Source organism: Paenibacillus sp. J2L1-98 (assembly GCF_056269405.1).
Genome location: NZ_JBWDNW010000001.1, coordinates 806,960 through 922,302, shown reverse-complemented (window position 1 = coordinate 922,302; position 115,343 = coordinate 806,960). Strand labels below are relative to the sequence as shown.

Below are 115,343 nucleotides of genomic sequence, written 5' to 3'. Positions count from 1 at the left end.
AATCCGTCAGCATCGTGGGCGCATTAATTATCGGGGAAGCCGCTGTACAATCGGGAATCGTGTCCCGTCCGATGGTAATAGTGGTGGCGATGACGGGTATTGCATCTTTTACCATTCCTTCTTTCAGCACCGCTATCGCTTTTCGTTTGCTGCGATTTCCAATTATTTTTCTTTCGGCTTTTGCCGGTGTATTTGGGATCTCCATAGGCTTGTTCGTCATCATTTTACATTTGTGCTCCTTACAATCCAACGGGGCCTTGTTTTTGGAGCCGGTTGAATCTGAACGTTTGATTCAGACTCTGAAAAAATATGTGCTATTTCCGGTCCGATATAGAAACAATTCGAAGTAAGGCATAATGAATGGAGATATGCACCAAAACTAGGGACGTTATTGATTGGAAGTGAACCAGAAAAGAATGAAGAATGTTAAATGGTTCCTCATTGTGTGTATGCTTGTGTCTTTGATGACAGGTTGTTCGCCGGATGTTATTGAAATTAGCGATATCACATTGGTTATGGCAGTAGGGATCGATTATGACAAGGAAAAGAATAAGTATGTACTTACTGCGTATTGTGTTTTACCTTCATCCGCAAGTACGGAAAAGTCAGGAAAGCTCTCTGCATGGGTTGCAAGTGCAACAGGTACCTCGATTTATGATGCTGCAAAAAATTTGCGGAATCAGGCTAGCAAAAAAATGATATGGCAACACAACAAATTCATTATTGTCGGAGAGAGTGCAGCGCGTCATTCTTTTTACGATATCGTGGATTTTTTAACTAGGAATCGTCAAGTACGTATTACCAGTTATCTGATGGTAAGTGACGGAAAAGCGGCAGATAAACTGAGAGTGAAATCCGAAACGGGAGATTTACTCTCGAACGAATTGTTGGGAAAAACCCGGAATGAAATGGATTGGGGCAAAAGTATCAACCAGACGGTAAAAAATATTGCGAATTGGAACTCCAATCCGTATAGAGGCTTTGTTGTGGGAAGGCTGAGGAAGTCGAAGCTGTCAAATAATTCCCATGATGTGCTTGTTTCGGGCGGTGGTTCTGTGTTTAACAAAGGGGGGTTTATTGACTGGTTGGAGGGGAAAGAGGTGCTTGTCATTCATTTATTGTCGCAGAAACGTCAGTGGAAAAACCTTGAATTTATCGAAACTATGGACTACAAGTCCTCGAAAGTGACATTACTTTATCATGTTTCCAAACAAGTCATATCCAGCAGTTTATCTGACGGAAGTCCAAAATTGGAGATACATTTGACTTTTAAAGCGAATTTGAGTGAAACGAATCATCGGCTAAGACAGGACAATCTTGTGGAACTTGAGCAAACGGCTTCCACGCACATGGAAAACATCATACACGACAGCTTGAATCGTTTCCAAAAGGAATTAAAAGTGGATCTTACTGGTTTCTCTGATTACTTCATCCAGTTTCATCCAATTGAGTGGGAAAAAATGAAAAATGAATGGATGGACATATACACTACGATTCCAATCAAAGTCCATGTCGATGTAAAAATTGATACTTTGGGAATGATCCAAAGTATAGGGGGGAAATAACATGCTTGTTTATGCAGTAGGATTCATTTCCGTTTGTTATGGAATCAAAGAGTTTGCTCGCTTATGGAGAAAAAGTGCGAAATTCAATGCCTTTGTGATGCTGTTATTGTGTGTAGTGACGGCAGGCTATTGTCTTCCAGTCTTCAGCAATGCTTTGCCTACAGTAGAATCTTTGTATAAATTCGTTTTTTATCCAGTTTCTCATTATTTTTTAAACCTTTTGCATATTCATTTGGAGAATTTATGACAGTATATCAAGATAGAATAAACCACGGCCAACTCGCATGCCTCTGTTTCAGTTTTTTGTCGGGCTTCTCGACATTGTATTTGCTCGAAGCGAAAGTGGTTAAACATGATGTATGGATGTCAAACCTTTTGGCCACTTTCGTTGCTATTGGGGTTCTGCGGCTTTTATGCTATGTACAATGGCAGTATCCAAATTCATCTATGATGGAAATATGCGAAAAGTTGTGTGGAAAATGGGTTGCGAAGCTAGTGCTCGTCATTTATCTTATTTATTTTCTTGAATTAGGGGGATTGGCGTATCGGGCGTTAGCTTCCTTCTTTACAACAGCGATCCTTCCTAATACATCTTCGCATGTATTAATTTTTTGCATGGTACTGGCAATTTCTTATGCCGTTTATCTCGAACTAGGTGCGATAGCTCGCGCTATCCAATTTATCCTTCCATTATTTGTATTGGCCATTTGTGTAATTAGTATTTCTATTTTACGGGAAGTGGAGACGAATCCATTCCTTCCGCAATTTCAAAGCGGATTATCGGAAATAGTCTATGGAGGGATCCTTTCTTTCGCATTTCCTTTCGGAAAGATCGTTGTCTTGGGTTTTCTTTTATCACGGGTGAAAAACACAAAAAAAATATTCACAAGTTCCATCATAGGATTATCGTTGTCCAGTATTTATTTGATTGCATCAAGTTATTTGACGTTCGGATCGCTGGGAATGACTTTGACGAAATCGGCAACGTTTCCCTTTTTTTCAGTAATTCAATTGGTTAAATTCGGTGAATACATGGAAAGAATCGAAATCGTAATCATCGCAATTTGGACCATTACCACTTTGTTTGAACTTGTTGTGATTCAATATGTGTTTGTAAAGGTTATGGGACATATTTTCCGGTTTAAGGAGTCGAAACCGCTTGTTTTGCCCGTAGGTTTGTTGTTTTTTGCTATGACGCAGAATAGTTATACGCGTTTGTCGGATTTAATATTCTATAACTATGAAATTTTTCCGTTTTCTAGTCTGGTTCCGACAGCATTCATACCTGTCTGTCTAGCCATTATGACTATGGTAAGGAAACGGCAGCTTTGAAAGATCGCAATCACTTATTTGGCTAATCGCTTAACTGAGGATCTTTCAATGTCTAATTGGGATGCAGGTCATGGTATCATTAACAAACAATACTTTTTTTAATTTTCAAGCTCTCGAAATAGAATAACTAGTTTTTCTGCCCAAGGATGATTTTCAGAAACTATAACACTAGTTCTTCGTCTTTATTCATACGCTTAGCTCCTTCCACTTGCACAAGAAGTGCAGCTGCAGGCCATTTATTTGGTTTTTCATTCATCTCATTAATTGGAGATTTAGCAACAACGTGGGTGGCTTCTTCGCTTCTTGTTGTTTGTGCGCTGAGTGAATTCATGATGAAGAAATTACATGTTCGTAGAAGTGAGCAGATTTTGAATACAACAATGTATATAAAGAGCATACTCCTGTTTCACTCAAAGGGTATGCTCTTTATTATGGAGAGGCATATAGAAAAGACTTACCGAACTTTGAATTCACAGTTCTCTTTCATGTAGTGCATTTACATAAAAAGCTCATTCAATTGAATGAGCTTTTTATAGGATTTTATTGGAATATTCGTGCTTATTTGTGTACAAGTTCTATTACGTACAATTAGATAATACAAAGACAACCTTCGAGTTCATATTGCTTAGCGATGTTGAATAATGCAATACCTGTCTGCTGCACGTAGATGACTTTTCTGAGATGTGGCTGATCTTCGATAGCTGCGTGTAATAGTGCCTTGCGCTGCAGCAGGGGAAGATGCATAACCGATTTCCCAAGATGCTGCAGGATGTCAAAGACAATATAGGTGATAGGGGATTGTTTAGAGGCATTAAGGACATTTTGTTGTTTGCTTGTATTAAAGCGAGCCTTTACAGCCTCAAAATCTTCCTTCAGCGGATCATGCGGATCATAACATATTGCTTCTCCATCTAGGACGGTATCGCGATCTATTTTCAAATGCATTATTTCTGGAAGCCGGATTGTTACATCGTTTCCGTGACGTGTATATAATGTTCGTTTTTCTTGATTTACCAGTTCTAAACGAATCCCATTTCCTTTCGGTTCAAATAGATAATCAGGGTGATCAAAAGGTTCGTCTCGACTATCTGCAAGCATCGGTTTAATAAACATCAGCGGCCTGCCCTTGTCCAGTTAGTGTGCATTATTTTTCACCTTTCTGTTTTCAACTAGGTTTTGTGTTTTCTTTCGAATTATTCATCCCTTTCCTAAAATCAAACCCCTTTTATAAGGAAAACACCGGCTGTCCGCCGGTGTTTCTGATTAGAATGAATGAACTGCAAGGATACGGCTCTGTGAAATTCATAAAATACTTCGGATTATCCATCTCTCATAACAAGACAAAAGTGTACAAAAGACGTGGAATGCCGGAAAATTAGATCACAGCGTCAAAGAATACCTTAAGTGATTCAAAAACGTGATGTGAGAAAAATCGTATTTTTGTTTCATAGATATTAAAATAATGTGATTTTATTTGAAGTTAAGTTGCTTTATTATAATGACAAACAACGAAATTTTATTGAATGAAGGGTTTGATAGAATATGTCCAATAAGAAATTGCAAGACGCCGAGCTCGCCTCCATGTTAAAAAGCAGTATTGTGTTGAAAAGCAAGGATGGTGTGGAGGCCCCTTGGCTGAACCTGAGCGATGAAGACATGCAATGGTGGCGGGATGCGAAGCTCGGTTTTTTCTTCCATTGGGGACTCTACTCCAAACTTGGACGCGGCGAATGGGTTATGTTCAACGAGAATATTCCCGCAGACGAATATGCGAAGCTGGCCGATGATTTTAATCCTCAAAAATGGAATCCGGAGCAATGGGCCAGTCTGGCCAAGGAAGCCGGCATGCAGTATTCGGTTATGGTAACCCGCCATCATGACGGCTTTGCGCTCTGGGATAGCCCGGGCAGCTACGGACAATTCGACAGCATGCATGCCGCCGCGAAACGCGATTTTGTGAAAGATTATTCGGACGCCTTCCGCAACGCTGGACTACGGGTCGGATTGTATTATTCGCCAATGGATTGGCGTTTCCCAGGATACTTCCAGCCGAAGGAACTGCCCGATAATGCGGCGTTGATGAAGGAGCAATGCTATGAGCAAATCCGGGAGTTGACCACGCGGTATGGGCAGATCGATATTATGTGGTATGACGGAGGCTGGCTGGCTCATAGCGGAACGGATGCAACCGCGGCTTGGTTCTGGGATCCGGTCCGGCTAAACGAATTGGTAAGAAGCAACCAGCCCAAATGCGTAATCAATCCGCGATCCGGATGGATCGGCGATTTTCAATGCGACGAAGGTCCTCATGAAGTTACCGGAAACATCATGCCCATCGACTGGGAGAAAAACTTCACGATCGCTTTTCATTGGTCTTATGAATATGAAGAAAGAGTCATGCCGCTGGAAAGCATCATCAAGCTAATGATTGACTGTTTTGTCCGCGGCGGCAATGTGCTGCTTAACGTTGCTCCCAATCCAGAAGGGGAAATACCTGCAAATCAAGTGGAGCGGTTAAAGCAAATTGGAGCGTTCATGAAGAAGAACGGGGAATCGATCTATGGAACTCAGGCGGGGCCGCTCGAGCCGGTAGACAATGTATATGGCATGACATGCAAAGGCAATCATCTTTATTTGCATGTTCAGGATATGACGGCTTTTGAAAACATGGTGTTACCGGCGCTTCAGCAGAAAATCATACAGTGCCAATTGCTTGACGGCACTTCGGTTCCATTCGAACAAAATGAACATGGGGTTTCGATCCAAGTTCCTAAAGATAAATGGGAGCCGCTCGATACTGTCATCAAGTTGGTTGTGGAAAGCTAAATCAAATTTAGTCGTGCAGGCGAAAGCTCCCCGGTACCAAGGGAGGCCACTGAAAAACGTGTGTTTTTTACTTTTGTAAAAAGAACTTCAAAAAACAAAGGCGAATTCCATTCAATTCTGAATGAGAATTCGCCTTTATTTATTTACTTTAATACCTCTTCTACTTCATTAGTCTCAATATTCTTTTGAGATTGACAGTGAATATAGCCATCGCCCCTTGCAACTGCATGCCAATGAGACCCGAGGAAGATGCTACATCATACCCGTGTCACTGATTTTCAAATATAATTCCATCAATCGGTCTGGTGTGAAGCGACATTCTGGGGAATATTTCCTGAGTGTTCCTTTATTTCCGCATGCCCAGCCAACCACCTCAAACGGCATCAACTGCGTTGCTATCTGAGATGGACTTGATCCAAGGTAACGAAATCCTGCGAATGAGTGAGTATATGTGAGATAAACCCTTAAAACCGAGGGATGGATAACGTGGGAAGTTATGAATCGCATACAGGATCTTCAAAAGCTGATTAAGTTAACGGGAGATCGTGCCAAGTTAGATGCTAAGGCTAATGGTACCTATGTTGTCTACAAAACAAAAGATGGGCAGTTTGTGAAAGAATATAGCAATGGGAATATCGAACAAATTGAAAAACAGGAAAATGAACATGAATGAACCAACTGCTGTTATGTTTGTATTCGCTGGGAATAATGGCAGCGGAAAGAGCACAATTCGTAATCTAATTATCGATCGACTTGGGATTAGTGTTAATGTTGATCCAGATGCATTAGCACGTCGTATTGATAACGATAATCCTGAAAAACATAGGGTATCAGCAGGTAGATCAAACCTCTATGAAAAATCTGCTTGCTCATCTTTACCTTCTTGATCACTTAATTGTTATTGATAATAGTGACTTAGATGGTGTGATTGTATTGGAAGCTGAATTCGACCATAATGTGATAAAATATAAGGCTGAGACTATTCCTCATTGGGTAAAAACTATAGAACAGCATTTACAAAATGAAATAGATGATGAATGAACCAATCGTTGTGACATCACAAGGGTTGGTTCTTTTTTATTACCATGAATGATGCTTGAAATGACATCGTATCGTGTCCACAACGTCAAAAAATTCGATATTACAGGTGAGGATCTCGAGGATTTAATTAGTATCGGGACAATCGGTCTGATTAAAGCGATCGAGAGCTTTCAAACCGGCAAAGGGACAAAGCTCTCTACGTTCGCGGCGCGCTGTATCGAGAATGAAATACTTATGCATTTGCGGTCGCTTAAGAAAACCCGGAAGGACGTTTCGCTGCACGATCCGATCGGCACGGACAAAGAAGGCAACGAAATTACGCTAATAGATATCCTCGGCACGGAGGCCGATGATATTGTCGATAAGGTGCAGTTGAAGATTGAGAAGAGCAAAATCTATAAGAATCTAGATATACTCGATGACCGCGAAAAGGAAGTCGTCATCGGCCGCTTCGGGCTGGAGCATGGCGGGGATGAGCGAACGCAGCGGGAGATTGCGAAGGAGCTTGGGATCTCGCGGTGTTATGTGTCGCGGATAGAGAAGCGGGCACTAATGAAGCTGTATCATGAGTTTTATAAACAGAAGAAATAATTAAACGAACGACTTGTAAACAAATGTCTCCCTGTGGAAGAGTACTGAAAATGGATACAGAATTTGTAAGGCAGACCGCTGAACACATCAGTGGTCTATTTTCTCGTGAAGATCTTTACCGGTTTACCGCCTGAGCGGACTGAGCTGAGACCCTTCATCAATTCTTATTGGGATTCGAATCAGTTTCCCATCGGAAAACTAATGCTGCCCTGTAGCGGTAACGTTTGCCGACTACAGGCTTTTTATTAAGGATTGCATTCCAGTCAAATATGTCTTAATATGAAACATGAATTAATGTTTTGATCATTGGATTAACAATTATATTAATACAGTATTTCATAAAAGTAAAAACCTCTCACCAAGAACGACATCAATAATGAGAAAGTCGTCTCCAAACTCGTTATCGAGGTAGAGCGAAGGAATGTAAGGGCATTGACCCAGGAAAATATGGGAGGGTTAACCGCAAGGGTACATGTGGAGATCCATATGCGATATTAATTTATTAAGGGGGCTTTCTTTTGTCAGTACAATATAGCAGATATTCAGGATATCTTTTGGCGCATTTTATCGGGGAACAGCCTGACGGCGAGCAGGTCTATTTCTCCTACAGTGAGGACGGCCTGCATTGGAAAGATCTAAACGCGGGCTTACCGGTTCTGCGTTCCGAACTGGGGGAAAAGGGCGTGAGGGATCCGTTTTTGGTGCGCTCGCCCAAGGAGGACAAGTTTTATCTGATTGCCACGGATCTCCGCATTGCGAACGGAAAGGGCTGGTCCGCTGCGTCGAATGCCGGAAGCCGCGACGTTATCATTTGGGAATCCGCCGACCTGGTGCATTGGTCTTCGCCGTGGGCAGTCACCCTTGGCGTACCGGGTGCCGGCTGCGTCTGGGCGCCGGAGGCCATTTATGATGAAGCCGCGGACGATTTCTTGGTGTTTTGGGCCTCCGCGACGCAGGAGCCGCAGGAAAATGAGCGGAAACAAAAAATCTATAGCGCCCGTACCAGGGATTTCCGCAGCTTTACAGCGCCTGAAAAGTATATTGAACGGGAAAACCACATCATTGACACCACGATCATTGCCCACAACGGTACCTACTACCGTTTTTCCAAGGATGAGACGACTAAGAATATCCGGGTCGAAAAAGGCACATCGCTGGAAAAAGACTCATTTACCAATCTGCACGTTCCGGTTTTGGAGGAATTGTTAGGTGTGGAAGGACCGCAAATTTTCAAGCTGGGCGACCGCGAGGAGTGGTGCCTTATTGTGGATCGCTTTGCTGAAGGAAAGGGCTACCTCCCCCTGCTGACCTCCGACCTTGAAGGCGGTGAATTCCGGGTTCTGCCTGAAGGGTCGTTCGATTTGGGGAAAACCAAGAAACGCCACGGCGGAGTCCTCCCTATTACCGCTGCTGAATGCAGCCGCCTTCTGGCGGCGTTTGGCGACGGCCATCAGGTATTGCCCGGGCAATTCGCCGACCCGGACCTTGTGAAGTTCGGCGACCGCTATTATCTTTATCCTACAACAGATGGCTTCACGGGCTGGTCGGGTACGCAATTTCATGCGTTTTCTTCGGCTGACATGCGTATTTGGAAAGATGAAGGAGTGATTTTGGATCTTGCGACGGAAGATGTACCTTGGGCTGTCGGCAGCGCATGGGCTCCGGCCATTGCCAGCAAAAACGGTAAATATTACTATTATTTTTGCGGCAAAATGAAAAGCGGAGAGAGCGCCATAGGGGTTGCGGTTGCCGAGACTCCGGTAGGCCCGTTTCGCGCACAGCCGCAGCCGCTTGTTACCATGGAACAGACGAAGCGTCTTGGTATCGCCATGGGCCAGGCCATAGACCCATCCGTCTATTTTGAGGATGATGGTACAGCGTACCTGCTGTTTGGAAATGCACACCCTGCAATCGTACGGCTCAGCGAAGATATGGTAAACGTAATTGAGGATACGATGAAGAATCTTGTCGGCCTGCACGACTTCCGGGAGGCGGTCACCGTTCTAAAGCGCGGCGGGCAGTATCACTTCACGTGGTCCTGCGACGACACTGGCAGCGAGGATTACCACGTGAATTATGGCACGGCGGAGCATCTTTACGGGCCGGTAACTTACCGCTATCCGGTTCTTGTCAAAAATAAGGAAAAGGATATGCTCGGCACCGCTCATCATTCGATTCTCCAGGAGCCCGGCACCGATAAGTATTGGATTGCTTATCACCGGTTTGTCACGCCGCTGACCCGGTTTACAGAGGGAAAAGGCTTTCATCGCGAAGTCTGCATAGACCCGCTCACCTTCGGCGAAGATGGGCTGATGCAGCAGGTGCAGCTGTAGAGGATGCCCGCGAGTTAAACGCATCCCCCGCATATAAAACTAAAATATATTATAGTGTACCTGTTGAATTTGCAAATTTTTGAGTGTGAATTCCCTTAGCAGTAAATTACTGTATTTAGATTTGACCGAAACGCTAGATCGATCATATTACAAAGGGAGGGATTAGAAATAATGCAAGCTTATTTATTTGTACATTTTAAGGAGAAGAGAACACCGGACGGAGAACAGGTTTATTTCGGAGTTAGTAAGGATGGCTTTAATTGGGAAGAAGTTAATGATGGAAATCCTGTTTTATGGAGTTATTATGGCGATAAGGGCGTAAGAGATTTTACGATTACTAGAACCAAAGAAGGTAAATTTTTTATTTTAGCAACAGACCTAAGTTTGTCGTATGGTATGTTGAATCAGTATCAACATTCATGGGACAAAATATCCAGAAACGGAAGCAAATATCTTGTCCTTTGGGAGTCTGATGATTTGATTCACTGGTCAGAACAAAGGATGATAAAACTGGGAGATGAAGACTTCGGCTGTTTGTGGGCACCGGATATTATTTATGATAAGAAAAATGATGATTACGTCATTCACTGGTCATCATCCCATAGCAGCAATAACAATGGAGAAAAGGGAATCTATTATTCCCGAACAAAAGATTTTGTGAATTTTACAGAAGCTAAGGTTTTATATCAGAAAGAAGACAGTGGAGTCATTGATTCTGCAATGTATGAGGAAGACGGAAAGTATTATTTATTCTTAAAGAGTGAAAAGAACCCTGCTAGAATTATTCTTATGGAATCAGAGAATATAACTGGACCATTTGAGAAGATTGAAGAATTTGATAATAGCATGGAGTCGCTGCAATCAGGACAATATGAAGCTCCAACAGCAATTAAATTGGAAGATGGCAGATGGTGCTTATTCTTGGATTTTTATGGATGTTCCGCAGAAGAACAAGGGTATGTTCCGTTCATAGCAGAGAAAATGTCAACAGGAAGATTTATTCGTTCGGATAAAACCTTTACTTTCCCATATGGTTATAAGCATGGTACCATCTTGACGATTACCATGGAAGAATATGAAAGTTTGAAAGCTTATAAAAAATGCCATCTGAGTATTAGGCCCAGGTGTTCCGCATACGAATAAACAAGAAATGCATCTAGTAAATAATTCAGGAAACTGGTCGGGCTGGAGCATGGCGGGGATGAGCGGACGCAGCGTGAGATTGCGAAGGAGCTTGGGATTTCGCGGAGTTATGTTTCAAGGATAGAGAAAAGGGCGCTAATGAAGCTGTATCATGAGTTTTATAAAGCGAAGCGGTAAGAAATGACCTGAGCTCTTATATTACATCTGATCTTATCGTATATGGCGATAAAGTTAGGGATTGATTGCTGGATGTTATATCAATAAAAGAAACCAAATGGCTGAAATTCCGTTTGGTCTTTTTTTGTATATACACTCCACACATGTTGAGTGCGTAGTAAGGATATAACGGGAGAACATTGAAAAGTAACTGCTTGAACTCAGCGATGGAGGTATTTTCATTCGAACATAGAGGATTGAGTTTAGTTATAGTATTATGGATAATAGAACAACTGCCTCAATGGGTAGTTATTAATATAGAACAAGGAGTAGTACATGGCCTGGAGCAAATTGAAACAAAATCTGGAGAGTTTTCTCTGTCCTGCGTTATATGGAAGGGTCGAATACCGTGCAACGAGCTACCGTTATTTACCCGATAAAGCAGGGCTTTGTTATATTGCAGTAGATAAAAAGAACGTACTTAATATGAGTGATACAACTAACTTAATCAAATGGTATCAGACGGAGCTGGAAATTAAGAATGATTCAGATATCCAAATTCCTATCAACAATGAAGAAATTGAAGCAGTCAGAAAAGATACCAAGGGGATAGTTCCGGAGGATCGTCTAAAAGTAATTGCAAGAAGTAGAAAAAAATCAGAATATGCAAAGGAGCTTTTGTCGGCACAGTCATCATTAAGTAAATCAAATTTTATCGTTATAGCTAATAAGTTTTTATCCATTTCTATAGAGGAAAGCATAGAGAGCAATGATATCTTATTGAATATTCTAGCTTTGGTGGACAGACGAGTTGGAAAAAAGCGAATTTTAAATATGACCGAGAAGATGAAGTTAAAGCATCCAATTGTGCAGTATTTTTATGAACTACGGCTTAGTACGTTCTGAAAATAAATATTACTCATTCACTCAGACTCGTAATTCGATTTAGGCGTTCTAGAATTAGATAAATTATATGTGTTGACGCTACTTACTCCACACATCTGGAGTGTTGCTCACTGTTGGCGAGAAAAGATTAGTAACTGAGATGTATTGGCGGAAATAGTAAAGAGGGGCGAAGAACCCCTCTTTTTGTTTTTGGAAATGTTATTTGAACAAAAAAATCAGATTACTTCCCTATTATCTTGGAAACTGTTTCGATTCACTTTGAGTTCGCTCATCCCCGCCATGCTCAAGCCCGAATCGCCCAATCACAACTTCCTTTTCTCGGTCATCAAGATTTTTATAGATCTTACTTTTCTCAATTTTCAGTTGTACCTTATCCACAATATCGTCGGCTTCCGTTCCAAGAATATCAATTAATGTAATTTCGTTACCTTCCTTATCCGTACCAATTGGGTCATGTAAAGATACGTCCTTCCTGGTCTTCTTCAGAAATTGCGAAGGAACTTGGAATTTCGCGTAGCTATGTGTCACGGATTGAGAAGTGTGCGTTGATGAAGCTTTATCATGAGTTTTATAAGGCGAAGAGGTAATGATTATTTTTTTAAATGATCATTTATGTTATGAAGTTAAGCATTATGGCACGTCTTAGAATGTGGCTTTTTTTATTGGCTATGTTAAACTAGATTGTTGATTTTTATGTTATCGAATATTTATTCGATAATTTTGGCGTTTGCAGGATTTCACCCTAGGGTAGTATGAGAGAAGGTGGGAACGGACGAACCGGTAGCAGAGACAGTAGGCGGTTATCAAAACATCACTAATTAAAAACAAGACTACTGCCTTTAAAGTAGGCAGTAGTCTTGTTTGTTGATTTAAGCTCTTGTCATGACAGGTTGTTTCATTTCGGCTTTAGACGGCTCCGGCACCTCGACCGCTTGTTTTACACGTTTGATAAAGAACGAGAGCAGCAAACCGATAACACCGATCCCGACAATAACGAGATAGGCATCATTGATCCCCTGTATGGTTGCTTCCGTGATCATCTGAGCTTGCGTAGCGCCCTCTGTTCCGCCGGAAGCCATCATATCCTGCATATGAGTTTTTGTCTGGTCGGTCATGACGGTTACGAGCAGCGAAGTGCCCACAGCGCCGGCAACTTGCCGAATGGTATTAGAGATTGCCGTACCATGTGCATTCAATCGGTTCGGCAATTGATTCAAGCCTGCGGTTTGGATCGGCATCAGAAGCAACGCCATCCCAATGCGGCGGGCAGTAGACATTAGCAGCAGATAGGTGAAGGTAGTCGAGTCTGTTAAGTTAACAAAACCTAGTGTTGTAACGATCGTAATGATCATACCAATGATCGACAACCATTTTGCGCCAAAGCGATCGAAAAGCTTGCCGGTAACCGGCATCAGAAAGCCCATCACGAGCGCGCCAGGCAGCATCAGAAAACCGGATTCCAAGGCTGAGTACCCGCGCGCACTTTGTAAATAGAGCGGCAGCAGCATCATATCCGCATACATGACCATCGTTACCGCGATATTGATGATCGTCGTCAAAGAAAACATATTATACTTAAATGCCCGCAGATCAAGTAATGGAGTGCTAGAAATCAACTGACGCCATGTAAATAAGGCGAGGGCTACGATACCTACAACAATAGAAAGAATAACCTCTGAGCTCGACCAGCCTAGGCTCCCCGCCCGGCTGAAACCATACAGCAGTGTACCGAAGCCAATAGTGGAAAAAACGACACTAAGAATATCAAGCTTAGTTTTAACCCGTTCCGATACATTCTTCAAATAAAAGAATCCGCAAGCAATGACAATGAGGGCAAGTGGAATCATGCCATAAAACATCGTTTCCCAAGCGTAGTTTTCCAGAATGTAACCGGCAAGCGTCGGTCCAATCGCTGGAGCAAAAATAATGGCAAGTCCCATCATCCCCATTGCAGCTCCTCTTTTTTCGGGAGGGAACAGCGCTAAAATAACATTTGTAAGAAGCGGCATAATAATACCCGCACCGGCTGCTTGAATCAAACGTCCGGTTAGCAGAACAGGGAAGTCCGTTGCAATTGCAGAGACAATTGTACCGATAAGGAAGATGATCATTGAAGCCTGGAAAAGCTGTCTAGTGCTAAAACGCTGCATGAAATAAGCTGTAATTGGAATCAGCACGCCGTTAACCAGCATATACCCTGTGGTTAGCCACTGGGCGGTTGTGGCAGAAATATTAAAGTCGGTCATTAGCTCCGGTGTCGCAACACTCATGATGGTTTGATTCAGCGTCGCCAGAAAGGCACCCAAAATCATAACAAACAGAATGGGTCCTCTTTTTACTGAACTACTGGTTGGTTCCTTACTATTACTCAATTTTCTCCATCCTCTCCGTTTTCTTTTTCTCTAGACTTAATTTACAAAGTGTTAGATAATTAACACGATATAAATTAAATTATATACAGAAAGCTGTTTCTTACAAGCGACGAAAATAGGCCGAAGTGTAAAGTATTAATCGTAAATTATATTTACTGTCGCTTTAGTATTACTTATTCAACAAAAATAATGAAATTGTAAATCATAATATAGAAAGGAATAACATCCACATGAACCAGGATAAGCCTCGTACAGATCCAAGAATTGTTCGTACGCGTCAATTGCTGAAAAATGCCTTTGTCGATTTATTGCAGGAAATGGAGATTGAGAAGATATCTGTTAATCGTATCGCAGAGCGCGCAACCATTAATCGGGTGACCTTTTATCTGCATTATCGCGATATTCCGGATATGCTTGAGAAAATGGCCGATGATATGATCGAGGACATTCAAAATGTCTTAAACCGAAAGCCTCTGAATCCGAATTCTGGTGAAGAGAAGGATTCGTTGGTTTTGGTTAGTTTGCTTGAACACATTGCAGAACATGCAAAATTTTATAAAGTTGTTCTAGGCTCGAGACGGACGCCAATCTTTACGGATCGTTTGCTAAAGATGTTGACGGAGACCGTTACGCAAAGTGTGGAGAATAGAAGAGAATCTTTCATCTCAAAAGCCGGTATTCAAAAAGATATTGCAATATGGCACGGTTCGGCAGCATTGATTGGCACGATTGTGGCTTGGCTCCGACACGACATGCCTTACACGCCGCAATTTTTAGCCCAACAGTTTTCTTTACTAGTACGATCACATCAGGATTAAAAATCAAAGTAGTTTTCATTAGTCCCAGTCGTTCTAAAGAATGGCTCATATAGTAAAGTCGATGATCCGAGACACTATAACTTAGAAGTAAGCTGCCGATTTTCGATGGCTTTTTTCTTATCTAACAGGAAGCATTCATATATGAGGTATTAAGATGACATCGCTTCGTGTCTACAACGTCAAAAAGTTTGACAATACCGGTGAGGATCTCGAGGACCTGATTAGCATTGGGACAATTAGCAATCAAGCATGCTCATTTGGTTGCGTCTAGGAAGGGAATTCTCATTTGGCATACTTCGATTATCTAAAAGCTTCTGACCTTGAACTGGTCGGGGGCTTTTTGTTTAAGGGATAAAGCTATATAGGATATGAGAAATTTTTCATTACGCTAACGGAACACTATAGTTCAGTCAAAAAAGGAGCAGATTGCCGCGGCAGCTGATCCTTGTGTATCTAGATCACAATAACGAAGAGGCCATTTCCATTATACTCCCCAAAAGAGAGTTTAATTTAGCTTTGATTTAGGTTCGAAATTCACGAAGCTCAGTGTATATAGCCTTAAGAAATGACAACGCTTTCTTAAGAATGTTGTCTTTTAAACGCTAGAGTAGGAGAGTAAGATTAACACAAAGGAGGATAGCACATGAACTTTGAGAGAAAATTGGAAACACCGTTCCAGCTGCTTTGGAAGCGCTTCAAAAAACAAATTGTGCTTCAATTATTTGTGGGAATGGGCATGGTATTCCTGCTGATATTTTCCTTCACGCCGATGTTTGGGGTCGTGATGGCTTTTAAGGACTACTCGATCGTCACCGGCATTAAGGGGATATTTACGAGCGATTGGGTGGGTCTTAAATATTTTGACGAATTCGTCAATGATTATCGATTTGGTCAAATTGTAAGAAACACGCTCGTCTTAAGCTTCCTCAAAGTGATATTCGCGTTTCCGGCGCCTATCTTGTTCGCGATTCTACTGAATGAAGTGAGACACATGGCGTTCAAACGGTTTGTGCAAACGGTAAGCTATCTTCCGCATTTCATTTCGTGGGTCGTCGTGGTAGGTATCGCGTTCTCGTTTCTTTCAGCGGATATCGGGATTATAAACAAGTTGATGGTCAAAATCGGTCTCATTGACATGCCGATGGATATCCTGACAAACGCGAGCTATTTCTGGGGACTAGCTGTCGGCAGCGCGGTGTGGAAGGAAATGGGCTGGTGGACGATTATTTTCCTGGCGGCAATAGCAGGCATCAATCCTGCGCTTTATGAGGCGGCTCAAATCGATGGCGCGGGAAGACTGGCCCGAATTCGACATGTTACGTTTCCTGGCATCAAAGGAACGATTGTTGTGGTACTGATTCTGACAATCGGCAGTATTCTTGGCGGCGGACTGGTAGGATCCAACTTCGAACAGGCCTACTTGTTGGGCAATGATGTCAATAACCCGACGTCGGAAATCGTACAAACCTATGCATTCAAGGTCGGGTTGGCGGATGGCAGATTCTCCTACGCTGCCGCAATCGATCTGATCCAGTCGATTATTTCCGTTCTGCTGATCTTCTCCAGCAATTACATTGCGAAGAGAGTTTCGGGCTCGAGCCTATTTTGAAGACAAGGAGGGCAGTCATTTGCTGACATCTCAGAAACAGAAGGATATGCTGCTGGACAGCGTCATTTACGTTTTATTGTTCTGCATCATGATCGCGACTTTATATCCGTTTTTTTACGTACTGGTCATTTCGTTCAACCAAGGCAAGGACTCCTTGCTCGGCGGCATCTATTTATGGCCCAGAAGCTTTACATTGGAGAACTACGCCACGTTCCTTACGGATTCCAATTGGTATAATGCACTGTTCATTACCGTTGCCCGTACCGGAGTAGGAACGTTGCTCGGCGTGTTGTTCACCTCTCTAGTCGCTTACGGATTGTCGCATAAGGACCTTCTGTTTAGCAAAGTTTACTTTGCCGTTATCATTTTTGCAATGTACTTTTCGGGCGGACTGATCCCTTATTACGTCGTACTGCGTTCGCTCGGACTTCTGAATACGTTCGGTGTTTATGTTATTCCATCGATGCTTAGTACTTTCTTTTTGCTGATCGCAATATCCTTTTTCCGGGAAGTACCCATTGAGCTAAAGGAATCCGCATATATAGACGGGGCTAACGAATTCGTAATATTCTTTAAAATTATTCTTCCGGTTTCAACCCCCCTTCTTGCAACCATGTCGCTATTTCTCGGGGTAGGACAATGGAACTCGTGGCTTGATTCGGCATATTTCGTGCAATCCGACTCTCTGAGGACGCTGACCTTCAGGATGATGGAAATCATCAACAAGAGCAACATCCCGATTGAGTCTGTAGGTGCCGCGGCCAGCGCGTCTGGCGTCACTAATTATTCGCTGCAGGTTACATCGATGGTGGTCTCGATCGCCCCAATCGTTTGTGTTTATCCTTTTTTGCAAAAGTATTTCGTCAAAGGCATCATGTTGGGGTCGGTAAAAGGTTAGTCGATCGTCAATACCGTTATTAAAGCACCCGCTTTGATAATATAAACAACAAAACATGGAGGGGTTTTCTTGATGCGAAGTCAACGAACAAAAATGTTGGTACTGTCGCTGTCCATTATCATGATGCTGACCATTTTGTCCGCATGCAGCGGAGGTAACTCGGGCGAAGGCAGCAATAAGGGCAACAACACGGGCGCCAATGTTTCGGCCGGGGATCCAAATGTTGACAATTCGGGCACCGAAACAGCTGACGGCAATCAGGATGTCGAAGAATTGACGTTATTCATTAACCACAGTTGGTACCCTATAAAAGAATGGACAGGATCGGTGGCCGATAAAATCACGGAGAAAACCGGTGTTAGGCTCAAGGTTACAGTAGCTACGGACGATAAACAGCTGCCGCTTATGATCGCATCCGGCGATTTGCCCGATCTGATTTTCACAGCCTCCGATATCGACAGGCTCTCCAATTCCAACATTTCGTATCCGTGGAATGAACTGGTGGAGAAGTATGCCCCGGATTTTGAAATCGATCCCACGCGGATCGCGATCAATACGATGGAAGACGGCAATTTCTATACCATTCGTAATGCATTCGCGACTAAGCAGGAATGGGAGACCAACAAGTATGCTCTTGGTAATGACGGCAATCCGGGTATAGCCGTGCGCGAGGACATTATGAACGAACTTGGCAACCCGGAATTGAAAACACTGGACGACTTTGTAAAGCTTCTGGGCATGGTGAAGGAGAAACATCCCGAGTTGGTTCCCCTCGTCATGGATAAAAACTGGATCGAATCTTATTTCATGACACAGTTTGGCATCGAAGCCGGCTTTGGATCCTGGTACGAAAATGAAGGGAAAGTAGAGTATTACCTTAAACATCCCAAAATGCTTGACTTCTTCAAGTTTATGAACAGCCTATACCGCAACGGATTTATTCTGGCGGAAAATTTCGCGCATGCCAACGATCAAATTGATGATGAATACGCGGTCAGCGGAAAAGCCTTCGCGCATAGCCATACGGTCAGCGTTGCGGAACGCGACAACATCACCACCAAGCAGAACGGTGCGGCTTATACATTTAAGATGATCCCGAGCTCGCTTTCGGAAGAAGCCGTGCGCGTGAATACCGGGGTAGGCTGGTCCGGAACTTTCATTACGAAAAACAACAAAAATCCTGAGAAATCAATCAAACTGCTGCAGTTCCTCGCCAGTGACGAAGGGAAGAAACTTACCATGTTCGGCATCGAAGGCGAACATTGGACATGGAACGAAGAAGGGTATCCGAATCTGAAATACAATACGGCTGACTCCGATTTCGTCAACAGTAACGGCATTAAATGGTGGTTCCTTTATTCGGACGCAATTGTAGAGGGACTTTGGGGGTATGTACCGGGTACGCAAACAACCCAGGCTTTGCTGGAGACGAAGGCGATAACCACGTACAAACCGGAGGTCGGAATGATTCAGGTCAAGGCCGATTCTGAAGAAAAAACGATCAAAACAAAGATCGACGAGATGGTTACCAACGAGAAAGTGAAAATCTATCTCGCGAAATCCGAAGAAGAGGCCGTTCAGAGCTATGAAACGATGATGAAAAACGCCGAGAAGATCGGGCTGCAAAAGCTTGACGCTTGGGCCAACAAAACGTTCGAGGAGAAACAATCTTTGTTTAAATAACGCGGAAAATCCGGTAGGGCCCTCTAAGCCTCTACCGGATTTTGCGGGCTCATGATACCCTGAAAAGGAACAGATGAGGAATGATGCAGGGGGTAGCGGTCATGAGCATTGTCAGGAAGATCATTCTAGGATATGTCGTCATCATTTTCATCCCCGTGATTGTATTCGGGATCTATTACTACAACCAAATCTACGGAAACTTAACACATCAGCTCGTCGACGGGCGGCAAAAGATTCTCGAACAGGCCTATTCCAACTTGCGGGCGGATATGGTCCGAATTGAATCGGTACATAGGCTGCTTCAGTACAATCCTTACGTAACCGATTATTTGGACGGTATTTATGAAAGCGAATCTGAAAGCGTATACGCCTATCTTAGATATATAAGTCCATTGTTTACCCAATCGATGTTCGTCAACAGCGAAATCGAATCCATCATGATCTATAAACGAAAGGATGAGGTCTTCCCGATTGCAAAGCAATTTCTGGATAAAAACGACATTGATCCAGCATTGCGGCCAGCCGTCGATCATTTGAAGCCGGGAAGCGGGATATGGATTCGGCAAGCGGACGGACAATCCGAGCCTTCATTTATATACTATCAGGATATTTATAATAACCATATCACTGAGAAAATAGGCTTGCTCGAAATCAGGATCAGCCACGAAATGATTCGGAAGTTTTATGAGGCGGCAGGCGCCGGAAACAATTGGAGCGCCTTATTGTTCTCGGAGAAAGGCGATTTGTTATTCTCCACAGGCCGGCATTCGACTGCCGATAACCGTGCGTTGATGGAATGGATCGCAGGCCGGGATGCCGACGGCTATTTCATTACCCGAAAGTCGATTGTCAATCAATTGTACATCGGGGAATTGGGCGTTCGAGTCGTGGTTACCGGTCAGGTGGAGGACGTATTTCAAACGGTGAGACGTAAGGAAATGATCCTAATCGCAGCAATTGTCGTTCTTCTTATCGTTCTATCTGTTATTTATTATTTCCTCGCTTCGACGATTGCCAAACGTATCCTGCGATTGGCGCGGCATATGAGGACGATTCGCGACGATAATCTAAAAGTAATGATCAACCGTCAGGACGACCAAGACGAGATTGGGTTTCTTACTTCAACCTATAATGCGATGATCCAGCGAATGGATGAACTCATCAACAATGTCCACCGTGCCGAAATCCTAAACAAGGAAGCGGCGTATAAAGTGCTTCAGGCGCAGATCAAGCCGCATTTTCTATATAACACGCTCGAAACGATCCGGATGCTGGCAGAAGCCAACAATGATAAAGAAGTCGCTGACATTTCGTATTGGTTCGGGCGTCTTATGCGGTATAGTCTGTCTTCTCAGAAAGACGATACCGTGCTCAAGTGCGAAATCGAAACGGTCATGTTTTATTTGAACATTCACAAGATGCGGGTCCGGGACCGGCTCGACTATCAGTTCGAGATTGTTGCGCAGGCCGACAAGATACAATGCCCCCGGTTTATGCTGCAGCCTCTTGTCGAGAATAGCATCATCCATGGATTATCGGTCATTCGGCCGGTCCAGATCAAGTTGCTCGTCGAGGAGATCGACGGGTATGTCCGCATCGTCATTGCCGACAATGGAGCAGGCATTCCAATGGATAAGCTGCAAGGTATACAAACGCTCTTGTCGCGCGGACTCGATACAAAAGCGATTCAATCTGATGAGGGAGGCTTAGGGCTGTACAACGTGAGTGAGCGAATCAAGGCATTCTATGGCGGGGAGTCTCGTCTTGAGATTGAGAGCGAGCGGGGGAAAGGTACGACATTGACGTTATTTCTATTGAAAAAGGCGGTATCTGTTACATGAAAATATTGATTGTGGATGACGAACCGTTAATCCTGCAGGGACTCGTCAAAATCGTCAAAGAGGCCGCCCCCGTCCAAACGGAGGTCATTGCGGGCAACAACGCATACGAAGCGCTGGAGTTAATGAAGAGTAATAAGCCCGATGTTACCGTAACTGATCTCAATATGCCTGAGATAGACGGGTTCGAATTGATCCACGAGGCCAAGCAGCACAATCTATGTCAACGGTTTATTATTTTGACCGGTTATGATGAATTCGAATATGCGCGCAAGGCAATACGTGCAGGCGTCGTAGACTACTTGCTTAAACCGATCAACAAGGACGAGATTGCCGCATTGCTGCATCAGATATTCAAGGAACTTCCAACTGATGCCGATTCCGATTATCGACACCATGCAGCCAAAATTCTCTCTTACATCGACAGGAATTACTCGGAGGAACTTTCGCTGGATATGCTCGCCGAATATATGAATCTGCACCCGAACTATATCAGCAGCCTATTTAAAAAAGAAACCGGGGCGACGTTTATTCATTATTTGAATACCTTGCGTATCAACGAAGCGAAAAAACTTTTGGTCGAGATCCGCCAGATTCCGGTCAATATGATCGGCAGCAAGGTAGGCTATGAAAATCGGCATTACTTCAATAAAGTGTTTAAGAAGTACACGGGAGTTACGCCGGGCAAATATCGTGAGGACAGATCTAACAATTAATGGAGCAGGAGTGATTAATGTTGAAGATATACTATCAATCACCGGCGGCCAGATGGACGGAAATCACGGCAATATCTGGCTGATGATTATAACGGGTAGCATTAAAAATCAAAATCGCAGTCTGAACTAGGTAACCGATACACGACAATTGTCTCGCCCTCTATACCACAGAAACATTGGGGGCCATCGCCTTCCGAGTCAATCATACAGGCCGCATTGCCTCTCTGCGAATACAATAAGGTGTATTCCAAAGCAGGAAGGAGATAATTACTGTGTACCGTAATAATTACTATAATATGGGCAATGTCGGAAATGTAGGCAGTATGAATGAAATTGACTTTTGTCCCGATTGTCCAACGCAGACGATCTATGATCCTCCAATTACGCTATACGAGAACTACTACCATCCGCAGCTTGTGAATGTCGTTCAAAATATTGAAACGGTTAAACAGCATCATTGTTGTCCTGTCTATAAGCACATTTATACGCATACGGAGAAAAATGTCATGGTATCGAGCGTGAAACGCGGGAAGCATGATAAAGCATCTTCCAAGAAACGTTCGAAATAATAGTTCCTAAATTAAACAATGACCTCTAAGAACTGACGCTACTCAATAAAACAGCGGCAGTCTAGGACTTCTAAATTTAAAATAGCCCTCCTAGTCTCTTTATGAGATTGAGGAGGGCATTTTTTTTATTTTAAATTAGAATCTTCTTACTCCTGAGCCAAGGGATTGTTCTGCAATTTGAATTAAAGCTCTTGTGATGTTTCCACCAATAGTACCTGCATCACGAGTAGTCATATTCCCATTGTATCCATCTGGAGACCATTGAATTCCAAACTGTTGTGCTACCTCATATTTCATTTGGTCAAGTGCTGCTTGTGCTTGTGGAACGACTAGGCTTTTTCTGCTCATATATGTTCACTCCTTAACTGGATGTGGAGTTATTTTGTGGATTGTTTTGCTTTTTATACATCAATTTTTCACCCGACTTGCCGAATTTGCAACAAGCTGCTCATTCCCTCCAATGATGCTCTATGATCGGAATATCGTCATGGAAAGTAAAAGACGTATTTCTTCAATTGGAACGTTTGCGGTTCCGGTACTGCTTCGGTGTAATACCCGCGTGTTTCTTGAATACCTTGACGAAATGAGATTGATCATAAAAAGTCAGTCGCTCACCGATAATTGTGATCGTGTCGGAGGTATGGTCTAGCAGTTTCTTAGCCTCCTCAATTCGTTCCCTCTGGATGTAGTTCATAAGAGTCAGACCGGTTTCCTTCTTGAACAGCTGTGATAAATAGTCAGGGTTAAGTCCGGATACATCCGACAACTGGTGCATAGTAATTTCTTCGAACAGATGAAGGTAGATGTATTCCTTGCATATATAGACCGGTTTAGAAACGTTGTTATTTCGGCATTGGCTGACACGCTCGGCAAAATCCACGATTGCAGCGAAAACAACAGCTTCCACAGCAGCCAGATCGTTTAACTCTTCAATATGCATCACATGCAATCCGCAAAGCGTCATGGCTAACTCTTCATACACTCCACCTTGGGTAGCCATATGGCTGCTTAACGTGACTCCGCCAATGGCGAGATTTTTCACGTTCCGAAGATGGCTTCGTTTCGAATTGACCTCGCTAATATAATCCACGTTGGTTGCTTTGGCCAACTGTTTTATCAATTCGTTTTTTTCTCCGCGTTTAATTAACTCCAGCATATGACTGTGTCCTACATTTCCATCGTGGAAAATAGAGTACTCCCGGCGATCGGTGAGTTTCAGTTCTTTTTCCTGCTGTTGATCGGATAGGCCGTACTGCAGAGTGGATTCGATTACGTCCGTAATGTCCAGTGCCTGTTGATTGATCATCCAATTAGCCGAGACGCAAATATATAGTAATCGCAAGCGGTCCACGAACGGGAGACTGTGATAGTATTCCGTCCATTTGGTTCGTTTCTCATGCGGTAATCCATGTTCTTGCCAGAATTCGGTGGACAGGTCATTATGATTATGCCGGGTGGTTGGGCCGATAACGATGACGGCTTGACATTGTGCATTTCGAATGACCGGAACTACGGCAAACTGCTCCGAGTAATTGGTTTCATGAACAACCGGGCTGCTGAGCTCGGTACCTTTACATGCGGCCGAACGGAATAGGTCGGCAGCATCGGAAAACAATGGATGATCAGGCAAGCCGGCGGCCCAGAAAGATTCTTTTTGCAGGTCCGAATTTAGTTTGCAGTAAACAGGGAGACTTAAACTTTCGTGTATCAGTTTACATATATATTCCAAATCGTCTAAATGATCAGTCATGGACATCGAATTCACCTCGATTTTGTACAATTTATATATCTAACATACCATACGCGGAGTCAAATGTATGCCATAATTCTCGTGTAAGTGCTTTCAAGCTTGCATTCTAAGGGGGGATTTTATGGCATCTGTTGGGGTGGCTGAGAAGACGGCCGCCAGTGAAGGCGAACATCCGAAGCTTAAATTAAGTGAAAAGATAGCACTTATTATCGGGAATGCGCCGAATACGTTCCATTATCAAATTATTCAAATGTATTTATTGTTTTTCTACACGGACTTTATGAAAATAAACCCGGCTTTTGTAGCCGCATTATTTCTCGTTATTCGCTTTGTTGATGCACTAATCGCTCCGTTATTCGGCGCATTGTTGGATAAAATCAGTACACCGTGGGGGAAATATACGCCTTGGTTTTTAATTTTGGGCGTTCCGTTCGGTATCTCCGGATGGTTAACCTTTACGGTTCCCGACTTGAGCGAGGCCGGAAAGTTGGTCTATGCCATAGTGACGTATACGATTTATAGTCTTTTCGCCTCAATCATCACGATTCCAAGCAATGCGGTTGTACCTGCCGTGACCAAAAGAATTGAGGAACGAATATCAATTGCTCAGCTAGGCTTCCTCTTCATTCTGATCGGAGCCTTGATTGTTCAAGTAGGTACCGTGCCTCTATATAAAGCCTTAGGCGGTGGAGACGATGCCAAAGGATTCTCTATCTTAATGGCAGCGGCGGCAGTCATAACGGTTATTATATCCATCTTTCAATCGGTACGAGTTAAGGAAAGATACGTTCTAGCTGTAAATAAAGATCAGAAGTCGCCTTCGTTTAAAAAGATGATTGCAGCGACTTTCACTAACAAATACGCCGTTATATTATATGTATATTTATTCGCAGGCTCTATATCTTCTGGTATTCGGTCCGGTGTTCAAATCCATTTCTATAAATATTTTTTCAACAACGAAGGATTAATGGCGATTGTTGGGATTATTGTGCTAATTCCAACTCTCGTCGGAGTCGCATTCAGTCAAAGGGTCATCAGGCGGTTTGGTTTGAGAAACACGGTGCTGGCCGGTGTAATCGTCGGTTTGGCCACATGTCCCATCTATTTATTCATCCCGGCCAATAATGCCGGTCTCATGATTTTTATCGCAATTTCGGTTCTCACTAGTTTAATCGGCGGGTTTGCCAGCCCTGCCCAGGGCGCTATGATGCCCGCTGCGATCGATTATACCGAATGGAAGAGCGGTCTGAATTTGAATGCATTCATGAGCTCATTCAATGGATTTATCCAAACCTTTGCAACAGCTATATCCGGAGCGATTGCAGCCGGAGCGCTGACGGTTATTGGATATGTTCCAGGCGTGGAGCAAAGCGGGGCAACTCTCTTTGGCCTGAAGGTATTGGTAGGGGTTCTGCCCGCCGTTCTTGGTGCATTTGCGATATGTATGTTCTGGTTCGATCTAACGGAAAAGAAGCAAGCCGAAATATCTAAAGAACTTGCGGAAAGAAGGAAAAATAATGTCCATTCATGAAAAAGAAAAGGCAAACAACGTAAATTCGCTCTACGACGGTTTGCAAGACTCCCAGTTCCAAAATCCATATGTAGATATCGATGAATGGAGAGAGGAACCCGTTCGTCATCGGTACATTCATGGCGGATTTGATGGTACCGAAACGAGATTTTCGTTTTATTTCCCGGTTAAAGAGAACTATAAGGGACGGTTTTTTCAACCGGTCTACCCTGTACAAGGCAGTGAAAACGCGGCCCAAAGCCATACGGACGGCATCGACAACAAAATCGGATTTGCGATATCCAGCGGCGCTTACCTAGTGGAAACCAATATGGGCGGAGCATCCTCTGATGTTACGCTCGTATATCGAGCAAGCGCCGCGGTGGCGCTATATTCACGGGTTAAAGCGGCGGAACTATTCGGACCGCATCGTCCGTACGGTTACATTTACGGCGGGAGCGGCGGCGGATTCAAAACGATGAGTTTCATAGAAAATACGACCGGCATTTGGGACGGCGCAGTGCCCTTCGTCATCGGAACGCCTATGGCGATTCCAAATGTGTTTACGGCTCGCGTCCACGCAATGAGAATCCTCAAGGATAAATTTCCTGCAATAATCGACGCGATAGAGCCTGGAGGCAGCGGGGACATGTATGCCGGATTGAATGAGGAAGAAAGACATGCTCTTGAAGAAGTGACCCGAATGGGATTTCCACCCAAGGCATGGTTTGCTTACAAAGAGATTGGTGACGGCGCACTTACGGTTCTAACGCCTGCCGTTATGAAAATGGATCCTTCCTATTTCGAGGAGTACTGGACCGTTCCCGGCTACCTTGGCGCTGCCCCCGGAAGTTCGGCATTGAAGGCACGTCTTCAATTTAAGACGGTTATAACGGAGGTTGTTTGGCCACGAAAGCAGGATGCTTCAGAGACCAATGCAGCAAACAATATGGGAGTCGACGAGGCTTGGAAAATGCTTGAGACGGCTGAGGCGACCATTCCTTTCTTTAAGGTGAATAGCGTCCCGGATGGGGATGCCTATCTGGATGGAGCGTTCATCAGGGTTGTTAGCGGAGAGGCAGCAGGTCTAAAAATCCCGTTCGGACGGATCGACGGAAACGTCGTCACGATCGGGTCGGCATTCGGATTTTTCGCATCCGTTCAAAACCTTGAAACCGTGAAAGTAGGCGACGAGATCGTGCTGGATAACTCGGACTACATTGCCATTCAAACCTATCACCGGCATCAAGTTCCGTCCAGAGATTATTCCGTATGGGATCAATTCCGGGATGAGAACGGCGAGCCGATATATCCACAACGGCCGTTTCAAGTAGGGCCGGCCGTTTCTTTCGGAGGAGCGGGTTCGATTCAAAGCGGCCGGTTTGAAGGGAAGATGATTGTCGTACAGACGCTCATGGACGAAAGCGCGTTCCCTTGGCAAGCCGATTGGTATCGAAGCAAAGTCAAAGAACATCTTGGCGAGAAACTTGATGATCATTTCAGACTTTGGTATGTTGATCATGCTTTACATGCTGATACGAGCTCGAACGGTGCACTCGACGATCTGCATATCGTAACGTATGTTCCTGCGCTGCATCAGGCGCTTCTCGATCTGAGCGATTGGGTAGAGAGAGGGGTTACTCCTCCTGACAGCACAAGCTACGAAGTTGCTGACGGGCAGGTTGTTGTTCCTTCCAATGCAGCGGAACGCAAAGGCATTCAACCCGTCATACTCCTCACGGCCAATGGTAGTGAACGTGCAGAAGTGTCAGTTGGAGAATCAGTCCATTTTGAAGCAAAGATCGAAGTCCCGCCGAACACTGGGAAGATTGTATCTGCGGAGTGGGATTTTGAAGGGGAGGCTGCCTTTCCGGTAAAAGCGGCTATTAGTCAACTTAATGAAGCTGGATCTCAAGCAGTTGTTGAAGGGACGTACGTTTTCTCCAAGCCCGGTACGTATTTTACCGTATTGCGAGCAGCGTCGAACAGGGAAAGCGGCAGCAGTGACTTCTATACTCAATTGCCGAATCTCTGCCGAGTACGGGTGGTAGTGAAGTAAAGCGATAAATGAAACGGGGAAAGGCATGCCGCCGGAAGTGCTGAAGCAATTGTTCACGCCTTTTTTTACGACGAAGGAAAACGGGGCAGGATTAGGCCTCGTCGTATGCATAAGGCTATTGGCCGGCATGGCGGAGAATGATATATTAGAGTCAGGCGGATATCGTCACGGAAGCAATCATTCAGATGCCGCGCCATCAGGAAGTCTTGGGATTGCATGCATAGTTTATTGCGGAAGACACCTTTGCGGGTGTCTTTTTTGCGTTATGGAAGAACGAAAGAAAGATTTCCCCAGTCCCGCATATAATGAACCGTAACCTTTACCACGCCATTGTAAATATGAAAGCGTTTAAAAGCCTTAATCGTTAAGCTAAAAATGGCGAGGGGGCTGTAAGCATGGGCCAGTTCCTGAATCTGGAGTGCTTTTTCCAAAGACCGTATATTCCGATCGGGCAGCGTGACAAGGAACAGTTGGGCGAGATCTACATCTGCAATGACGGGAAGCGCCATGCATTCGCGAACTGGCTTATCGCCTTGATATGGGAAGAGGATGAAATCGACGCCGGCTGGAAAACGATCGTTTACCCGGTGGCGAAAGGGAGGGTCTTTTGGCTCGTTCCTCCGCTCTTCTATACGACGGCCCCCTCAACCTTTGACAAAGCATGGAGACTTTCGGAAGCGATCAAAGCAAGCTCCCGTAACGATGAGCTGACCGAGAAGTACGTTCATCCGTACTGGGACGACTGGGCGAAGATTTGACTTATGCTTCCGAAGCGAGTTTTTGCTCGTTCATGGAAGTCGATTCAGTGAAGCCGTAAAAACTTTTAGGAGGTGTGCGACGAGTGCTGCATATTATCGTTTGCATCAAGCAGGTTCCCGACAGCCGGGAAATCCGGATCGATCCCGTCAACAATACGTTAATCCGCCAGGGCGTGCCGAGCATCGTCAATTTCTACGATCTGCACGGCCTGGAAGAGGCGTTGCGCATCAAGGATGAGCATGACGCCAGAGTCACGGTCGTCACCATGGGGCCGCCTCCTGCCGAGAAGTCGCTGAAAGAATGTATTTCGCTCGGCGCGGATGAGGCTGTTCTTGTCACCGACCGGAAATTTGCAGGCGCAGATACGCTTGCGACTTCTTATGTGGTGGCGCGGACGATCCGCAAAGTCGAGGAGTTGTGGGGAAAGGCGGACATCGTGTTTTGCGGCAAGCAAACGCTGGACGGGGATACCGGGCAGGTCGGCCCCGGCATTGCGTGCCGGTTGGACCTGGAGCAGCTGACGTATGTGGGAAAGGTCGCCGATGTGAACCCCATCAGTCGGAAAGTAACCGTTCACCGGTATTTGGAGGACGGGCTTGAGGTCGTCGAGTCTTCCATGCCGCTGCTTATTACCGCGCTTAAGGAGCTGAACAAAGTCCGCAGAGCTTCGCTGCCGGGCATGATCCGGGCTGCCGGTTACAAGCCTTACATATGGACGACCGCTGATTTCCCCGATCTGGACAACGCCAAGATCGGATTGAAAGGATCGCCGACGATCGTCAGCAAAACGTGGGTGCCTGAAGTCAGAAAAATAAACGGCCAAATCATTAGCGGCGATTCTCCCGAGCAAGTGGCCGGGGAGCTGGTAGGTAAGCTGTGGGAGAGTGATCTGCCGGAAAGATTCGGGTGGACTTAACCTTTAGGAGGGGATGCAGATGACTGCTGCAAGAGATGCGGAACAAACATCCGATTGGTCCGATTACCGGGGCGTGCTCGTTGTCGTGGAGCAGCGGGACGGGGAAGCCAAGAAGGTTTCCTGGCAGCTGCTGGGGGAGGGGAAAAGGCTCGCGGAGAAGCTGGAGGTTCAACTGATGGCGCTCGTCATCGGGCACGAAGTGGGGCATTTGGCGCAGGAAGCGATTTATTACGGTGCGGACAAAGTATTTTTGTGCGAGGCGCCCGAGCTGAAAGCGTACCGGACGAGGCCTTATAGCCGTGTCGCGATGAAGGTCATCGGAGAGGCTAAGCCTGAAATTTGTCTGTTCGGCGCGACGGGCACCGGCAGGGATTTAGCCGGCGCGATCGCCACCCACCTGCCGACCGGACTGACTGCGGATACGACCGAATTGGATGTCGAGCCGTCGCCGTCGCGGCTGCTGCTCGCTAGCCGCCCCGCCTTCTCGGAGAAAATGATGGCAACGATCTTGTGCAAGCAGTATCGGCCTCAGATGGCTACGGCCCGCGCGGGCGTGTTCCAGGCGCTGCCGCGCGATGCCACCCGCGAAGGCGAGGTCATCCGCATCGCGAACGCGATGACCGAGGAGCAAATTGCGACGCGGGTGCTGGATTTCATCCAGGAACGCGACAAAATCAATCTGGAGGAAGCGGAAATCATCGTCGCCGGCGGCCGGGGGCTGGGAGGATCGGAGCCTTTCGCCATGCTGAAGGAGCTGGCCGACGCTCTCGGGGGAATCGTCGGCGCTTCCCGGGCAGCCGTCGATGCGGGCTGGATCAAGCATGAGCATCAGGTCGGGCAAACCGGCTGCACCGTAAGACCGAAGCTTTACTTCGCCATCGGCATATCCGGAGCGGTTCAGCACATCGTCGGAATGTCCAATTCCGACGTGATCGTGGCGATTAATAAAGATCCGGAAGCACCTATTTTCCAGACCGCGCATTACCGCATCGTCGGGGATTTATTCAAAATCGTCCCTGCCATCACGGCCGAAGTGAAGAAGAAACGGGCGCTTTCGCAGGAAGAGGTGAAGGATTATGAACGAAAAGTTTGACGCGGTCGTCGTCGGCGCGGGACCGGCCGGCGCGGCAGCCGCGCTGACGATGGCCAGAGCCGGACTGCGAGTCGTGCTGCTGGAGCGGGGCGAGTTTCCCGGCTCGAAAAATATTTTCGGCGGCGTGTTGTACCGGAAGCAGCTGGAGGACATGATCCCCGAATTTTGGACGGAAAAAGGGTTCCCGATGGAGCGCTACATCGTCGAGCAGCGGGTATGGATGATGGGCAAGGAATCCGTAACGACGTTCGGCCACCGGAACGAAGCCTACAAGGCGCCTTATAACTGCTTCACCGGTCTCAGGGTGAAGTTCGACCAGTGGTTTGCCGACAAAGCTGTCCAGGCCGGGGCTATCCCGGTCTATCAGACGGTCGCGGTAGAATTGCTTAGAAAAGACGACCGCGTCGTCGGCGTAAAGACGGATCGGGACGACGGCGATCTGTACGCCGACGTCGTCGTCATTGCGGACGGCGTCAATTCCTTGCTCGGCAAATCGCTCGGCGTGCATAAGGAATGGCGGCCCGACGAGGTATCGCTCGCGGTGAAGGAGGTGATCGCCCTTCCGAGGGAGAAAATTCAGGACCGCTTCAATCTGGAAGGCGACGAGGGCGTCACGATCGAGTTTATCGGCGACACCTCTTTAGGGATGGCGGGGATGGGATTTTTGTATACGAACAAAGAAACGCTCTCGCTGGGCGTCGGCGTCATGGTCGATCAGCTGAGGGAGAAGCGGATCAAGCCGTACGCCGTGCTGGAGGCGGCGAAACAGCATCCGATGATCCGCAAATTGATTCAGGGCGGAGAGGTGCTGGAATATTCGGGGCATCTCATCCCCGAAGGCGGCTATCATTCGATGCCTTCACTGTCCGGAGACGGCTGGGTAATCGCAGGGGATGCGGCGCAGATGGTCAATCTCGTTCACCGGGAGGGCACGAACCTTGCCATGACGTCGGGGAAGCTGGCAGGCGAGGCCATCGTGGAGGCCAAACTGAAGAACGATTTTTCACGCGAATCGCTGCAGCTGTACGACCGGAAGATCCGAAGCTCGTTTATCGAGAAGGATTTGAAGAAATATAAAGGGATGCACGAGCTGCTGAAGGAACAAGATCCGGAGCTGCTGTTCGACAAGCTGCCGTCGGCGCTCAATGAAGCCGCTTATCAGATGTTTCTGGTTGACGGGATCTCCAAGGCACAAAAACAAAAAATGGCCATAAAATTAATTAAGGACGCTGCTGGCGGGACGATGAATTTACTGAAATTGGGTTACAAAGGCTGGAGGGCGATGAACGGATGAGTGATTCAATTTCCGACAAGCTGTTTACGATCCGCTACAAGTGCGACGACGTATCCCATCTAATCATTAAGGAACGGGACAACTGTCTGAAATGCATCAAGAAGGACTGCAATTATTTTTGCCCGTCCGATGTGTACGATTGGGACAAAAAGCAGAAGCTGACGACCGTCGCGTATGAAAACTGCATCGAATGCGGCACGTGCCGGATCGCATGCCCCTACGACAACATCGATTGGGTTTACCCAAAAGGGGGGTACGGCATCACCTATAAATACGGCTGACTGCAGCATTTCAGCCCGCACCGGACCTGTATCCGTGCGGGCTTTTTGCATGGATGGCAACAAATGAGGTATGGCCATGACTTTGCGGGGTAGTGTTTGGCAAGCTGACGTTGGTATTATAACAAACGTCGGCTTTTTGCTTTTTCAAGATACTTATTGCGAGAGGACAAACGGGACAATAGTGGTTTCGTCCCCCCAGCTTCATTGATTGCCCCATCCCGGATGCCTGACGGCATCCTATACAATGAAGCTACAAGACGGGAGGAGATGAAAGCATGCATAAAAATCGAATCGGAGCTTATTTGTTTAGCTTTCCCAGCTTTTTCCTGACGATGGCACTCGGCATCTATCCGGTATTATGGGCGCTCCGATATATGTTCTACGATTACCAGGGGTACGGCACGCCGAAATTTGTCGGACTCGGCAATTTTGCGAGGGTCGCCCGGGATGCCGAGTTTTGGCAATCGGTTGCGAACACGTTCGTGTATGCAGGCGGCAAGCTGATCATCACGCTGCCGTTATCGCTTGTATTGGCCGTTATTCTTAATCGCAAGCTGCGCGGGCGGCATGCCTTTAGGGCGATTTTTTTTCTGCCGACGATCTTCAGCGCATCGGTCATGTCCATCGTATTTTATATTGTATTTAACTCTTACAACGGCATAATCAATCAATACCTGCTAAAGCTGAACTTGGTGTCCGGCCCTATCGACTGGCTCGGCGCAGCTTATGCGATGCTGACCATCGTTGTAATCGCTGTCTGGGGCGCCGTAGGCAACTATATGCTGCTCTTCATCGCCGGGCTTCAAAGCATTCCGGAGGACGTCTATGAGGCGGCGTCGCTGGACGGCGTAAATCCTGCCCAGCGTTTGTGGTTTATCACGATCCCGATGCTGGGACCCGTGCTGCAGATGATCATCATGCTTGCCATCACGACCTCCCTGAAAGGCTATGAGAGCATAATGGTATTGACGGAAGGCGGCCCCTTCGGCAAAACGGAGGTCATGTACCTGTACCTGTACAAGCTGTTTTTCCCGCTGACTACGACGGGCTCCTCCGTTCAGAACATCGGGTACGGCAGCGCGATCGGCTTCACGACCGCCGTCATCGTCGGCTTGGTCACCTGGCTGTATTTCTGGCTGTCGAAGAAGCTGAATAACGTTTATTAAATGATAAGATTTTAATAGTTTCATAGCTTTTCATTGACTTATCATTCATCGCGAAACGAGCTGTCCCTCCCAAAGGACGGCGACAGCCGTTTACGCTTGGGGGGATGGAACATGACGATTCGTAAAATGCTGATCAGAACGCCGGTATGGCTGCTGCTGCTGGCGACGGCGGCGTTGATGCTGTTTCCGATTGCGATTGCGCTGCTGGGCTCCTTCAAGACGAACTTGGAGCTGACGACGGGAGCTACATTTTTTCCGGAAAAGTGGCAATTCAAAAATTATGTGCAAGCCTGGAATCAAGCGGATTTTTCCGGCTTTACGTTTAACAGCCTCTATGTGGCGGTCTTTGCCACGGTCGGCACCTTGCTCGTATCCGCAATGGCGGCTTATGCGGTCGAGCGCGTCGCTTTTAAAGGAAAGAAGCTGTTCATTTTTCTTCAGTCGTTTACGTTGTTCATTTCCATCGGGGCCGTCGTGCTGCGTCCGCAGTTCGATTTGATGGTGTCGATTGGATTGCAGAAATCATTATGGGGTGTCATAATCATTTTAATTAGCGCTCACGCTACCGCATTCTTCATGGTGATCGGCTTTTTCCGCAGCATTCCGAAGGATTTGGACGAAGCGGCGCTCATTGACGGCTGCAATTTCTATTCCACCTTCTGGAGAATCATTTTGCCGCTCCTTAGGCCAGCGCTGGCTGTCGTAGCGCTGTTCACCTTCCGGAACGCATGGAACGAATATATTCTGCCGCTTGTGTTCTCGCTGTCGCGGCCTGATTTGCAAACGCTTCCTGTCGGTCTGGCCAACCTGAGATACGGGGCGGGGGCAGCCGTGGAGAATCAATTGATGCTTGCAGGTGCATGCATCTCTATACTACCTCTTCTTATCGTATATATTTTCGCTAACCGCTCATTCATGCAGGTAACGGTCGGCTCCGTCAAGGGCTGATAATCTCATATGCTGAGGCGATGGACAACATGAAACGTTTATTAAGAAAGATGTCGCTAAAAAAACGGCTTTGGGTCTCTTTCGTTTTGCTGACCGTCGTTTGTATATCAGTCACGGGAACTTATGTTTCCGTGTTTTTTTCTCGTGAAATGGAAACGCAGGCGACCAAGACGAGCCAGGAAACGCTGAACAAAACGGCGCAGGTGTTCGATGAGCGTCTGCGCAATATCGTCGTGTCGATCTCCACGCTCATGATGGGAGAGCCGTTTCAGAGTACGATGCATGATGTTCAGGCGGGGAACAGCAAGGATTACTATAACCGGCTTTCCCAACTGCAAACGCCCTTTGCCCAAATGATGATTGCCGAGCAGTCGATTGACTCGGTGCTGGTGCATACCCCTATAGGCGATTTTTACCCAACGGAGAGCAGGAAGAACACGAAGGTTGATTTTGCCAATACCTCGATCCAAGCGGCAATTCAGGGCACAAAGGAGATGTGGAGCACGCTTTGGGTGCGGGGGCATGCCGAGGAGCTGTTCAGCAGAGGAAATCCGGTTATTTCCTTAATCATCAAGCCATTATTTGAAATGCCGCTGCCGGGCGTTTATGTCGTCGTGAATATCCGGGAAGACCATCTGCAGGAGCTGATCCAGGCTCATTTGCAGGAGGGCAGCCTCCGGCAGCTCGTCGTAGACCGCAGCAGCCGGGCCGTATTCTCCTCCGTTCCCGTCGTGCCGGAGAACGGCATGACGCTGGATAAGAGGATCGGCAGCAGCGACAACGGCCACTTTGAATACGTGCCTGAGAACGGCGATCCCTATCTGGTCAACTATGCGGCTCTAGGCATGAATGCCGATTGGGTGCTCATCGGCTATCAATCCAAGTCCAAGCTGCTCGCACCCGTCCAGCATATGCGATGGACGATTCTAACGATCATGGGCGTCTGCGTCGTGCTGGCCCTCATTATATCGAGCATGCTGTCGGAGCTTCTGCTCAAGCCGCTGTTTAAGCTGCGCAACCTGATGTTTAAGGTTGAGCAGAATCAACTCGACGTCCGGTTCGAGAGCGCGTTCGAGGATGAGATCAGTCAGGTCGGCCATAAGTTCAACCGGATGCTCGAGCAGATCGGCGAGCTGATCGGGGAGGTCAAAGCATCCGAGCAGGAGAAACGGAAATCAGAAATCAAAGCGCTGCAGGCGCAGATCGATCCCCATTTTTTGTACAACACGTTAAATACGATTTATTGGAAAAGCGAAATGGAGGAGCATCGGGATGTAAGCGGGATGATTGTTTCGCTTTCGCTGCTGTTCCGGCTGGGGCTTAACAACGGCAGGGAAATTACGACGCTGGGGCAGGAGCTCGAGCACGTGAAGCAATATTTGAGCCTGCAGGCGAAGTGTTATCCCGATTTGTTTGATTATGAAATGCCGGAGGTGGACGAGAAGCTGCTGGGCATTCCCGTTCTCAAAATATTACTGCAGCCGCTCGCGGAAAATTCAATTTTGCACGGTTTTCAGGAGCTGCCCCACCGCGGACGCATTCGGATAGATGCGGCAGCGGAAGGCGGCCTGCTGACGCTCACCGTCACAGACAACGGCAGCGGGATGGATGCGGAGCGCATCGAAAAAATGCTGAACGGGCCGGAGACGGAGCAGGCCAGCTACGCCTTATCAAATGTACGCGCCAGACTATCGCTATATTACGGATACAAGGCTTCAATGAAGCTGGAAAGCGAGCCGGACGTGGAAACTTCCGTTAAGCTGATCATTCCTGTACAAGAGGTGGTAAACGGATGAATGGAATTACGATGTGCATTATCGATGATGTGAAGACGGTGATAGACGGCATTATGAAGAAGATTCCATGGGCGGAGCACGGCATCGAGATCGTAGGCACGGCCGTTAACGGCAAGGACGGTCTGCAATTGATCAGGGACAAGCGCCCGGATATCGTGCTGACCGACATCCGGATGCCGATGCGAAGCGGAATCGATATGGTCCGGGAGCTGAAGGAAGGCGGTGAGCAATGGTCTAAGGTTATTTTTTTTAGCGGCTATTCCGATTTCTCTTATGCCCAGGAATCGGTGAGGCTTGGAGCGTTCGATTATTTGGTCAAGCCCTTTACGACGCAGCAGATTATCGATGTGGTGCTTCGCGCCAAAGCCCGGATTGAGGCGCAGCGGCTGGAGCAAACGGGACGGATGGCTCTGGAGAGGAAGGTAAGAGAGAGCCTGCCCTATTTGCGTCAGGAATATTTCCGCCTGCTGGTCCGACATGACGAGCTGCCTGAGCGTGCCTTAGAAAAATGGGAGTTTCTCGGCATTGATATGGGAACCCGCGGGTTCGTGGCAATGGCTGTGCAAATAGATGGATTAATGAATGAGCGTTCGCCGCTGTCCGTACACGAAGTGGAGCTTATCCGGTTTGCTGTTCAGAATATTATGGAGGAAACCATTAAGAAGCAGGCGAAGGGAATCGTGTTTCGCGAGCATTTGGGTTATTTCGTCATCGTGCTGAATTTGGAGGAGGGAGCCGAGGTGCTCGCGATCGCGGAGGCTTGCATGCAAAATGTAAATCAATATGCGAAGCGGGATATTTCGATTGGCGTGGGCAGCTGGGTGGAAGGGATCGGGAAAATCGCACTTTCATACGAGCAGGCCAAGACGGCGCTCAGCTACCAGTTTTATTCCGGCAGCGGGTGCATCATTTCCTATAGCGACATTGAACGGCAGAGCCATATGACACCGCATTATTCCCCGGACAAAGAGACGGAGCTGCTGTACTGCCTTCGGTCGGGCAACCGGGAGGCGACGGAGCGGCTGTTGAAGAGCATATCGGAGGAATGCCTGCATTACCCGGCGCCGCCCGATCCCGCAGTTATGACCAATTTATTTTACGGGCTGGCATTCTCCATGTACCGCGTCATAGCCGAGAAAGCCGAGCCCTGGCAGCGAATGTGGCTGGATGAGCGCTTGAGCGCCATGAAGAAGGATTCCTATCTCTCGACCTCCGAGCTGATCGGGGATGTGCTGGAGTTCGGGCTGACCGGCTGCGAGTGGCTTCAGAAGCGGCAGAAGAACGATGTCGGCCAGCTGATCCACCAGGCTTTGAATTACGTGAGAGGCCGGCTGGGCAGCGACCTCACGGTCCAGGAGTGCGCGGGCGTCGTGCATTTGAGTCCAAGCTATTTTTCCAATTTGTTTAAAAAGGAAACGGGAATGACGTTCATGCAGTACGTAACTTCCGAGCGCATGGAGAAGGCGAAGGAGCTGCTGCTGGAAGGCATGCAGGTACAGGATATCACCTTTGAGCTCGGCTATCGGGACAGGCCGTATTTCAGCGAGCTGTTTAAGAAGCATACGGGGGTGACGCCGTCCGAATTCCGCGCCAAGTATGAAAGTACGGCGTCCAAATTTAAATCAGAGTAATTTTACCCTCCCAGGATCGTGCATTTGACCTTCATGGACAAAGGCGGCAGGGTGCTACAATGAGGTCAGCAAGGTGAACCGTACGGGATAGGCCGTGGGACGCCGCTTGCCAAACAAAGGGGAGGTTCGAAAGATGAAGAAATGGTTCGTTACGAAGAGTACGCTTTCGGTCTGTTATTTGCTGGTTCTTGCCGTTATGCTGGCGGCATGCTCGGCGGGTAACGGGGCGGATAATACGGCAGCGCCCGAAGCAGGAGAAGGCAGCAGCAGCGCTGCCAAGACGAAAATTTCCTATTGGACGGCGGATCGCCACGATATGGATTATATGCAGCAGCAGGTGGATACCTTTAATGCGACCAACCAGGATAATATCGAAGTGGAAATGAAGGTGATGGCCGATAATTACAATCAGGCGCTGGAAGTGGCGTTTGCGAGTAACCAGGCTCCTGATATTTTCAAGAGCGGCGATTTCCAGAATTATTTGAGCAAAGGCTACTATGCCCAGCTTGACACGCTGCTGAGCAAGGAGTTCCTGGCGAAGTTCGACGGTCTGCTGGTCGAAGATATTTATTCAAAGCAAGGCCATGTCTATACGCTTCCGAATACCGGTCAGTACTGGCGTCTGCTCTATAATGCAGATTTGCTGGAGAAGGCAGGCTATACCGAGCCTCCGAAGACGCTTGACGAGATGGTCGAGTATGCGAAAAAAATAACGGAGCAAGGCAAGGCGGAAGGCGTATACGGCTTTGCAAGCAATTTTAAGAACGGCTCGGGCTTTACGCGTCCGGCTTTCGCATCGGGCACGCTTAGCTCGGAAACCAGCCATGAGGGCTATAATTTTCAAACCGGGGAATTCGACTTCGGTATGTACCGCGACATTGCGGAGGCGCTTCGCCAAATTAAAGCGGACGGCAGTATGATCCCCGGGGCGGAATCGCTTGACATCGATCCGCTGCGCGCGCAATTTGCACAAGGAAAAATCGGGATGTACGTGAACCATTCCAGCGAGCCGGCGGTGTACACCTCGCAGTTCCCGACGGACATTCGCTGGGCAACGGCGCTCGTGCCTACGAAGGACGGCCAAATGAACGGCGTTACGTGGGTCAATGCGGGAGGTTATCTGGCGATCAGTGCCAAATCGGACAAGCAGGAAGCTGCCGTGAAGTTTTTGGAGTATTTATACGACACTGAGCTGCGTTCGGATTATCAGGAGAAGGGGCTTGGACTTTCCGTTTTGCCTTACGTCAACGAGGCGGCCGGCAAGCCAGAGCTCCCAGGCATCGAAGGGTTTCTTCCAACCAAATATGACGGAATCTATCCAGCGACGCCTCTGTCGATCACGGAGACGAAGCTCGAGGGCAAGAAGTTCACCGACGTATTTATCGAATATATTTTGACGGGCAATCAGGAGCTGGACGTTGCTATTAAGGATTTGAACGACAGATATGGCAAGGCGCTCGAAGCGGCCCGTGCGGAAGGGATGACGAATATAAAGGCCGATCCGTCATTCAGCGCCAAGAACCTGCAGGGGTCCCTGGGCGAATAGAGGTCCTGCCAGCGGAGAGACTGCCTGCAAGGGCGGTCTCTCTTTTTTTACAGGCAGTAGAAAGCAGGAAAGGCGGCGGACAGGTGAGCGAGGGGAGAGTGGAATTGGTGGATCATTTGTTCTTTAAAGCAGAGCAAAGAAGTGAATGGGGTGAGCGCTTCAAACGGCTTTTTCCCGAGAAGGCGTCTGAAGCAATTGCGGAGGCAAACCGCTGGATAGAGGGAAGCAGCTTTATTTGGAAAAATACCGAGATCGACATGCGATCGCCGATCGATTGGCTTCATAATCCGACAGGAGACAAGGAATTTACATGGGGAATTAACCGCTTTAAGCATCTCCGTTCCTTAGGCACGGCTTATGCCTGTACAGGCGACGAGAAATATGCGGCGAAGGCCTTGGAGCATATTTTGGGATGGATTGACTCCCAGCCATGTCCGAGCGGATTGCCAGCGGAAGAAATCACCTATTTCCAAAGGCCAGGTCCTTGGCGGCTATTGGAGACGGGTCTCAGGCTTCGCCAATGGGTTTATGCTTATCATTTTTTTCATGGGTCGGAAAGCTGGACCGAAAGCTCGGAGCAGCGGTTTTTTGAATCCGTGAAGGAGCATGCCTGGTTCCTCTCGACCTATACCGCAAGCATAGAAATCAACCACTCCATCATGCATATGATCGGCCTGCTTAGCGCAGGGCTTACCTTTGCGTCATGGGAGGAGAGCGCGGGGTGGTGCAGTACGGCGGCGAAAAGGCTGGAGGAGTGCATTCGCGTGCAGGTTTTGCCCGATGGCGTTCATACCGAGCTGACCCCGCACTATCATATGGTGTCGCTTGAGCTGTTCATCGATTGCGCGGTAATGCTGAAAAAACGCGGACTCGCGTTCTCGGAGGAGTATGAGCGCATATTAGCGGGGATGGTGCGATTCGCGCGCTGCATGACGAGGCAGGACGGCAGCATGGCTCCGTTTGCGGACTCCTATGCAAGCCACCCGCCGGATCTGGGCGCGGCGGCTCTTTATTATGATCGACCGGACTGGATGCTTGCCGAGCAGCTGCATGAGCAGTTTTGGACGATCGGCCCTGAGCGGATCGTCCATATGCTTGCGGATGATGAAAGCAGGAGGCACCAGACTATCGCCGAGGATGAGAAGCTGCCTTTCGCATTCCCGAAAGCCGGGTATTACGGGCTTGGCGACGGCGAGCAGAAGCTGATTTTCGATGCTGCCGCGTTAGGGGGCCCCCATGGTCATGCGGATGCGCTCTCCTTCGAATGGTGCGCATACGGCGAAGCTTTGTTTGTGGATCCGGGAACGTATACCTATATGGAGACTCCTTGGCGCCGTTATTTCAAGAGCACATCCGCGCATAACACCGTCCTTGTGGACGGGCAGGATCAAACGCCGTATTTGCGCACGCAGCGGTGGGGAGAGCCGGAGGCCCGGGTTGCTTTGAAAGCTTGGGATCCCGAAAGACAGATGATTTGCGCGGAGCACGACGGGTACGCGGACCGCGGTATTATGCACAAGCGTGCGTTGTGGTTTCTAGCAAGCGGCGAGTGGGTCATTTATGACAGCTTGACGGGAACGGGAGGACATACCTATCAGCATCGTCTGCATAGCAGGCTCCTGAACTGGAAGGTGGAAAAGCAGGTGGAGGAGCATGCAGCCAAGTTTTACGCCAAAGGCAGCGGATTGGCAGGCGGAACTTCGCCACTGGGGTGCGAAATGCTTGTATTTGGACCAGAAGCGTTGGAGTTTGACGTGGAGGACAGCTGGGAATCGGTCCATCCGATGACGATGCAGCCCCTTAAGGTGCTTCAAGGTCTGCTGGCATCTGCGGAAGGCGCTTGGTTTATTACCGTGCTAAGACCGTGCCGCGGAAGCGGGGAATTACAGCCCGTAGAATGGAGCATCAGCAACGATGAGTATGGCCATCCCGTCCTAAGTTTGAGCCGGACTGGAGAAATAACCCGGTTTCATATGCCTGTATGAAAATAAAAGAGGTGAAAGATATGGAGGAAATGAGCGGATTTATTACCCATTATCTGATATCAGGACCGCTGTTTACCGATTTTACAGCTGACAAAACCGACAAAAACCAAATACGCTATGAGCAGTATTTAAGATCCATCGTTGCTGAAAGGAATAAACCGGCGCCGTCCGATGAAATACGAATCGGTGAGCGCAGCGAATTGGGGCTGCCCTGGGAGTATTACTATCCGGGAAGCGGCTTTGTGAATGTCAGCCAGTTTTCGGTGACACCGAAGAAGGTAGAGCTGCTGGCAGCAACCGGGCTTGTCGCCCAAGAAGACATTGAGGTCCGGGCGAATCTGTGGACTTATACGGCTGTGGATGTTTGGCTGGGCGACCGGAAAATCTGTTCTGTCACCGAGCCGGTTTATAAGCCGATTAAGAAGCAGGAAATAAAGCTGGACCTCAAAAAGGGCTACAACGCTTTATTAATCCGCATGCAGAATTTGGCGGTCCGGGACACCAGAAACATATTTGGCATTCAATTATTGGAGCATAGGGGCAAAATAGCATCGGCACTGCCTGACGCTGAATACGCGAAGCCGTTCCTTGCGCTGGACCATTGGCTGTCCGGCATTGAAACGAAAGGAAACCGTCTATGCTTTCCGGCGGATGCGCCCTGCAAAGTCTTTCTGACTTATGATGACGCGAGCAATGACAAAGAATGCGTTGACGTTAGCGGCAAGAGCTATGTGGATGTCAAAAACGAAACGGTCATGGCTGTTGTTTATGGAGAGATCCAGCATAAAAAATTGATCCGTAAAATCGAATTGCTCCACAACAAAAAGCCTGTGTACCGAAAATCAGCATCGTCAGATGAAATTAGGAAGGCTATGTTTGATGAGCTTTCCTTAATCGGAGCGGAACCGACGTTTCAGCCGCTGCGCTTTGGCTTGTTCTATGTGCTGGCGCGCTGGCATATGGGGAAGAAAGCTGTACACGATGAGGCCCATATTAACCAGGCGCTTGAACAGATTGAGAGAAGGGAAGACTGCTCGGACTTTTTTCTGGCAGGATTGCTCCGCCTGATGCAATCGTATTCCCTGCCTGCTGCCTTATCCGAAAAGGCGGAACAAGCGATTCTGAACTACCGGTACTGGATGACGGAGGACGGTTCAGACGGCATGTGCTTTTGGAGTGAGAATCATGCGCTGATGTTCTACATTTGCGCATTCATGGCGGGCAATCAATATCCGGATAAAATATTTCCAAGGTCAGGCCGCACCGGCGTGGAAGTCAGCGAAGCAGCTAAAGACAGGATACAGCAGTGGCTGGAGGATATAGAAGAATACGGATTTGAAGAGTTTTTAAGCGCCGATTATATGTGCGTAACATTGGGAGCTTTATTAAATGTCGTTGACTACATGGAAGAAGAAGAAGCCGCAAGGGCTGCCAGGTTGATCGATTTAATGCTGAAATCATTTGCCTGCCATACCTTCCGGGGCTCCATCATTGCGCCGCAGGCAAGAATATACCGTTCCGTTATTCTTCCGTTTACCCAGTCTGCCCAGTCTTTGATCCATCTGCTGAATGCCGGGACTCCAGTCGGCAACAGCGAATGGATGGTCTTTTTAATGAACAGCAAGTACCGGTTGCCGTATCATTATGCAAGTCTTATGAACGAGCCCTTGGAGATGGAGTATCAGACCGGAAACGCTTGGATTAAGCTTAAAAAGCAGCAGAATTATATGCTGACCTCGGTACAGTCACCGAGATACGATGAGAAGCCTTCATTCTGGGAAAATATTAGTTTTGACGATTCCGCCGATGTAGAATCCAATTTATATATTAAATCCTTTAACGAGCGATTTCACGGAACATCGCGTTTTGAACCGGGAGTGCATGGTTATCAGCAGCATATGTGGTATGCAGCGCTTGATAATGATACCGTAGTGTTTACCAACCATCCGGGGGAGATGGCGGATGACGGCGGCATGCGCCCGGGCTACTGGTATGGGAACGGCATCATGCCGGCAATCAAACAACAGGGCAATTTGCTTGGCGTGATTTATGATATCGGAGAAGACCATCCGATTGCATTTACCCATCTGTTTTTTCCAGCAAGCAAATTTGATTCCGTTTCAAAGAATGGGCAATGGCTGTTTGGACAAAAGGATGGCGGATATGCAGCAATCTGGTGCAGCGATGTGATGGTTCCTCATAACGACCGCCTGATGGATTGCGAATACCGCGTTTATGGAAGCAGGATGGCGTATATTTGCCAGTGCGGCTCAAAAGAGGAATTTGAAAGCTTGGGTCATTTTAAAGACTATTGTCAACTGCTCTCGCCTTCTTTCGATCATTCAAAACTCAAGCTTTCTGCTTCAAACGGGTATGTTCTGTCATCAATCAGGCACGAAAACAAAACTCAGTACGTTTAGGTTAATGTTGGAATAAAAAGGAGGACGGTGCAATGAGCAGATTGAACATATGGGAAAACGCCGAGCCGGGCGTGAAACGGAAAATATTTACTCCGGGCCAGACGATCATGATGATGGAGGTTCATTTTGAGGAGGGAGCTGAAGGTTATATGCACAGTCATGTGCATGAGCAGCTTTCTTACTGTATGAAGGGGCAGCTGGAGTTTTCAGTCAACGGAGAGAAAGTCGTCGTCTCGGCGGGAGAGACGATCTGCATTCCGAGTCTTGCCGAGCATGGTTGCCGCGCCCTTCAGAAGAGCATATTGCTGGACACTTTCACTCCGATCAGACAGGATTTAATCGATAGCAAGGAATGACAGATTCATCCCAACTCAACCAGTTTAAAAAGAGGAGCAGGTTACGCTGAACACCCCCGTCAAGTAGACAGAACAAATAATTAAAAACAGTTAGGCGGCCTTGGTCCTGAATTCCACCGGACTGAGGCCGTTTAATTTCGCTTGTAATCGTTCGTAATTGTGGCCAAGTCGTAGAACGTGGCTTTTTATATTGCAATGTTAAACTTTAAACTACATTACTCGAATTTTGACGGAGGAACGTTATAGTATTTTTTAAAAGCTTTCGAAAACGTGAACGCGTCGGGATAACCGAGAAAGCCGGCGATCTGTTGGACCGTATACTTTTTTTCGTAGAGATATTCCCTCGCAAGGTTCATTTTGATCTGATAAATGTACTGCCCCGGTGTGATGCCCAAGGCTTTTTTGAAATAAGAGATAAAATACTTTTCGGATAGGCCAACAAGCGCCGCAAGTTCATTCATTTTAATGGATTGATGCAGATTGTCGGTAACGTATGTGAAAACAGGCTGCAGGACGTCCAGACTTCTCTCGGATTTTTTCGGTGTTCTCCCGTTCATAAATGCCCCAATATATAGACCTTGTCCGTGGAGTTCAATGATTTTAGCGACAACGGCCGTCAGACAAGCCTTTAAATACAAACGGTTCCCCGGCATGCTGCTTAGCTGCTTCGATTGATAGAAGGATTTTCCTAAAAGAGCACATTCCTCCCGGATCAGATCCTTCGGTATAATTCCCGAGAGCTGAAAATCGCTCAGAATGCGTTGCTGCTTTCCGATCCCGAAATCGAAATGAATATAAATAAACCGACAACCTTCACCGGTGGTAGCTGCCATATAGGGCATCCCGGGGTAAAATAAGACCACGTCTCCCGGATTTGCCGTATGTTCGATGCCGTCTATCTTAATTTTGACGATTCCGGATTGAACGAGCCAAAGATCGTAATCGATATGCGCCTTGTGCTCGACCCAATTCCCGTCGTGAACAGGCTCCCAAAAAGATTTCATGCGAAGCGCGATGAATTCTGACAATTCGTTGAGAACTCCCATGTCCGTCCGTTTCATATCCTCTGCCTTCCTTTACCACAAGACATTGTTCAAATAATATCACTATACCATTAATAATAATAATCATGAACAATCTTACTATTTGACATATATCTGAAACTATCTCATATTCTGCTTTCGAATCATTCACCTATAATTAGGCTATAACCAGTTAAGGGGGACTCGATCTTGAATGTGAACGGAGAGAAAGTACAGCAACCGAAGGTGGTTGTCATCGGAGCGGGAAGTTTGTTCTTTGGGAGACAGTCGATTTGGCAAATGGTTCACTCGAAATATTTGAACAACGGTACGCTTGCTTTGGTAGATACGGACGAAGAAAAACTATCCAAGATGGTACGGCTTGCCGAAATGGTTGCGAGGGAAAACAATGTACCGCTTAAGGTAGAAGGCTCGACGGATCGGAGACAGGTACTGAAAGGCGCGAATTTCGTAGTTCTTAGCTTTGCCGAGGATACGGTAAAATATCGCGGCATCGATTGCGAAATTTCCTTAAAATACGGTATTCGCATGTGTTCGGGTGATACCATCGGTCCCGGCGGGATTTTTAGGGCGATGAGAGAGCTGCCGGTCATCATGGAGTGTGCCAAAGATATTGAAGAGCTTTGTCCTGACGCATGGGTAATCAATTATATTAATCCCTCTACGGTTCATGGGATCGCCTTAAGCCGGTATGCGCCGAATCTGAAATCGTTCGCACTGTGCGACAGTCATCATATGCCGCACATAAAAGCGTATTATGCGGTTCGAGCGGGGATCATTCAGGATAGAAAAGAGTTTACCGAGGAGATCGACCGGAAGTTTGATTTCCGGGTGGCCGGCGTCAATCACTTCACCTGGCTGCTTAAGGCGGAGTATGACGGAACGGACGTTATGGCCCCGATCGCCGAGGCATTAAGAAAGTCGGCGGCTACGGAAAACAACGGCGGGGATACCGGCGCGAAAGCGCTATATAACGATGCCGTCACCTATGAGCTTTATCATATTTTCGGGTATGTCCCGACATGTACGGCCCATACCAAAGAATACGTCCGGTACTGGCAGGGGCTTGGCAAGACGAACGACGCCATCCCGCCTTTAAAGATTTGGGAAACGGAAGACCGGTATAAGCGTCACGAAGAGATGTGGCGGCAAGTGGACGACTTCATTACCGGGAGTATACCGATCGCCGATTATATGAAAACCTTTGGCCCCGATCATGCAACGGATATTATCGAAAACATGGTCGGCAATTTGGGGAAACGCTTCTTCATCAATACGCTCAATAACGGTGCGGTCACTAATATGAACGACGACTCGTTCCTTGAACTGTTATGCGAAGTAAGCATGGATGGAGCCAAGCCGGTTCCCGTGGGAGAAATGCCGCGAGGAATTCGAGGGATGCAGGAACTGGTGCTGGATACGCACGAACTAACTGCGGAGGCTGTTGTGGAACGGAACTTCGTGAAATTGAGAAGGGCGATGATGACCGATCCGCTAATTCATTCCATCCATGATGCGGATATGATTATTAAAGAGTTGTTGGAACTGGAAAGGGAGATCATCCCGAGAGATTGGTATGAATAAACGTTCATACGAAGAAGGACCGCGTCGACGATCCTTCTTTGGATAGCAAAAAGCCATCGTTTTGATCAAACTTTGTTCAAAACGATGGCTTTTTATCTATTTTCATCAAATCCGGTTCAAGTTGGTAGAAAGCATCTTTGCGAGTTATAAAGTAGAGATGTCAATAACGAATCGATACCGAACATCACTTTGGAGGACACGCTCATACGCTTCATCAACTTGGTCTGCACTGATCACTTCAATCATAGGGGCAATGCCGTGTTCAGCTGCGAAATCGAGCATTTCCTGGGTTTCACGAATTCCACCAACGAGTGAACCTGCAATGCTGCGACGACCCATAATTAATGAAAATACATGATACTTATCTGGTTCAGCTGGTGCGCCAACATTTACAAGTGTCCCATTAATGCGAAGTAGTGATACATACGCATCAACATCCAGATTTGCAGACACGGTGTTTAAGATCAGATCAAAAGTACCTGCTAATTCTGTAAATGTAGCGGGATCGCTTGTCGCATAGTAATGATCTGCGCCAAATTCCAATGCTTCCTCTTTCTTACTATTAGAGCGACTCAATACTGTTACTTCAGCACCCATAGCATGAGCAAATTGAATCGCTACGTGGCCAAGTCCCCCCATTCCTACAATAGCAACCTTCTTACCTGGGCCAGCGTTCCAGTGTTTCAAGGGAGAGAATGTAGTAATTCCTGCACATAATAGCGGGCTTGCCATATCCATATCCAGACCGTCTGGAATACGGACAACGAACCCTTCCGTTACTACGATTTTTTGGCTATATCCTCCGTATGTTGGATTACCATCGTAGTCTAGACCATTATATGTGTTGATAACACCTTTCGTACAATATTGCTCCTCGCCACTGAGGCAGTATTCGCATTCTCCGCAGGAATCAACAAAGCAGCCAACGCCAACGCGGTCACCAACGACATATTTGGTCATTTCTGTTCCTACTGCTTCTACGACTCCGGCAATTTCATGACCAGGAACCATTGGGAAGATTCCACCGCCCCATTCACCGAACGCACTGTGAATATCAGAGTGGCAAATGCCACTAAACTTAATATCTATTAAAATATCGTGTGGCCGTAATTCTCTCCGCTCAATAGTGGTCTTTTCAAATGGCGCTTTTGCACTCGGGGCACTTAGAACACGTGTCGTTGTCATGTTTCTATGATTATTGCACATAAAAGATAACACAATCCTTTCTTTTGTAAATAATAAGTTGACTGAAGAAGTAACTCGCATCAACTTATTTTTAATGTATTTAAAAGCTACAAGAATAGCTTAATCCTTAATGTTGACTTTAAGGCAAGGTTTTTTTTGAAGTCGCACTTCATTTTACAATCCGTCACAACAAAAAATCTTATTAAAGTAAGTTCTTAATTAAGCTTTCTTTGTGGTACTTCTTTTCTAATTCATCGTAGTATTCTATTTTCGATTCAATTTTTATAAAAGCTTTATCCAAGTCTCTTTTTTTCTCCATCATTTTTTCTTTATGTTTTTCAAATATTTGTTTGCGTTGCGAGGCTGTACTGTCTCCTTCTTTCGTTAATTCCACGATCGCACGTAACTCTGAAAGAGGTATGTCCGTTTTTCGTAAACATACAATAAGCTCTAACCATAATAAATCTGCTTCGTTAAAAATACGATTTCCATTTTCATCTCTTTTTATAAAAGGTAGAAGACCCTCTTGTTCATAATATCGGAGTGTATGTGCAGGCAACCCTATCTTTTCTGCTGCTTCTTTTATATGAATTTCCATTGTATCCTCCATAAATCTTTTTATTGTTCTTATTACTGTGATCTATCCCTGAGGTTTAATTATAGACCTTAAAGTGGACTTTAATGCAACATCGCGTTTTCATCTTCTTCTGGGAATTTAAGAATGTCTCTTGACTTAAAGTCGACTTTAAGGGTTATTGTTGTTTTATATAGAAAATAAAGAAGAAGTAAGGAAGGTTGGATGATGGATTTTTATGGCAACGAAGTAAGTTGCTTATATTTATATTGACGGTAGGAGTTTTCGGCATTTTAAGTACTGAAATGGGTGTTATTGGCATATTGCCTTTGATTGCTGATTCTTGGAAACGATATTGGATTGCTTTTAATTTATTTGCTTGCTTCGTCTCTTTCTAATAAATGGATCAAGTTACTATTGGGTTTAACTTATTCTTGGTCTATAATGAAGCAAGTTTGCACGATTACCATGATTCATCACTTTGGAATAGTTTAGGAGAAGATCTAACGATGTCTGCAACAAAAAATTATGATCGCCTAAGATTAGTATTACTGTTAGGTGCTTTTTCAGCTCTTGGCCCACTTACGATTGACATGTATTTGCCGTCATTCCCGCAAATTACCGCTGACTTTGGAACCCAGGCTTCTCTTGTTCAGCTTAGTTTGACAGCATGCCTCATTGGCTTAGGTTTGGGTCAAATTATTATGGGACCATTAAGTGACGTTCATGGCAGACGCAAGCCAGTTATTATTTCACTTATTTTCTATCTGGTTGCTTCGTTTGTCTGTGCGATCTCCCCGAATATTTATTGGTTTATAGCTGCACGCTTTGTTCAGGGTTTCGCTGCCTCTGCGGGAATTGTTATCTCCAGAGCAATCGTACGCGATGTATACAGCGGAACAGAATTAACGAAGTTTTTCTCAATGCTCATGCTTGTAAATAATCTGTTTCCTATGATTGCGCCTATGGCTGGCAGCGGTGTGATCTCCTTTACAACGTGGGTAGGAGTGTTTTTCGTACTGGGCATTGTTGGTTTACTACTCGTTATTTTGGCAACGATGAACTTAAAAGAGACCTTGCCTGCCCAGAATCGGGTATCTGGTAACTTCGGAGAGCTGTTAGCCGGTATTCAAGCTCTGCTTAAAGACCGGCAGTTTATCGGCTATGCGCTTGCACAAGGCATTATGATTGGGGGCGTATTTGCCTACGTATCGGGGACTCCATTTGTTTATCAAAATATTTACGGAGCTTCTCCACAACTGTTCGCGCTGTTGTTCGCATCCAATGGAATCAGCTTAATTATTGGTTCACAGGTCGTTGGACGGTTCAGCAAAGCGTTCTCGGAACGCAATTTTGTTATTCTTGGTTTGCTGTTGTCTTGTACGGCCAGTTTTGCAGCCTTGCTCGTTATTTTATTGCACGGTCCATTACTGGCATTGGTTATCCCGTTGTTCTTCTTTGTGGCGTCAATCGGTATGACGGCAACAGCTTCTTTTGTTTTGGCGATGGGTTCGCAAAGTCAAAGGGCAGGAAGTGCATCCGCCCTGCTTGGCTTGTTGCCTTTTGTAATTGGAGCATGTACTTCACCGCTAGTCGGCGTTGCCGGAGAGAATTCCGCGGTTCCGATGGGGATCATCATCTTGTCCACTAGCCTGCTTGCTCTTTTCGCTTTCTTTGGACTCGCACAGAAGCCGCAAATTAAGCTTACTAATAACCATATTGCATCAAAGGTTTCTCAATAAAGCCTCTGGTTGCGCTTATGAAGCTTTATCATGAGTTTTATAAGGCGAAGAAGTGATAGTAGAACGCCACCTTGGTGAAGGTGGCGTTTTCGTTTTGTGCAACGCATGCAGATGGCTCCCATTGGCATCTATTTATTTAGTTAACTGCCAGTGAAGATCTCATTCCTTGCCTGGTTGCTCTTTTCTGTGTGTTTTTCGGTGAAAAAGTAAACCAATGCTAATAGCGGCAAGATGGTACCAATTAGTGTTGCGAGCTTCCAGCCCCCCTGGTTATATGACCAACCGCCCAAAGATGATCCGATGGCTCCGCCTGTAAAGAATACAGACATAAATAGACCGTTAAGGCGTCCTCGCGCCTCGCTCCCCAACGAATAAATCGAGCGCTGACCAATGACAAGGTTTCCCGACACGGCCATGTCGAGCGTAAATGCGGAAATAAAGAGAAGGATCAGAACTGGAATGGAATGGCCTTGGAATAGATGGATAAGCATAAATGACAGGACTGCTACAATTAAGGCTGTCCCCGTTAGCGCTTTGCTCCAGCCTCTGTCCGCTAATCTTCCGGCAATCGGAGCAGCGATGGCGCCACCTACGCCAATTAGCGCAAACCATGCAATGCCTTTCTGGGACATGCCGAAATGATCAGCCAAATGTAAAGGAACGACAGTCCAAAATAAGCTGAAAGCTCCGAATAAACAAGCTTGATACAAGGCGCGTCGTCGTAACACCGGAGTCTGCCGCAATAAAGCGCCTAAAGAGAGAATGAGCTTCCCGTAGCGTACAGTTGGCGACGGCTTGCGCTCCGGGAGAACGTAAGCTAGTAGAGCGGTCAGTAGCGAGATCACAATGGCGGATAAAACAAATATGGCCCGCCAGCCCCAAAGGCTGGTTACAAAGCTTGCAAGCGGCCTGGCAAACATGATTCCTAACAAGAGGCCGCTCATCACATTGCCGACCACGAGGCCTCGTTGGCTTTCAGACGATAAATAGGCGGCAAGGGGCACCAGAATTTGAGCTACAACAGATCCAATGCCGATAAAAAGTGATGCGATCAAAAACAATGGCGCATTGGTCGCGAATGCGGCAGTTAACAGTGCGGCAACCGCAAGAATAAGCATAAAAACCGAGAGTCGCCGATTTTCAATGACGTCGCTTAGCGGTACGATCAACAGCAGCCCGATCACATACCCAATTTGGGTCACGGTAACAATGAACCCCGCAACCGTGGAAGAAAGGTCTATTGCATCGCGAATAGGTCCTACCAGAGTTTGAGCGTAATAAAGATTGGCAGCGATAAGTCCGCACGCGGCTGCGAGCAGAAACATCATCCAACTTGAAATCCTGCGTTCTTGATTGTTTTGTTCACTTCGCATAGTGATCCTCCTCAATAATATACTGAACGTATCGTTTATTAATTATTGATTACAATAATATACTGAACGTATCGTTTTGTAAATAAGCTTTTTTTAAGTGCCTGTCTTTTGTATACTAAACGTATCGTTTATTTGGTGCTTGCAGATGGAAATAAGAAAGGAGGATTCGCGTGCAGGGGAAAAGAGGGCGCCCGCGCAATATGGAAACGCAAAACGCGATTCTTTCCGCTTCCTATGATTTATTGTTGGAAAGCGGCTTTGGAGCGGTTACGGTAGAAAAAATAGCTGATCGTGCCAAGGTAAGCAAAGCTACGATTTATAAATGGTGGCCTAATAAGGCAGCGGTCGTGATGGACGGTTTTTTATCCGCTGCGGCTGCAAGACTGCCTGTACCGGATACAGGTTCGGTATTCCGGGACATTCTTGAACATGCCACCAATATGGCGCTGTTTATGAGAAGCCGCGAGGGCTCCATTTTGTTGGAGATCATAGGTGAAGGGCAGGTAGATTCCGCATTGGCGGAGGCATTTCGAACCCGCTATGTTCAGCCTCGCCGGCTGGAGGTTCATGGTATTTTGGAGGAGGGGCTTCGGCGCGGAGAGTTGAAGAAGGATCTGGATTTCGCATTATTCACGGATCTCATTTATGGGTCGATCTTCTACCGGCTGTTAGTTTCGGGCGATAGGATCGACGATCACTATGTCGAGCAGTTGGTCACCCATGTGTTTGATGGCATTCGTCCGATTTGAGAACGAAATAGCGAATTATGGAAGGTGTTAGGTAAGGCGAACATATCGCAGGAGCGGCTTCTCCAACTTTGAATGCAACGCGACCTATAAGGGTTGCGTTTTTTTTATAGCTGATTAGTCCCCGAAACAAAGGGGCCGAAAAACTGAGATAGGACAATAGATTGGAGGATTTAAAGAGGATTTCATTAGATTTTCTTTGTTTGATCCGATTGGCACTGATAAAGAAGGCTGCGAGATTACGTTGATCGATATCCTCGGTACGCAGGCCGATGATATTGTCGATAAGGTGCAGCTGAAGAAGAGTAAACATCGGATAACGATATCAAGAATTGCATCTTGTATTTTATATTCCGTATCAGGGAAAATAATAATGATATACTATTATTTCTTTATCGAGAAATGGGGTTGTCCGAGTGCGGGTGACGATGGGGGACAAGAAGAAACTGCTGCTTGCCGTATTCATGGCCGTTCAGCTGTTAACGGCATGCCAGAACAATCTCGGCACGGAAGAAGAGCCGAATTCGGGCGAGGGTGAAGAAGCGATCTATGAAGAACCTGGCTTAACCAAATACAATCCGCCGATCGAGGTTTCGCTCGTACGGGAAACGAGTGACGACTTGTTTGATCTGATCCATGTTTTCCCGGGGGAGACGCTGGAGGATAATCGATGGAGCCGGCTCTACGAGGAAGTGCTCGGTATTCGAATTAAATACGATTGGACTGCCAGTCGCGACCTTTATCAACAGAAGCTGGGCTCTGCGCTCGCTTCGGGAAACATCCCCGATATCGTAAGAGTGAATGCGCAGCAGCTGCGGCAGTTGGCCAACGAAGGTCTGATCCAGGACCTCACCAACGTGTACGGGCAATATGCGGCGCCGTTCACAAAGGAAGTGCTTAGCCAGGAAGGGACGGGACCTTTCGAAGCGGCGACGATCGACGGCAGGCTGATGGCTATACCGGAGACGGTCGCATCTATCGAAGGGGCACAGTTTATATGGATTCGAACCGACTGGCTCGACCGGCTCGGCTTGCAGCCGCCGAAGACGATAAACGATTTGCTGGCTATTTCGAAAGCGTTTACAGAAAAGGATCCCGACCGGAACGGAAAGCATGATACGTTTGGACTGGCGCTTACGCAATATTTGTGGGATCCTGTGATGGGATTGACCGATTTCATGGCCGGATACGATGCCTATCCGAACATGTGGATTAAGGACGGATCGGGTAAGCTTGTATTCGGAGCCGTTCAACCGGAAGTGAAGACGGCGTTGGCCGTCCTTCAAAAGCTGTACCGGGAAGGGCAAATCGACAATGAATTCGCGTTCAAGGACGGCCGGAAAGAAAAAGCGCTGATTGCAGACGGGAAGATCGGCATCATGTACGGCGTGCAATGGGGCTCATTCACGGTTCAATCGAGCTACGAGAATGATCACGGCGCGGATTGGCGGGCTTTTCCGATTGTTTCAAATAAGGGAAAGCTGCCGAAGGTACCACTTAAGTTCGCAACCTCACAATTTCTCGCCGTCAAGAAGGGGTTCGGGCATCCCGAAGCGATCGTGAAGATGATTAATTTGCACTTGGAGAAAAACTGGGGCGCAACGGCCGAATACGAGACCTACTACAGCACCCCGTACCCGGCATGGCAGCTCTCGCCCGTCACCCCGGCGCCGATGCTGAAGAACTTGGAAGCGTTCCGTCAAATCAAAGAAGCGCGAAGAACGAATGATTATTCCGGGTTGCACGACGAAGCCAAAGCGATCCAAAAAAACATTGACGCTTATTTGTCGGTCAACGACGTAACCGGGTGGGGCTGGGAACGAACGTATGGACCGACGGGAGCATTCTCGATACTTGATCAATACGAGAAAAATAACCAGTTATTATACGAAAGTTTTGTAGGCGTTCCGACGGAAACGATCATTGAGAAGCAATCGATTCTGGAATCTCTGATAAACAAAACATTCATGAACATCATCCTTGGCCGTCCGGTCGACGAATTCGACCGTTTCGTCGAAGAGTGGCATCTTTTGGGCGGGAAAGAGATGACGGGCGAAGTTAATGAGTGGTACTCGGAGAAGGGCCGTAAACCTTGAAGGGGGATGGGAAATCTTATCTTCGTCCGCAAACCTTCATTATTTTTATGCTGTTCATGAATGAAGCTGCTTGCGAGGAGTTGTGTCGATTTGCTTAAGATGCCCGTTAATTATTTGCGCCACGCCTTGTTCCTGCGGCTTGTGTTCATGTATCTCGTCGTTATTCTGCCTATTATTTTGCTCGGTGTCTATTTGTATAACTGGAGCTACAACAATGCAAGCCAGGACATCTCGAGAAATACGTTGGCACAATTGTCGTCCTATCTGGAAGATATGAATCGTGAGGTCGAATGGCTTGAAGTGCAGCAGTTCGATATGCTGCAGGAAGGAGAGCTCAATAAAATTGCGGTTACGTGGACGATGATGGACAGTGTCGATAAGAAAGAGAGCATGGATTACCTGCTGCATCGTCTTACTTCGATTAAGAATAGCAGTGCCTATATCAAGGATATTTACGTTCATATTCATTCCATCGGCAAAACGGTCTCGGTTAACGACGCCGTTCATGATTTCGAACAGGATAGGTATAACCAGATTCGTGCCGCGTCGGACCGAAGCAGGGCAAGCCGACTGATCAAACAAGACGGATCACTTCATCTCAGCGCTTCCAAGTTTGGCGGGAAGAAGGGGGAAGAACCTCTCTTTCTCGTGCAGATCGAGCTCGATTCGGAGAAGCTGAAGGAATCCCTGAACCAGCTGAGCGTTTATCCCGAGAGCGGTTCGTTCCTGATCGCCGAAGGGGCGGATTATACGCTGCTCGGCAACGATCAATCGGCCGATATTATGAAAGGCTATAGGCAAATCGCGAATAAATCAAAGGAAAGTTCCCTCTTATTGGAGGCGAATGGAATAACGTATCATGTCGACAAAGCCGAGTCGGCGGAGCTGGGACTTTCGATCGTGACGTATTTGCCGGAAGAAACGGTTAAGCGACCGCTCAACAGATTTAACCGCTGGGCTTGGCTATTCGCGATCACGTCGCTCCTGGCGATCGTCGTGTACTCCTTCTCTACCTACAGGCTCGTTCACAGGCCTCTGCTGCTTCTCGTTCAGAGTTTTCGCAGAATGGAAGGCGGAGCCTTGGACATTCAGATCGAACATGGAAACAAGGATGAATTTGGCTATTTATACGATCGTTTCAACCAGATGCTGTACAAATTGCAAACGCTCATCGATCAAGATTTCAAACAAAAGCTGATGATGCAGAAGGCGGAGCTGAAGCAGCTCCAATCCCAGATAAATCCTCACTTTCTATACAACAGCTTCTTCATTCTCAATTCGCTCGCCAAGACGGGAGATACGGACCGAATTGAGCTGTTCACCAATATGCTGGGCGAATACTTCCGCTTCATTACGCGCAACGGGGAAGATAACGTATATCTATCGGAAGAGATCAAGCATGCGCGGATGTATACCGAAATCCAGAAGCTCAGGTTTTCAAGGCGCATTAGCGTCCAGTTCGACGAATTGCCCGAGGAGATGAAGCGAATCCGGGTGCCGAGGCTGATCGTTCAGCCGATCATTGAGAATGCGTATGAGCACAGCCTGGAGAAGATGCCGGAGGAAGGTTTTCTCCGCGTAACATTTGAACGAAGCGCTTCGGAGTCGCTTATCGTTGTCGAGGACAACGGAAACAAAATCGACGTTGACGCGATTGATGCGTTAAACGACCGATTGGCGAATAATGACCAGGCTCATGAAATGACCGGCATGATCAATATTCATCGCCGAATTGTGTTGACGTATGGAGAAGGCAGCGGATTGTTTTTGTCCAGAAGCCGGCTTAACGGTATGCGGGTTGAGATTCGAATCAAATCCAAGGAGGGGGATGGAGATGCACCGACTGCTGATCGTCGATGACGAAGAGATTATTACCGACGCCCTTCATGAAGTGTTAAGCAGCCTCATGCCGGATCAGCTCGATGTCTGCAAGGCTTACTCGGCCAAAGAAGCGCTCGACTGGATGTCGCGCACGAGAATCGATATCGTCATGACCGATATCGCCATGCCAGGGATGAACGGCTTGGAACTATCGGAGGAAATTCAAACCTACTGGCCGAGATGCAAAGTCATTTTTCTGACCGGACATAGCGAGTTCGAATATGCTTACCGAGCCTTGCAAATGCCGAATGTACGCTATTTGCTGAAGACCGACGGGTTTGCGAAAGTAACCGATACGGTTAGGGAGACGTTATACGACATTCACCGCAGCAATCACGAGAGCAAGCTGCTGGAGCAGTCGCGTGAGCAAATGTATGCGTTCGAATTCATGGCGCAAGGGGATTACATGCGGCAATTGCTGCAGCAGAGTGACGTGCTCTGCGCCGGGCAGGGCACGCTCGTCAAGGAATTCGGCGAACTGAATATACGGCTGAACCCGACCGATGACATCATGCTCGTCTTGGCCCGCCTTTCTTATCCCGATGGAATGAAATATACGGAGAGAAGCCAAGTTCTTGCTTCGGCCAGGATGATATGGGATGCTTACCTGAAGGATCAGACGAGCAGTATCGGCATTGTAGACAAGCATGGCGATTTGCTGTGGTTTATTCAGCCGTTATGGAAGACAAATGAAAAGCCCGATAACCACTTTATCCTGTATATAGAAGGAACGCTGGAGCTTGTGCAAGAAGCATGCCGCGCCTCCCTTGGGCTGTCGATCGGACTGACGATAAGCGGAGAAAGCTGCGAATGGGCCGCCGTTACCCAACAATACGAAAGGCTTCGCCAACTGCAGCAATTTAAGATCGGTGACGGCATCTCCATGATTTTGCGGGACCGGAGTGATACCGATGACGTTCTGGCGGGCAAAGAGGGGGGGATGCCAAGCCGCAAAGGCGAGATCCTATCGGTGCATCTCGAAGCGGGCCGCGCGGAGGAATTTTTCGTAGAATTAGAGCAATTATCGAGCTCGATGCTCCAGCATAACGAGTATGCGCAGCGCTCGATCGAAGCTTACTATACGGTCGCGCTTATGCTCTATGCTTCCCTTAACCGACTGGGTCTGCAAAGCCGAATCGACGATCACGCCAAGCTGATGCGTCTGGACGATCATGCCTCTATGAAAGATGGATTCTGCTATCTTAAGCAAACGGCGGAAGCGATCTTCCGCTTCAAACAAAGCGACGAACGGGACAGAACCTCTCAAGTGATCGACCGAATTTGCCGTCACATCGAGAATAATTTGAGCGAGGATTTATCCTTGGTTCGTCTTGCGGAAATCCATTATTTCAATCCTTCGTATTTATCCCGCTTTTTCAAGCAGGAACGAGGGATCAACCTGTCCGAGTATATCGATAATTGCCGGTTAAGAAAAGCAAAGGAGCTTCTTCGGAACCCGGATTTAAAAGTGCGGGAGGTGGCCGTATCCGTCGGTTACGAGGCGGCTCACTCTTTCACTCGATTTTTCAAAAAGGTAACGGGAATGACGCCGCAGGAATACCGCGACAGCCTGTCACTAAGCGATAATCATTAAACGCTGCAATGCAATAAGGACCGGACGAGCTATAGCTCGTCCGGTCCTTATTGCATTGCATCGGTGCTGTTGAATGATTTTTAATGATTCAGCAGCCGATTGGAAGCCGCGTTCCGGTAATGGCTTGGCGTCAAATTTGTTATCTGCTTAAACGACTTCATAAAATGATGGCTGTCATGATAACCGAGCTGCATCGCGATTTCCGTAATCGTCATATTGGTGTCGGTTAGCAGGAATGCGGCCGCGTCCATCTTCTGCTGCAAAATAAACCGCTTGAGCGAAACGCCGGAAGTTTTCGAAAACATTTGCGAAATATACTTGGCGTTATATCCGAAGTGATCCGCGATCTTCGACACCTGCAGCAGCTCGAAGCGGTACCACTTGACGTAGTCCACAATATCGTTATAAAGCTGCTGCTTCTTGAGCTGCGGCTGCGACATCTTTTTTTGTCGGAATACTTGATTATAGAGCTCGCACAGGATGCTTGTCGCCAAATAATTGTTTAGCGTTTGATCCTGGTAGCTTCGGATAGTATCTTGCAGCTGTTTCATCATCACGATCAATTTATCCTTATTGCTCAGCTTGCCGCTGCCCGGAATGATTATATGCCCCGGAGGACAATCAGACGATTTGTCAGGGTCTGATCGCTCCGTCCGGCCATCATCGGCAAGAAAGTGCAGCCAATAAAAGCTGCATTCGGATTGAAGATAGCCAAATTGCTTGGTTCGAGGAGGCATTAGCAGGTAATCGCCTTCCCGGAGCTCGTATTTTTCTTGATTATCCGCGATATACAATGTGCCCGTAACGGGGATGAACAGCTCGTAATCCATCAGCATTCGGCTCATATGTTTCCACTCTCGGGTAGGCGCGACGAACTTTCCTGTCATCGTGAGCTGCAAAGGTTTTTCGATATTGATCGTGAAGCCGTTCATACGCACCGCTCCTTAGCTGACTTTTTGACACTGATTATTGGGATATTGAATGAATCATTTCTAGCTATAATCATTATACCGATTATGATTTCGTCAGCAAATAGCTGACTTTTTTACACTAATTCGAACCTTTCGCCATTTACCTGCATAGGCGCGAAGCGGTAATCTAAAGTTGGTTAGCGCGCTGATACAAAAGGGTTTTCGAAAGGGCGAGATTTATGATGAACGGGACCAAGCTTAAGCGGGATAGCTTGCAGGATTTCGGATTGGATCAGGTTAAGCTTACCGGCCAATATCAAGCCAACGCGTTTGAAAAAGAGCTTCAATATTTATTAGAATACGATCCTGACCGATTGCTGGCCGGATTCAGGGAGAATAGGGGATTGGCACCGAAGGCGGAAAAGTACCCCGGTTGGGAAAATACCGAAATTCGGGGCCATACGCTCGGGCATTATTTGACGGCATGCGCCCAAGCGTACACCCAGACCAGAGATTCTGTGCTATCGGACAGACTATCCTATATCATTTCCGAATTATCGCAGTGCCAGTTTGAAACTGGCTATCTCTCGGCGTTTCCAGAAGCGCTAATCGACAACGTCGAAAATAGGCAGCCGGCATGGGTGCCTTGGTATACGATGCATAAAATCATTGCGGGCTTGATCTCGGTGTACTATGCTACCCGTTCGCGAGAGGTGTTTGATACGGTCATGCGGTTAGGCGATTGGGCCGCATCCCGGACGGAGCGCTGGACGGACGAGCTTCAAGCGGTCGTCCTTTCGGTCGAATATGGCGGAATGAATGACTGTCTCTACGACTTATATAAAATTTCCGGCCGCCAAAGGCATTTGGATGCGGCTCATCGGTTCGACGAGCTCCCCTTGTTCGAAGCGATCAGAGAAGGCCGGGACATCCTGAGAGGGAAGCATGCCAACACGACGATCCCGAAATTTATCGGGGCACTGAACCGGTATTTGGTGCTTGGGGAGAGCGAGCGGTTTTACCTTGAGGCCGCGATGAAGTTTTGGGACATCGTCGTTGGCCATCACAGCTATATGACGGGCGGAAATAGTGAATCGGAGCATTTTGGAGAACCGGACTCGCTGAACGCAAGACGCACCGATATTACCTGCGAAACTTGCAATAGCTATAACATGCTGATATTGACCCGTGAACTGTTCAAGCTCACGAGAGACAAGAAGTACGCGGACTTTTACGAGAGGACTTATATGAACGCAATTCTCTCGTCGCAGCACCCGGAAACGGGGATGACGATGTATTTCCAGCCGATGGCGACGGGCTATTTCAAAATCTACAGCTCGCCGTTCGAGCATTTCTGGTGCTGTACGGGCACGGGAATGGAAAGCTTTACGAAGCTTAACGATAGCATTTACTTTCACAAGGATAACCGGCTTTACGTGACGCAGTACGCAAACTCTATCCTGGACTGGCAGCAGCAGCAAGTGATGATTACTCAGAGCTCCGGCATCCCCGATCACCATCAAGTTACATTGAAGATTGAAACCGCTGACCGGCAGGCCAGATCGCTGGAGCTTTATCTTCGGATCCCTTATTGGGTCAGCGGAACAATCGAAGCGAGCATAAACGGCGAACCGATTCGCTTTGACCGTCAAGACGATTACTTGGCAATCCATCGACGGTGGCAGCATGGCGAGACGCTGGAATTGACGTTGCCGATGAAGATCAAGGTTTCCCGTCTGCCGGATAACCGGAACGTGGCGGGATTCCAGTATGGTCCCGTCGTGCTGAGCGCCGCTCTAGGAACGGAGGATTTAAGCATTGCCCAGACGGGCGTTATCGTCAGTGTGCCCACCCGTAAAATGCTCGTCAAAGATTTTCTCATTCCTGTAGGGAAAAGTCCTGAGCAGTGGCTCGAAGGGATTGAGAACCATCTTGTGAAGGACGGCAGCGAGCTTGCCTTTCGATTGATCAATACGGACGAGGACGATCGGCTTGTCTTTACTCCCCATTACAGGCAGCATCAAGAACGTTACGGCATTTACTGGAGCATTGTAGACGCGGAATCCGAGGAATTAAAACAGCATTTGAACAAAACGAGATTGGAGCGTTTAATCCAAGAGGCTACAATCGACAGCGTTCAGGTCGGCAACGATCAATACGAGCTGCAGCATGCGATTGTGGGGGAAGCGACGGTCGGAGGAGCTTGGGACGGACAGAACGGTAGAATCGTATATCCCGGAGGATGGTTCAGCTATCGGCTGAAAATCGTCCCGGGAGAGCGAAACCTGCTTCAAGTGACCTACTTCTCCGTCAACCACGACCGTGTCATGCATATTTATGCAAACGGCGAGCTATTCGTCAGCGAACGATCGTCTTCCCATTTCAAACGCGAATTCGTCACGAAACTTTATCCGATTCCCGATGAACTCATTAACGGACAAGACCATGTCGAGTTTATGTTCAAGCCCGATGATAAAATAAACGGTATTTACGGTATACTGCGGACGATGAGACCGATTGAATAAAAAGAAGCCTGTTGAGAAATCTCAGCAGGCTTTTAACATGCCCGCATTCAAAAAATCTAGAACTTCCCGGGTAATGAAACAGCAATCGGCAGGTTGTTGCCCCTAGCCGTGAGCGTTACACTTTGATCATGTCGGAAAAGGATTAACACTTAATCGGGAGTTGATAGAAGCGATGAATGAAGAAACGAAAACGAGTTTTGCGCCCCCTGCCAAGGTGATCGGCAAGCTTCCTCCAAGCGGCAACCCGGTTGTCTCCCATAAATTCGGCGCCGATCCCTATGCGTTGGTATTTAACGATCGCGTATACCTGTACAATACGAACGACGTGCTGGAATACGATGGGGAAGGCAATGTTAAAGACAATACTTACGGCAATATTAACAAGCTGTCAGTCATTTCCTCTGACGACCTGATGAACTGGACGGATCACGGCGAAATCGTCGCAGCCGGACCGGATGGCGCGGCCAAATGGGCGACGCAATCGTGGGCGCCCGCAGCCGCCCATAAAGTCATTGACGGAAAAGACAAGTTTTTCTTGTACTTCGCCAATAATGCCAGCGGCATCGGTGTTTTGACAAGCGACAGTCCGACCGGCCCGTGGGTAGACCCGATCGGGAAGCCGCTCATCTCGAGAGAAATGCCTGCCGCGGCTGAGGTGACTTGGCTCTTCGACCCTGCAGTGCTGGTTGACGACGACGGCAAAGCGTATATCTACTATGGCGGCGGCGTTCCGGATGGGAAGGATGAATGGCCGAATACCGCGCGCGCGATGCAGCTGGGCGACGATATGATCAGCGTCGTCGGGGAAGCGGCCGCCATACCGGCGCCCTTTATGTTCGAGGATGCCGGTATCAACAAATACAACGGCGTTTACTACTTTACTTATTGTTCGAACTTTTATAACGGCGTGCGTCCGGAGGGAAGCCCACCAGCCGGGGAGATTGCTTATATGACGAGCGACAATCCGATGGGGCCATGGACCTACGGGGGTACGATATTAAAAAATCCCGGACACTTCTTTGGAGTCGGCGGCAATAACCATCACGCCATGTTCCAATTTCATGATGCTTGGTACATGGCCTACCACGCGCAGACGTTATCCAAAGCGATGGGGGTTCCGAAGGGCTACCGTTCGACTCATCTAAACCGGGTTTTCTTTAACGAAAACGGTTCGATCGGGGAAATTGCGGCAGATCTAAATGGCGTAAAGCAAATCAAGCCTTTCAATCCGTATGCCCTCGTAGAAGCGGCGACGATGGCGTGGAACGCAGGGGCTAACACTTCATTGGTAGTCGCGGAGATGGCTGTCGCCGGCATTCATGAAGGGACTTGGACCGCAGTTGCGAAAGCGGACTTCGGCAGCGGGGCATCCTCTTTCACGGCATGGGTATCGAGCACGAAGGACGGCGGCACCCTGGAGCTGCGCCTTGGTGATCCGGAGGGCAAGCTGATCGGGACGCTTACCGTGCCTTCACCGAACAGTGAGAATCAATGGGTCGAAGCCAATGCGGAAGTCACGGGAGCCGAGGGCGTTCACGATCTCTATTTCGTGTTTAATGGAAAACCCGGCACGGAGCCATTTAAAATCAAATCCTGGCAGTTTAAGCATTAATCTGCCCGGTGAACTGCACCCCGTCAAGTAGACAGTACAAATAATAAAAATGAGTTAAGCGGCCTTAGTCCTGAATTCCATCGGACTGAGGCCGTTTAATTTCGCCTGTAATCATTCGTAATGGTAAAAGTGGATATAGGCCTCATTGTCCTTATTATGTGTCGGACAATATTGAACAATCTCCAGTCGTTCCTGCCAGGGAGGAAACGCTAAACCCTATCCTTCAACAGGTATTTTACAATTAATCGACAGGTTGTATTTTCGGTCTGAAAACGTAAAATGAATGTCCTAAGACAGCATTACTTATTATAAATACGATAGTTTCCGCTTAAGCCCAGTAAGCTGAAAAAGTACAGGCAATTGTCGTAATAACGGCGGACGCCCCTGCGAAGAGGTGTATTCCAAATAAGATGAACGAAATGGGCAGCATCCGAGCCGTCTGCGGCCAGGGAGGACATGGCATTCGTTGCCAGGAGCCCGATCGGATGCAAAGCCGGCTCCTCAAAAGGTTTTCCGTCAATGGTATATCGGCGGTAATCGGACACTTCAATATCACGGAAAAAATGTTGAAGACGATTCGACTGCTCTACCTGCCATGGATCCATCCGAAACCATTCCCAATCTAAACCTATGTTTGCCGCTACCCGGTAAGCGTCGCTGAAGAAATGCCGAAATTCCCCGTGGGGCTGCGGTTCTGCCGGCGTTCCATCGTAATTCGCATATTCAGGAGAGAGCCCGGTTACCGGATGGCAAGCGGTATGCAGATAAGCCCGGCTAGCTGCTGCGGCTTCCCTCCAGAACGATCTGTCCTGCTCGTCCGCCTGCAGAGCGAACAAGTCATAGAAATGGGGAAGATGGTAGGATGGATCGCTAAAAGGAGATTCCGGTATAAATTTGATCAATTTCGTTGCCGGGTCCCACATCGGATCGCCATCGCCGTGCTCGCCCTGATGCACGCATGCGCGAAGGATCGTTCTCGCCTGATCGGAATAGTTGTACGGTTCGGCACCGTCTCCCCACCGGTTGGAGGCGAAGAACAGCGCCATCGCGAAAAATTCTTCCCCGTCGGGGGCGGGCCCTTGGGATATGCGGGTGCCGTCAGGCTTGCAGTGCCAGGCAAAGTAATGCTTATAACGGCCTTCCGTATGCTGCATGAAGGTGTTCGAGAAATTCCACAGCCGGTCGAATTCCTCCTTCTTGTTCATTTGTACGGCCATCATCATTCCGTAGGACATGCCTTCAGACCGCACGTCCAAATTGCCGGTGTCGAGTATATAGCCTTTATCGTCGCCGAGCGGGTAGTAGATTCGGACTTCCGGATCGCCATAAAACAAGTCAGACCATGCCCGTTCAAGCTTTTCGTTGATCGCTTTTTCGGTATAGCCTAGCTCCTTGAACAGGTTTCTGTATTCACCCGTATAAAAAGCGCCTTTTTTTAAGTTCGTCATTTAGATAACCTCCATTATCTGTGATTTCGCATTCATCATATCATCAAAGACATTTAAGGAATTATAGTATTTTCATGAAAAAATATAGCTTATTCGATTTAGTCCAGAAAGAGGGTTGCCTCCATGTACTCTGTGATCGTTGTTGACGACGAATTATTTGTGCGCAAGGGATTGATAGGGATGATTGACTGGGAAAGCAGCGGATATCAAGTCATCGATGAGGCTGACAATGGGGAGGATGCCCTTGCCTTGATACGAGCGAAAAAGCCGGATCTGGTCGTAACCGACATTCGCATGCCCGTCCTGGACGGGATCGGGCTCATTCAATCCGCTGCCGAGGAAAAGCTTGAGTCGGAATTTATCATTATTAGCGGATATAACGATTTTCGGTACGCTCAACAGGCTATGCGTTTTGGTGTGTTTGATTATGTTTTGAAGCCTATTGACGAGGATGACATTCTACAAGCGCTTGCGAAACTTCGTGACAAGTTATCGGCGAAGAAACAGCTGCAGGAAAGAAGGCATATCCAAATGGGGGAAAGTCAGATCGAAGCCTTGATACGGGGGGAGCTTGGCGAGATGGCGCTGGGGGAATGGGAGGGCCCTTGGACGGCAGCTGGCGCTAACTCGTTCACCTACGTATTAATCGAGTTGAATAATGTGCTTCCTTGGAATGCTATTACGATGCCTGCTAAGAACGTGCTTAAGGCGGGCATACAGGAAGCCATTCAGAAGGCTGCTTTTGCTTCGTCGATGCCTATCGTTTACGAACATCGCAGGGCATACGGCTTCATCGTTCCGGACCGTTACTTAACCTCTTATGATGGAAACATTCGCAAATTCATCGAGGCCGTACTGCTGCTGCTGCTGGGCGGCCGGTTTGATTTGGAGTTTCGAGTCTATGCGGGCGAATCCGTAAACGTTCTTGAGGAGCTCAAGCTTTCTTACATGAGCGCGAAGGAAGCGCTATCTTACAAGTTTTTGAAATATACGGAGAAAATCATTCTCTATTCGGACATCGCAAAATTGGACTTGAATTATAGGCATTTGGATGATGATGTGTACCGTAAACTGATCGATGCGGTTGAAGAGAACGAAATCAATGAGATCAATCAGGCAACAAACCGGATGTTTGCGGATTTTTTGGAGAAACGCTTCTCTCCGGAGGCGATAAAAACGGCGATCGTTCAATGCGTACTTGCAATCGGAAAATCCGTCAGGAGCATCGAAGGCGATGAAAACGAGCTTAAAAGCATCGAGCCTGTCATCGGCTGGCATGATCATAACGTCACGCTGGAAGAGCTGCGGCGATTATTTGAAGCTTTTGTTTTCGAGGCCGCGGACACGATTCATAAACTTTATAAGACCTATGGCAAGGGCGGAATTAATAAAATCAAATGTTACGTGGATCGAAATTTTCACAAAAATATGAATTTAAAGAGCATCGCCGCCCAATTTTATATGAACTCCGCCTATCTTGGACAGCTCTTTAAGAAAACCTATGGCGTTTATTTTAACGACTATTTACAGCAGCTTCGCATTGCCGAGGCTAAGAAGCTGCTAAGACAGAAGGACATGCGCATTTATGAAATTGCGGAGCGGGTCGGGTTCAATAATGCCGATTATTTTGTCACCCAGTTTGAAAAACTGGAGAAAATGACTCCGACGGAGTACCGGAATCGATGGAGCAACCGATCATGAGTTCCGGAAAAGGGGGTTCCATGAATCGATTGCTGAACAATATAAGGCTACGAAACAAGATGCTTTTTGTTTATTTTCTTTGCGTATTCGCGCCGATAATTCTGACGAACGTCATCTTCTATCATGTCATTACGGGCAATGTAAAGGATCAGAGAATCAAGGATATCGGCCGGGCCGTCGAACAGATCCAGAATGAATTCCGATTGCAGGTTGACGATGCGGTCGGATTATCTTCTTTTTTTTATGCGGATTACAACACGAACGAGATCCTTGACCGGAATTTTACGAAAACGGAAGATTATGTAGAGGCTTATGATGCGTACCTGAGGCGCGCGTTGAACAGCTACATTCCCGTTTCCTTGTCTCTCCAAAACATTATGATTTACGCAGATAACCAGACTTTGCTGCATTCCGGCAATATTGGTTTTTTGTCCGACAAGATCAGGGCTCAGAATTGGTATAAAACGGGGACGAGCAGCGCACGGTCACAACCCGTGTTCGTTCGAACGGAAACGATGAATGGACGGTTTGATTGTTTTTCGCTGCTCCGGAAGTTGGATTACTTCTCGGATAGGATGCATAAGGAAAAGCTGTTGAAAATCGATTTTAAAACGATCGATTTGGAAGAAATTTTCTCTAATTTAAACATGGAAGGTGATATGTATTTACTAAATCCCGCCGGTGAGATTGAATATACGACGAATCGCGAAATAGACTGGCAGGATAGCCATAAAGCGGCATACGCATCGCTTAAGTCGATCAATTCGATCGAGTTCGATAAAGAATACCGGGGAGTTAGCTATTTGAACGGCTGGCGGATCGTTGGAACCATCAATGAAGACGAGGTCGTGAAGGAAGTACGGAAATCACGCGTCTTTATTTTGTGGTCCGCCTGCCTGATGATGATCATACCGACCATTATTATTGTTATTATTACCCGCTCGATTAATAAACGGATCGTAAAAATTTTGAAGCATATGAAAAAAGTTAAAAGCCAGAGCTTTGAAATCATTCAGGATGCGGAGTCTCGGGACGAGATCGGGCAGTTGACGCTGGAATTCAACAGGATGACCTTGCAGGTTAAGTCCTTGATCGATGACGTCTACGTTGCGGATATCCAAAAGAAATCGCTCGAGCTTGAACGCCGTAAGGCGCAATTGAATGCGCTGCAAAGCCAAATTAATCCGCACTTTCTGTTTAATGCCCTGGAAACGATTCGTATGCGCAGCTTGCTCAAGAATGAGAGTGAAACGGCAAAAATTATTCATAGTATGGCCAAAATCTTCCGCAGTTCCCTGACCTGGAACAGAGACCGGGTAACCGTGAACGAGGAACTGGGCTTTATCCATTGCTTTCTTGATATTCAGAAATACCGGTTTGAAGACAAGCTGGACTATCGTATTGATGTCGCCTTAGAGGCCTATACATCCGAAGTGCCCAAAATGGTATTTCTTCCCTTTGTCGAAAACGCCTGTATTCATGGGATTGAACCGTTGAAGCAAGGAGGAGGGATTGACATCCGGATATTCGTAGCAGATCGCGAGTTAGTGTTTTCGATCCGCGATAACGGGGTCGGAATGGATAAAGAGAAGGTAGACGAGCTGTATCGTTATGTAAATTCGGATGAAATAATGGGCGATCGGATCGGGATTCAGAACGTCATTTATCGCGCCAAAATGATCTATGGCGACAAGTTCCGATTTACCGTGGATAGCCATCCCGGCAAGGGAACCTTCATCGAGCTTAGGATCCCGAATGAATCGGGCTAAAGATATAATTTTCAAAGAAGAGACCATAATTACACGGGTAATCGAAAAATGGAATCGCTTTTATACTAAAGGTGCACGACAAAATAGATTACGAGAGGGGTAAGTAAAACAGTGAAGAAAATGAAAGTTTTGCTTCTCGGCCTAGCCGCTGCCTTGTTGTTGTCCGTTGTAACCGCATGTTCCGGAAACAACAACGAGAAGCCTGCCGAAACGAACGGCAGCGGCTCCGGAGCGACGCAGGAGAAAGTAACCTTTACGATTTACAATGGCGTGGCCGGGTCTAAGGACGGCAACACGAACGAAACGACCATCGGCAAGATGCTCGAGGATCAGACCGGCGTTAACTTCAAACTGGAGTTTCTTGTCGGAGACTTGAACACCAAGATCGGCACGATGATTGCTTCAGGCGAATATCCGGACGTCCTGATTCCGGATGCGGCGATGGAAGAAGTGCTGAATGCGGGCGCGTTCTTACCGCTTGACGATCTAATCGAGCAATACGGCCCGAATATCAAGCGGGTGTTCGGCCCGTATTTGAACCAAATGAAAGCAAAGGACGGAAAGCTGTATGTTCTACCGATGGCCGTCCAGGTTGGCGACTTCGTTCCCGATCCGGAACCGGGAGGCGCCTTTTGGGTGCAGCGCCGCGTACTGGAAGAAGCAGGCTATCCGAAAATCAAAACACTGGACCAATATATAGAGCTGATCTCGAACTTCAAGGAAAAGCATAAGGATGAAAATCTGACAGGCATGGTTGCCTTGACGCACGACTGGCGATTTTTCGCAACCTCCAACCCGCCAATGCATTTGATGGGCTATCCGAATGACGGCGGCGTCACGGTTGATCCGAACACGCTGGAGGCAAAGACGTATGCAGCTGCCGACGCTACAAAAAAATGGTTGAAGGCGTTAAACGATCTGAATGCGAGAGACTTATTCGACAAGGCTTCATTCGTAGACAATTATGACCAATATACTGCCAAATTGACGTCCCACAACGTTCTCGGTTTCTTTGATTACAGATGGCAAGTGCAAAATGCGCTCAACGTACTGAAGGATGCGGCCCGCAAGGATCCTTCCCTGGACGGCTACAATTACTTCCCGCTGCCGGTTACATTTGACGAGAATACGCCTGACGCTTATATCGATCCGCAAGGCGGCCTCGTGACGAACCGGGGGATCGGGATTACGGTCAGCGCCAAAGATCCGGTGCGGATTATCAAATACTTCGACAACATGCTGACGGAAGAGAACCAGACCTTGATGTCTTGGGGGATCAAAGGCGAAACGTACGTAGTGAACGAAGAGGGCCGCTTCTATCGTACAAAGGAGCAAATCGACAAAATCGACGAGACCTTCAACGAGAAATTCGGCTTCAAATATTACAGCTGGAACTGGCCGATGTACAGCGGCAACTCTACGCTTGCCAGCGGCAATGCCAAGGGCGTAGGTTATCAGCCTGAAGTATTCCAAATGAGTTTGACACAGAAGGATAAAGATATTTTGGGTAAATACGGGGTGCAGACCTACAGCCAAATGTTCGCAACGCCTGTATACCGTCCTTGGTATCCGGCTTGGGGATTCACCAAGGAACAGAATTCTCCGGAGCAGCTGTGGGAAGCAAGCAAGGATGAACTGACGAAGAAGTACTTCCCGAAACTGGTGCTTGCTTCTCCCGACAAGTTTGATTCGGTCTGGGACGAATACTTGAAAGATTTCGGCAAGCTCGATACGGCCGGCTACGAGAAGTGGACGACGGAACAAGTCAAGCTGAAGGTCGAAGCCGCTAAATAATGAACACGGAGGTAGGCCGGACAATACCCATAGCTAAACCCCCGGCCTATCCTTTTTTCGTTCAGATGATTCGGTACCGGAAGGAGAGAAAATGATGGAGACCAATACTTTACAGACAACGTCCCGGCCAGCCTTGAACAAGAAACCGAAAGGGATCAAACCGTTTTTATTAAAGCTGATTCAGCAGCGCGCACTCGTATTGATGTCCGTACCCTTTCTGATCTGGCTCGTTATTTTTAAATATGTTCCGATATGGGGATGGACCATCGCTTTTCAGGACTACAAGCCAGCGCTCGGGTTCTGGAAACAAACGTGGATCGGACTTGACCATTTCAAGTTTCTATTCGGAGACGAACGATTTTTGCGGGTGCTGCGAAATACGCTGGCGATGAGCTCCATTAATCTGATCTTCGGATTTGTAACGGCGATTACGCTTGCGCTTCTTCTTAACGAAATACGAAGGGTCGCCTTCAAGCGGCTCGTGCAGACGGTTAGTTATTTGCCGCATTTTATTTCCTGGGTCGTAGCGGCCAGCATTGTGCAAATCACCCTGGCCCCTGACGGCATCATCAATCAATTGCTGATTTGGCTTGGATTAGTGAATATAGGACACGAGATTTTATTTCTGGGCATTCCTGAATACTTCTGGACGATTTTCGGAGCAAGCTCGATATGGAAGGATATCGGCTGGAATACGATCGTTTATCTGGCCGCCATGACCACGATAGATCCCGCGCAGTACGAAGCGGCGGAGATCGACGGCGCGAACCGGTTCAAGCGGATGTTCTATATTACGCTGCCGGGCATCAAATCGGTCGTCGTCGTATTGTTAATCATGAACATCGGATACTTGTTGGAATCGGGATTCGAGCCGCAATACTTGCTTGGCAACGGCATGAACGTGGACTATTCCGAGAACATTGATATATTCGTCTTGAAATACGGCATTGCGCAAAGCAACTTTTCCCTTTCCATCGCGGCAGGCATGTTTAAGACGCTGGTCAGCTTCATCCTGCTGTTCGTAGCGAACAATGCCGCGAAACGCATGGGCGAATCCAGACTTTTCTAGAACGGGAGGAACATTAAGATGGCTGCAAGCGATGCGAAAATAACTAAGAAGTATAAGATTAAAGCTTCAATTGGCGATCGTATTTTCGATTGTTGTAACTATATTTTTTTGATTCTGCTTATGATCGTAACTCTCTATCCGTTTATCAACGTACTGGCGGTCTCGCTAAACGACGCCCAAGACTCGATTAAAGGCGGGATCTACCTGCTTCCCAGAGTTTGGACGCTGGATAACTACGATTATATTTTGAAAGAAGCAACGATCTTCCACGCCACGCTCATTTCGATCCTGCGCACGGTCATCGGAACGGTAACGACGGTGTTCTGCTCGGCCATGGTGGCGTTTACGATCAGCAGGCAGGATTACGTGCTGCGCAAATTCATCACAGTCGCTTTTATTTTGACGATGTATTTTAACGGCGGTTTAATCCCTAACTACCTGCTCATAAGAGACTTGCATCTCGTAGGCAGCTTCTGGGTCTATATATGGCCGGGTTTGATCGGCGTATTCAACCTGATCATTATTCGATCCTTTATCGAGAATTTGCCTGAAAGCATTCTGGAATCGGGCAAGATCGACGGAGCCGGCGAATTCAGGACGTTTTTCAATATCGTGCTGCCGTTGACCGCGCCCGTGCTTGCCACGGTAGCTTTGTTCTCGGGTGTCTATCAATGGAATTCCTGGTTCGACGTATTCTTGTACAATTCCTCGCATATTGAACTGAGCACGCTGCAGTACGAGCTGCAGAAGATTTTGCAAAATTCCAATACGACTTCCGGCACATCGAGCCTGGACGGAATGATTAACGGCGCCAGCGGAGCGCAGCAGAGTACGGTTACGCCGCTGTCCGTCCGCGCTACGATGACGATCGTGGCCTCCTTGCCGATCATCATGGTCTATCCGTTCCTTCAGAAATATTTCGTCAAAGGGATGATGGTCGGCGGAGTCAAGGGCTAATCAGGGTAAAGTAGATAGCCGAAATTGCGACAACGGCAGTCACAGGCGCCGAAGGCATCCATGACCTGTATTTCGTGTTAGCGTAACGTTCGGCGCACCAAAAGGAGACACAGCTTTTAGCTGGGTCTCTTTTCTGTTTAGGCTGCTTATTCTCAAAGGACTACGACAGAAGTTCTTCTTAGTAAACCTATCTTTTGTAAGGTGAATAAACAAGAAACGAACGGGTATTGTTCGCGAAATGAAAGCGCTAAAATTATGAATGATAGAACCGGATCGGCTTCTAATACCTGCTGATATGACTTTACAGCATCAACAATTAGATGAACTGGAGGGGGATCGCGATGTCGGCGAAAGAAGGAAGACTGAAAGAAGCAAGCGGCGAAACGATTCTGAAGGCAACCGGCATTAAACGGGTCTTTGGCAGAGGAAATGCCGCCGTCACCGCGCTGGCTGACATCCATTTGGCCATACCGGCCGGGTCTATGGTGGCGCTCAAAGGCCGGTCGGGTTCCGGCAAGACGACCCTGCTGAATATTCTCAGCACGCTTGACGATCCGACGGAGGGTCAGGTGTTCCTCCGTGAACGTGAGATCACCGGACTTTCCGGAGCTCAGCGCAGCGCGCTGCGGCGCAAGGAGATCGGCCTGGTGTTCCAGTCGTTCGGTCTGATTCCGCTGATGTCCGCTTACGAGAACGTAGAGTTCGGGCTTCGGATCGCGGGTACTCCGGTCAAAGGAAACCGCGAGGCCGCGGAGCGGGCGCTGGAGCGCGTCGGCATGCGGGAGAGGATGAAACATCGGCCGACGGAGCTGTCCGGCGGCGAACAGCAGCGCGTGGCGATCGCCCGCGCGATCGCCCACGAGCCTGCCCTGCTCATCGCGGACGAGCCGACCGCGGAGCTGGACAGCAAGATGGGCCTGCAGGTCATCCGCGTATTCCGCGATCTGGTGAATCGGTCCGGCATGACGATCGTGATGACGACGCATGACCCGGGTATTATGGAGCTTGCCGATTACGTTATCGCATTGGAGGATGGAAAAATTGTATCGCAAACGACTCATGAATCACATGTTGTTTAAACTGATTCCCCGCGCCAAGCACGCTGCCGTCATGCTCGCCGCGTCGCTGGCGCTTACCGGCTGCTCGCTGCTCCCCTTTGAGGAGGAGGCGCTTCAGCCGCCGCTCGTCCAGCCGGCTAAGGAAGAATTAGACATCGTGGACGCAGCCAAGGGGAACATTCAGACATTCCTCAAAGGAACGGCGAATTTCGTGTCCGCCAGCATGGATACGCTCTCATTCAAGGAATCCGGCGGGCGGTTGAAATCCATCAACGTGACGGTCGGCCAAGAGGTGAGGGCCGGCGACCTGCTCGCCCGGCTGGAGACAGGTGACCTGGACCTTCAGATTCGCCTGCAGCGGCTGAGCGTGGAGCGCGCTCGTCTGCTGTACGACCAGACGCGCGCTTCCGGCGCGAACGCAACCGATCTGCGCCTGCGGGAGATCGACTTGGAGCGGGAGTCGATGCTGTTGGAATCCATGGAGAGCCGACTCGATCAATCGCAGCTGTATTCGCCGATCACGGGGATCGTCACCTTCGTTGAAACGTTGAATGCGGGCGACTTTATCAACGCCTACCAATCGATTGTAACCGTTGCGGATCCGTCAAAGATGCAGCTGACTTATGCAGCGGCAAATACGAAGGACCTGCTTCCGGTAGAAGCGGGCATGCCCGTCAGCTTGAAGTATAAGGGCAAGGATTATAAAGGGAAAGTGCTGCAATCCCCTTCCAATGTGCCCCTCGCCGCTGACGGTGCGAAGGCCGAACGCAATTCGGTGACCCTCATTATCGGCATGGACGATGAGCCGGACGGGATCCAGATCGGTCATAGCGCGGAACTCAGTATCGAGCTCCAGAAGCGCGAGAACGTCATCGTGCTTCCGCGTTCGGCGATCCGCTCCTATATAGGCCGCAGCTACGTGCAGGTCGCAGAAGGTGATCGACGCAAGGAGGTCGACGTCGAGGTAGGCTTGGCGACGCCGACCGAGGTGGAGATCGTCCGCGGGCTGGAAGAAGGCCAGAAGGTCATCCTTAATAATTGAACAGAAATGCCCGGATTGTCCGGGCGCAAGAATGGGGTGTACGTATGGCATTATGGACGATGATCCTCCGCAAAATGGCAAAAAACAAATGGCTGCAGCTGAATCTGTGGTTTGGCCTTACCGTATGCGTGGCCCTGTTCAGCTCCATGCCGCTCTATTCCGAAGCCATCCTGCAGCGGACATTGTTGAAGGAGCTCCAGCTGGTACAGAGTCAGAGCGCCGTTTACCCGGGGTTCGTCCGGATCGGTACGACCGTTTCTTCATCAAAGATGGACAAGGAGACGGCGGAGGCGATTGCGCGGGCTGACCGGTTCGTGCAGACGATTCCAGGCCGGACGGGACTCGCGGCGCTGTCGTTCTACCAGCAGCGGTTCACGCAAAAAATGAAGGTGTACGGCGCCGACGCTTCGGAGCAGGAGAAGCAGTCGCAGAAAACGGCGGGCAGCTTTAAATCCTTGTCCGATATGGAGAAGCGCGTAAGACTGATCGACGGCCGGATGCCGGTTGACCGAACGGACGGCGTCTTCGAAGCGCTCGTGACGCAGAAATTTCTGTTTGCGACGAAACGGGATTTAGGGGAAGAACTGGTCGCAGAATCGCCGGAAGGGGACAGGCAACGCTTCCGCGTCGTACCGGTCGGCGTCATCGAGACCGATCCGGACGCTGACCCGTATCTGCCGTATTTGACGACGGAGGTCGAAGACGGCTTCATCATCCCGTTCAAGCAGTTCGAGCGGGAATTTACGAAAGGCGGCAAAGCGAGGCTAACCGACCTGGATTGGCGCTTCGCCCTGAATTATAAACAGTTGAACGTCGACAATATTGGCCAATTCACCGATACCAATACGGGCATCCGGCGCTATTTCCGGGGACGGCTCGGGGTGGAGGAGGTTAACGTCCCGGCGATCGAGACGGTCGCATCTTATCAGGGAAAACAAGCGAAGCTCGACGTTATGATGTTGTCCCTCTATTCTCCGGTTATGCTGATGCTGGCTTTCTATTTGTATATGGCCGCCAATCTCATTATTGAACGGCAAAAGACGGAGATTTCCGTTCTCCGTAGCCGTGGAGCCAGCCGACTGCAGATCATGACGGCATACACGCTGGAGAGCCTGTTTCTCGGACTGAGCGCGCTGGCCGTTGGACCGTTCCTCGGCGTTTCATTCACCAAGGTGCTTGGCGCCTCGGGCGGCTTCCTGGAATTCGTCCAGCGTTCGGCGCTTGAAGTCAGCCTGACCAGCGCCGCCTATAAGGTGGCGGCGATTGCGGTGGGCGTGGCGATCGTACTTATTCTGATTCCGGCTTTCCTGGCGACAAGGACGAGCATCGTGAGCCATAAGCAGCAGATGGCGCGTTTGACCAAAATGTCGTTCTGGCACAAGACTGGGCTCGATATCATTCTCGTCAGTCTGGCGGTCTATCTTCTGTACAATTTCAACAAACGGCAGGAGGATCTGAAGCGGCTGGCGCTCGATTCGGACGCCTTGCAGCTTGATCCCCTGCTGTTCCTGATGCCGGCGCTGTTCGCGCTCGGCGGCGGTCTGCTGGTGCTTCGCGTGTACCCGTGGTTCATCCGCCTCATATACTCTGCAGGCCGCAGATGGTGGTCGCCGGCGCTTTACAATACGCTGGTTCAAATCAGCCGCTCGTCCGGGCAGTATTTGACCATCAAGGTTTTTCTGATCATGACGGTCGCAACCGGCCTCTTCAGCGCGAATGCAGCCCGGACGATCAATGACAACATAGAGAGCAAGATCCAGTACGCCGTCGGCGCTGACATCGCGCTGACAACGCGGTGGGAGAGTGATGCGCCGCCTCCGCTGCTATCCGGCTCCCCGCAGCAGTCGCAGACCGATGCGGGATTTGAGGAAACGAGGAGGATCCAATATACCGAGCCGCCAATTCAGCCGTTTCAGGAGCTGGAAGGAGTAGAAGCGATCGCCAAAGTGTTCAAGAAGGAAAAGGTCAGATTCAGTGCAGGCGGCAGCGGTAAGACCGGCGAGACCTCGCTAATCGGTATCGATACGATGGATTTCGGAAAGTCGGCCTGGATGAAGAACGGGCTGCTCGAATACCCCATCAACAGCTATTTGAATCTGATGGCGCCGAATCCGAAAGCGGTGCTGATCTCTCGCTCGCTCGCAGATGCGGCAAAGATCAAGCCGGGCGATCCGATGCTTATCTCCTGGGACGGTCTCGACCAGGTACAATTTACCGTCTACGGCATTATCGACTACTGGCCGAGCTGGAATCCGCTTCCGGCCGGCGAGTCGAAAGACGGGCAGGCCGCGGAGCCTCATCTGATCGTCGGCCATCTGGGCACGATCCAGAACCGGCTTGCGGTTGAACCCTATGAGGTATGGCTTAAGTTGAAGGATGGCGTTTCCAGCCAGCTCGTTTACGACCAATTGGCAGAGAGAAAGGTGCCGGTCACCAGCCTTCGCGACGCGAAACAGGAGCTGATCCTGTCCAAGAACGATCCATTCCGGCTGGCGATCAACGGCGTCATGACGCTGGGCTTCGTGATCTCCATGCTGATCAGCTTCTTCGGCTTCTTGCTCTACTGGGTGCTGACCCTGTCGGGAAGGACGCTCCAATACGGGGTGCTGAGGGCCATGGGCATTCCATTCCAACAGATTATCGGCATGCTCGTCAGCGAGCAGCTGTTTACCTCAGGAGCAGCTGTCATCATCGGCGTGATTATCGGCAACTTGATTAGCGAAATGTTTGTTCCCCTGTTCGAATTGTCGTTCCAGACCACCGAGCAGGTGCCGCCGTTCGAGATCACCTATCAGCTCAGCGATTATGTCCAGCTTTACAGCATCGTCGGGATCATGCTGACGATCGGCCTGCTGATTCTCGGCTGCCGCCTGTCGCGGACCCGGATTGCCCAAGCGCTGAAGCTGGGAGAGGAGTAACCTATGATTCAATGTGAAGGACTCGTCAAAATCTATAAAACGGCGGATCTCGAGGTCGTCGCCTTGCAAGGGCTCGATATGAAGGTCGAAGACGGCGAGCTGATGGCCATCATCGGCAATTCCGGCAGCGGCAAGTCAACGCTGCTCAACATGCTGGGCGGACTGGACAAGCCGTCCGCCGGCAAGCTGCTTGTGGACGGCAAGGATCTGCTGACGTTTGGCGAGAAGGATCTGGTGAAGTACAAGCGGGATACGGTCGGGTTCGTATGGCAGAACAATGCGCGCAACCTGATCCCGTACCTGACCGCACGGGAGAATGTCGAGCTGCCGATGCTGCTGCGCGGCAACCGCCGCCGGGCGCGTGCGATCGAGCTGCTGGAAGCGGTGGGACTCGGCAACCGGATGATGAACCGGCTAAGCGAGCTCTCCGGCGGGGAGCAGCAGCGGGTGGCGATCGCCATCGCCCTTGCGAACGAGCCGCGGCTGCTGCTCGCCGATGAGCCGACTGGCTCGCTGGACACGAATACGTCCAATCAGGTGCTGGATCTGTTCCGTTCGCTGAACCGGACGATCGGCATTACGATTGTCATCGTCACGCACGATCCGCTGCTGGCGCGCAAGGTGGACCGAGTCGTCCAAATCCGTGACGGCAAGACGTCTGCGGAGATGATCCGCCGGGTCTCGTATGCGGAAGAGCTTGCGCTGCTGGACGAAGAGAGCGCCCGGCACGGGGCTGAGAGCCATATTGAGTATGCCGTTGTCGATAAGGCGGGCCGGCTGCAGATTCCGGCCGGCTACCTCGACCTGGAAGGCTTCAAGAACAGCGACAAAGTGCGCGTAGAGATGGAGGATGGCCGCATCATTCTTTACCCGCCGGAGGCCCGGAAGACGGGCTAACGCCCGCTTGGCGTTCGGCGGCATCACGACGCATTAAAGTTTTATCGGGTGAAGGTGATTACCCGACCCCGACCATTTGAGAGAAAACGAAGGAGTGGCGAACACCAAGATCGACAGAAGCTGATGATGCCATGCGAAACGTCCCCGAAAGGGGCGTTTTTATGGAATATAAATTTCTAAGGCGAGGTGTATTGATGAAGACAGATCTACTGAAACGCAGCATTTCAAAGGTAATGGCCGCCATGCTTGTATTTATGTCCTTAACGCTGGTCCCGTTGCCGAAGGTTTCTTATGCGGAGGAGCCGTTATCGGTTTCCACCGACTTCGAGGACGGAACGACGCAGGGCTGGTACGGCCGCGGCGGCAATGAAATATTGACGGTCTCCGCCCCGGCAGCCTATTCGGGGGCATACGGCCTTCAAGTGACGGGAAGAACGCAAGGCTGGAACGGCCCGCAGCGCGATTTGACATCGTTTATGCAGACCGGCAGCAACTACGTGATTTCCGCCTGGATTCGCCTGCCCGCAGGGACGGCCGATGCTCCCGTATCGATGTTGGTCCAGCGGACGACAGAAGGTACGGCCTATTATGAGCAGGTCACGGCCAAAACGGCAAACGAAAACGGCTGGGTGAAGCTGTCGGGCGAGTACAAGCTGCTCCATCCTGCAGAGAACATTGCCGTTTATTTCGAATCGTTTGACAACCCGACGCTTGCTTTTTATATGGATGATTTCCGGATTGATCAGGCTCCGGATCCGGTTCCGGTCGAAATTGAACAGGATATACCGAATTTAAAGGATGTATTTGCCGACCAATTTCTCCTCGGATCTTCCTTGCTTGTGGGTGAGATCGAAGATCCCGAAGGGCCGGATGCGCAACTGCTTAATAAGCATTTCAACAGCCTGACGGCAGGCAACGAGCTGAAATGGGACGCCACCGAGCCGGTTGAAGGCCAGTTCGACTTTACGCGTGCGGATAAAATCGTCGATTTCGCCGTGGAGAACGGTATCGCAGCCCGTGGCCATACGTTGATCTGGCATTCGCAGACGCCGAACTGGGTGTTCTACGACGAGAATGGCAATCTGGCAAGCAAGGAGTTGCTGTTTGCGCGGATGAAGAGGCATATCGACGAGGTCGTCGGCCGTTACAAAGGAAAAATTTATGCTTGGGACGTCGTGAACGAGGTCATCGAGCCTGGCGATCAGCAGCCGAATGGCCTGCGAAACAGCCTCTGGTACCAAATCGCGGGGGAGGAATTCATCGAGAAGGCGTTTGAATACGCGCATGCGGCGGACCCCGACGCGAAGCTGTTCATCAACGACTACAACACCCATATTCCCGATAAGCGGCAATTCTTGTACGATTTAATTGCGCGTCTGCAGGCTAAGGGCATACCAGTGCAGGGCATCGGACATCAGACGCACATCGGCATTGAGTACCCGGCAGTGCAGGAGCTTGATGATATGCTCCAGGCTTTCCGCGATCTTGGCATCGAACAGCAGATTACCGAGCTGGACATGAGCATTTATACGGATGATTCCCAATCCTACGAGACGTTCCCGCTCGAGCTGCAGATTAAGCAAGCGAACCGTTACAAGGCTATATTCGACGTGTTCAAGAAGCATTCGGATCAAATCACAGCAGTCATCTTCTGGGGCAAGGATGATTTGAACACCTGGCTCCGGACCTTCCCGGTCACGCGTAATAACTGGCCGTTGCTGTTTGATGAAAGGCTTCAGGCGAAATACGCGTACTGGGCACTCGTAGATCCGACCAAGGTGCCGGTCGAAACGAAAGCGGAGAAGGCTGCCGCCGGCAGCGTGAAGGTCGACGGCAATATGGACATAGCGTGGAATTGGGCAAAATCGGTTTCGATTCCGAAGGCTGGCGGTGAAACCGCAGCGGCCTTTAAGACGCTGTGGAGCGCGGGACGTCTGCATGTATGGATCGACGTGCACGATACGACTGTGAGCGACAATGATGCGGTCGAGATTTTTATCGACGGCAATAACGGTAAAACGGATACGTACGAGACGGACGACAAGAAATATACGTTCCGGCGCAGCGGGGTGATCACGGATAAGCAGGCCAAGTACAAAGCGGTCAAAACCGGAACCGGCTATCGGATCGAAGTGTCGATTCCGGTGAACGATGCGGCGCTCGGCAAAACGATTGGCTTCGATGTGCGTATCGTAGACCGCTCCGGCGATGCGGTGACGAAGACGTCGTGGAACGACATCCACAATGGTCAGGATACCGATACGACCAGGTTCGGCGTTCTGACACTCATCGAGGGCCCACGCACGGCAAAGGCTGTGAAGGGAACGCCAGTCATCGATGGAAGCATTGATGCGGTGTGGAGCGGTGCGAAAGAGCTTGTAACCGACCGCTGGGTGCTAGGATCGTCCGGTTCAACTGCAAAAGTACGGACGCTCTGGGACGGCAGCCGCTTGTACGTGCTGGCCGAGGTGACCGATTCGCTGCTGACGAAACGCAGCGCCAATGTATGGGAGCAGGATTCGGTAGAAATTTTCGTCGATCAGAACAATGCGAGGACCAGCTCTTACGATTCGGACGACGGGCAATTCCGGATTAATTTTGACAACGAACACTCCGTCAGCCCGGCATCATCAAGCGGCAAGCTGCTCTCCGCTGCGCAGCGCACGGCTGCCGGCTACGTAATTGAAGCGTCCATCGCCTGGACGGGCACGCCGCCGAAGGCTGGCAGTCTGACCGGCTTTGACGTACAGGTCAACAACGACGAGAATGACGACGGGGTTCGCGACAGCGTCGCCATCTGGAACGATTCGTCGGGCTTGTCGTGGATGAACATGTCCGGAATCGGGATTCTGGAGCTTGAGGGATCGAATTAATGCGAATGCTTCAATAAGGATTGAAATAAAAGGATTGAAATAAAACGGCCGCATGCTTCGAATCGAAGCATGCGGCTTTTTCCATAACTGATTAATTTAAGTATTCATCGTACGAATTAACTTATGCCGTTACCGTAAGAAATTACTGATTATGCCGTAATCGAGTACATCTTCCTATATTCGTTAGCGCTTACACCGGTATACGTTTTGAATTTTTTATAAAACCAGTCCATTTCGGTGTATCCGATCTCGTTAGCAATTTCATAAACCTTCATATCGGTATGCTCGAGCAAGGACTTGGCTTTCTCCATGCGCTGTTGAAGCAGGTATTCGTTGAAGGTCATGTTCTCGTGATATTTGAATTTTTGTCCCAGGTAAGAGCAGTTAAAGTGCAATATATTGGATATTTCTTTCAAGGTGATATTCTGATGCAAAGCTTCCTCCACATATACCTTCACTTTATCGATAACGTTGGCCTGCGGGGTAGAATCATTTTCGGATAAGGACAATGAATGCGCATAATGATCCGCTTGCAGGGCGGAATCGAGCTTCCGTTTAACGTTCTGCAAGCTTGCCGTTAATTCATAGGCCGACAAGGGATCGGGCAAATAGTCACTGACTTGATAGTGCATCGCCTTTCTTGCAAGCTGGAAGTCCTTGCCCCCGCCGATGAGAATAATCGGTACGCGGCTTTTGCTGCGGATCTGGCCGCACAGCTCCAGCCCGTCTTCGTGAGCGCCATTCATATTGATCGCGATAAGCGAGAAACGCTGCTTGGCGAATAAAGATATGGCGGCTGCGGAAGCGTCGGCATATCCTTCCAAGGCAAAGCCTATACTGTTCCAATCAAGCGTATAGCGTGTCTTATCTCCTGGATGAGTATCCAGATCGACAAACAGTACCTTATACACAATGCTTACCTCCCATTGTATTCGCGGCACGCCGGACCCCCTCATGCCTGCAAAAGATTACGCTTTCATTATGTAAAATACACGAATGATTAACAATGTGCTTTTCTTTATATCGCTAGCAGTTCTTTACTACTTGTCATTCTTTGTAGTTTCGAAGTCGAAATGTCGGCTCTCAACCTATAATTAGACGGGTGGAAAAGCTCGTTTTCGACAGGTTGTTGCTGCAAAATGTAAGCGCTAAACTTTGATTGTGTTCACAAATCATAAGGGGGATTAAGTATGCGGATTCGCAAAATGATGATTCTGTTATGCGCATTGGTTCTGGTTCTCACAGCATGCAGCAGCGGTTCTAACAGCGGCACCAATGCCGGCACCAACAAGGGAAACAACGCCGGAACGAACAGCGGCGCGACCGAGACGCCGGACAATAACAATGCGGAGGAAGTGTCCGGCACGCCGGAGATGGATTTCGACATGGGCGGCAGAACGATCAAAATCGTATCGTGGTGGGATATGACGATTCCGGAAGACAATCCGGACAATATTCAACGCAAGAAAAACCTGGAAGCCTTGATGAAGAAGCATAATTTCAAAGTGGAATATATTGCTATCGATTACGGCGAATACCAGCAGAAAGTCACCGCTTCCTTGCTGGCGGGCGAGCCGATCGGCGATATTGTCCGACTGGGCAAAACGTACACGGTTCCAACGCTTGTGAAGCAAGATCTGTTGTGGCCGATCGACGAGTATACGAAGAACCCTAGGGCTTTCAACCAGAAGGTCACGAATGAATATTACACGTATGAGGGCAGAGGCTATGGATTCTCCGAAGGCCAGGCCAATCTCGTTCAAGGTATTTTCTATAACCGCACGCTTATGAATCAACTTGGCGTGAAAGCGCTTCAAGACTATGTGAACGAAGACAACTGGAATTGGGAAACGTTCATTCAAGTTGCCAAAGAGGCTAACAAGGATACGAATAACGACGGCAAGCTGGATACATGGGGGCTAGCAAATCCATCGCTTCTAGATCACGCTCTGTATTCCAACAATACGGGCATCACCAAAGGAGATAAGCAAAATCTGGACGATCCTGCGACGCTTGATGCGCTTAATTTCGTTTCCCGCTTGGCAACCGAGCAAGTAGCCAGACCGACGGAGGGCGGCGATTGGACGGAGCCTGGACAATTCTTCCGTCAAGGCAACACGCTGATGTATGCAGGCGCTCTGTGGGAGCTTGGCGGCTTCCAGACGGATATGCCCGATTATGAGCTCGGTTTCATTCCGTTTCCGAAGGGACCGAATGCTACGACCTATCATTCCGCCGAAGCGCTCTTCCAAGCTTTGACGATTCCGAAATCGGTCGAGCATCCGGAGCAGCTTATGTATATATGGGAAAAGATTAACGATATCGATTCCATGTACGATTATCCGGATCAGGGCTGGTATGAGACTTTGTTTACAAATGAGGATGACATCAACAATGCCAAGATGGTTGCGCCTAACATGATTGTCCTCGACCACAATACGTTCCCGAATCTGAAATTCTATGATTTCGTCGGCGAGCTGAACAGCGGGGTTTCGGTATCCACCGTCGTCGAGAAATATAAGTCGGCGTTCCAGGCGGCGATTGACGAAGTGTTTGGCTCGTAACATTTAATAGCGATTGCCTTGCAGTCCCCATTTAGAAATTTTCTACAATGGGGACTGCTATTGGAATTAAATACTTCTTGCTGCAGGAGGGGAGAAAAGTTGAACTTCAGAAAGAAGAACAATGTCATTATCATACTAGTTCTCGCCATACTGGTATCGTCGATTTGGGCTTTTTACCCTTCGGATTCGTCGGATAACAGCCGCGCCATGGCAATGGCGGATTTCACCGCCGTTACGGCATCGGCAGGAGAAGACAGCTATGATGCGTATTTGAATAGCCACTCGGCTGCGGAGAGGCCGGGAGAGGTCATCCGTATCGAGGGCGAGAGCTTCTCGGGAACGACCGGCGACGGATTCGAAATCTCGGATCGCTTGGAAGGGCTGGACGGAAAAGCGGTAATCACGCCGGAAACCGGGGCAATCCGCTGGGATGTGCAAGTAGAGAATGCAGGTCTGTACAATGTAAGGATTCATTATTTGCCGATTGAAGGCAAGAGTTCTGCAATTGAAAGGCAATTTGCCATTAATGAGAAAATCCCTTTTAAGGGCGCAGACATCCTTTTATTTGACCGGGTTTGGGGAAATCGGCAGGAAGAGATCGAGAAAGACGATCGCGGCAACGAAATTCGTCCTAGACAGGTGGAGAAGCCGGCATGGCAGCTCGCCGCTTTTACCGATCGCAACGGTTATTATGACGAGCCTTATTCCTTTTATTTCGAGAGCGGTCAGCAATCGATTTCCTTGACGGCCTTAAGGGAACCGATGGCGATTGATTATATTGAGCTGTACCAGGACCAGGCATTGAAGACGTACCAGGATTTGAAGAGCGAGTATGAGGCCGATGGAATCAAGCCCGTCCAGGATCAGTATATTCTCATCCAAGCGGAAGATGCCGTTTCCAAGTCTTCGCCTACCTTGTATCCGCTATCAGACAGATCGAGTCCAACCGTTGTTCCGTACGACGTATCGAAGCTCAGAATCAATACGATCGGCGGATTGAACTGGAAGCTCCCCGGACAGTGGATCGAGTGGGAGTTCGAGACCTTGGAGGACGGCTTGTATCAGATCGCGCTCAAGCAGAAGCAGGATCAGCTGCGCGGCGTCTACGCCACGCGAAGCTTTACGATCGACGGACAAGTGCCGTTCCAGGAAATGAAGCGTCTTCGCTTTAATTTCGACATGGATTGGAAGATGAACGTGCTCGGCGGAGACGAGCCGTACCTGTTCCACTTGACGAAGGGGACGCATCGCATTCGCATGATGGTCTCGCTTGGCGACATCGCGCCGCTGCTGCGAACGATCGAATCGAGCGTGCTGCAGCTGAACGAAATGTACAGAAAAATACTGATGATCACATCGAATACACCGGATCCGTTCCGCGATTATCAATTGGAGAAGCGGATTCCGGATATGGTCAAGACTTTCGAGGAACAAGCCGTCATCATCCAGAGCGTGGCCGATTATTTGGAGCAATCGACGGGGGAGCTAAGCGACAAGGTGGCCGTTCTTCATACGATGGTCGGTCAATTGAAAGAAATGGCGGAAAGTCCGGAGACGGTCGGCAACCGCCTGAACGCGTTCAAAGTCAACGTCGGCGGTCTCGGCACATGGATTCTTACCGTGCGCGAGCAGCCGCTTGCCCTTGATTATCTGATCGTATCCTCGCCTGACCATAAGCTTCCTAGAGCGGAAGCGACGTTCTTCGAGGAGGCCAAGCATGAGCTTGGCGCATACTTTGCCTCCTATTCCGAGGATTACGACAGCATCGGCAATACGAGCGGGAAGCAAGACAGCAAGATCACGGTTTGGATCACAACGGGCCGCGATCAAGCGCAAGTGCTCAAGAGCTTGATCGATGACTCTTTTACACCGGAATCGAATATCGCGGTAGACCTGAGGCTCGTGCCGGGCAACATCCTTCTGCCGGCTACACTGGCCAGCGAAGGGCCTGACGTCGCCATGCAGATCGGCGAAGACGTTCCCGTGAACTACGCCATGAGGGACGCCGCGGCGGATTTGACGCAATTTGCCGATTTCGATGAAGTCGCATCCCGTTTCCATGACAGCGGACTCGTTCCGTATAAGTACGATGATGGCGTCTATGCTCTGCCGGAGCAGCAGTCGTTCCCGATGCTGTTCTATCGCAAAGACATTCTTGAGGAGCTTGGCCTTACGCCGCCAAAGACATGGCAGGATATCTATAATATGATATCTGTTCTTCAGAAGCATAACATGGAATTTTGGCTGCCGATCGAGGCTACGAACGCGAGTCTTGTTCCGAACGCGACCTTCTCCATGCTGCTCTACCAGAACGGCGGCGAGTTTTATCGGGACGGCGATAAGAAGAGCGCGCTCGATACCGATACGTCCATGGAAATGTTCAAAAAGTGGACGCAATTTTATACGAGCTACAAATTCCCGGTGCTGGCGGATTTCCCTAACCGGTTCCGTACGGGCGAGATGCCGATCGGCATCGCGGATTACACGACGTACAACATGCTGACGGTTATGGCGCCGGAAATCAAAGGCCTTTGGGATTTTACCCTAGTCCCAGGCACGGAGAAGGAAGGCGGAACTGTGAATCACGAGGTGGCCAGCCATACGACAGGCGTCATGATGATGGAAAACGCCGATAACAAAGATGCAGCATGGGCGTTCATGAAATGGTGGACCAGCAAGGATACGCAGATCGCGTACGGACGCGAGATGGAAGGCCTGATGGGCGAAGCGGCGCGCTATCCGACGGCTAACGTCGAAGCGCTTCAGGAATTGCCTTGGCCGGTTAAGGATTACAAGAATTTGGCGAGCCAGTGGGAGTGGGTCAGAGGCATTCCGCAAGTACCGGGCGGCTACTTCACCGGTCGGCATCTGGACAATGCCTTCCGCAAAGTCGTCAACGCGAGCGAGAACGCTCGGGAAGCATTGAACGATTACGTGCTGTACATTAACGACGAAATCGAGATCAAGCGGAAAGAATTCAAATTACCGTATTAGTTTGGGGGTGGAATCCATTGCAAGCCGAAACAACCAGTCAAGCCGTGCCTAACCTTATCCATCCGAAGAAAAAATCGAGATTGGCCCATGTGTGGACGGAGCTGAAGAAGAACAAGCATTACTATATTCTGATGAGCCCGTATATGCTTATTTTCTTTACCTTTACGGTCATTCCGGTCGTCTTCTCGCTCATTCTTAGCTTCTTTTATTTCAACATGCTCGAATTCCCGCGGTTCGTCGGATGGCAGAACTACTCGAGACTGTTTCTGAACGACGACATCTTCATGATTGCTCTGAAGAACACGTTTATGTTTGCAGTGATTACCGGACCGGTCAGCTACATTGCCTGTTTTATTTTTGCATGGATTATCAATGAGCTGTCGCCGAAGGTAAGGGCATTCATGACGTTGATTTTTTATGCACCGGCGATTTCGGGGAACGTATTTTTTATTTGGCTAATCGTATTCTCCGGCGACCGGTACGGCTACTTGAACGGTTTCTTGATTAAATTCGGATTTATATTGGAACCGATCCAATGGCTGACGAATGAGAAGTATATTCTCGCCATCGTCATCATCGTGCAGCTCTGGCTTAGCCTTGGAACCAGCTTCCTGGCTTTTATCGCAGGCCTGCAGACGATTGACAGGTCATTGATCGAAGCGGGAGCGGTAGACGGAATCAAGAACCGTTGGCAGGAGCTGTGGTTCATCACGCTTCCTTCGATGAGACCCCAGCTGCTGTTCGGCGCCGTCTTGCAAATTACGGGATCGCTGGCTGTTGCCGACATTACGGTCGCGCTCGCGGGCTTCCCGAGCGTTAACTATGCAGCGCATACGATCGTTACGCACCTGATGGACTATGGAACGATTCGATTCGAGATGGGCTACGCGTCCGCTATCGCAACCGTGCTCTTCGGCATTATGATCGGAACGAACATGGTGACGCAAAAAATGCTCAGAAGGGTAGGTGAGTGACGTTGGTCGTTAAATTGATGGCGGCTTTCCGAACGCCTAAGAGGCTGAACCGTTCTTTTACCGTCAGCTTCATCCTGTTCGCGTTTCTATCCGTGTTCGGCGCCTTCATGGCGCTGCCGTTGCTCTATGCGGTGAACAATGCCTTTAAGCCGCTTGACGAATTGTTCATCTTTCCTCCGCGTTTCTTTGTGAACAATCCGACGATGGATAATTTCTACGACCTGGTAGCGTTGATGGGCAATTCCTGGGTACCGCTGACCCGCTATTTCGCCAATACTGTGCTTATTACGGTGATCGGGACTGCCGGACATATATTGCTTGCTTCTGCGGCGGCATATCCGCTGGCGAAATATCAATTTCTAGGCTCGAAGACGTTGTTCTCAATCGTCGTGCTGTCCTTAATGTTCTCGGGACATGTCACGGCCATTCCGAACTATATGGTCATGTCTTGGCTTGGTTGGATCAACACCCATGCTTCGATTATTGTGCCGTCGCTCGCCTTTCCGTTAGGGCTGTTCCTGATGAAGCAATTCATGGAGCAAATTCCGACGGCCCTGCTGGAAGCGGCTAAGATTGATGGAGCGAACGAATACCGGATTTATTGGACGATCGTCATGCCGAATGTAAAACCCGCATGGCTGACGCTCATGATATTGCAGTTCCCTGCGTTATGGGGAACCGATGGGGGCAGCTTCATCTACAGCGAGAACTTAAAGACGCTTCATTATGCGCTTGGCCAGATTACGGCGGGGGGGATTGCCCGCGCTGGCGTCGGAGCGGCAGTAGCGCTGATTCTGATGATTGTTCCGATCACGCTCTTCGTCATCTCGCAGAGCAGTGTCATTCAGACGATGGCGACCTCCGGGATGAAAGAGTAGAAGGGGGACTTGCACGATGTTCAAGAGCAAATCAAAACTTAGAGTATATCTTCTCACGGTGCTTTGTTGCTTGTTTGGCTTAAACGCGGGAGGAACTCTAGCGCATGCTGAGGCTTCCTATAATTATTCCGTCTGGGGTGAAACCGTCGTAACGCCGTCCGCATACGAAGCGACGACCCTGTTGAACGGCACTGGCCTAGGGGTAGGGGCGTTCAACAATCCAAGCGATCTCCATGTCACGGCGGACAATGAAATTTACGTGCTGGATACCGGTAATAACCGGATCGTTGTACTGGACCGGCAATATCGGAAGGTCGCCGTTATCGATTCCTTCGATCACAACGGGCAAGCGGATACGTTTCTTAATCCGCAAGGCATCTTCGTAACGGAACAGAAGCATGTGGTGGTAGCCGATACGGGCCATAAACGCGTCGTTCATCTCGACCAAAATCATCAATTGGTGAAAATTGTCGAGAAACCCGAGTCCGAGCTGCTGCAAGACAACTTCGATTTTCAGCCGGTTCGGGTCGTCATGGACAAGGCGCAGCGGATTTATGTCATGGTGGTAGGCGTATTCGACGGCTTAATGGAATTTAACACAGAAGGGGCGTTCACGTCATTCATCGGTGCGAATCGCGTTATGGTCGATCCGGTCGAGTTGTTCTGGAAGAGGCTGTCAACGAAGGCGCAGCGAAGCCAGATGATTATGTTTACGCCAACGGAATTTACGAACCTGGATATTAACGACGAAGGATTCATATACGCGACGAGCGGGGAATTTGGCGACAATATCCGGAAGCTGAATGCGCAGGGCAGCGATATTTTGCGGAGAACCGGTTACTTCAAACCGCAAGGAGACATTCGCTACACAGACGCAATCGGGCCATCCAGGCTTATCGATATCGATATCACGGACAGCGAGATTTATTCCGTCCTCGATTCGAAGAGAGGCCGGATCTTCACTTACAACGGCGACGGCCACTTCATGTACGTGTTCGGAGGGATGGGTAACCAGCTCGGAGAATTCAACACACCGGCCGCCATTGAACGGGTAGGGGACGATATCCTAGTTCTGGACAAGGCGTTCGGCGAGATCACGGTATTTCAAACGACGGAATACGGCCGGACCCTAAATGATGCGGTCAGAAGCTACTACAGAGGCGAAGAGGAAAAGGCGTTTCGGCTTTATGAACAGACCATTAACATGAATGCGAACCTGGATTTCGCTTATTCCGGCATCGGCAAGGCGATTCTTCGGCAAGGCGATTACGACGAGGCGATGCGGTATTTCAAGCAAAGCCTGGATCAAGGCAACTATTCGAAGGCATTCCTGCTCTATCGCAAGCAAGTGCTGAGAGAACACTTCGGCACGATTATGACCGTGATTATTGCGTTAGCCGCCATCGCCCTGCTTATAAGAGCATACCGGAAACTGACGGATAGAAAGAGGGGCGTTTTGATTGAATAGAGAGATCATTAAATACCCGTTTTACTTCATCATGCATCCTTTTAACGGCTATTGGGATCTGAAATACGAACGAAGCAAGAAAATGAACCTGATTCTATCCTTCGCGATCTTGCTGCTGCTGATCTTAACCAATGTCCTGAGCAGCCAGTACAGCGGGTTTCTGGTTAATATCTATAATCCCGACGACATGAACAGCCTTATGGAAATCACGTACGTGATCGTGCCGGTCCTGTTCTGGTGCGTGGCCAATTGGTCGCTGACGACGCTGATGGACGGAGAAGGGAAGTTTGTCGAAATATTCACTTCGACCTGCTTTGCGCTCATCCCGATGGTCATCATTAACTTTCCATGGATTTGGTTAAGCAACGTCATTTCGATGCAAGAGACGACTTTTTACTATTTTTGCAGCAGCTTTGCCGTCTTATGGTCCATGTACTTGTTGTTTGTCGGGAATATGACCGTGCACCAATTCACGCCGAGCAAGACGATCGGGACTATCCTGCTGACGATTGTGGCAATGGGATTCATGGCTTTCATCTGTTTATTGTTCTTTAGCCTGATCCAACAAATTATGTCTTTCATCTCCGGAATTTATCAAGAAATCGTCATGAGGAACTAGGGAAGGAGGAATGGAGATGCGTATGGCCAGAAATACTCTTTTGTCTGCTTTCTTGCTCGCCGGGCTTCTAATTGCCGGATGCTCCGGCACAGCGGGCACGAATCAAGCGGATGAAGGCGAACAGCTTGCTGCTGCATTCACGCAAGGCAAGGCATTGAACGCTTCCTTCACGGATTCTCGCGCCGCCGGCATGAAGGGAATCGCCGAGAATGATCGTCTGCAGCTGTTGATTGATGATCAAACGGGTGCCATTGCCGTGCTCAATAAGCAAAGCGGTGAAATATGGCGCAGCAATCCGCAGGGTGGAGACGCCGATCCGATTGCGACCGGGGTTAATAAGGGCTTGCTGACTTCACAATTAAAGATCGATTACTATAATAGTTTTGGCCAGATCAATTCGATCAATACCTTCTTGGACAGCGTCGCATACAAGCAGATTAAATTCGAAGCCATTCCGGACGGAGTCAAGGTGACCTACCAGTTCGGCAAGGAGGAAAAAACGGCTTTGGATTTGCCGTTGATGCTAAGCGTTGCCCGTTTCGAGGAAATATCGGGCAAGCTGGACAAGGCGGGACAACGCGCCTTGCGTATCGCTTATACCGAAGATCCGGAGAAGTCGGCCTATGTCCGGAACGACAAAGCGCTGAACGGGCTTCAGCTGGAACGTGCGTTCAAAGCGTTCGAGGATGCCGGTTACACGGATGAAGATTTGGAGAAGGATATGGCTGCGCTGAACTTCACGCAGGAGAAGCCGGCGCCGAGAATTTTCCTGGCATCGATCGAATACACGCTCGATGCCGACAGCCTCGTCGTCAAAGTGCCGGTTGCCGGAATCCAGGCACCCGGAGAATATCCGGTCAGCAATGTGTCGGTCCTAAGCTTCTTCGGCGCAGGAGGGACGGGCGAGAAAGGCTCGATCTTCGTGCCGGACGGCTCTGGCGCGCTCATTGAATTTAACAACGGCAAAACCAAATATCCGGCTTATCAGCAATCGGTATATGGGGCTGATCTGACGATGGAGGCGGTAGAGGATGCCGTGAACGAGCAGACCGTGCGTTTGCCGGTATTTGGCATCATTAGGGAGGGCAGCGCCTTCCTGGGCATTATCGAAGATGGCGCGCCTGCCGCCACCATCAATGCGGATATTAGCGGCAAATTAAACAGCTATAATTACGTGTACCCGACCTTCAACGTCATTAACAAGGGGGCGTTGACGCTCCAAGCGAACGGAGCAGAGCGCACGCTGCCGAAGTTCCAGGAGCATCCGATGAAGAGCGACTTTACGGTCCGCTATGCCTTCCTTAGCGGAGAGGACGCGACGTATCAAGGCATGGCCGAGTATTACCGTCAATATTTGGAGGGCAAGGGCGGACTGCCCGCGACGAAGACGGAGAACGGGGAAGAAGAGCTTCCGTTCTATCTTCAGGTCGTCGGAAGTATAGCCAAGCATAAGCACTTTGTAGGCGTACCTTATGAAACGCTGGAGCCGCTTACGACGTTCGAACAGGCACAGCAAATCATAAGCCGGATGAAAGAACGAGATATCGCTAATATCAAGCTGAAGTATGCGGGCTGGTTTAATGGCGGTCTCGATCATCAGGTTCCGGACAACATCACGGTGGACCGGGCGATCGGCGGCAGCAAAGGCTTGCGCAGCTTGGTATCGTTTGCTAAGGAACAAGGTATTGACATCTATCCGGACGTGGCTGTCTTGACTGCCCATACAGGAAAAGGGCTCGACGAGAAAGAGGAAGCTTCGCGCACGCTCAGAGGATTGCCTTCAACGATCTATCCACTTGACCTTGCGTTGAACCGTCGCGATTTTAACAAATCACCGTCCCATGTTGTGTCGCCGCGGCGCGTCGGCTCGTACGTGGAAGCGATGCTGAAGGATTTGAAGGGCTATGAAACGGGAGGCATTTCGCTCCGGGATATGGCCGACCAGTTAAACAGCGACTTCCGGAAGAACAATCAAATCGACCGGACGGAGTCCGAGGAGATCTCGATTCAGGCTCTGAACGACATTCGCGATGCGGATATGAAGATTTTGGCTGACGGCGGTAACGCGTATGCCCTTCCTTATTTGTCGGATATTACGAATGCTCCTCTGTCTAATAGCAAATACAAGCTCGAGGATGAAGAAATTCCGTTCTATCAGATGGTGATTCGCGGACATATCGGCTATACCGGGACGCCGTATAATTTAACGGCCTACACGAATGTCCGGCAATATATTCTGAAATGCCTGGAATACGGCTCTGGCGTCTATTTCGAATGGATTCATGAGCCGAATTACAAGGTGAAGGATACGGAGTTCAGTAATCTGTACGCCGTCAATTACGAGCTGTGGCTGGACCAGGCCGCGGAAATCTATAAAGAAGTAAATGCGGTACTGAAGAACGTCCAGAACGAGCGAATCATCGCGCACGAGAAGCTCGGTGATGGCTTGTTCAAAACCGTCTATGAAAGCGGGATGTACGTCATCGTGAACTATACGGGTAAGCAAGCGACAGTCGAAGGGATGACGGTGGATGCCGAGAGCTATGTGACGGGTGGTGAGCAATCTTGAAGCCGATAATGAAATTTAGCCATAAACCAAGGACGTACAGCGAGCAGAAGGCACTCTGGGGGTTTCTCTATGTATTGCCTTGGCTGCTTGGATTTCTGTTTTTCTTCCTGATTCCGTTAATCTATTCCTTGCAATACAGCTTTAGCTCAATTAAAGCTAATGCAAGCGGCATGTCGATCGAGTTTATCGGCTTTGCTAATTACGTGGAGGCCTTAACGGTTAACACGAGCTTTAACCGCACGCTGACGGAATCGATTGTGAATATGGTCATTAACGTGCCGTTAATCGTCATCTTCAGCTTGTTCCTAGCCGTGCTGCTGAACCAAAAGTTCTTCGGCAGAGCGATTGCCAGATCGATCTTTTTCCTTCCGGTTATATTGGCATCCGGCATTATCGCGAATCTGGAAACGTCCAGCTTGGTGCAAGCGATCAACGAGCAAAATGCCACCGGTGGCGTTTTCTCTACGGGCACGATCGAAATGGCAAGGATTATGATAAGATCCGGCGTGAATGAAGATATTGTCTTTTATCTTATGGATGCGGTAGACCGGATCTACCAGATCGTAAGCCAATCGGGCGTGCAAATCTTGATCTTCCTGGCGGGGATTCAGACGATCTCTCCACAGCTCTACGAAGCGTCCAAGATCGAAGGAGCTACCGGGTACGAAGCGTTCTGGAAGATCACGTTCCCGATGGTTAGCCCGCTTATTCTCGTCAATGTGGTCTACACGATTATTGACTCGTTCTCCAGAAACAACATGACGACGCTCATCAAAGAAACAGGCTTTACGAGCTTCAACTTCGGGCTCAGCTCGGCGATGGCGTGGATCTATTTCTTGGCAATCATGATCATCTTGCTGATCAGTACGTATTTCATATCCAAACGGGTCTTCTACCAGGAATAGAAGGAGAGTGAAAGCTTTGATAATGGCCCGATTCTTATCGCTCGAAAGTTGGAAGCGGTGGCTGTGGACAATCGTTCGGCTGGTGTTGATCGTAGGATTGTCGTTCGTCATCCTGTACCCGATCATTCAAAAAATTTCGACATCGATCAAAGATAAAGCCGACTTGTATTCGCCGATCGTCGTATTCATTCCCGAGCATTATACGCTCGATAATATCAAGCAAGCGATTGCTATCATGGATTATTGGGAGACGCTGCTCAACACGTTCGCGTTAACGAGTATGACAACGATATTGACTGCCGTATCGTGCGCCCTTGCGGGCTACGCATTCGCCCGTCTTAAATTCAAGGGAAGCAATCTGCTCTTCGCGGGCGTTATCCTGACCATTCTGGTTCCGCCTACGACGATCCTGATTCCGATCTATATGAACTTGAAGGACTTCACCTTGATGGGCTTGATTCCGCTATTGACCGGCAAGTCGCTAAACCTGCTGGATTCGTACTGGCCGTTCATCCTGACTTCCATTACGGCGAACTCGCTTAAAGCAGGTCTCTATATTTTTATTTTCAGGCAGTTCTTCCGGGGCATTCCGAAGGAGGTCGAGGAAGCGGCCTATATCGACGGTGCGGGAGTCGGTTCAACGTTCCTGCGGATCATGCTGCCGAACGCCGTTCCGTCTATCATCACCGTGCTGCTCTTCTCATTCGTATGGCAATGGAATGACAGCTTTTTCACGACAACGTATTTGACGTCTAGCAAGGTAATGTCTACGCAACTTGCGTCCCTACCGTACAATCTGGCGATTCTTCTTGAAGGCGGCGCAACGACCAACAAGGATCCGTTCTACATGAGTATGGTGCAGGACACCGGCATCCTGCTCGCGATCCTGCCGCTTGTTATTCTTTATTTGTTCGTTCAACGGTACTTCGTCGAAAGCATCGAGCGAACAGGGATCGTCGGTTAAGCTTCGCCTATCTTAGCGGAAAGCGCTATGCGTAAACCTAAGGTTATCGCATGGCGCTTTCAATTTTACGGTGCGAATAATTAACTTTTATACGTAGGAAGGGGGACTCTTTTGACCGATCTAGGCGAATCCGATCGCGATCGCCGGGAACTATCGTTTACCGGGTAATAAGCGAGAGATAGACAGGTTATTGCATTGTCAAGGTCGAGCTACACTGTTGGGGATGATCGACCAATCTAGGGATACGAAGGAGAATTAGGAATGAACAAGACGATGATATCGAACCCGATTATCTGGGCGGATGTCCCGGATCCGAGCGTCATTCGAGTAGGCAAGACTTTCTATATGGTCAGCACGAGCATGCATTCGATGCCAGGCTGCCCGATCATGAAGTCGGAGAATCTGATGAATTGGGAGCTCGTCAATTACGTGTACGATACGTTCGAGGACAACGATGCGCATAATCTGCTCGACGGCAAGGGCATTTACGGCAGCGGTTCGTGGGCTGCAAGCCTGCGATATCATAACGGTTTATTTTATGTGTGTTTCTCAAGTAACGACATGAAGCGCTTCTACGTCTACAAGACGGATGATATCGAGAACGGACGATGGGAACGCAGCGTCATGCAAGGGCTTCACCACGATCCAAGCATGCTGTTCGACGACGGACGCGTTTTTGTCTTTCATGGCAACGGCGATATTCGAATTACGGAGCTGACGGAAGATGCGACCGCCTTGAAGCCGGACGGCATCAATCAGCTGCTGCTCGAAACGGATCGGGAAGGGATCATGCTCCGTGCCGAGGGCTGTCACGCCCATAAAATCAACGGGTATTACTATCTGTTCTTTATCGATTGGCCGAACACCGGCAATAAACGCCGTAGAGTATTATGTTATCGTTCGCGCGATATTCTAGGCCCTTACGAACGCAAGCTGCTGCTGGACGACAACATGGACTACCGCAACAACGGCGTAGCGCAAGGCGGCATCGTTGATACCGAGGCGGGCGAATGGTTTACCGTGCTATTCCAGGATCACGGTGCGGTAGGCCGTATTCCATGCGTACTGCCGGTCGCCTGGAAGAACGAATGGCCGGTGATCGGCGCAGGCGGCAGGGAGCCTAATACGTTCGAAGCGCCGCTGCCAAGCACGACGCCGAAGCCGCTCGTCATCAGCGACGAGTTCGAATACGGCGAGAATCGCTTGGCGCTGAACTGGCAATGGAATCATAACCCGGACCAAGCAAGATGGTCTGTTACGGAACGCCCGGGTTATTTGCGCCTAACGACGGGTCATGTGACGAACAGCGTCGAATTTGCCCGCAATACGCTGACGCAGCGGACGGAAGGTCCGGCATGCGTCGGAACGACTGTTCTGGACATTGCCAATATGAAGCCGGGAGACTGTGCAGGCCTGGTCGCGCTGCAGTATGTGTTCGGCTCAATCGGCATTCAGGTTGAGGAGAACGGCGACCGTTATGCGTCGATGTCCATCAACGGTAGGGCGGAAGGCGGCGAAGGAGAGATCGCGGTCGAACGCGTTCGGTACGATGGTGACCGGATTTATCTGCAAATCGAGTGCCGGTTTGACAACGGCGACAGCGAGGACCTTGCCCATTTCCGCTATTCTTCAGACGGTGACACGTGGTATTCGATCGGCAAGCCGCTGCAGATGCAATACAAGCTGGAGCATTTTATGGGCTACCGATTCGGACTTTATAATTACGCAACGAAGCAGACGGGCGGATACGTTGATTACGATTATTTCCGCTATGAGAAGCTTGTCTAATCTATGATTTGAAGCAAAGGAGAGTGACCTGCATGAATTACAAAAATCCGGTTATCAGCGGATTTCACCCGGACCCTAGCGTGTGCCGGGCAGGAGAGGATTATTATCTGGTAACCAGCTCCTTCGAATATTTTCCTGGCGTTCCACTCTTTCACAGTAAGGATCTCGTAAACTGGACGCAGCTAGGCCATGTGCTGACCCGGCCGGAGCAGCTCGATTTATGCCGCGCGCCAAGTTCAGGCGGCATATTCGCGCCGACGATCCGCGAACATAAGGGAACGTTCTATATGGTAACCACGAACGTTACAGCCGGCGGCAACTTCTTCGTGTACACGAACGATCCGCGGGGGGAATGGTCGAATCCAATATTCATCGATCATCCCGGCATCGATCCCGATCTGTTCTTCGACGAGGACGGGACGGTCTATTTCACGTCGGCCGCTCATGGCGCCGAGGGCCCAGGTATTTATCAGAGCCGAATCGACTTGAAGACCGGCAAAAGAATCTCCGACGTGACCTTCCTGTGGACGGGAACCGGTGGCCAATATCCGGAGGCTCCGCATATTTATCGGATAGGCAAGTGGTATTATCTGATGATCGCCGAAGGCGGGACCGAGTATGGCCATATGGAAACGGTGGCAAGGAGCGAGAGACCTGACGGGTCGTTCGAGAGCTGCCCGCACAATCCGATCTTGACCCATCGCAGCCAATCTAAGTCCATTCATGCGACAGGACATGCAGACCTCGTCCAGACGCCGGACGGAGATTGGTGGGCCGTATTTCTGGGTATCCGGCCTCATGGTTATCCGAATCGCCACCACCTTGGCAGAGAAACGTTCCTTGCGCCTGTCACATGGACGGAGGACGGCTGGCCGGTCATTGGCGATAACGGGACCGTAAGCGAGACGATGCCGGCAGGCAATCTCCTGCTGCGGCCGGCAGCCGCTGCTCCTATTCGGGACGACTTTGCTGCTTCGACGCTTGCGCCCTATTGGAATTTCATGCGTACGCCTAATCCGGAGAACTGGTCTCTGGCGGAGAAGGAGAGCTGCCTGACGCTTCGCGGCAACGAGACGAGCTTGAATGAAATCGGCGCGCCTTCGTTCGTTGCGAGAAGACAGCAGCATTTTGATTGCAATGTGTCTGCGCATATGACGTATGCGCCGCAGCGGAACGGTGAAGAAGCGGGCATTGCCGTGTACATGAACGAACGCTTCCATTACGAGCTTGCGGTGGCCCGCATCGCCGGCGAGCGAAAGATTATCTTCCGGAGAAGAATCGGCAGCTTGCAGAAAATCGAGAATGAAGAACCTTGGACTTCCGATTCGATCGTCCTGCACATGAAAGCGAATAAGGATCAATACGCGTTCGGGTTCTCCGACGGCAGCGGAGCGCCGTTCTGGTTCGGACGCGGCGAGACCTCTCTTCTTGCGACGGAAGTAGCCGGCGGGTTCACTGGTGTGCTTATCGCCTTGTATGCGACGGGCAACGGCGCCAGGTCCGAATCGCCAGCTCATTTTGACTGGTTCGATTATGAAGCTGTTGAGTAGGAAATAGGAGTACAATTCATTCCACAAGAACAGGGCTGTCCCTGAGGTCATTTTAGACCTTATGGGAGAGCCCTTTTGGCCATGCTCAGGAGCGCGAAGCAACCGACTGGCGGAAGGCACGAGGCGTGCATCCGGCGATCCGGCGAAATTGCCTCGAGAAATGCTCTACATTCGCGTAACCGCATTGAGCGCCGATGTCAGCGATCCGCAGCTGGCCTTGAATAAGCTTTTCCTTGGCGAGACGAATGCGGCACTGAATGACATCGTCCATGCAGGAGATGCCGAACGTGGTTTTATATAAGGTTTGCAAATAGCCGGGACTTAGATGGAGATAATCGGCCATTGCAGGAACGGTCCATGGATGGCCGGGATTATGGTAAATCTTTTTGCGCAAGTCCAGAAGCTGTTGGTAATGCGGCGTTTTTTCCTTCGATTGGGAAGCTTCCAGAAGCTTGTTGAATAATAGTCTGAGCAAGTAGTCAATCGAAAGCTCCCGATAATCGCAGCTAAAAAAATTTTCGGTTGCAAGCAGCTGGAACAATTGACGGCAGTAGCCGGGATCCGGCAACGGGATGGGAACGCCGAGCGGCAGCGCGGTTTCCGTCACGTAGGACTCCGCAGACTCGAACCGGACCCAATCGTTGACGAATTTGTCCGTACAGGCGCGGTACAAAATCTTTTGGTGAGGAGGAAATAACACGGCACAGTTGGCCGGGTATTCCTTCATTCCTCCCTGCACCCAGAACTCGGCTGACGTGAGCGTGAGAATGAGCACCCAGAAGTCATGGCCTTCCGGTACGTCATACACAAAATCTCCGGGATGGGCGGTATCGTTACCGACGTAATAGATCGTAGTCATTCGATTCTCCAATCGTAGAATATATCAAATTTCTGTCAGCATAGATCATTGTTTGGCTAATGCCGCTATTTTATAATTTCATTGTAAAATCAATAAAAATGCCAATACTCGAGTGGGCTGGCCAAAGCGCCGCATGCGCAATAATAGTCGAAATTATCAATAAAGGGTGAGCTGACTACCATGATAGCAGAATCGAAAAATGAAGGGAACTATGTCCTATGCTATACGAGGGTGCCGCAGGAGGACATTATTTATGCCGCGAGGCTGGCGTACAGCATGCATCTTGCGTATAGCGAAGACGGAACGCAATACCGGTCTTTGAATCACAATTCCGGCGTTTTGTTTGCCAAAGCGACGGATAACGAGAACGGGACGATGAACGCAAAAAGCCTGAAAAATCCGTATCTCTTCCCTATGGAAGGCGGCGCTTATGGCGTGGTTGCCGTACGTACGGAAGCGGATGGTCAAAAAGACGAACAAAGCAGAGGGTCGGTTCTTTTCTTTACGACATCTGATCTGCTGCAGTATAAAGAAATCGGGCTCATTGACCTAAAGGGCGATGCCTATGTCCATGACGTGTCCTGTGAGTATGACGAAACGGAAAAAGCTTATGCGATCCGCTGGAGCGATGAATATGGGGGCTGCTATCGGAACGTTGTCACGGATATGTTCGACTTGGATGCAGCGTCGGCGCCGGAAAAAGCGGAAGCGCTTGCTCTGGATCTCATATCTGCGGACATCGAAGGAATCATGCCCCGCAATGCGATCCGCGTCCCGCGGGAACTGGCTCGCCGTCTTGTGTGCAAGCTAACAGTTCCTACGAATGTCGCAATCGAAGTTCCGGACTCCGTCGCAGCGGCATCAGCAGAAGATTTGAAGAAAATCCGGGCGACCGCGGTTTATAGTGACGGAACGACGGCTTCCAAGCGAGTAGACTGGAATACGGAAGCGGTTAATTGGAATAATGCAGGAACTTATCGGATTACCGGAACGGTTCATCAGGATCATTACGAATTTCCGATTGCGGTCAACCGCGCGGATCCTTGTATTGCCAAATGGAACGGTAAATATTATTTCATCGCGACCAACGATGCCGACCACAATCAAACCCTTTATATAAGGGAAGCGGATACGATACCCGGTCTCGCAAATGCCGAGGAATCGTTAATCCTTGACACGAAGACCTACGACCATATTAAAGGTCTTCTATGGGCGCCGGAAATTCATATGATTGAGGATGACCTGTACATCTTTCACGCGGCAACGACAGGCGAATTTCTATATGAAGAGTGCCATGTGATGAAGCTGAGCAAAGAGGGCAGCCCAACCTGCGCGGCAGACTGGTCGATGCCTCGGCGTGTGGTCAGGAAAGACGGTACCGATTTATGCGAAGCGGGCAAGGTCATCTCCCTCGATATGACCGTTATTCAGCTGAACGGAGAGTATTATGCAGCCTGGTCGGAGCGTCAGTTTATGCCGGTTGATCTTGGCGCATGGATATATATCGCCAAATTGGATCCGAAGGAGCCATGGAAGCTTACTAGCGATCCGTTGCTGCTGACGAAGCCCGAGTACGGCTGGGCCAATAACCACACCTTTGTCGATGAAGGGCCGTTTGCATTGATCAGGAATGATAAGCTGTTTCTAACCTTCGCCAGCGCTGCCGTAGATGCCACGTATGTCGTGGGACTCCTGACCGCCGATACGGACGCGGATTTGTTGAATTCCGCCAGCTGGACGAAGGGGAATTATCCGCTGCTCACATCCAGAAGCGTTACGGGCGAATACGGTCCCGGCCATAACTCTTACGTTATGGACGAGGACGGAATGATATGGAATACTTACCACGCCAGACCAGGCGTTGATGCGCCTAGAGGCTCCGGCTTGCGCCGCGTACACTTCGACATTGACGGATACCCCGTGCTGGATTTGACGGAGGATAAGGACCTCAATAGTGAATTGGCCAATGTATCCACTAATGTCCTTGTAAAACAGGTTTAGGGAAGGAGCGGAAACGAAATGAATCCAAATCCGATTATTTGGTGATGCTTGCCAGAGGCACCGACGATAAATCGATAGGCGGAAATCTGGTGGACAATAAGCCGGGAACCGAGCATGCCAGGATTCCTGTGAATGGAGATAAAATTACTCTGAAGGCATATGGCAATTTCGTAAACAATGCGGACGAGTGCATGTTTGATTATCTGGACGGCGAGGAATGGACGCGGCTCGGCATTACGCACCATATGGTGTACAAGCTGGATCATTTTATGGGCTGCCGCATTGGGTTGTTTTTATTTTCTACAAAGGGAATCGGCGGGACGGCCTCGTTCTCGGGCTTCGAATACAAGGTGTTGGAGTAACCGGATGCTGATCCATGAATAACGATAGAGAGGCAGTTCCGAAGGCTGATCCAGCTAAGAAGGATGCCTCTCTTTTTCTGTGAAAGGGTCGAAGGTGCTTATTCCTTTTTCGTAATTTTTGGTTTGTGTAGCTCGATCGAGGATTTTATCTATGAATCGACAGGTTGTTTTCGCAAATGGCAGGCCCTACACTTTATATATCCGACATCCACAAGAAAAGGAGAATTCGCATGAATCAAATACCGAAACCGAATCAACCGCTTGTTACCCATATCTTTACGGCCGATCCTTCCGCGCATGTATTCGAGGGCAAAATTTATATTTACCCGTCGCATGACCTTGACCACGACAGACTCTCCAATGACAATGGGGACCAATACGCTATGGAGGATTACCATGTGCTGTCCATGGACAATCCCGCGTCTCCAGTCGTCGATCACGGCCAAGTTCTTCATCTTAACGATATTCCGTGGGCATCCAAGCAGCTTTGGGCGCCGGACGCCGCGTTTAAGAACGGCATCTATTACTTGTTTTTCCCTGCGCGGGACCATGACGGCATATTCCGTATCGGCGTAGCGACCAGCCCTTCGCCGGCAGGACCTTTTAAACCGGAGCCGACTTACATGGAGGGCAGCTTCAGCATTGATCCGGCCGTATTGGTAGACGAGGACGGCAAGTCTTATATCTACTTCGGAGGGCTATGGGGCGGCCAGCTGGAAAAATGGCAGAACGGCGTCTTCGATCCGGAAGGAAAGGAGCCTGCTGAGGAAGCTCCGGCGCTTGGCCCGCAGGTCGCGCTGCTGAGTGAGGATATGCTCTCGCTCCAGGGGGCTCCGCTGGAAATCTCGATTGTCGACGAAGAAGGCAAGCCGATTGCGGCCGGCGACGAGGAACGGCGCTATTTCGAAGGACCGTGGGTGCACAAGCATAACGGCTGGTACTACCTCTCTTACTCTACAGGGACCACGCATAAGCTCGTCTACGCCGTCAGCCGGAATCCGATGGGCCCGTACACCTTCAAAGGAACGATTCTTACGCCGGTCATCGGCTGGACGACCCATCACTCCATCGTCCAGTTTGAAGACAAATGGTACTTGTTCTATCATGACTGCTCCCTGTCCGGCGGCGTCAACCACAAGCGGTGCGTCAAATATACGGAACTGCAATATAACGAGGACGGAACGATCCGGACGATCGATCCTTATGCGTAAAATCTATTACTTGCCGGGTAAATAAACAAACAATCGACAGGTTGCTGCCGCTGCATATGGGCGATACACTTTTGGTGTAAAGAACTTGCCTATGGTTGTTTTGCTTGAAGCGATGAATAGGAAGAGGAGGCGCGTAGACGTGGTAGATTCACGCATAGACGGTTCAACTAAGCTGCACGAAGCGTTCGGGCAGCAGTTCTTAATAGGAGCGGCCGTCAATCCCAAGACGTTAGTGACGCAGCGCGAGCTGCTGACGAATCATTTCAATAGCGTAACGGCGGAGAACGAAATGAAGTTCGTGAGCCTGCATCCTGCCGAAGACCGGTATACGTTCGAGGATGCGGACCGCTTGATGGCGTTCGCGAAAGCAAACGGCATGGCGGTTAGGGGCCACACGCTCGTATGGCACAATCAAACGCCTGATTGGGTGTTCGAGGATCGCTCCGGCGGCGCAGTTGATCGCGAAACGCTGCTGGCAAGGATGAAATCGCATATCGACACGGTCGTTACTCGATATAAGGGAAACATTTATGCGTGGGATGTCGTGAACGAAGCGGTATCAGACAGCGGCGGGGAGCTGCTCCGACCGTCGAAGTGGCTTGACATTGCCGGCGAGGATTTTATTGTGAAAGCGTTCGAATACGCGCATGCGGCGGACCCGGGAGCGCTGCTGTTTTACAACGATTATAACGAATCGGTACCCGAGAAGAGAGAAAAAATCTATACCTTGGTGAAGTCGTTGAAGGAAAAGGACGTGCCGATTCACGGCATCGGGCTTCAGGCGCACTGGAACCTGGAACATCCGACCCTTGACGATATCCGCCATGCTATCGAAAGGTATGCGAGCCTCGGCATGAAGCTGCATATTACGGAGCTGGACGTATCCGTATTTCAGCATGACGACCGCCGAACCGATCTGTTGGCGCCGACCAAAGAGATGCTTGTGCGGCAAGCGGAACGTTACAAGCAATTTTTCCAACTGTTTAAGGAATACAGCGAATGGATTACGTCCGTGACTTTCTGGGGAGCGGCCGATGATTATACGTGGTTGGATAACTTTCCGGTGAAAGGCAGAAAAAACTGGCCATTCCTCTTTGATAGGGGGCATAACCCCAAGCCCTCCTATTGGGATGTTCTAGACATCGCGCGACCGTGAATTCGGTAAATAAAACGCTCAACCCCAGAAGAAAGATATGAACAATATTCAATCAGCTAATGAAACTAAGGATTACGTGTAATTATTAGGCTATAACAAGGAGAACTGGATCGAGCAGGGCGCGCCCGCTGCGATTAGCGTTTTTTTACATCGAATCTTGTTCACAATATCAAAAAGTTCGACAATACTGGGAAAGATCTCGAGGATCGCTCATTTCGTTGTATCTTAGGCGGGAAATTCTCTAATGAGGTCAGGGGTTCGGTCCCCCTGGTCTCCACCAAGTACAAACTGTCAAAACCCTTGATAATTAAGGGTTTTTTTTATTTTTCAATGTCCTAAGCAGAAATTAGAGAATTAAGTTTTGAGCTTTGGATTGGGTTCGGGGACAAGATCGAAAATGTGTTTGCTGCCGCATGATCAACAGAAATTAAATGGTGTTCGCTTGTAAAAAATTCCATAGCACACTATAATAATGACCATGGTCATTTATTGACTGTAGTCATTAATGAGAGGGGCTTATGTAATGCTTCGATCCTCCCGGAAGCAAGAGCTGAAGGAAAACATATATTTGAAGGCCATGCAGCTATACATGGCCAAAGGGTTTGATAATGTCACGGTAGATGAAATTACAGCAGCCTGCGGAATCGCAAAGGGAACTTTTTATAATTATTTTGCGAAAAAGGAAGCCGTGCTTCTTCACCTGGGTCATTCGCAAATGGAAGTGCTCAGACAGAGCCTTGCCGCTCATAGCGGGGTTCCTCTGATTAAGGACAAAATTGCCGCTTTGTTTTGTGATTTAGCGGAACGCTATACGACTCATCCGGAGCTGCTGCGCATAACTTTAGCGGAAATGGTTCGCTCCCCGGAGATGCTTGGGGAGGAAGTGACGATCATGCACAGCTTTAAGGAGGCGCTAGTACCACTTCTCGAAGAAGCTAAACAGCTGGGGCAAATGTCCCGGGAGTGCCGGACAGAGCTCGCAGCCCGCGTCTTGGCAGGCCTTTATTTTCAAGTGCTTGTGAGCTTCGCAGGAGGTGTAATTCAAGTCGCTGAGCTGAAGTCAAGCTTGATTGATCAGGTCGAGCTCGTATGGCACGGGATGTCCAGCAGCTCTAAAGGAGGGTAAGTAAGGATGAATAAAATATGGACCATCGCTGGAGGAGGCATTTCCGGATTGTCTGCCGCCATTGCGCTTCATCAGCACGGCCACCAAGTGAAGGTTTTTGAGCGCTACGCGGAGATGAAGCCGGCCGGTGCGGGTATCATCCTCGCTCCTAACGCGCTCGAAGCATTAAACAGGCTTCATCCTAAACTCCGCCAGCGGGTTCTGGAGCTTGGTCATAGAGCTGGTGAAATGCGTATTTTTTCAGGAAACGGCGGCATATTAACACGCACCGCCACGAACAGTGCCTTAGGTCCGCTGGTTTCCCTCACCCGAGCGGAGCTGTATTCTCTTCTATTGGAATTCTTACCGCAGGGCACCGTACATTTCGGCCAAAGAGCAAGCAGCGTGAAATTAACAGAGACATTAAACAAGCCCGTGCTTGTGCTTGAAGACGGAACAGAGTGGGAATCGGAAGCGGTGCTCGGCTGCGACGGCATCCATTCCGTGATTCGTAAACAACTGGGAGCAGCCTCTGCAATACGCTATGCAGGCTATACCTGCTGGAGAGGCATAACGAAGGCAGAGCTCACGCAATCGTATTTTAGTGAAACGTGGAGTCCGCTCGGCCGATTCGGAGTAGTGCCGCTCAGTGGAGGAAGGGTATATTGGTATGCGCTGCTTAAAGCCACAGAGCGCGACCGTAAGCTGGCAGCAATAACCGTTGAAGAACTGCGAGCCCGATTTTCCAACCTCCATTCCCCAATTTCTCAGATTCTGAACAGCGTTCAAGCTGCTAACGTACTCCAAAGTGATATCATCGATACTCCGCCGCTGAACAATTTTGCATATGGACGACTGCTGCTAATGGGAGATGCCGCGCACGCGATGACCCCGAACCTTGGACAGGGTGCCTGCCAAGCATTGGAGGATACAGCGGTATTGTCCGAAGTCTTGCGCCAAACGAGCAGCCCAGAGCAGGCGTTCCAGCTATATGAGCGAATTCGAATGCCCAGGGTGCAGCAAATTGCTGCGAATTCTTATGCATTGGGCCGCATCGCCCAGCTCAGCAGTCCTATGCTCAGCCGGATTCGCAATATCGCGATGCGTCTAACGCCAGCATGGGCAAATCAAAGACAGCTGCATAGACTTTATCGAATGCCATAACACAAAAATTCGTACTATAGCTTGATATAACCAAAAACAAGGTATTTGCCTAAATGGCTTGACCGCATTCTCCCTAATCTGGACATTGAAGGCGAGTCCGTAATGGAAGAACTTAAAATCAAGGAAAAAGCGGCTCGTTCAAGAACGGATAACTTAAAGCTCTCTCCTGAGCAATAATTCTGTATGAATCAAATTTCGGATGGAATTGGAGAGCAAACTTAATCACGGATTGTTCCGATGAACGACAATGGCAGACCCGTTAGGCCTTATGCTTATGAGGGATCGATTCTCTGCTTCGGCATGCTGCATCAAATCGCGAATACATGGAGAAACTTTCATCTTGAGCAGCCCAAATGGAAAGAGCTGGTTCCCAGGGTGCTGAACTATATCGAGGTATTGCTGAGAACAATGCAAGAAAGACAAGAACATATCATTGACTTTCACAGCCTGTCGCGGATCAGCTCCAATGAGAATCATATGATGATGGATAAGAACATGATTGCCAATGATTTGCAAACATTTAATCGATCCGTTCAAAAATCGAAAGAACCTGTCAAAACAAAGGAAATGACAAGAGGGCTTCTTTCTTTGGTTCTTCAAGACGAGTTGAACATTTCTCTGATTGACGTCGTGTTACAGGCATTTCAAAAGGAGTTTGAATTAAGCGCATTTCGTTCGGAAGCAAGAAGGATCGCAAAAGCATGTTGGTGGTATTTGGAACAAATGAAGCATAACTAGACGGCCGGCAGCGATGCCAGGCTGTTTTTTTTGACTTGCCGGAGAAAAATGAACTATTCGTATGCCGGTAATATTTTGTTATTGTTTGGTCTTGATGGACAACTTCGCGCTTGATGGCCGCTGATTTAAAATTTTCACAAGCTGCTCCTGCATATAAGAAGGGGAGTGGATAAACCCGCTCTCGATCCAGTGAAAGATCAGCCCAAGCAGCGCGTGAAGCGAATAGATGACAAGCAATTCTTGATCAACATCGGAGTCCTCGGAAACTAACTCCTCCTTTAATATTTGCTTCAACGAAACAAATATCTTTTCCTTTAGAATAGGAAGCACTTCACTTCTTGCGAGAATGGTGTAAATATTTGAGTGCTGGGCAATATGTTCGAAAATCATGATCGAATTCGCATGCAGCTCGTGGGGGAAAAATACATTTACTTTCTCATAAGGCGCTCGAAAGGATTGCAGCAGATCCTTAATTAATTCGGAGATCATATCGCCCAGGAGATCCTCTTTATTCACATAATTAGCATAAAACGTCCCTCTGTTATACTTTGCTTGTTTGACAATATCGGTTATCGAAATGGAGGCAAACGGTTTTTGGGCCATAAGTTGAAGCAAGGCTTCCCTTAAAGCCTTTTTGCTGCGAATGATTCTTGGATCACTTTTAGAGGTGGTTTGATTCATTTCGATCGAACTTCCTTTTCATCTAATATACATATCAATTATGTTTGTTGTTTAGTCATCAATTAAACGTTTTTTATTGATTGCAAGCCTTTTCAGTGATTCATTATACTGATTATAACAGATGTTCGTTATTCAACACTGTGTTTATTATAACATTAAAATTGGAGGTAAGTTGAATGAAGCTTTCCGGAAAAGTCGCGATTGTTACAGGGGCTGCATCGGGTATGGGTAAAGCGATCGCAGAGCTCTTTGCCGAAGAAGGAGCAAAGGTAGTTATTTCGGATTTAAATCTTGAGAATGCAAATAAAGTTGTTATGGGAATCGAAGCAAAAGGCGGGAGTGCGATTGCGGTAGCAGCCAATGTTGCCGTTGAAGAGGATGTGCAGCAGCTGATTGATCGTGCGGCGGGCGAATTCGGAACGGTGGATATATTGGTAAACAACGCAGGAATTATGGACAATTTCGTTCCTGCCGGGGAATTGACGGATGAGCTTTGGGAAAAGGTTTTTGCAGTCAACACGACCGGTCCAATGCGAACAACGCGTAAAGTGCTTCCAATCTTTACGGAAAAGAAGAGAGGCGTCATCGTGAATATCGCCTCGAATGGCGGACTGTTCGGTTCACGTGCGGGTGCTGCATATACCGCATCTAAGCATGCCGTCGTCGGATTTACGAAGAATGTCGGCTTTCAGTATGCCGGGCTCGGTATTCGGTGCAACGCTATTGCGCCAGGCGCTGTGAAAACGAATATCAGCACGTCTATTAATGCACCAAATCCATTCGGTGCCGAACGTGCATCGAGCGGTATGGGGATTAACCCGCGTCTGGGTGAGCCGGAAGAGATCGCGCGAGTTGCTCTGTTCCTGGCCTCTGATGAAGCAAGCTTCGTCAACGGCACCACGATTACGGCAGATGCCGGCTGGACAGCCTATTAACGAAGCAAAAAGACGCTAATCAGTTAATGACTAGCGTCTTTTTATTTAGCCAATAAGTCATATGCTCTTGCGTAGCTCCTTTTGCTCCTCCTGCCGTCATCACGGTCAAATGACCATTCCGATGATGGAAAGCCATTTCGCCCCAAACCGGTCGAACAGTTTTCCGGCGACCGGCATCAGGAAGCCCATCAGAAGCGCGCCGGGGAGCAACAGCAAGCCGGACTCCAGAGCGGTATAGCCGCGGGCACTCTGAAGGTACAGAGGAAGCAGCATCATATCCGCATACATAACCATGGTAACATTGATTCGGAGTCCCGTAAGCTGTCTCTTTTTTTCTTCAAATGAAAGGTCCGTCAGTCTGAGGAAGATTTTTAAGCAGCAAAATGGCATGCACTAGCCGCAACGGGGAAATAGCTCCGGGATCCAGTTGGATTCCTGGGCTATTCGTTTTATTTGGTTAACCTTCATTTCGGGCTGATCGGATAGGTGTTTGCATACGCCTTCCGGCTCAAACCACCTGAAACACCGGATTAACCGGTATAAAGTGAACGGGCAGACCGGGATACGATTCCTTCAGCCGTTCTGCCAAATCACGCATGCCGGGCTCTTCGCTCTCTGCATGTCCCATGACAAGCAGCGATTTCGGAACGCCCTGATAGGCAGAGTCCCTAGCATATTCGGGTGTTTCCCACTCAGGTCCTTCGCCGGCAATAATCAGGTCGAGCCCCTTCTCGCGGTAGAGAGGAATGGCGTTTATGCCTCCGCCTCTGTAGCCCACAAGAATTCCAATGCGGCTGCACGTCATGTACGGATCGCCAGCGATCCGTATATAGGGGATGGATAGCTGTGTTTTGATGTATTCCGCGATTTCCGTCGCACGCATTTCAGGTAAACGAAGCACTGCCGCCGCAGGCAGCATTTCCTCCACGCATGCTTCCCAATTCAGACTCTTGAGCAAACCGGACATGATGGGATCGGGCTCCGTCCTGTGGCAATAATCATGATGCCGGTAGATGGCGATGCCGGATTGCTGAAGAAGGTTTTGCTTGTTCTGATAGACCGGATCGCCGGGCGGCAGGCCGCTCGTCGTCCGGTGGCTGTAATAGGCGGCTTCATGGGAAATAAGCAAATTCACGCCCAAGGACAAAGCTTGCTCGATGACCTGCTGCGTTGCCATAAACGTCGTCGCGATTCCACGGACTTCGGTATCCGGGCTGCCCGGATCCAAATTGTCGACCGTGTTCTCAATCGGCTGAACGGACGAGCGCAGCCGATCGATTACATTTTGAATAGTTAGCGTCATTGATCCTATTCCTTTCTGTATGAGCGGATTCATCCCCTTACACTTCGCTGCATAGAGGCATACTCCTTGTTTTCATCATCATTATGTGCTCCCCAAATACAAACAAAGTATCTGAGCTTTCAAATAATTGTATTCCGCCTATAATTATGATAAACTCGCATAGTAATTAAAGATCTTTAATAAGTTAGGGGGGTGAATTCAGTCAAACTGCCGTTTGTTAATCCCAAAATGATGGGCGAAATGATTCGTCAACAAATTCGTAAGACTCTCTACAATCATCATGAGTCGACCAAGGTTGAAATAGCGCAAAAAACGGGAATCAGCTTTCCCACAATCAGCAAAGCAGTTGAAGAAATGAAGGAACAGGGAGAGATTTTACTTACAGGGTTAGGAGAATCCAGTGGCGGCAGGCGTCCGCAAAAATATAAATTAAATCCTTCCCATATGCTGGGGCTGGCCGTATATCTAGAGAAAGATCATTCGACCTATACACTCCTTAATTATATTGGTGAAGTAATCGTTCAGGAGCCGCAACCGGGAGTTTTACAGGATGGGCCCGAAGCATTGAACAAACAAATTGCGGCATGGTTAGAACGCTACCCTAATATACGCGCTCTTACATTCGGAGTCCCGGGTGCAGTTAATAATGGGCGTGTCTTTCACATTCCCGATTATGAAAAGTTTAAGGACTTTGATTTTAAAGCTTTTTATCAAGAACGTTATTCTATTCAGGTTCAAGTGGAAAATGATATGAATGCAACTGTGCTTGGATATCATGACAGCTTAGGCAATGATAAGAGTCTTTCTCTTGTATACCTATACTTAGGTATAAATGGACCAGGTGCCGGGATTATCGTTAACGGTGATCTTGTGAGAGGAAAAACCTTTTTTTCAGGTGAAGTTTCATTTATTCCCATTTATGATACGCGTAACTTTGATCAGGCTGTCAAAGATCGTTCTGTCAAACAGGAGACTTATCAGAACCATCCCAAGCTGATAGATGCCATGGGTCGTTTGGTCGCCGTTTTTGTTGCAACGCTTAATCCTCATAAGATCATTTTTTGCAGTACGGATATGACCGAGCATGATCTTAGCAATATCATGACCCAAAGTGCTCTCTATGTTCCGAAAGATAATTTGCCGACGCTTATCGTCAGGGACTGGGAGGCAGATTATAGCAATGGATTACATCAACTTACGATAAGGAATATGTTAGGCATCGGGATCAATTGAAAGTGAAACGAGATGAATAGATTCGTAAAGCGCTTTTAGGGGAAATTGCAGGATCAGCTGTGGCAATGGCCAACATTGCGATAGGCTCAGCGAATGAGTGGCTTCCGTTAATTATGGCGGATGGCTGCAATGCTGATCCTATGATTGTATACCGACTTTAAATGTAAGTTCGCATACTAATTAAAGATCTTTAATAAGTGAACGGTGAAGAGGAGATTCGAATGGAAAAGTCATTAAATGTCCGGCAAATTAAACTATGGCGTATCGCCATCTATGTCATTTTTGCTCTACCCGGTTTTGCCCTTGCATCATGGGTATCGCGTACACCTGCGATCCGGGATACATTGGGGGCTACTACGGCTCAGATGGGGTGGATTATTTTCGGATTTGCTGCAGGTTCCATTATTGGGCTGCTTTGCGCCAGTCATCTCATTGCACGCAGAGGCGGGCGCTATGTCATGGCAGCTGGTGTAATAGTCAGCACGATGGGACTTATCAATGTGGGTATAGGCGGTTCATGGCTTCAACATAGCATCGTTGTTTTCCTGGGGCTGGCTGTTTTAGGTTTTGGAAGTGCGATATGCGACGTAGCCATGAATGTAGAAGGGACGGCTGTCGAGCATGCCGTCAAAAAAACGCTGCTGACGGGTTTTCACGCCTCATTTAGCATGGGGGCTCTTCTAGGGGCGATGACAGGATCAGCTGTGGCAAAGGCAGACATTCCAGTTATTGTTCACTTGGCGCTAGTGGCGATTATTGTGATTTTGTCCGGGATCTTTGTGTACAGATTTGTACCCGCAGGTACAGGCCAAGACAGTAAGGCCGATGCAGCTGCGCCGCCAATGACTGCTTTGGAGCGCATGGCCGTTTGGAAAGAGCCGAGGACGATCTTCATCGGAATCATCGTGATGGGAATGGCTTTTGCGGAAGGCTCTGCCAATGATTGGCTGCCGTTAATTATGGTGGATGGCTACAATGTCACACCGGCCACGGGATCTTTTGCTTATGGTCTGTTTGTAGCCGCGATGACCATAGGCCGCATAGTTGGCGGTGTACTGCTCGACAGGTTCGGGAGAGTAACCGTTTTGCGGGCCTCTGCTTTATTAGCCGTCATTGGATTGCTCATTGTCATGCTGGGGTCAAATTATACATTTGCTGTCATAGGGGTTGTGTTTTGGGGACTCGGGGCTGCATTTGGATTTCCAGTGGGTTTGTCTGCCGCTGGAGACGATCCGCGTGGAGTGGCTGCAAGGGTAGGAGCTGTCTCTACGGCTGGTTATATCGCTTTTCTTGTCGGTCCGCCGATCTTGGGTATGATCGGCGAGTCCGTAGGACTGCTTAGCGCTTTAATTGTCGTGCTCATCGGCGTAACTATTGCAGGGTTGTTGTCTCAAGCTGCAAAACCTATTGGAGCAAGAGAGCGGGATCTGAAGATAAAATCTTCTGCGTCGCGAAACTCGACCTAGGCGCTGTACAATTATGCGGTCCAAGCAATACGGAGAACACCCGAAGTGGGATCTCAGGGAAGCGTTTCTGCCTATATCCTTAAAAAACCGTACATTATGCTGAAATAAGTACATATCCCTGCTTGCAGCTGCATGCTAACCTTATTTGGAGTACAAGTAAAAGGGATGTGTGGTCAAAACGATGACACAAGTAAAACCAAGCGAACATTTAATAGAGCTGGTAAAAAGGGCAAAGTTTCTGCTATCAGCCCAGAGCGATTATTATACGGACGGGGCAAAGCTGGCTCTGACCGATATGGTTGAGGCTGCCGAAGCGGCACTGGAAGGCAGTGAGCATATTCCATTCGTCAGAAACCGCGAATTTATGGCGCCGGAAACCGATGGCGCGATCCGATTTGCAACGCGGCGCTTCACGATGGTCCCGTCCTATAACGAAGGGCGCGTGTACCATGAATACGGCTTGGAGCCTGCGCTGTCGTGGTTCGAGCAGCAGGACATACGCTGTGGAGGCGAACGGGAGCTTCCCGTCAAAGCCGATTTTGTCATCGCCAAAGCCGAAGCTCTGCTTGCTGGAGCTGAAATCGGACGTGAGATCGGGAGCTATGATGCCGATGCTCGAGACGAGCTCGTCCGGTCCGTCGAATGCGTGAAGGCGGCTCGGGCTGCTGCTGCAGGGGATGATCGCAGTGACTTGTTGGCCCGCGCAATCGTAAAGTGCTTTAACCGGATAAGAGACTTCCGCTATTCCAAAGTGCTGCGGACGGATAACGATTACTCCTCAATGCTCTATTTGACGAAAGACGAGCTGCAAGAGGTGAAGGAAAACGCGGAGAAGGACGAATTGATAAGGGCGCAGCGGGAACAAATTAAGCGGATCGCGGACAGCTGCGGTTTGGCTTATATTGAGCAGGCTGCGGCTTTATTCATGAACGAAGAGACGGATTACGGCGAAATCAACAAGCAATTCTACGTCTGGAGTTCGACGGATAAAATCGTCAACTTCGCCGCCCCGGAGAAAGCGGTTAAGGCGGAGCTTTCTTTTATTCTTCCTTCTGAAGAAAACGAACTGGACGGGCTCGGCCATGTGTGGATTGACAATTTGGACATTCTATCCGCTAGCGGGGGCAGCCTGGACGTTCGCAATGGCGGCTTTGATGAAGGAGAGGGCACGCCGTTTCATTGGAAACCGGAATCGCGAAAGGGCAGTCCGGTACTGAAATGGGAGGATGCCTATCCTTTCAGCGGAGGCGGCGACAGGTCCGGCGCGAATACGGTGAATCCCTCCTCGCAGATGTCCTTTTCCTACAAGGAGGGGGTGCTGAACCGGTCGATTTATTTATGCAATCCGACGCGTGAGGATGAAGGTGCGTGGACGTATGACGAAGAGTTTGCCGTTGACGGTGGAAGCGGATATACGCTCACGTTTGCCGCAAAAATAGACGGTAAGCTGAAGAAGGGCGTAAAGACTGTCATCGTCTTCAAGGACGAGGAGGGTCAAGTCGTCGGCCAGTTCGAGTATCTGTTCAACCGGAAATCATCGCTCGCCAACTCCTGTTTTCAACTGACGATGCAGTGCGATGCGATCCAATATGCCTTTACGGAAGACCGAACTTATGCCTTGAAAGCAAAACATGAAATATTATATACGATGAACGATTTTTGCCAGGGTGCCGAGCATTGGCTCGTGACCAATACGCGGCCCCAGGGCAGCGACTCTTACGGAGCCGTGCAGGGCGGCCGCTTGCTGTGCAGCGCGGCCGTGACGTATTCCTTAATCAAGGAAGCGGGCGTGTTCACTGTAGAGGAGAAGCATCGCTTGTATGCCATGGTTGAATATTTGCTGCGCTACATGCTTGATCTTAGGGACCGGACGGAGCTTTCGCCTCAGTCGGCCCAGCACGGAAGCGGCAACTGGCAGACCGATATGTGCGCAGGGACGGCCTATATGATGCTTGTACTCGACGATTTTCCGAATCGGAAAGCATGGCTGTACAACGCGCATATGGTTCTGCATTCCCAATTGAGTCTGACCGTCAATCCCGATAATTCCTGGCCGGAATCTATCCGCTACCATCATGCGGCGCTGGAGAGGTTTGCCGGTTACGCCAAAGTGGTTGCGCACGTCATGGGAGAAAACTGGTTCGAGACTACGCCGCTGGCCGGCATGTTCGGATTCAGCCTGCGGACGCAAACGCCGTCGTACCGTTATTTCGGCGGGTGCATCGCAACACCGCCGTTCGGCGATCACTCATTAAGCGGAGGCTCGGAATTCGGCAGCTTCGGCACGTATTTGGGCGATATCGAACGAATCGACAAGCCGCTCGCGGACAGGATGTACCATACTTGGCGTTTGGCAGGCAAGCCGTTCAAGCATCTTTGGGGCGAAGGAATCGTCCTGGATAATATGCTAGGCAAAGGCGATTCGTATATACCGGAGAGCCCGCTTGTAATGGGTTCCGCGAACGATTTGACCCATGCTGGCATTTATATATTCCGCAATAACTTCGGCAGCATGGAACAGAGTTATTTCGCTATTATGTCCAGTCCTCAACCGATTGGCCACGGCCATCTCGATCAAGGCTCGTTTATCATCTACAAGGACTCCATTCCGATCGTTATGGATTCTGGAATCGAAGGCTATTTCGACAGCAGCACGAGCTGGCATATCAGTTCGTATTCGCATGCGTGCATGCAGTTTTCGACGAAGCGGACGCATATCGAGAAGAGCGGGCTCGGAGAGATTAATTTAAGTGCGGGCACCTACAGCCTGGAGCGCGGCTGGGTCGACGTCCCTCGAACCAGCAAGGTTATCGAATGCAGCATTGGCGGCGACGTGGAGACGATTACGATCGAGATCCTGAACCCGGAAGGAAGCGGCAGACATATCCGTCACGTGCGGTATTTTAAATGGGTGGATTTGTATCTCATTCGCGACACCGTGGACGATTTTGACGGTGAGGTGTTGTTCAACTTGCCCGTCGCTGCTAAACAATCCGACGTCGTTGACGGCAGCCGGGTGTACTCGGAAGGCGTATATAATGTGGATTTGGAAACGGTGTTTATTAGTCCAATCAACGGGATCCAGCTGGAAAAAGGCCGCTCGACGCCATTCTTCGAGAGCGGGCATAAGCAGGTAAGCATGATGGATTATATTAGGGCTACTGCGGATGCAAAGGACGGATTTACAGTGCTGCTCTATCCGAAACGGCCATCGGGCCGCCGGCTTCAGGTTACGATAAAAGATAAGCGTACGGCGATCATTTCCTTAGAAAATGAGACGCTGGAAATCGAGTTATTTGAGAAAAGCATTGGCGGATATAGAGGTAGAGATACTGATTGACCGGAGATGCCAATCCGCGGTATCAATCAGTTAAGGTCCATTACAGCGGCAGTCTAGAACATGAGTTATGTGTTCAGGAAGCCGCTGTTTTATTTTCGGCCCATATTGGAATCCCCCCTTCAGAATAAGTTATCGTACCCCTCAAACGAACGTACAGTGAGGAAAAAGAGGCCGTCGGCTGGGTTATATTCGTAGACTAATGATCAGGATAGGGTACT

89 protein-coding genes and 6 pseudogenes (1 of these 95 cut by a window edge) are annotated in these 115,343 nt (G+C 48.9%); 79 read left to right on the top strand and 16 right to left on the bottom strand.

The genetic code is table 11. The features are described 5' to 3' along the window. The 4 genes in view from AC0YNZ_RS04180 to AC0YNZ_RS04165 are tightly spaced (at most 51 nt apart) and all read left to right on the top strand, a layout consistent with a single transcriptional unit that may run on beyond the window. A protein-coding gene (locus AC0YNZ_RS04180; RefSeq protein WP_475825392.1) for a spore germination protein crosses the window boundary here: on the top strand, positions 1 to 350 show its 3' end. Its footprint begins 1,084 nt before the window's first position; the window shows 350 of its 1,434 coding nt (coding positions 1,085-1,434); its start codon lies off the left edge, out of view; its stop codon occupies positions 348 to 350. Between the two features lie 51 nt (positions 351 to 401). Beyond that, the gene (locus AC0YNZ_RS04175) at positions 402 to 1,565 is read left to right on the top strand and encodes a Ger(x)C family spore germination protein (RefSeq protein ID WP_475825518.1); all 1,164 of its coding nucleotides are present in this window, start codon (positions 402 to 404) and stop codon (positions 1,563 to 1,565) included. A gap of 1 nt (position 1,566) precedes the next feature. Next, complete coding sequence (locus AC0YNZ_RS04170; RefSeq protein ID WP_475825391.1) at positions 1,567 to 1,812, top strand: hypothetical protein; 246 nt, start codon at positions 1,567 to 1,569, stop codon at positions 1,810 to 1,812. Then, on the top strand, positions 1,809 to 2,897 hold the full coding sequence (locus AC0YNZ_RS04165) for a GerAB/ArcD/ProY family transporter (RefSeq protein ID WP_475825390.1): 1,089 nt from the start codon (positions 1,809 to 1,811) through the stop codon (positions 2,895 to 2,897). The genes AC0YNZ_RS04170 and AC0YNZ_RS04165 overlap by 4 nt, the downstream gene beginning before the upstream one ends. A gap of 588 nt (positions 2,898 to 3,485) precedes the next feature. Here AC0YNZ_RS04165 and AC0YNZ_RS04160 read toward each other — a convergent pair. Further along, positions 3,486 to 4,010 (bottom strand): ATP-dependent DNA ligase, encoded by a 525-nt coding sequence (locus AC0YNZ_RS04160; protein ID WP_475825389.1) that lies wholly within the window; start codon positions 4,008 to 4,010, stop codon positions 3,486 to 3,488. A gap of 429 nt (positions 4,011 to 4,439) precedes the next feature. Between AC0YNZ_RS04160 and AC0YNZ_RS04155 the strand changes: the two genes are divergently transcribed. The 9 genes and pseudogenes from AC0YNZ_RS04155 (at position 4,440) to AC0YNZ_RS04115 (ending at position 11,893) form a co-directional block, all read left to right on the top strand. Further along, positions 4,440 to 5,723 carry an alpha-L-fucosidase gene (locus tag AC0YNZ_RS04155; RefSeq protein ID WP_475825388.1) on the top strand — a complete coding sequence of 428 codons (1,284 nt, stop codon included), beginning with the start codon at positions 4,440 to 4,442 and terminating at the stop codon, positions 5,721 to 5,723. 496 nt (positions 5,724 to 6,219) lie between these two features. Further along, on the top strand, positions 6,220 to 6,396 hold the full coding sequence (locus tag AC0YNZ_RS04150; protein WP_475825387.1) for a hypothetical protein: 177 nt from the start codon (positions 6,220 to 6,222) through the stop codon (positions 6,394 to 6,396). Then, positions 6,389 to 6,610: a hypothetical protein gene (locus AC0YNZ_RS04145; RefSeq protein ID WP_475825386.1), complete on the top strand. Its 222-nt coding sequence runs from the start codon at positions 6,389 to 6,391 to the stop codon at positions 6,608 to 6,610. Before AC0YNZ_RS04150 ends, AC0YNZ_RS04145 begins: the two co-directional genes overlap by 8 nt. Continuing rightward, a complete protein-coding gene (locus tag AC0YNZ_RS04140; RefSeq protein WP_475825385.1) occupies positions 6,576 to 6,764 on the top strand; it encodes a hypothetical protein in 189 nt (62 codons plus the stop codon). Before AC0YNZ_RS04145 ends, AC0YNZ_RS04140 begins: the two co-directional genes overlap by 35 nt. Before the next feature lie 48 nt (positions 6,765 to 6,812). After that, positions 6,813 to 7,355: an RNA polymerase sporulation sigma factor SigK gene (sigK, locus tag AC0YNZ_RS04135; RefSeq protein WP_475825384.1), complete on the top strand. Its 543-nt coding sequence runs from the start codon at positions 6,813 to 6,815 to the stop codon at positions 7,353 to 7,355. Between the two features lie 518 nt (positions 7,356 to 7,873). Continuing rightward, positions 7,874 to 9,688, top strand: a complete 1,815-nt coding sequence (locus AC0YNZ_RS04130; RefSeq protein ID WP_475825383.1) for a glycoside hydrolase family 43 protein — start codon at positions 7,874 to 7,876, stop codon at positions 9,686 to 9,688. Positions 9,689 to 9,859: 171 nt separating this feature from the next. Continuing rightward, on the top strand, positions 9,860 to 10,831 hold the full coding sequence (locus tag AC0YNZ_RS04125) for a glycoside hydrolase family 43 protein (protein ID WP_475825382.1): 972 nt from the start codon (positions 9,860 to 9,862) through the stop codon (positions 10,829 to 10,831). 39 nt (positions 10,832 to 10,870) lie between these two features. Further along, positions 10,871 to 11,008 (top strand): annotated as a pseudogene (locus tag AC0YNZ_RS04120) (sigma factor-like helix-turn-helix DNA-binding protein); the annotation flags it as partial. Between the two features lie 315 nt (positions 11,009 to 11,323). Further along, the gene (locus AC0YNZ_RS04115) at positions 11,324 to 11,893 is read left to right on the top strand and encodes an SF0329 family protein (RefSeq protein WP_475825381.1); all 570 of its coding nucleotides are present in this window, start codon (positions 11,324 to 11,326) and stop codon (positions 11,891 to 11,893) included. Between the two features lie 252 nt (positions 11,894 to 12,145). Here AC0YNZ_RS04115 and AC0YNZ_RS04110 read toward each other — a convergent pair. Then, positions 12,146 to 12,379 (bottom strand): annotated as a pseudogene (locus AC0YNZ_RS04110) (RNA polymerase subunit sigma-70); the annotation flags it as partial. Here AC0YNZ_RS04110 and AC0YNZ_RS04105 point away from each other — a divergent pair. Beyond that, a pseudogene (locus tag AC0YNZ_RS04105) lies at positions 12,379 to 12,480 on the top strand (sigma factor-like helix-turn-helix DNA-binding protein); the annotation flags it as partial. The pseudogenes AC0YNZ_RS04110 and AC0YNZ_RS04105 sit on opposite strands and share 1 nt — an antisense overlap. Before the next feature lie 282 nt (positions 12,481 to 12,762). Here AC0YNZ_RS04105 and AC0YNZ_RS04100 read toward each other — a convergent pair. Continuing rightward, positions 12,763 to 14,205: a DHA2 family efflux MFS transporter permease subunit gene (locus AC0YNZ_RS04100; protein WP_475825517.1), complete on the bottom strand. Its 1,443-nt coding sequence runs from the start codon at positions 14,203 to 14,205 to the stop codon at positions 12,763 to 12,765. Between the two features lie 290 nt (positions 14,206 to 14,495). Between AC0YNZ_RS04100 and AC0YNZ_RS04095 the strand changes: the two genes are divergently transcribed. The 8 genes and pseudogenes from AC0YNZ_RS04095 (at position 14,496) to AC0YNZ_RS04060 (ending at position 22,396) form a co-directional block, all read left to right on the top strand. Beyond that, positions 14,496 to 15,083 carry a TetR/AcrR family transcriptional regulator gene (locus tag AC0YNZ_RS04095; RefSeq protein ID WP_475825380.1) on the top strand — a complete coding sequence of 196 codons (588 nt, stop codon included), beginning with the start codon at positions 14,496 to 14,498 and terminating at the stop codon, positions 15,081 to 15,083. Positions 15,084 to 15,237: 154 nt separating this feature from the next. Beyond that, a pseudogene (locus AC0YNZ_RS04090) lies at positions 15,238 to 15,321 on the top strand (flagellar biosynthesis protein FliA); the annotation flags it as partial. A 405-nt stretch (positions 15,322 to 15,726) separates the two neighbouring features. After that, positions 15,727 to 16,692, top strand: coding sequence for an ABC transporter permease (locus AC0YNZ_RS04085; protein ID WP_475825379.1), 966 nt, complete (start codon positions 15,727 to 15,729; stop codon positions 16,690 to 16,692). Between the two features lie 19 nt (positions 16,693 to 16,711). Continuing rightward, positions 16,712 to 17,590 carry a carbohydrate ABC transporter permease gene (locus AC0YNZ_RS04080; RefSeq protein ID WP_475825378.1) on the top strand — a complete coding sequence of 293 codons (879 nt, stop codon included), beginning with the start codon at positions 16,712 to 16,714 and terminating at the stop codon, positions 17,588 to 17,590. Positions 17,591 to 17,662: 72 nt separating this feature from the next. Beyond that, positions 17,663 to 19,273 (top strand): extracellular solute-binding protein, encoded by a 1,611-nt coding sequence (locus AC0YNZ_RS04075; protein ID WP_475825516.1) that lies wholly within the window; start codon positions 17,663 to 17,665, stop codon positions 19,271 to 19,273. 101 nt (positions 19,274 to 19,374) lie between these two features. After that, a complete protein-coding gene (locus tag AC0YNZ_RS04070; protein ID WP_475825377.1) occupies positions 19,375 to 21,114 on the top strand; it encodes a sensor histidine kinase in 1,740 nt (579 codons plus the stop codon). Beyond that, positions 21,111 to 21,827, top strand: a complete 717-nt coding sequence (locus AC0YNZ_RS04065) for a response regulator transcription factor (RefSeq protein ID WP_475825376.1) — start codon at positions 21,111 to 21,113, stop codon at positions 21,825 to 21,827. Before AC0YNZ_RS04070 ends, AC0YNZ_RS04065 begins: the two co-directional genes overlap by 4 nt. A gap of 272 nt (positions 21,828 to 22,099) precedes the next feature. Further along, positions 22,100 to 22,396, top strand: a complete 297-nt coding sequence (locus tag AC0YNZ_RS04060) for a hypothetical protein (RefSeq protein ID WP_475825375.1) — start codon at positions 22,100 to 22,102, stop codon at positions 22,394 to 22,396. A gap of 135 nt (positions 22,397 to 22,531) precedes the next feature. Here AC0YNZ_RS04060 and AC0YNZ_RS04055 read toward each other — a convergent pair whose 3' ends face one another. Beyond that, positions 22,532 to 22,744 (bottom strand): small, acid-soluble spore protein, alpha/beta type, encoded by a 213-nt coding sequence (locus AC0YNZ_RS04055; RefSeq protein WP_475825374.1) that lies wholly within the window; start codon positions 22,742 to 22,744, stop codon positions 22,532 to 22,534. A 163-nt stretch (positions 22,745 to 22,907) separates the two neighbouring features. Next, complete coding sequence (locus AC0YNZ_RS04050) at positions 22,908 to 24,146, bottom strand: helix-turn-helix domain-containing protein (protein WP_475825373.1); 1,239 nt, start codon at positions 24,144 to 24,146, stop codon at positions 22,908 to 22,910. 121 nt (positions 24,147 to 24,267) lie between these two features. Here AC0YNZ_RS04050 and AC0YNZ_RS04045 point away from each other — a divergent pair, with 121 nt between their 5' ends. The 16 genes from AC0YNZ_RS04045 to AC0YNZ_RS03970 all read left to right on the top strand — a co-directional run bounded on the left by AC0YNZ_RS04045 (position 24,268) and on the right by AC0YNZ_RS03970 (position 43,906). After that, on the top strand, positions 24,268 to 25,677 hold the full coding sequence (locus AC0YNZ_RS04045; RefSeq protein ID WP_475825372.1) for an MFS transporter: 1,410 nt from the start codon (positions 24,268 to 24,270) through the stop codon (positions 25,675 to 25,677). Beyond that, positions 25,664 to 27,715, top strand: a complete 2,052-nt coding sequence (locus AC0YNZ_RS04040; protein WP_475825371.1) for a hypothetical protein — start codon at positions 25,664 to 25,666, stop codon at positions 27,713 to 27,715. Before AC0YNZ_RS04045 ends, AC0YNZ_RS04040 begins: the two co-directional genes overlap by 14 nt. 4 nt (positions 27,716 to 27,719) lie before the next feature. Continuing rightward, positions 27,720 to 28,031 (top strand): ATP-binding protein, encoded by a 312-nt coding sequence (locus tag AC0YNZ_RS04035; protein WP_475825515.1) that lies wholly within the window; start codon positions 27,720 to 27,722, stop codon positions 28,029 to 28,031. Between the two features lie 79 nt (positions 28,032 to 28,110). Beyond that, a complete protein-coding gene (locus tag AC0YNZ_RS04030; protein ID WP_475825370.1) occupies positions 28,111 to 28,473 on the top strand; it encodes a hypothetical protein in 363 nt (120 codons plus the stop codon). Positions 28,474 to 28,556: 83 nt separating this feature from the next. Further along, a complete protein-coding gene (locus AC0YNZ_RS04025) occupies positions 28,557 to 29,390 on the top strand; it encodes an electron transfer flavoprotein subunit beta/FixA family protein (protein ID WP_475825369.1) in 834 nt (277 codons plus the stop codon). A 19-nt stretch (positions 29,391 to 29,409) separates the two neighbouring features. Next, positions 29,410 to 30,483 carry an electron transfer flavoprotein subunit alpha/FixB family protein gene (locus AC0YNZ_RS04020; protein WP_475825368.1) on the top strand — a complete coding sequence of 358 codons (1,074 nt, stop codon included), beginning with the start codon at positions 29,410 to 29,412 and terminating at the stop codon, positions 30,481 to 30,483. Continuing rightward, complete coding sequence (locus AC0YNZ_RS04015) at positions 30,467 to 31,777, top strand: FAD-dependent oxidoreductase (RefSeq protein ID WP_475825367.1); 1,311 nt, start codon at positions 30,467 to 30,469, stop codon at positions 31,775 to 31,777. Before AC0YNZ_RS04020 ends, AC0YNZ_RS04015 begins: the two co-directional genes overlap by 17 nt. Beyond that, the gene (locus tag AC0YNZ_RS04010; RefSeq protein ID WP_475825366.1) at positions 31,774 to 32,058 is read left to right on the top strand and encodes a ferredoxin family protein; all 285 of its coding nucleotides are present in this window, start codon (positions 31,774 to 31,776) and stop codon (positions 32,056 to 32,058) included. The genes AC0YNZ_RS04015 and AC0YNZ_RS04010 overlap by 4 nt, the downstream gene beginning before the upstream one ends. Positions 32,059 to 32,333: 275 nt before the next feature. Further along, complete coding sequence (locus AC0YNZ_RS04005; protein ID WP_475825365.1) at positions 32,334 to 33,224, top strand: carbohydrate ABC transporter permease; 891 nt, start codon at positions 32,334 to 32,336, stop codon at positions 33,222 to 33,224. Positions 33,225 to 33,335: 111 nt separating this feature from the next. Then, positions 33,336 to 34,172 carry a carbohydrate ABC transporter permease gene (locus tag AC0YNZ_RS04000; RefSeq protein ID WP_475825364.1) on the top strand — a complete coding sequence of 279 codons (837 nt, stop codon included), beginning with the start codon at positions 33,336 to 33,338 and terminating at the stop codon, positions 34,170 to 34,172. Positions 34,173 to 34,201: 29 nt separating this feature from the next. Continuing rightward, positions 34,202 to 35,968 (top strand): cache domain-containing sensor histidine kinase, encoded by a 1,767-nt coding sequence (locus tag AC0YNZ_RS03995; protein WP_475825363.1) that lies wholly within the window; start codon positions 34,202 to 34,204, stop codon positions 35,966 to 35,968. Then, positions 35,965 to 37,599, top strand: coding sequence for a helix-turn-helix domain-containing protein (locus AC0YNZ_RS03990; protein WP_475825362.1), 1,635 nt, complete (start codon positions 35,965 to 35,967; stop codon positions 37,597 to 37,599). Before AC0YNZ_RS03995 ends, AC0YNZ_RS03990 begins: the two co-directional genes overlap by 4 nt. 133 nt (positions 37,600 to 37,732) lie before the next feature. After that, positions 37,733 to 39,145, top strand: coding sequence for an ABC transporter substrate-binding protein (locus tag AC0YNZ_RS03985; protein ID WP_475825361.1), 1,413 nt, complete (start codon positions 37,733 to 37,735; stop codon positions 39,143 to 39,145). A gap of 83 nt (positions 39,146 to 39,228) precedes the next feature. Next, the gene (locus AC0YNZ_RS03980; protein WP_475825360.1) at positions 39,229 to 41,130 is read left to right on the top strand and encodes a heparinase II/III family protein; all 1,902 of its coding nucleotides are present in this window, start codon (positions 39,229 to 39,231) and stop codon (positions 41,128 to 41,130) included. Between the two features lie 20 nt (positions 41,131 to 41,150). Then, the gene (locus AC0YNZ_RS03975; protein WP_475825359.1) at positions 41,151 to 43,550 is read left to right on the top strand and encodes a hypothetical protein; all 2,400 of its coding nucleotides are present in this window, start codon (positions 41,151 to 41,153) and stop codon (positions 43,548 to 43,550) included. Between the two features lie 32 nt (positions 43,551 to 43,582). Next, positions 43,583 to 43,906 carry a cupin domain-containing protein gene (locus AC0YNZ_RS03970; protein ID WP_475825358.1) on the top strand — a complete coding sequence of 108 codons (324 nt, stop codon included), beginning with the start codon at positions 43,583 to 43,585 and terminating at the stop codon, positions 43,904 to 43,906. 215 nt (positions 43,907 to 44,121) lie between these two features. Here the strand turns inward: AC0YNZ_RS03970 and AC0YNZ_RS03965 are convergent, their stop codons facing one another. Next, entirely contained in the window at positions 44,122 to 44,967 is an 846-nt protein-coding gene (locus AC0YNZ_RS03965) for an AraC family transcriptional regulator (RefSeq protein ID WP_475825357.1), read from the bottom strand. A 177-nt stretch (positions 44,968 to 45,144) separates the two neighbouring features. Between AC0YNZ_RS03965 and AC0YNZ_RS03960 the strand changes: the two genes are divergently transcribed. Beyond that, positions 45,145 to 46,533 carry a family 4 glycosyl hydrolase gene (locus AC0YNZ_RS03960; RefSeq protein WP_475825514.1) on the top strand — a complete coding sequence of 463 codons (1,389 nt, stop codon included), beginning with the start codon at positions 45,145 to 45,147 and terminating at the stop codon, positions 46,531 to 46,533. Positions 46,534 to 46,677: 144 nt separating this feature from the next. Here the strand turns inward: AC0YNZ_RS03960 and AC0YNZ_RS03955 are convergent, their stop codons facing one another. Beyond that, positions 46,678 to 47,739 (bottom strand): NAD(P)-dependent alcohol dehydrogenase, encoded by a 1,062-nt coding sequence (locus AC0YNZ_RS03955; RefSeq protein ID WP_475825513.1) that lies wholly within the window; start codon positions 47,737 to 47,739, stop codon positions 46,678 to 46,680. 181 nt (positions 47,740 to 47,920) lie between these two features. After that, the gene (locus AC0YNZ_RS03950) at positions 47,921 to 48,316 is read right to left on the bottom strand and encodes a MerR family transcriptional regulator (protein ID WP_475825356.1); all 396 of its coding nucleotides are present in this window, start codon (positions 48,314 to 48,316) and stop codon (positions 47,921 to 47,923) included. Between the two features lie 410 nt (positions 48,317 to 48,726). Between AC0YNZ_RS03950 and AC0YNZ_RS03945 the strand changes: the two genes are divergently transcribed. Continuing rightward, entirely contained in the window at positions 48,727 to 50,034 is a 1,308-nt protein-coding gene (locus tag AC0YNZ_RS03945; RefSeq protein ID WP_475825355.1) for a multidrug effflux MFS transporter, read from the top strand. Positions 50,035 to 50,174: 140 nt separating this feature from the next. Here the strand turns inward: AC0YNZ_RS03945 and AC0YNZ_RS03940 are convergent, their stop codons facing one another. After that, entirely contained in the window at positions 50,175 to 51,407 is a 1,233-nt protein-coding gene (locus AC0YNZ_RS03940) for an MFS transporter (RefSeq protein ID WP_475825354.1), read from the bottom strand. Positions 51,408 to 51,577: 170 nt separating this feature from the next. On the opposite strand from AC0YNZ_RS03940, the gene AC0YNZ_RS03935 reads away from it, so the two are divergent. The 5 genes and pseudogenes from AC0YNZ_RS03935 (at position 51,578) to AC0YNZ_RS03915 (ending at position 57,724) form a co-directional block, all read left to right on the top strand. Then, the gene (locus AC0YNZ_RS03935) at positions 51,578 to 52,156 is read left to right on the top strand and encodes a TetR/AcrR family transcriptional regulator (RefSeq protein WP_475825353.1); all 579 of its coding nucleotides are present in this window, start codon (positions 51,578 to 51,580) and stop codon (positions 52,154 to 52,156) included. A gap of 193 nt (positions 52,157 to 52,349) precedes the next feature. Next, a pseudogene (locus AC0YNZ_RS03930) lies at positions 52,350 to 52,472 on the top strand (RNA polymerase subunit sigma-70); the annotation flags it as partial. A 109-nt stretch (positions 52,473 to 52,581) separates the two neighbouring features. After that, positions 52,582 to 54,249: an extracellular solute-binding protein gene (locus tag AC0YNZ_RS03925; protein ID WP_475825512.1), complete on the top strand. Its 1,668-nt coding sequence runs from the start codon at positions 52,582 to 52,584 to the stop codon at positions 54,247 to 54,249. A gap of 99 nt (positions 54,250 to 54,348) precedes the next feature. After that, positions 54,349 to 56,109 (top strand): sensor histidine kinase, encoded by a 1,761-nt coding sequence (locus AC0YNZ_RS03920; RefSeq protein ID WP_475825511.1) that lies wholly within the window; start codon positions 54,349 to 54,351, stop codon positions 56,107 to 56,109. After that, entirely contained in the window at positions 56,084 to 57,724 is a 1,641-nt protein-coding gene (locus tag AC0YNZ_RS03915; protein WP_475825352.1) for a response regulator transcription factor, read from the top strand. The genes AC0YNZ_RS03920 and AC0YNZ_RS03915 overlap by 26 nt, the downstream gene beginning before the upstream one ends. Before the next feature lie 80 nt (positions 57,725 to 57,804). Here AC0YNZ_RS03915 and AC0YNZ_RS03910 read toward each other — a convergent pair whose 3' ends face one another. Then, on the bottom strand, positions 57,805 to 58,656 hold the full coding sequence (locus tag AC0YNZ_RS03910; RefSeq protein WP_475825351.1) for an AraC family transcriptional regulator: 852 nt from the start codon (positions 58,654 to 58,656) through the stop codon (positions 57,805 to 57,807). Positions 58,657 to 58,874: 218 nt separating this feature from the next. Here AC0YNZ_RS03910 and AC0YNZ_RS03905 point away from each other — a divergent pair, with 218 nt between their 5' ends. Next, complete coding sequence (locus AC0YNZ_RS03905; RefSeq protein ID WP_475825350.1) at positions 58,875 to 61,160, top strand: beta-L-arabinofuranosidase domain-containing protein; 2,286 nt, start codon at positions 58,875 to 58,877, stop codon at positions 61,158 to 61,160. 172 nt (positions 61,161 to 61,332) lie between these two features. Further along, positions 61,333 to 62,772 carry a glycoside hydrolase family 43 protein gene (locus tag AC0YNZ_RS03900; RefSeq protein ID WP_475825349.1) on the top strand — a complete coding sequence of 480 codons (1,440 nt, stop codon included), beginning with the start codon at positions 61,333 to 61,335 and terminating at the stop codon, positions 62,770 to 62,772. Between the two features lie 299 nt (positions 62,773 to 63,071). Here AC0YNZ_RS03900 and AC0YNZ_RS03895 read toward each other — a convergent pair whose 3' ends face one another. Further along, positions 63,072 to 64,220 (bottom strand): family 8 glycosyl hydrolase, encoded by a 1,149-nt coding sequence (locus AC0YNZ_RS03895; protein ID WP_475825348.1) that lies wholly within the window; start codon positions 64,218 to 64,220, stop codon positions 63,072 to 63,074. 123 nt (positions 64,221 to 64,343) lie between these two features. Here AC0YNZ_RS03895 and AC0YNZ_RS03890 point away from each other — a divergent pair, with 123 nt between their 5' ends. The 10 genes from AC0YNZ_RS03890 to AC0YNZ_RS03845 all read left to right on the top strand — a co-directional run bounded on the left by AC0YNZ_RS03890 (position 64,344) and on the right by AC0YNZ_RS03845 (position 80,298). Further along, positions 64,344 to 65,921: a response regulator transcription factor gene (locus AC0YNZ_RS03890; protein ID WP_475825347.1), complete on the top strand. Its 1,578-nt coding sequence runs from the start codon at positions 64,344 to 64,346 to the stop codon at positions 65,919 to 65,921. Positions 65,922 to 65,941: 20 nt separating this feature from the next. Further along, positions 65,942 to 67,690, top strand: coding sequence for a sensor histidine kinase (locus AC0YNZ_RS03885; protein ID WP_475825346.1), 1,749 nt, complete (start codon positions 65,942 to 65,944; stop codon positions 67,688 to 67,690). A gap of 120 nt (positions 67,691 to 67,810) precedes the next feature. Next, positions 67,811 to 69,484 (top strand): type 2 periplasmic-binding domain-containing protein, encoded by a 1,674-nt coding sequence (locus tag AC0YNZ_RS03880; protein WP_475825510.1) that lies wholly within the window; start codon positions 67,811 to 67,813, stop codon positions 69,482 to 69,484. 94 nt (positions 69,485 to 69,578) lie between these two features. After that, positions 69,579 to 70,553 carry an ABC transporter permease gene (locus AC0YNZ_RS03875; protein WP_475825345.1) on the top strand — a complete coding sequence of 325 codons (975 nt, stop codon included), beginning with the start codon at positions 69,579 to 69,581 and terminating at the stop codon, positions 70,551 to 70,553. Positions 70,554 to 70,571: 18 nt separating this feature from the next. Then, entirely contained in the window at positions 70,572 to 71,510 is a 939-nt protein-coding gene (locus tag AC0YNZ_RS03870; protein ID WP_475825344.1) for a carbohydrate ABC transporter permease, read from the top strand. Positions 71,511 to 71,851: 341 nt separating this feature from the next. Beyond that, positions 71,852 to 72,589, top strand: a complete 738-nt coding sequence (locus tag AC0YNZ_RS03865; RefSeq protein WP_475825509.1) for an ABC transporter ATP-binding protein — start codon at positions 71,852 to 71,854, stop codon at positions 72,587 to 72,589. After that, positions 72,495 to 73,610: an efflux RND transporter periplasmic adaptor subunit gene (locus tag AC0YNZ_RS03860; RefSeq protein WP_475825343.1), complete on the top strand. Its 1,116-nt coding sequence runs from the start codon at positions 72,495 to 72,497 to the stop codon at positions 73,608 to 73,610. Before AC0YNZ_RS03865 ends, AC0YNZ_RS03860 begins: the two co-directional genes overlap by 95 nt. 44 nt (positions 73,611 to 73,654) lie before the next feature. Next, positions 73,655 to 76,528, top strand: a complete 2,874-nt coding sequence (locus AC0YNZ_RS03855; RefSeq protein WP_475825342.1) for an ABC transporter permease — start codon at positions 73,655 to 73,657, stop codon at positions 76,526 to 76,528. A gap of 3 nt (positions 76,529 to 76,531) precedes the next feature. Continuing rightward, positions 76,532 to 77,425: an ABC transporter ATP-binding protein gene (locus AC0YNZ_RS03850; protein ID WP_475825341.1), complete on the top strand. Its 894-nt coding sequence runs from the start codon at positions 76,532 to 76,534 to the stop codon at positions 77,423 to 77,425. A 194-nt stretch (positions 77,426 to 77,619) separates the two neighbouring features. Then, positions 77,620 to 80,298: an endo-1,4-beta-xylanase gene (locus tag AC0YNZ_RS03845; RefSeq protein ID WP_475825340.1), complete on the top strand. Its 2,679-nt coding sequence runs from the start codon at positions 77,620 to 77,622 to the stop codon at positions 80,296 to 80,298. A gap of 149 nt (positions 80,299 to 80,447) precedes the next feature. On the opposite strand, the gene AC0YNZ_RS03840 is transcribed toward AC0YNZ_RS03845, so the two are convergent. Beyond that, on the bottom strand, positions 80,448 to 81,209 hold the full coding sequence (locus tag AC0YNZ_RS03840; RefSeq protein WP_475825339.1) for a response regulator transcription factor: 762 nt from the start codon (positions 81,207 to 81,209) through the stop codon (positions 80,448 to 80,450). Positions 81,210 to 81,488: 279 nt separating this feature from the next. Between AC0YNZ_RS03840 and AC0YNZ_RS03835 the strand changes: the two genes are divergently transcribed. From AC0YNZ_RS03835 to AC0YNZ_RS03785, 11 genes are all read left to right on the top strand, one after another. After that, positions 81,489 to 82,862 (top strand): ABC transporter substrate-binding protein, encoded by a 1,374-nt coding sequence (locus tag AC0YNZ_RS03835; RefSeq protein WP_475825338.1) that lies wholly within the window; start codon positions 81,489 to 81,491, stop codon positions 82,860 to 82,862. Positions 82,863 to 82,961: 99 nt separating this feature from the next. Then, entirely contained in the window at positions 82,962 to 85,856 is a 2,895-nt protein-coding gene (locus AC0YNZ_RS03830; RefSeq protein WP_475825337.1) for an extracellular solute-binding protein, read from the top strand. A gap of 17 nt (positions 85,857 to 85,873) precedes the next feature. Further along, the gene (locus AC0YNZ_RS03825) at positions 85,874 to 86,830 is read left to right on the top strand and encodes a carbohydrate ABC transporter permease (RefSeq protein ID WP_475825336.1); all 957 of its coding nucleotides are present in this window, start codon (positions 85,874 to 85,876) and stop codon (positions 86,828 to 86,830) included. Positions 86,831 to 86,847: 17 nt separating this feature from the next. Next, positions 86,848 to 87,708: a carbohydrate ABC transporter permease gene (locus AC0YNZ_RS03820; protein ID WP_475825508.1), complete on the top strand. Its 861-nt coding sequence runs from the start codon at positions 86,848 to 86,850 to the stop codon at positions 87,706 to 87,708. 16 nt (positions 87,709 to 87,724) lie between these two features. Continuing rightward, a complete protein-coding gene (locus AC0YNZ_RS03815; protein ID WP_475825334.1) occupies positions 87,725 to 89,176 on the top strand; it encodes a hypothetical protein in 1,452 nt (483 codons plus the stop codon). Continuing rightward, positions 89,169 to 89,795: a Yip1 family protein gene (locus AC0YNZ_RS03810; RefSeq protein ID WP_475825332.1), complete on the top strand. Its 627-nt coding sequence runs from the start codon at positions 89,169 to 89,171 to the stop codon at positions 89,793 to 89,795. The genes AC0YNZ_RS03815 and AC0YNZ_RS03810 overlap by 8 nt, the downstream gene beginning before the upstream one ends. Before the next feature lie 16 nt (positions 89,796 to 89,811). Then, on the top strand, positions 89,812 to 92,364 hold the full coding sequence (locus tag AC0YNZ_RS03805; protein WP_475825331.1) for a DUF5696 domain-containing protein: 2,553 nt from the start codon (positions 89,812 to 89,814) through the stop codon (positions 92,362 to 92,364). Next, the gene (locus tag AC0YNZ_RS03800) at positions 92,361 to 93,269 is read left to right on the top strand and encodes a carbohydrate ABC transporter permease (RefSeq protein WP_475825330.1); all 909 of its coding nucleotides are present in this window, start codon (positions 92,361 to 92,363) and stop codon (positions 93,267 to 93,269) included. Before AC0YNZ_RS03805 ends, AC0YNZ_RS03800 begins: the two co-directional genes overlap by 4 nt. A gap of 22 nt (positions 93,270 to 93,291) precedes the next feature. After that, complete coding sequence (locus AC0YNZ_RS03795; RefSeq protein WP_475825507.1) at positions 93,292 to 94,233, top strand: carbohydrate ABC transporter permease; 942 nt, start codon at positions 93,292 to 93,294, stop codon at positions 94,231 to 94,233. 261 nt (positions 94,234 to 94,494) lie between these two features. Beyond that, complete coding sequence (locus AC0YNZ_RS03790) at positions 94,495 to 96,021, top strand: glycoside hydrolase family 43 protein (protein WP_475825329.1); 1,527 nt, start codon at positions 94,495 to 94,497, stop codon at positions 96,019 to 96,021. 32 nt (positions 96,022 to 96,053) lie between these two features. Continuing rightward, a complete protein-coding gene (locus AC0YNZ_RS03785; RefSeq protein ID WP_475825328.1) occupies positions 96,054 to 97,571 on the top strand; it encodes a glycoside hydrolase family 43 protein in 1,518 nt (505 codons plus the stop codon). Positions 97,572 to 97,656: 85 nt separating this feature from the next. Here AC0YNZ_RS03785 and AC0YNZ_RS03780 read toward each other — a convergent pair whose 3' ends face one another. Further along, entirely contained in the window at positions 97,657 to 98,430 is a 774-nt protein-coding gene (locus AC0YNZ_RS03780) for a helix-turn-helix transcriptional regulator (RefSeq protein WP_475825327.1), read from the bottom strand. Positions 98,431 to 98,610: 180 nt separating this feature from the next. Here AC0YNZ_RS03780 and AC0YNZ_RS03775 point away from each other — a divergent pair, with 180 nt between their 5' ends. The 7 genes from AC0YNZ_RS03775 to AC0YNZ_RS03745 all read left to right on the top strand — a co-directional run bounded on the left by AC0YNZ_RS03775 (position 98,611) and on the right by AC0YNZ_RS03745 (position 106,167). After that, positions 98,611 to 100,431, top strand: coding sequence for a family 43 glycosylhydrolase (locus AC0YNZ_RS03775; protein ID WP_475825326.1), 1,821 nt, complete (start codon positions 98,611 to 98,613; stop codon positions 100,429 to 100,431). An 89-nt stretch (positions 100,432 to 100,520) separates the two neighbouring features. After that, positions 100,521 to 100,793 (top strand): beta-xylosidase family glycoside hydrolase, encoded by a 273-nt coding sequence (locus tag AC0YNZ_RS03770; protein WP_475825325.1) that lies wholly within the window; start codon positions 100,521 to 100,523, stop codon positions 100,791 to 100,793. Between the two features lie 230 nt (positions 100,794 to 101,023). Next, entirely contained in the window at positions 101,024 to 102,004 is a 981-nt protein-coding gene (locus AC0YNZ_RS03765; RefSeq protein ID WP_475825324.1) for a glycoside hydrolase family 43 protein, read from the top strand. A 139-nt stretch (positions 102,005 to 102,143) separates the two neighbouring features. Continuing rightward, the gene (locus AC0YNZ_RS03760; protein ID WP_475825323.1) at positions 102,144 to 103,160 is read left to right on the top strand and encodes an endo-1,4-beta-xylanase; all 1,017 of its coding nucleotides are present in this window, start codon (positions 102,144 to 102,146) and stop codon (positions 103,158 to 103,160) included. A 523-nt stretch (positions 103,161 to 103,683) separates the two neighbouring features. Next, positions 103,684 to 104,286 (top strand): TetR/AcrR family transcriptional regulator, encoded by a 603-nt coding sequence (locus AC0YNZ_RS03755; RefSeq protein ID WP_475825322.1) that lies wholly within the window; start codon positions 103,684 to 103,686, stop codon positions 104,284 to 104,286. A 6-nt stretch (positions 104,287 to 104,292) separates the two neighbouring features. Next, a complete protein-coding gene (locus AC0YNZ_RS03750; RefSeq protein WP_475825321.1) occupies positions 104,293 to 105,429 on the top strand; it encodes an FAD-dependent monooxygenase in 1,137 nt (378 codons plus the stop codon). Between the two features lie 237 nt (positions 105,430 to 105,666). Next, on the top strand, positions 105,667 to 106,167 hold the full coding sequence (locus AC0YNZ_RS03745) for a hypothetical protein (protein ID WP_475825320.1): 501 nt from the start codon (positions 105,667 to 105,669) through the stop codon (positions 106,165 to 106,167). 78 nt (positions 106,168 to 106,245) lie between these two features. Here the strand turns inward: AC0YNZ_RS03745 and AC0YNZ_RS03740 are convergent, their stop codons facing one another. Continuing rightward, the gene (locus AC0YNZ_RS03740; protein WP_475825319.1) at positions 106,246 to 106,848 is read right to left on the bottom strand and encodes a TetR/AcrR family transcriptional regulator; all 603 of its coding nucleotides are present in this window, start codon (positions 106,846 to 106,848) and stop codon (positions 106,246 to 106,248) included. A 176-nt stretch (positions 106,849 to 107,024) separates the two neighbouring features. Here AC0YNZ_RS03740 and AC0YNZ_RS03735 point away from each other — a divergent pair, with 176 nt between their 5' ends. After that, positions 107,025 to 107,783, top strand: coding sequence for an SDR family oxidoreductase (locus AC0YNZ_RS03735; RefSeq protein ID WP_475825318.1), 759 nt, complete (start codon positions 107,025 to 107,027; stop codon positions 107,781 to 107,783). A gap of 108 nt (positions 107,784 to 107,891) precedes the next feature. Here AC0YNZ_RS03735 and AC0YNZ_RS03730 read toward each other — a convergent pair. Both AC0YNZ_RS03730 and AC0YNZ_RS03725 read right to left on the bottom strand, forming a co-directional pair. Further along, positions 107,892 to 108,089, bottom strand: a pseudogene (locus AC0YNZ_RS03730) (MFS transporter); the annotation flags it as partial. Between the two features lie 202 nt (positions 108,090 to 108,291). After that, complete coding sequence (locus AC0YNZ_RS03725) at positions 108,292 to 109,086, bottom strand: Nif3-like dinuclear metal center hexameric protein (protein WP_475825317.1); 795 nt, start codon at positions 109,084 to 109,086, stop codon at positions 108,292 to 108,294. A gap of 192 nt (positions 109,087 to 109,278) precedes the next feature. Here AC0YNZ_RS03725 and AC0YNZ_RS03720 point away from each other — a divergent pair, with 192 nt between their 5' ends. The 3 genes from AC0YNZ_RS03720 to AC0YNZ_RS03710 all read left to right on the top strand — a co-directional run bounded on the left by AC0YNZ_RS03720 (position 109,279) and on the right by AC0YNZ_RS03710 (position 115,125). Then, complete coding sequence (locus tag AC0YNZ_RS03720) at positions 109,279 to 110,319, top strand: ROK family transcriptional regulator (protein ID WP_475825316.1); 1,041 nt, start codon at positions 109,279 to 109,281, stop codon at positions 110,317 to 110,319. 221 nt (positions 110,320 to 110,540) lie between these two features. After that, positions 110,541 to 111,785, top strand: a complete 1,245-nt coding sequence (locus AC0YNZ_RS03715; protein WP_475825315.1) for an MFS transporter — start codon at positions 110,541 to 110,543, stop codon at positions 111,783 to 111,785. A gap of 181 nt (positions 111,786 to 111,966) precedes the next feature. Continuing rightward, a complete protein-coding gene (locus tag AC0YNZ_RS03710) occupies positions 111,967 to 115,125 on the top strand; it encodes a heparinase II/III domain-containing protein (protein ID WP_475825314.1) in 3,159 nt (1,052 codons plus the stop codon). Positions 115,126 to 115,343 lie beyond the last annotated feature (218 nt).

Bases quoted from the DNA above. Each gene is read 5' to 3' on its own strand.
- AC0YNZ_RS04170 (WP_475825391.1), top strand. From the start codon at position 1,567: ATGCTTGTTTATGCAGTAGGATTCATTTCCGTTTGTTATGGAATCAAA.
- AC0YNZ_RS04165 (WP_475825390.1), top strand. From the start codon at position 1,809: ATGACAGTATATCAAGATAGAATAAACCACGGCCAACTCGCATGCCTC.
- AC0YNZ_RS04160 (WP_475825389.1), bottom strand. From the start codon at position 4,010: ATGTTTATTAAACCGATGCTTGCAGATAGTCGAGACGAACCTTTTGAT.
- AC0YNZ_RS04155 (WP_475825388.1), top strand. From the start codon at position 4,440: ATGTCCAATAAGAAATTGCAAGACGCCGAGCTCGCCTCCATGTTAAAA.
- AC0YNZ_RS04150 (WP_475825387.1), top strand. From the start codon at position 6,220: ATGAATCGCATACAGGATCTTCAAAAGCTGATTAAGTTAACGGGAGAT.
- AC0YNZ_RS04145 (WP_475825386.1), top strand. From the start codon at position 6,389: ATGAATGAACCAACTGCTGTTATGTTTGTATTCGCTGGGAATAATGGC.
- AC0YNZ_RS04140 (WP_475825385.1), top strand. From the start codon at position 6,576: ATGAAAAATCTGCTTGCTCATCTTTACCTTCTTGATCACTTAATTGTT.
- sigK (WP_475825384.1), top strand. From the start codon at position 6,813: ATGATGCTTGAAATGACATCGTATCGTGTCCACAACGTCAAAAAATTC.
- AC0YNZ_RS04125 (WP_475825382.1), top strand. From the start codon at position 9,860: ATGCAAGCTTATTTATTTGTACATTTTAAGGAGAAGAGAACACCGGAC.
- AC0YNZ_RS04115 (WP_475825381.1), top strand. From the start codon at position 11,324: ATGGCCTGGAGCAAATTGAAACAAAATCTGGAGAGTTTTCTCTGTCCT.
- AC0YNZ_RS04100 (WP_475825517.1), bottom strand. From the start codon at position 14,205: ATGATTTTGGGTGCCTTTCTGGCGACGCTGAATCAAACCATCATGAGT.
- AC0YNZ_RS04095 (WP_475825380.1), top strand. From the start codon at position 14,496: ATGAACCAGGATAAGCCTCGTACAGATCCAAGAATTGTTCGTACGCGT.
- AC0YNZ_RS04085 (WP_475825379.1), top strand. From the start codon at position 15,727: ATGAACTTTGAGAGAAAATTGGAAACACCGTTCCAGCTGCTTTGGAAG.
- AC0YNZ_RS04075 (WP_475825516.1), top strand. From the start codon at position 17,663: ATGCGAAGTCAACGAACAAAAATGTTGGTACTGTCGCTGTCCATTATC.
- AC0YNZ_RS04070 (WP_475825377.1), top strand. From the start codon at position 19,375: ATGAGCATTGTCAGGAAGATCATTCTAGGATATGTCGTCATCATTTTC.
- AC0YNZ_RS04065 (WP_475825376.1), top strand. From the start codon at position 21,111: ATGAAAATATTGATTGTGGATGACGAACCGTTAATCCTGCAGGGACTC.
- AC0YNZ_RS04055 (WP_475825374.1), bottom strand. From the start codon at position 22,744: ATGAGCAGAAAAAGCCTAGTCGTTCCACAAGCACAAGCAGCACTTGAC.
- AC0YNZ_RS04050 (WP_475825373.1), bottom strand. From the start codon at position 24,146: ATGACTGATCATTTAGACGATTTGGAATATATATGTAAACTGATACAC.
- AC0YNZ_RS04045 (WP_475825372.1), top strand. From the start codon at position 24,268: ATGGCATCTGTTGGGGTGGCTGAGAAGACGGCCGCCAGTGAAGGCGAA.
- AC0YNZ_RS04040 (WP_475825371.1), top strand. From the start codon at position 25,664: ATGTCCATTCATGAAAAAGAAAAGGCAAACAACGTAAATTCGCTCTAC.
- AC0YNZ_RS04030 (WP_475825370.1), top strand. From the start codon at position 28,111: ATGGGCCAGTTCCTGAATCTGGAGTGCTTTTTCCAAAGACCGTATATT.
- AC0YNZ_RS04020 (WP_475825368.1), top strand. From the start codon at position 29,410: ATGACTGCTGCAAGAGATGCGGAACAAACATCCGATTGGTCCGATTAC.
- AC0YNZ_RS04015 (WP_475825367.1), top strand. From the start codon at position 30,467: ATGAACGAAAAGTTTGACGCGGTCGTCGTCGGCGCGGGACCGGCCGGC.
- AC0YNZ_RS04010 (WP_475825366.1), top strand. From the start codon at position 31,774: ATGAGTGATTCAATTTCCGACAAGCTGTTTACGATCCGCTACAAGTGC.
- AC0YNZ_RS04005 (WP_475825365.1), top strand. From the start codon at position 32,334: ATGCATAAAAATCGAATCGGAGCTTATTTGTTTAGCTTTCCCAGCTTT.
- AC0YNZ_RS04000 (WP_475825364.1), top strand. From the start codon at position 33,336: ATGACGATTCGTAAAATGCTGATCAGAACGCCGGTATGGCTGCTGCTG.
- AC0YNZ_RS03995 (WP_475825363.1), top strand. From the start codon at position 34,202: ATGAAACGTTTATTAAGAAAGATGTCGCTAAAAAAACGGCTTTGGGTC.
- AC0YNZ_RS03990 (WP_475825362.1), top strand. From the start codon at position 35,965: ATGAATGGAATTACGATGTGCATTATCGATGATGTGAAGACGGTGATA.
- AC0YNZ_RS03985 (WP_475825361.1), top strand. From the start codon at position 37,733: ATGAAGAAATGGTTCGTTACGAAGAGTACGCTTTCGGTCTGTTATTTG.
- AC0YNZ_RS03975 (WP_475825359.1), top strand. From the start codon at position 41,151: ATGGAGGAAATGAGCGGATTTATTACCCATTATCTGATATCAGGACCG.
- AC0YNZ_RS03970 (WP_475825358.1), top strand. From the start codon at position 43,583: ATGAGCAGATTGAACATATGGGAAAACGCCGAGCCGGGCGTGAAACGG.
- AC0YNZ_RS03965 (WP_475825357.1), bottom strand. From the start codon at position 44,967: ATGAAACGGACGGACATGGGAGTTCTCAACGAATTGTCAGAATTCATC.
- AC0YNZ_RS03955 (WP_475825513.1), bottom strand. From the start codon at position 47,739: ATGTGCAATAATCATAGAAACATGACAACGACACGTGTTCTAAGTGCC.
- AC0YNZ_RS03950 (WP_475825356.1), bottom strand. From the start codon at position 48,316: ATGGAAATTCATATAAAAGAAGCAGCAGAAAAGATAGGGTTGCCTGCA.
- AC0YNZ_RS03940 (WP_475825354.1), bottom strand. From the start codon at position 51,407: ATGCGAAGTGAACAAAACAATCAAGAACGCAGGATTTCAAGTTGGATG.
- AC0YNZ_RS03925 (WP_475825512.1), top strand. From the start codon at position 52,582: ATGGGGGACAAGAAGAAACTGCTGCTTGCCGTATTCATGGCCGTTCAG.
- AC0YNZ_RS03920 (WP_475825511.1), top strand. From the start codon at position 54,349: ATGCCCGTTAATTATTTGCGCCACGCCTTGTTCCTGCGGCTTGTGTTC.
- AC0YNZ_RS03915 (WP_475825352.1), top strand. From the start codon at position 56,084: ATGCACCGACTGCTGATCGTCGATGACGAAGAGATTATTACCGACGCC.
- AC0YNZ_RS03910 (WP_475825351.1), bottom strand. From the start codon at position 58,656: ATGAACGGCTTCACGATCAATATCGAAAAACCTTTGCAGCTCACGATG.
- AC0YNZ_RS03905 (WP_475825350.1), top strand. From the start codon at position 58,875: ATGATGAACGGGACCAAGCTTAAGCGGGATAGCTTGCAGGATTTCGGA.
- AC0YNZ_RS03900 (WP_475825349.1), top strand. From the start codon at position 61,333: ATGAATGAAGAAACGAAAACGAGTTTTGCGCCCCCTGCCAAGGTGATC.
- AC0YNZ_RS03895 (WP_475825348.1), bottom strand. From the start codon at position 64,220: ATGACGAACTTAAAAAAAGGCGCTTTTTATACGGGTGAATACAGAAAC.
- AC0YNZ_RS03890 (WP_475825347.1), top strand. From the start codon at position 64,344: ATGTACTCTGTGATCGTTGTTGACGACGAATTATTTGTGCGCAAGGGA.
- AC0YNZ_RS03885 (WP_475825346.1), top strand. From the start codon at position 65,942: ATGAATCGATTGCTGAACAATATAAGGCTACGAAACAAGATGCTTTTT.
- AC0YNZ_RS03880 (WP_475825510.1), top strand. From the start codon at position 67,811: ATGAAAGTTTTGCTTCTCGGCCTAGCCGCTGCCTTGTTGTTGTCCGTT.
- AC0YNZ_RS03875 (WP_475825345.1), top strand. From the start codon at position 69,579: ATGGAGACCAATACTTTACAGACAACGTCCCGGCCAGCCTTGAACAAG.
- AC0YNZ_RS03870 (WP_475825344.1), top strand. From the start codon at position 70,572: ATGGCTGCAAGCGATGCGAAAATAACTAAGAAGTATAAGATTAAAGCT.
- AC0YNZ_RS03865 (WP_475825509.1), top strand. From the start codon at position 71,852: ATGTCGGCGAAAGAAGGAAGACTGAAAGAAGCAAGCGGCGAAACGATT.
- AC0YNZ_RS03860 (WP_475825343.1), top strand. From the start codon at position 72,495: ATGACCCGGGTATTATGGAGCTTGCCGATTACGTTATCGCATTGGAGG.
- AC0YNZ_RS03855 (WP_475825342.1), top strand. From the start codon at position 73,655: ATGGCATTATGGACGATGATCCTCCGCAAAATGGCAAAAAACAAATGG.
- AC0YNZ_RS03850 (WP_475825341.1), top strand. From the start codon at position 76,532: ATGATTCAATGTGAAGGACTCGTCAAAATCTATAAAACGGCGGATCTC.
- AC0YNZ_RS03845 (WP_475825340.1), top strand. From the start codon at position 77,620: ATGAAGACAGATCTACTGAAACGCAGCATTTCAAAGGTAATGGCCGCC.
- AC0YNZ_RS03835 (WP_475825338.1), top strand. From the start codon at position 81,489: ATGCGGATTCGCAAAATGATGATTCTGTTATGCGCATTGGTTCTGGTT.
- AC0YNZ_RS03820 (WP_475825508.1), top strand. From the start codon at position 86,848: ATGGCGGCTTTCCGAACGCCTAAGAGGCTGAACCGTTCTTTTACCGTC.
- AC0YNZ_RS03815 (WP_475825334.1), top strand. From the start codon at position 87,725: ATGTTCAAGAGCAAATCAAAACTTAGAGTATATCTTCTCACGGTGCTT.
- AC0YNZ_RS03805 (WP_475825331.1), top strand. From the start codon at position 89,812: ATGCGTATGGCCAGAAATACTCTTTTGTCTGCTTTCTTGCTCGCCGGG.
- AC0YNZ_RS03795 (WP_475825507.1), top strand. From the start codon at position 93,292: ATGGCCCGATTCTTATCGCTCGAAAGTTGGAAGCGGTGGCTGTGGACA.
- AC0YNZ_RS03790 (WP_475825329.1), top strand. From the start codon at position 94,495: ATGAACAAGACGATGATATCGAACCCGATTATCTGGGCGGATGTCCCG.
- AC0YNZ_RS03785 (WP_475825328.1), top strand. From the start codon at position 96,054: ATGAATTACAAAAATCCGGTTATCAGCGGATTTCACCCGGACCCTAGC.
- AC0YNZ_RS03780 (WP_475825327.1), bottom strand. From the start codon at position 98,430: ATGACTACGATCTATTACGTCGGTAACGATACCGCCCATCCCGGAGAT.
- AC0YNZ_RS03775 (WP_475825326.1), top strand. From the start codon at position 98,611: ATGATAGCAGAATCGAAAAATGAAGGGAACTATGTCCTATGCTATACG.
- AC0YNZ_RS03765 (WP_475825324.1), top strand. From the start codon at position 101,024: ATGAATCAAATACCGAAACCGAATCAACCGCTTGTTACCCATATCTTT.
- AC0YNZ_RS03755 (WP_475825322.1), top strand. From the start codon at position 103,684: ATGCTTCGATCCTCCCGGAAGCAAGAGCTGAAGGAAAACATATATTTG.
- AC0YNZ_RS03750 (WP_475825321.1), top strand. From the start codon at position 104,293: ATGAATAAAATATGGACCATCGCTGGAGGAGGCATTTCCGGATTGTCT.
- AC0YNZ_RS03745 (WP_475825320.1), top strand. From the start codon at position 105,667: ATGAACGACAATGGCAGACCCGTTAGGCCTTATGCTTATGAGGGATCG.
- AC0YNZ_RS03740 (WP_475825319.1), bottom strand. From the start codon at position 106,848: ATGAATCAAACCACCTCTAAAAGTGATCCAAGAATCATTCGCAGCAAA.
- AC0YNZ_RS03735 (WP_475825318.1), top strand. From the start codon at position 107,025: ATGAAGCTTTCCGGAAAAGTCGCGATTGTTACAGGGGCTGCATCGGGT.
- AC0YNZ_RS03725 (WP_475825317.1), bottom strand. From the start codon at position 109,086: ATGACGCTAACTATTCAAAATGTAATCGATCGGCTGCGCTCGTCCGTT.
- AC0YNZ_RS03715 (WP_475825315.1), top strand. From the start codon at position 110,541: ATGGAAAAGTCATTAAATGTCCGGCAAATTAAACTATGGCGTATCGCC.
- AC0YNZ_RS03710 (WP_475825314.1), top strand. From the start codon at position 111,967: ATGACACAAGTAAAACCAAGCGAACATTTAATAGAGCTGGTAAAAAGG.